Below are 105,051 nucleotides of genomic sequence, written 5' to 3'. Positions count from 1 at the left end.
GACTGGCAGCAGGACGTCTCCGAAGGGAACACCAAGCTTGGCTACTGGGAATGGGTGCAGCATGCGATCGAAGCCAATGGCGGAGAAAGCGATCACTGCGCCGATTGCGGGATTCATCGGGAAACTGAGGAAGGCAGCGAAACCCTGTGCGGCAACTGCGGCACCGCGGCTGAGCGTCACACCGCCCGGATCCAGGAGCTCGAGCCCCGGTTCCACCGAGCGATCAAGAGCTTCCTGAGCCCTCGAGAGCAAGGCCATACGATGGGCGCCTTCCGAAAGGCCATGGATTGGCAAACAGCAGCGTTGCAGATCCAGGCTTTCACCAAGGCGCTGCGGACTAGCTGCCTTTCGGCAAAGCTGCAAGCTAGCGCGCGGGCGGTATTCACCGAAATGACGAAGAATCAGGCCAACGCGTAAGCGATACCTCCATGCCGGCTCCACGTGAGCCGGCATTTCATTGCTTGCCGCCGAAGGCTGCCAGCTCCGCTGCGCGCTATACGAGGGAGGATCTTCAACCCTATAAAGGAAACATCATGCAGACATCGAAGAATTCGGCCGGATTGGCCTTCATGCTGGCAGCCGATGCTGGCGCGCCCCGCACCCTCGGGGATCGCGAACGAATCGCGCTCCTGCACGACGCTATGACCATGGCGATCAACTACCGCTTCCGCTTCGACACCGAAGACGCCGAAGCGCTGAACAAGCTTCGCATGCGCAGGTGTGTTGGTGTTTTCCGTCCTCTGGATGAGAACTACTATCGCAAGGCCTGCATCGTTGGCGGCACCTATCCACGCCTGTGGGAAGACCACCATGATCAGAAGCCGTGGATCGCGGAAAAGCGGATCGTCAAGATGCCGCAGGGGTACCATATGAGCCCGGATGGGCTCAACCGGCTCGCAGCCTACCAAAGCCGTCTGGAATCGGAGAAGGGTCGCGTTTGCCCTGGCATGGGATTCCTGCTGCCGGTGGCCTTCCTGCCGGAATCCGAAGAGATGGAAGCCACGCTCCAAAGTGCCCAAGGCATGCAGCTTTGGTGGTGCACTTCCTTCACCAAGGACACCCTCAACCTGTGCCGCTATACCCGCGGTCCACGCGAGCACGGTGAATCCCCGGTCCGTAAGCGCCGGGTGACACGTGCAGAGTGGGATGCCATCCAGAAGAGCATCCTGGAGGCATCCGCGCATGTCGAGGAAAAAGCTGCGGCTTGATCAATCACCGCATCTCAAGCAGCCTTCGGGCTGCTTTTTCATTCCAGGTGCTTCTTGGCCCAAGTCGGATCTGTCGCATACGCGAAGTCCCGGAACTCCACATAATCCTGGATAACCGGGTGGCCGTCCTCAAAAAGCTTGAGCACCCGGATCGCGGCCTTGTAGATCTTGTAATAGCGGAACCAGTAGCCCCAAGCCATCAGCAACGCCACCATAACGACGATGGGCAAGTCGTCTCCCCAGTAGACGAGCGCACCCACCGTAGGAACTGCGAGCATCAGGTATGAGAGGCGAAAAATCCAACGAAAGCTCCACCGGACATCGTCATACTCGTGAGGCTCCATTTTTGCACAGGCATTCAACGATGCGGTTTGGGCATAGGTGAGCATGGTGGTGTCTTATGAACTAAAACGCCCCTTTCAGGGGCGCAGGGCTGTCAATCCTTGTTTGTAATCCCCAGGATATTGAGGATCGAAATGAAGATGTTCAGGATGTCCAGGTACACGCCGATCGAAGCGAGCACGTAGTTGGTTTCACGGCCGTGGATGACCTCAGAAAGATCGAACAGAAGCCAACCGGTAAACAGGACGGCACCGATTGCACTCAGGACCAGCGACAGCGCAGGAATGGCCAGAAAGATGTTGGCAATCATTGCGACGAGCAATGCGACCAGTCCGGCGAACAGGATGGTCCGCAGGTGCGAGAAATCGCGGCGTGACGAGATCGTGTAGCCGGCGCAGCTCAACACCACCACCGCGGTGATACCAACGGCCAGGGCCACGTTTTGTGCCCCGTTGGCGACAGAGAGATGAACCGTCATCGCGGGGCCCATGATCGCCCCCATGATGCCCGAGAAGACCGCCAGTACCACCAGGCCCAGCGCGCTCTTGCTCGCTGCCCGCAGAACGAAGATCAGCACGATGCTCGCCACGAACAACCCGAGCATCCCGCCCAGGCTCAGCGACTTGCCGATCATGGCCACCGATGCGCCGGCCGTGATCAACAGCATCACCGCGACCGTCAGGAAGGTGTTGAAGAGGGTCTTGCGCACCGCTGCGGACATCGGCGGGCGACCAGCAATAGCGATGGCTTCGCCGTCGTCGTATCCCATGAAAAGCTCCTTTGAAAGTTGTGTCAGTAGTATATCTGCAAATCGAATAATTTGGACCAATCATACTGAGAACTATACTAAGCGTGAACAACTAAACCCGTGAGGAAACACATGGAACATCAGCGATATTTGGAAATCTGGAACGCGGTCTGCCCGATCATGGCTGAGCGCATGAACGCCCTGGTGGAAGCTCTGCAAAAGCAGCTGCCGGACGGCTTCACCATCAGCCGCCCGCAAGCGCATACCGACAGCGACGAGTACAAGGTGACGGCTGACATCCAGACCAACGGGCTCGTGGCCGTTGGCATGGACTTCCTGCTCCGTGATGCGGACATGCATGAAGGCGAGGAAGGCGTGGGCATTGCCTTATCGCTGACCGGCAATGGCGGCCTGGTGCTGGGCGGGTACTTCCCGAACAACTACCAGCCGGACGTGTGGACCGAGGACGTCGACGAGGCGATTCGCCGCGTCGAAGGTGTCTCGATCGACGCTCTCGTCGAACACATCATCCACGGCGCACTGAAGAACCCGGCCCTGCTCAAAGACCTTGCCAAGGCCGGCGCCTGACGAAAGGCACGACAATGAAGATGTCTCAACCTGCGTGGCTGGTGGCACTCCGGCATCGGCTGAAGCCCCACTGGCAACGCCTCCGCTTCGGTGAAATCACCGAGACGATCAAGAGCGTTGACGGCGGTGTGCCCTCCGAGATCGAGTATCGCGGCCGCGGCAAAGCCATCGTGGGCTACTGGGCCTACGGCCACTTCGACCCCACCCTACCCTACCAGGGGTAGCCCTCAAGCCACCCTATTCAGGGTGGCTTTCCTACGTGCCATGGCGCTATACGGGACGTGTTCATCCGAATTGAAAGAGGAAAAATGTTCCGTTAAACAAAAGTATACCGCGCATTAAGGCATAAGCTGTCCATAAAGTTCGATGAACGGGAGGTTTGCGGGTATACTACTCCACCATAACGTGGCCGAGCGCCACGCTTTCAAGCATTTACTGTCCATCCGTCCTTTGCTGCGCGTACACAAGATCCGTCTCGACCCCAACCAAGCCCAGGCGCACCACTTCGCCCGGGCCTGCGGGACCGCGCGCTTTGCTTGGAACTGGGCGCTGGCCGAGTGGCAAAAGCAGTACGCCGCCTGGCAGGCCGACGTCACCCTGCCCAAGCCCAGCGAGGGCGCATTGCGAAAGCAGCTCAACGCGATCAAGCGTGAGCAGTTCCCGTGGATGCTCGAGGTGACCAAGTGCGCACCACAGGAGGCGATCCGTGCGCTGGGCACCGCGTACGGCAACTGGTGGGCGTCGCTATCGGGCAGGCGCAAGGGACCGAAGGTGCGGGCGCCGCGCTTCAAGAAGAAGGGCCAGCGCGACGCCTTCAAGTTCGATGAAAAGTTCGCCGTCGACGGCTGCCGCGTGCGCATCCCCAACCTCGGGTGGGTGCGCATGCGCGAGCCGTTGCGCTTTGCCGGCACGCTCAAGGGCGCGACGGTGTCGCGCACCGCGCACGCCTGGTTCATCGCCATCCTGGTCGAGACCGAAGAGATGCCTATCCGCAGCAAAAGCCACGCTGCGGTTGGTGTCGACCTCGGGCTCACGGCCCTGGCCACCCTGTCCTCGGGCGAGGTGGTCACTGGGCCGAAGGCCTTGGGCACGCTGCTGGGAAGGCTCAAGCGTCTCTCTCGAGCCCATAGCCGCAAGGTCAAGGGCTCGGAGAACCGGCGGCGCTCGGCCGCCCAGCTGGCGCGCCTGCACTGGCGCATCAGCTGCGTGCGCGGAGATGCGATCCACCAGCTGACCGACCGCTTGACGCGCGACTATGGCTGGATCGCAATCGAGGATCTGCACGTGAAAGGCATGATGGCCAACCGGCGCCTGGCGCGCCACCTGGCCGACGCGTCGTTTGGCGAGGTGCGCCGGCAGCTGGTCTACAAGGCCGAGCAGCGCGGCGTGCAGCTGGTGGTGGTCGATCGCTGGTATCCCAGCAGCAAGGCCTGCTCGGGCTGCGGCACGGTCAACGACGCACTGACCCTGGCGGACCGCCGCTGGACGTGCGCCGCCTGCGGCGCGACGCACGAGCGTGACCATAATGCAGCGAAGAACCTGCTCGCCGAGAGCATTCGAACAATGGCCCCGGGTGCCGGGGTGACAGGCTGTGGAGCGGTGAGCTCTGGCCCGGGACGCAAGCCCCGGACGAAACTCGCCACGACGAAGCAGCAAGTAACGCATAACCTGGCCACCGCGGCCACTTTATGATTTACGGCACAGAAAAATGTCTGAATTGAAATGCGAAGCTGTGTTGGCCCCGACCAACCTGCAACTGACCGTGAGTATCCGCGTCCCGAAAGTCGAGGTTCCTGGTCTGGCGGCTGACACCGCCTGGGTGTTCGCCGAGGATGCGTCTGGCTCCGGTACGGCGGTCGCACTGTGTGGCCCTGATGAACCTCAGTCGCGTGCGGATGCTCTGCATCTGACGCACCTGTGGAACATTGACAACAAGCTGCGCAACTCCGGCCTGTCCTTGAGCGGAAAGATCAAGTGTATGGTGCTCATGATGGTCCATCGCCATCTCGAGATGCACGGTCCGTTGAAGTTCTTTCTCCACGAAGACGACAACGATATGGCCGGCTTCATTCGTGCGGATGGCCAGTGTCGCCTGTTCGGGTTTGGCACGGCGCCAGTCGTGGCCACCTCTGTCAATGACCTCGGAGCTAGGTATCTCGTTCTGGCCGAGCCAATCGTCCAGAATGACCCACTCGTCGCGGAATACGGCCGATACGATAGCTGCGACATGCCTGTACCGTTAGCTGCCTGGCTGATGGGAGCCTGATCGCACCTCTCGCCCCGCAACAGCGGGGCTTTTCTGAGGCTTTGGCTGTCGCCTACCTACGCGACAAGACGTACCCAGCAATTCTTACCCAGGGGGAGTCGCAATCCTCGAATGAGCGGTTCACAAAGCGCGAACACGCGATCGAATGCCGCCACCTGTGTTGTGCTGATGGTCCCGTCCGTCTTGGAAAGCAACCCGGCGCGCATTGCGATTTGATATGCCTTGGTCGCAAGGTAGCCTGTACCGTCAAACCAGCCGCTCCCCGTTACCCTCAAGCCGGCCGCCTGGCCGAGCTGCTCGAGTTCCCGCAGGCTGTAGCGCCGGACGTGGCCAACCAGGTCGTCCATGGGAGACCACAAACCCATGTGGGCCGGGACCAGAATAAATATCGGAGCGCCGGGCTTGCACCGGGCCGCGAGGTTGGCCAGGACTTGAACATCCTCGACGATATGCTCAAAGACGTTCAGGCTGAACGCGCCGTCAAGACTACTTGGCTGGATGTGCGCCAGGCCGGAGAAGACCGTCGTTTCGGAGCAAAAGTGCGAATGCAGCAGCCTATTGGGCTCAAGGGCCTGGACGCACCATTGCGGCTGAGCCCTGGCCACCGCGCGCGCGTAAGCCCCCGTTCCAGCGCCATAGTCAAGCACGGTGCCCCGCGCAAGTCCCATGGAGCGGATCAGCAGGCTTGTCATCGCGGCCTGGTACGTTGCAGCCGCATCCATGGCCTCCAGGTTAGCCGCGCCGTTAGCCATTGAATGCCGCCTTCAGGATGCCGAACATGTCACGTGCCTTGATCTTCTTTTCTGTGGCGATTCGCGGCACATAGCGAATCCGATGGCTCACGAGCGTTGCGTCCAGGCGCATGGCGCGGCGCGTCAACGCCGTTTCCAGCTCAAACCCGCGATACGGATCGTCACCTTGGGCCAGGAACAGTGCGTTCGCCAACGGTGCGCTCATCACCCGCGCACCGGTCAAGATGTCGTCTGGTGGCCGCTTGCGAAGCGCGAAGCGCAGCGCCAGCCGGGCTACGAAGTTGGCGATCAGACTACGCCAGAGCACTTGGCCGAGCATGACCTCACGAAGCCCAATACCCATCACGAGCGGCACACCGCCCCCGGCCGCGGCCTGGCATTGCCCGACAAGCTCAGCCAGGTGACCGGCCTTGTACTCGCGATCCGCATCGTGAAGTGCCAGCCAGGCTCCGCCAGACTCGAGCGCCAAGCGAACGCCCGCGGTAACAGCGAACCCTTTTCCTTGACGCGTCTCCACGATGACTTGAGCGCCCGCGGATCGCGCGAGCTCCGCAGTGGTGTCGGTGCTGTTGTTGTCGACGACGAGGATGTTGGCTGCGGGGAATGCTTCCCTCGTCTCTACGATGCACTGTCCGATGTGCTGGGCTTCGTTGAAGGCGGGAATGAGGATCCAGACACTAGATTGATTGCGGACGCTCATCACTTCAGCCTCCACAGTCGCCAGGCTCCCTGGACCTGCACCAGCTCACCGCACTCAAGCAGCGAATTCCTGGACATCTCCACGACGTGCGTGAAGCCTCCTTCGCGCAACAACTGACAGTGCTCTGATTCCTTGGCTGACTTCTTCAGTCCGTCCCAGGGCGCTTTCGTGGCGCCAAGAGCGAAAGAGGGGTCAACCGAAATCCCCTTCTGGCCGAAGAACACCGTTGCGTACGGCGACTCCGAGTAGACACGATCTGCCGCCTTCAGCGCGAACGTGGGTACGGTTGGCGTCGCGGTTACGCACAGGCCTGCGGCCCCCAACGCGAGCAGGACCACCACCGGCGGGATATGCAAGGATCGAGCAGTGGACCAGATCGTCAACTGTCGATAGATCCACGGAAGGGCGATGAAACTCAGTGCGGCCAGATAGCGGATCTGATTGGGAATGGCAAACCAGGCGAACAACATGACGACGCTAGCCGAGGCGATCAGCCGCTGCCGATTGAGCACCGAAGCGGCGAAGGTCAACAGGCCTAACAAGACGAAGCCGGCATAGGTGTAGAAGGCATACAGTAGGTCTCGGTTTTCCGTAGCCTTGACGCTCAATGTGCCCTTGAGCCAGACCATCAGCTGCAAATAGTCTCCCGTGTACCATTGCCAAAATCCCAGATGGGCCAATCCGAGGCCAGCCGCGATCCCAACGCGCTGCACAAGCGACAGCCGGGCGCGCCACAGCAAGAGCGCAAACGGGGCATAGGCCCACCCGAGCCAATAGCTGGGGACCAGAATCAGGAAGCCCATAATCCACGCCAGGACGCCCATAATGCTGCGGGGAAGCCAAGCGCAAGCGGCGAAGATCAGAATGAACATCTCCGGGCGGCCCAGCACGGATCGCGGAGTGAGCAGCAGCATCCCAAGTGCGCCACACAACAGCAGCAACGATGGATTTTGTCGATGTGCTGGCAACATGCGCTTCAGGGCAAAGAAGAGCACCAGCGATTGGAGCACCAGGCTCAGCGCGGGCAGCCACTGGCGCAAGAATTCTTTCGACAGTCCGAGGGATTGCAGCTGCCAAAGCGCCCAGTCAAATCCCAACCAGAGGTTGGCTTTTGGCAGTTCAGACCACGGGTACTGTGCTCGGTAGTCGAAAGAAAGCCCGCCAGCAGTCAGGTGTCGCAGCAGGTCGTCATCGGGAAGCAACTTACCCATGCCAATGAAGACCAGCGTGATCGCAGTTGGCGCGAAGAACCAGAACGCCAATCCCCGGCTGAAGTCCAAGGGAACGCGGCGGCAGTACCGCCATACCGCCACCATCGCGACCAGCAGGGCACCCCAGATGTTCGCCGCGCCGATTACACCAGCAACCGCAGCAAGGCGCGTTTCAGCAGAAGTGCGCGAGATGGCACAAAGGAATTTGTGGAACATAGGAAAGCGTCGGCTCGTCTGCAAGCGACAAGAAGGAAGCGGAGAAGCCTAGTATACCGTTAATGCTGCCTTTTGCAACTGACAAAGTTCGCTGCTATACGTTAAGTGTTTACTACCACTTCGAGGAAAAAATGCGTGAAGAACTGAAGACTGCGATCCGTGAGGTTCTGCTTGCAGACGGTTGGACCTATGATCCCCTGATACCGTCCGCGACCCTGGCGGTCGAAACGCGCGCCGGCGGCCGCACCGCGATTGCAAACATGGCGATCGCTGGCTCCATCTACTGGGACTACTACAGCGAAGGGCGCAATGCACTCGCTACCAGCACCACGTTCATTCCGCAGGATGACTCGGTTGATCATGTCCGCCGTATCGTCACAAGGGCACTGGTGCATGTGCGGCAGCAGATCGACAACACGTACGCTCGGAGCCTCTACCTGATGTATCCGGACAGCGTTGCGATGCCTGAGCGCAAAGAGCTTCTCGACAGCATTCGCGCCAAGCTGGCCCAAGGACAAATGATGGTGATCCCCGAAGAAGACTACATCTGGTTCGTCCGCCCTGACGGCGAGGTACGCTGGATGTATGCGGAGATCGACCGTAACCCCGATAGCCGGCATTACTGGCACTCTTCGGTAGGAACCATCGTGGCGCACGTGCTGGCCAAGGCGGAAGTCTTGCCGGCCGACGACCCCCGGATCATCAAGTACGAAGCCACCTTCCCCGGCTTGGGCGACTGGCTGAAGATCTGATCCTCTCGCGCTCCATCCTAACCACGGGTGGAGCGTTTTCATGCCCGTGGAGCCTCGGTGCGCAAATGAAAAGGCCCCCAACAGAGTTGAGAGCCTTGTGATACGTGCAGGATCAGACTGGCTTACACGAGCATCTCGAGCTTCCCCGCCTCGATCTGCGCGAGCGGCGCGCGCCGGCCAGAGCGGTGGTCGGTTACCCCGTCGGCCCGGTAGGTCCGGATCTTGTCGCCGCGGCATCCCGAGCCCAGGTGCGCACGGCGCTGGGCATCCACTCCCCTCTTCTCCTGGGAAGCCTGATGCGCAAACACGCGCTCGGCAAGGGTAGCCATCGCGGTGCGACGGTTGCCTTCCTGGGTACGCTCGGCTTCCGCCTTCACCTCGATGCCTGTTGGCGTATGGGTGAGGATGACCGCTGTTTCTCGCTTGTTTCGATTCTGGCCACCCGGGCCGGTGCCCTTGGTGATCCGTTCATGGATGTCGGCTGGATTCAAGCGGAATGTCTGCTTGGGGTCTCCCCCGGTGGCCAGGTGTCCGTCGAACACCGCGACCGTCACAGTCGACGTATGGACCCGGCCTTTGCGCTCTGTTGGTGGCACCCGCTGCCAGCGGTGCCCGCCTGCTTCATTGCGAAGCGGCTCAAGCGCGGATGCGTCTCCCTCAAGGAAGACGAGGTCAAAGATAGCCCCGGGCCTCCGTGCGGGCACGCAGGCCGTTGCGCTGGGCGTAGCTGGTGTAGATGCCGGCTTGGGTGTGAACCAGCAGCTTGGCGTCATCACCACCCTCGGCGGGATGGATTTCGATTGTCAACTTCATTTCATTGCTCCTTTTGGTCGTGAAGTATAGGGTTGAAGAGGGGCCGCAAGCTTGCGACGGTTCTTATGTGGGTACTGTAAAAACGCTAGTCATAGTATATCCACTTTACCGTTTTGGGCAATACAAAAAAGGCCGCACTAGGCGGCCTGGGAGATGTTTTTGTCTCTAGTGGTAGAAGTCCTCGTCGAAGCCGTTCACACGGATGCTGACGTAGCCCGTCTTCGCATGTGCTGTGACGCGCAGTTCGTAGCCTTCCTCGCAACAGAGCTTGTCGACTCGGTTGCGCACCTCCGTGAACAGATGTGCGGCGACGTCCGAAGTGCCGAAACGGCGCTTGGCGCGACGGTAACCTGTTCGCAAGTGGCCGAGCACCGATTCGAGCGTGTCCGCTTGAAGCAGTTGTCGGCCATACGCCATGGCGCGTTCCGGGTTGGTGTAGCTCTCGCTTTCCCGTTCCCAGGCGTCCATCACGCTTTCGACAGCGCGCCGAAGCGAATGCTCCGCGTACTCATCGCACAGCGGCCGCGTTCGTATCGTTTCCACGGGTCGGACCTTCTCGAAGTCCCTGGACATGGCGTCATCAAATAGAACGTCAGCGATATCGCTGAGGATCATCTCGTCCCAAGGCCTGCTGGCGCCTTCGGTGTATGCCAGGCTGGAATCCAGCCGGACAAACATGTAGCCGCCTATGGCCTGGAGTTCGCCTTCGAGGCTGCCGTTGTCGTTGGGTGCATGCTCGAGCATGTCATGCGCCACGCCATTCCCGTTGGTCGGGTCGAACGTGGGATGGCCTTTCATCCTCCAACCCAGTTCGCCGTTGCGTTGGTCGCGCGCGCATTCAAAAACTGCATATGCCATGGGTGTGTCCTTTCAGGTTGGTTGATTCCTCCCTCCGTATAGCTTCAAGCCCTGCGCTATACGAAGTGCAGCACTCCAGCTGCGAAATCCACAACCAACGAGGAAACACATGAAGAAAGTAAAACTGAACCTGACCGTGGAGGTCGCCGAAACCGTCGCTCCTGAAAAGGTGGCCGAGATCGTTCAAAGCCTCATATCTTGTGGTCTCGCCGACGCGGCGAGTACCCTCGAGGACCGCGAAGGAAACATCGAAGATGCGCGTCTGGCGGACTCGATGCTTATCTTTCCGCCCACGGTGGCAGAGCAACCTCGTGTTCTGGTGATCGTCGCCGGCGGCATTGCCGATCACGTGGCCGATGATGGCGTCGATGTCGAAATTTTCGACCGCGACAACTACAAGGACGATCCGAAAGGCATCGTACGGCCGCCAAAGCGCTTCGCCGACTTGGCAGCCCCCCTCAACGTTCCTGTGGCTGAGGACTGATCATGACAACAACCATCCTGGCCCGTGATCAAATCGAGACGTTCTGGCGTGGTCCGCACTCCAACTGGCACATGCGCAAGTTCGTCGTCAATGACGTCGGCTACAACTGCGTCGAGCAGTGGATGATGGCCTGCAAGGCCCGCCTCTTCGGCGACCTGAAGACGCTGGAACGCATCATGTTGGCCACCTCCCCCAAGGACCAGAAGGCTCTAGGACGCGAGGTCGCCGGCTACATCGATGCCGTTTGGCAGGCGGTCAATGAGGATCTGGTCTTTGTCGGCGCCCTGGCCAAATACACCCAGCATGCCGATCTCTTCGACCTGTTGGTGCGGACCAAGGACCTGGTGCTCATCGAGGCCAGCCCCTACGACCGGATCTGGGGCGCTGGGCTCTCGGCTGAGGATGATCGCATCCTGGACCCGAGCCTCTGGCCCGGGCTGAACAAGCAAGGCAAAATGCTCACGCGAGTTCGCACGGTGCTGCAAACCTGCGGCCAAAACGCGCAGCAATAGCACACACTCCGACGGCCCCACTTCCATGGGGCCGTTTTTCTTATCGCCGGTGAGCTGGTGCGCCAGCTGCGAACACCAGGGCGGCCATCAAGACCACGAAGACCACCAAACTCCATAGCGCATACTCGACGCCGAAGAGTGGCACCCGCGCATCCATGCACGAGGCGTAAATGCCGAAGACAGGTGGCAGCATGTCGTCCAGTCCACTCTGGCTGATGATGCGGTCAGCGAACGTGCGATCGCAAGAGGCCAGGTGTGAGGCCACTGTGTGCTGGAACCACGCGGCAGCGGCGCCGGCGCTGGTGAGGACCAGGCCCAGACCAGCCGCAGCGCGAGCCAAGCGCCCCTGGTGGGCCCCGACCAGGCACACAAGTCCCGCGACCAGGTAGGCGACCCGCTGAAGCACGCACCATGCACATGGCTGCATGCCGAAGGCATGTTGGGATACCAGGGCCACCGCGACGGCACCGAAACATAGGCTTGAGCAGGCTGCCAGGAGCCGAGAGCGAAAATGGCTGGGCATTCTCATGGCGTTGGCGTCAGACCAAAACCGGGAGGAGTTCTTTGCACCGCGCAACGATGTCGGCGCCGACTTCGCCCTGAGTCACCAGCTCAGATTGAACATTGTGCTTGCGTGCCTCCTTGAACAGCTCGGCGATTCCCGGAGCCGAGTAGTAGCCGATTTCATCCATGATCAAGAACATTTGGCGCACGTTGCGCAACAGCGCGCGGGCGATCTTCTTGCCGAATTGCGCCTTCAGCTGCTCCACTGGCCAGCCGAGAGCCGTCGAGCCGCCGCACAGATGTTCGGCGCTCAGCGCCCCAGGGCCCGCCTTAAGCTCCGCCACCACGCGCGCCAGCTCGGCGCCTCGCAGACCAGCCCGGGACAGCCGCTTGCGCATGGCTGTCTTGCTCAGATTCAACTTCGGCTGCGTGCGAGTGCTGCCGGTTTCTGGCTTGGCTGGATACACCCGCTCGATGTAGAAGGCATCGGGATGGGTTGCCGGCGTCGGTACGGCGCCCGACTCACACCAGGCCGGGTGGTCATAGTCCGGCTGATGTACGAGACGCGGACACATGGAACGATGCATACGTGTGTGCTTCATGGTGTATTACGCCATAACGATGAAAGGGACAGTCAGGACCAGCCCGACGGCGGCGCCCTCTGCGGAAGATTCGCCCGGATCTTTGCCGGAGAACATTCTTGCCGCCGAGTAAGCGTGAATCGCGCCGAGCGTCACCAGGGCCGCGGGCGCGAGAAGCCATCGAGGCAGGATCCAAACGCTCAGAATCATCAGCGCCAGGCCAGCGCAGGACAGGAGAAAGTAGTGGCTGTCGCGAATGCGCCCAGCGAACGCCAGCAGCGACCAGATGACGCCATTTGCCACGGATACGCCCATCGCAAGCAATAAAGCCCCTGTTGTAACGTTCGGCCGGCGGTCAAGCAGGATGGAGCCTACGAGCCAGCCGACCGCGACGATGAAAAGCATGGCCAAGGAGGTTTTGCCCAGGTTGACCGGCTTCAGGTTGCCATAGGCCAGATGACTGGCCACGACAACGGCCAGCATCATCGCAACGAGCCCGCCGCCAACTGCGGCCAAGGCGCCCGCAAGGGCCCCGATGAGCATCAGGAGCAGGAAGCTTTCATGCCGGTCGTATTCGGCCCACACCGCGAGGCTCACGGTGCGATGGGGAAATCCCTGTTTAAGGTGCATTTGCAGCTTTCAGCTGATGATCAAACCGAAACGACAGCCCGGCCGGAATCGGTGATGACACGCCCGCGGGGCGTACGTTGGAGATAGCCCTGCTGGATCAAGTAGGGTTCGATGGCGAATTCCATCGTGTCGGCGGACTCGCCAATCTGGGCACAGAGCGTTTCCAGCCCCACTGGGCCGCCCCCGTAGTGACGCACCATGGCGTCGAGCATCTTGCGGTCCATGGAATCCAGGCCACCTGCGTCGATGCCCATCTGAGCCAGCGCGCCCTGGGCATCGGCCAGCGTGATCGTCCCGGAGACCGATCCCTTCACCAAAGCGAAATCCCGTACACGATGCAGAATGCGAATGGCAATACGTGGCGTGCCGCGCGATCGCGTGGCAACCTCGAAGGCCGCGGGCGGGTCAATTGCGATACCCAACCGTGAAGCGGCGCGGGCAACAATCAGCGCGAGATCCTCATGACTGTAGAACTCCAGCCGGCCTGAAATTCCGAACCGGTCACGCAATGGCGCCGACAGACTGCCGGCACGGGTGGTCGCGCCGACCAGGGTGAATGGGGGCAGCGGAATCGTGATGGAACGCGCCTCGGCGCCCTGCCCGATCAGGATGTCGAGCTTGAAGTCTTCCATCGCGGGATAGAGCACCTCTTCGACCACCGGGCTCAGCCGGTGAATCTCGTCGATGAACAGCACGTCGTTGGGCTGCAACTGCGTGAGCAGCGTGGCCAGGTCGCCCGGCTTTTCCAACACTGGGCCCACCGTCGTGCGCAGGTTCGCCCCAAGCTCGTGGGCAAGGATCTGCGCGAGCGTCGTCTTACCCAGGCCCGGGGGGCCGAAGAGCAGCACGTGGTCCAGCGCAGCCTGCCGCATCTTGGCAGATTGCAGGTAGACGTCCAATTGAGCGCGGAGCTCAGGTTGTCCAACGTAGTCCGCGAGGCACTGTGGGCGCAACGCCCTGTCCTCAGCCACCTCAGGCGTGGCGACATCGCGCACAACTTCGGCGCCGACATGGGCGTGCAACTCAGATGACGGGTTGTTCGCCGGCGATGAGGCACGCCGGCGAGACTTTCCAGAGGTTGAATTCGGCATGGGGAATCAAGAAATTTCCCCTAGAGTATATCTTATTTTTTGTTTATTGCCTACAAAATAACCAGCCGGCGGGTCAGTGCATACCTGACAATATCCATGCTGGTTTTCAAGTTGAGCTTCTTCAGGATTCGGGCGCGATAGGTGGATATCGTATTGACGTTGCAGCCGATGGTTTCTGCCACCTGGCTGGGCGTCTTGCCGGCCGCCAGCAAGCACATGACCTTGTACTCCCGATCGGACAGGCGCTCATGCGGGACAGGCGCAATACCGCCGGCCATCGTCAGCGCCATCTGCTCTGCGTATTCCGGGCTCACGTAGTGGCCGCCGCTAGAGACCTTGCGCAGGGCTGTGATCACCTCCTCCGGCTGGGCTCCTTTGTTCACGAATCCATTGCCGCCGGACTTGATGACCCGCGAGGCGACCGCGGAGTCCGGTAGCAGGCTGTGCACGAGGATGGGTTTACCGCAGCCGGTCACTCGAATCTCGTGAACAAGATCCAGTCCGTCGCCGTCAGGTAGGTTGAGGTCGAACACCGCCAGAGACCAGATACCAGTGCGCCACAGCGCGCGGGCCTGGGCCAGTGAGCTAGCTTCGACGGTTACAGTCCAACCCAATTCCTCAATCAGGCTGGTCAGGCCACGCCGGATAGTCGGGTGGTCGTCGACAATAAGAACCGATTCCATCTTGAATCACTCAACTTCCAGAGATACAGGTGCGGGGATCACTACTTCGACCACACTGCCGGGCACCTCGGGCCGCGTGCGGATATTGACTTCACCTTGATATATTGCTGCTCTCTCCTGAATGCTACGCAGTCCGATCCCCGTACGAGCCACCGCAATGGCCTCGGGGATGCCCACGCCGTCGTCGCATACCTCCAGGCGATAACGCCCTGCTACGAATGCCACCCGGACGTTGAAACGGCTCGCATAAGCATGTTTTGCTATGTTGTTGAGCAGCTCTTGAAGCGCGCGGTAGAGATGCCAGCCCACTGTCTGGTCCGGTTCTGCCCACTCCCCATAAACTTCCATCTGCCCCTGCAAACCAAGCCGTTCCTGGAAGTTCGAAACCAAGCTATGGGCCGCCGAGCTGAACCCCTGAGACTTCACACCATCCGAACGTAATTCATGCGCGATGCGGCGCGCGGAAGAAACCACCTTGTCGAGCTGGCCAAAAATCATGGTGGACTCGGCGTCAAGGTGCGTGGGAATGTCGGCGTGTCCTCGGACACCTTGCCACAATCGGCGTAAGCTTAGCCGTAGCACGGTGAGCTCCTGCCCGAGAGCATCGTGGATTTCGCGCGCGATTGTATTGCGCTCAAGGTCTCGAGCTTCCTGGAGCGCTTCTATAGCGCTGAGCTTCTCCGCGGCACGTCGGGCTGACACGAGCAAGGCCGGATTTTCAAGGCTGACCAGGGCACCAGTGAGACTGGCCGCCGCAGTGGACTCTGATGCGGGCACCGCGAGGCACGCCACGTCAGTTGCCTGGTCGATCGGCACCATGACCACGTTCCAGTGGCCGCACCCGCCCAAATCCACTTGGTACTCCACGACCTCATGAATCGCCCTAACCTGATCGATGGCTTCCTTCAAAAGAGAGTGAGCCGCACGCTCAGCACCGGGGCACCCTTGGCAAGCCGGCCCGATGATGCCATTGCCCTCGAGGAAGGAGCGCGCGCAGCGAGACAGCATCTTGCCGTAGTTGGGGTTGCGGAAGTAAACGGTATATGGCGATTGAATGATCCAGCCCGGGTGCGACAACCGGTTGAGCATTTCTTGCATGAGGCCACGGGACAGCGCCTTGACCGGGGGATGTGTGCGGCGCAGCTGCGCCGGCTCAATCTCGCGCAGGAACAACAGCGCGATGCCTTCCTGCTCGAACTGCGGTAGCGCCTCGATGGAGATACTAAGACTCAGATCCAAGCCGCGCGCGCGCACACGCACAGGCATGTCAGTCACACTGGATCCGGAGCCCCGGGCGGCGTTCATCATGCGCAAGTGAAGGCTCGAGTCCAATCCTTCACGAAATATCTGGGTGATCTCTTCTTTGGAACGTAACTCGAACAGGCTGTGGGCCATCCGATTAAGCTTCAGAACACCATACCCTGCGCAAAACAGTATGGCTGCATGCGGAACATACGTCATGCCGGACCAGAAAAGCTCAAGATTCGGGGACCGCGATACAACCTTCGCCTGCTGGTCTGGAAACTTCCAGCCAAGGCGCGAAACCACACCTAACATGACATCATCCGAAAATTAACACCAGACGCACTGTAACGGCACAACTTAACGCTTGTAACAGGTCTGAAACAGGTGTGATTTTATCTGATCATTGCTTACCATGTGTATCGTGGAAGCAAAAATTGCCCGACTTCACGGGCAATTTTTGCAACAGAGTAACTATCGTACGGTCTTTTCGCGATCAGAACCGGTAGGAAGCCTTCACGAATGTCTTGTTGTTGCCCGTGGAGGCTTGGCCCCAGGCGTCATCACCCCACGAAAGTTGGTGGGTCAGCTGGACTTCCAGGTTGGGGGTGAAGTTGTAGCTTGCGCGCAACTGTGCCATTGCCAGGCCGTCCTTGGCGCCGGCATGCTTGCCTTCGTACCAGCCGTAGCCGACGTCGCCGCCCAGGCTGTAGTTGCCGATCTTGTGGGTGTAGCCCAGCTCGCCGTAGACGTCACCGCGCGAGAAGCCGGGATAGCGCGCATCAGCGCCCTCGACCACCGCTGCCAACTTGCCCGTGAGGCCGTTCCAGCTGGCGTTGACGAACATCTCGCTGAAGGACAGGTCACTGACGTGGGCCTTGCCCGAGAAGGCGTGGCGGGTCAGGCCGCCGCCCAGGACCAGGCCGTTGGCCAGGGGACGGTTGTAACCCACCGTGAAGACGTTGTGCAGCTGGTCCTTGTCAACGCCCAGGTCGCCCGAACGGGGATCGCCCAGCTTGATCGTGTCCACCCCGTAGCTGCCATACAGACCGCTCGCGTGGATCGCCGCAACCTTCAGGCCGATGGATGGTTCCCCGGCCGACATCGCCATTCCGCGGAAGTTGTAGGCCGAAGCGGCGTGGACATCCCCTTGGATACTGAGATCCGAAACCGCAGACGCTGCGCTGGCTGCGGTGGCGCTGGCCAGCAGAGCGACTGCGAAGAGGATGTGATTGACTTTCTTCATGAAAACTCCTTGTCGATTGATTCGCACGGTGACCATGCGTAATTGGTATAGCGGCAAAGTGCAAAAAAGCGCAATGCACGTGATGCATTGCGCTTTTCTTGGCCGTAAGCTCTGTTTTGAGACTGATGACTGCTGGATTACGAGTGAGCCAGATCAGCCTTCAGGCTGGTGGCCACCGTCAGCTTCAGCACGCGGCGTTGGGGTACGGTCAGCTTCTGGCCGGTCTGCGGGTTGCGTGCGACTCCGGCCTTGCGGCTGCGGGCCTCGAGCGTGCCGAAGTGGTGCAGACGAACCTGGTGGCCCTTCATCAGTTCGGCCTTGATCGTGTCGAACACATGGCGTACGACGGCGGCGCCCTGCTTGCCGGACATGTCGAAGTTGTCTGCGACAGCCTTCGACAGATCCTTCATGTTGAACGTAGTCTTGGTGGTCATAAACGGAATGGGACTCCTTTGATACAAATCGGATGGTTGAATTTAGTATAAGTATTAAAGGTCTTAATGACTAACCAATTTCTGCGATCTGGGCAACTTTTTCTGGGACACGGCCCGCAACCGCCACTTGAAGCTCGGGATATGCCGGCCGCTCAGCCGCCAGATGCAGAACCCGGACATTGATCGAGCTGCCTTCTTCCAGAGCTGTCGCCCCGGTAGCATGTGGCGCCAGCCAGGCCTCGCGCTCCCATAAGTAACCAGCCTCGCACAGCTGACGCCCGCCCAGCCAGGCGACCGTCTGCCAACCACTGATCAGCACCTTCACCCCGCGCAGATTCTGACGAATGACGCGGGCATGGAAGGTTTCTGCGACGTTTTCACGCACCGCGGCCATCACGGTGTCAAGCTTCACGCGGTCGAGGACGAAGCGCTCCGCCAGCTTGGCTGCCAGCGCGCGGTTGGAGCACTGAGCCACCTTCACGACCAGCTCGTCGAAGGCCTGCGGCGTCAGCTGGAAGTCGGCCGGCGCAGTGAGCAGGCGGTGGACCAACAGGTCCGCGTAACGACGGATGGGGCTGGTGAAATGGGTGTACCAGTTGAAGTCGAGGGAAAAGTGGCCGCCGGGCGCGCTGGAGGTCTGCGCGACGTACTTTGCCGGGCGCATGGCGGAGCGCAGCTTCATGACGGCCGCCGCCTGCGCGTCTGCCGACTTCTGCTGAGTCGCCAAAGTCGTCATCGCCTGAATGGACGGCACTTCGGGAAGATCGTGTCCCTTGGACTTGGCCCAGGCGCGCAGTTCGGACCAAGCCGCCGGGCCCGGCGCGGGCTGGTGGCGGAAAAGGCCAGCACCATATCGCTTGACCAGGTGGGCGGCAGCGGATTGGTTGGCCGTGAGCATGAGCTCCTCGACCAGCTTGTGCGCCACGGTGCGCTCAGCCCAGCGCATGCGCCACTGGCCATCGACTTGCTCGGGCAGCGGGTCGGGCTCCTCGAAATCCATCAGCCCCTTGGCCAGCCGGCGCTGCGCCAGCAGGACGTAGAGCTCGGTCAACGCGTGCACGTTGTCGCCCACAGCCTGGACATCGACCAGTTCGATATCGCCGATGCCCTTGGTGATGGGGGCACCGTGCAACATGAAATCTGCCACCTGATGGTAGCTCAGCTGGCCGTGGACCATGATCATTTCGCGCGCAAACTGGACATCCCGCACGGCTCCTTCCTCGTCCAGCGTAAGAGTCTGAACAACGGCATAGCGCGGCACACCCTGTTGCAGCGAGCAGGCACCATGGCTGAGGGCTTCGGGCAGCATCGGAAGCTTGCGCCCGGGCAGGTAGACAGACGTGCCCCGCGCGGCCGCCCAGCGATCCAGCGCGCCACCGGGGGTCACGAAGCGGGCAACGTCTGAGATGGCGACGCGCACGAGCCAGCCGTCGGCGCTGCGCTGGACATGTACGGCGTCATCGAAGTCCTGAGTGGACTCGCTGTCGATCGTGACATAGGGAACCGGGCTCATATCCGGCACGTGCTGTTCGCCCCCGATGTCGGCCATGTTCTCCAGGCGCTCGGCCAGCGTCATGGCAATGGGGTCCTCTGCCAGGAGATCTTCCGGCAGCTCAGCGTCAAAGCCGTACTTGGCCTGCGCGTAGTCCAGATGGAAGTCAGGCCGAGTACGTTGCCCCAGGTTCCGCACCAGTTCGCCAACAATAGGGGCGAAGCTCGGTGCGCCGGCGAAGGCGGGCACGCGGATCGCCAGCACATCTCCCAGCGCCGCCTCCGCAAAACCCGCCCGTGCCTCCACTGCGACCGAGCATGGTTCATCCGGAATTAGCTGGCGCGCCGCGCCTTCAGCGCTGTCGAACACCTCGCAGAGAAGGATGGAACTCGAGCGATCGATGCTCGCGATTTCGTGGACGCTGCGGCTGTCCCGCATCAAGTCCTGAGGAGATTGCACAGCTGGGACGAAGCGGACCTTGTCACCAGAGAGCAGGCCGCGGGTGAGGCCCGGACGCACGAAGTACGACTCGACGATGCCGGCTGGATCGGTATGAGCGACAAAGCCGAAGCCGTTGGGGTGGAGTTGGACGGTTCCGTCCAGGACCGTCAGACTAGGTGCCGGGCGGGGGCCGCGCGCGCGGCCGGTGCGGACCGAGCGTTCGGGACGATTGGTGACCGGGCGGGACTGAGGCGCACCGAGGCTAACGGTGGCGAGGAAGTCGTCGTTGGATTTCTGATCTGTCTTTCGTGTTTTCATCTTTTACTTTCAACGCAGAGCCGCGTGCCTAAAAAGCAGGCTCGAGGCCTGCTTGCACTTATCCGGCGCGCGACGCCCGCAGGAATGCGGGAATGTCATGCTGACTCACACCTTGACCGGTGAGAGCCTTGATGGTGGCTTGTGGGTTTTGCGCCCCGGGCAGGTCTGCCAGGCCAGTTGCGCAGGCCTCGTCCTGTTGCCCACCGTGATTGGGAAGGAACTGGGGCGTGCCCGGAGTCACGGGATTGCCACGAACGCGGAATACGGCGGGGCGGTCGTATTGGCCCGGCTCACCAGGGCCGGCACCAGCCGGCGCACGATGAGCTGGCCCTGCGTAGGGTGCGGGACTGGATTGGGCATCGCGCCGGCGCATCGGCTGAATCGGCGCGGGACGAATGCCTGGGAGGACTTCAGCGTTGGAGTCAGCGCTCTCACGACGCAGAACCGGCTGGTGCTGCACCTGCGAATGCATGTCGCCATCCAACCCAGTAGCAACCACGGTCACGCGGATGGCATCCCCGAGGCTCTCGTCGTAGACCGCGCCGAAGATGACGTGGGCATCCGGAGAGGCAAAGGCCTCCACAACGCTCATGATCTGATTGACTTCGCGCATCTTCAACCCGTTGCGTGCCGCGGAGATGTTCACCAACACGCCCTTGGCGCCGGTGAGGTTCACACCCTCGAGCAGCGGAGACGCGACAGCTTGCTCAGCGGCTTCTTGCGCCCGATCTGGCCCGGATGCCGTAGCAGAGCCCATCATGGCGCGACCCATCTCGGTCATGACCGTACGGACGTCCTCGAAGTCGACGTTGACCAGGCCCGGGAACGTGATGATTTCGGCAATACCGCCCACCGCGTGACGCAGCACGTTGTCCGCTGCCTCGAAGCATTCCGCGATATCGGCATCTTCGCCCAGCACTGTGATCAGACGATCATTGAGTACGGTAATCAGTGAATCGACGTGGCGAGAGAGCTCTTGGATGCCCGCTTCTGCTGCACGCATACGGCGCTGCCCCTCGAAGCTGAAGGGCTTGGTGACTACGCCGACGGTCAGGATGCCCATCTCGCGAGCAACTTCAGCAACGACGGGAGCGGCGCCGGTACCGGTGCCCCCGCCCATGCCAGCGGTGACGAAGACCATGTGGGCACCTTCGAGAGCCTGGCGGATCTCGGCACGCTGAGCAAGCGCGGCCTCTTGCCCCTTTTCGGGCTTGGCGCCGGCGCCCAAGCCCGTACGCCCGAGCGGGAGCTTGATGCTTGCAGAGCTACGCGTCAATGCCTGCGAATCGGTATTCGCCGCAATGAACTGTACCCCCTGCACGCCTGACGCAACCATGTGCTCGACGGCATTGCTGCCGCCGCCGCCCACGCCAATCACCTTGATCCGGGTGCCTTCGAATTCTGCGCCATCATCCACAGCCATGTTCTTTCTTCGCTTGTTCGATTACTAAAATGTGCTTTGCCCGCAGGGCTTCCGTTTAGTATATCACCGCGAAGCGCGAATGTACCCTATATCGTGCGTATGTCAACTAAATATTTCGAGTCATGGAATCCCCCAGGGACTTAACATGGGTGCGGACCCTGTGCGGTTTCTCCGGTTTTTAGCTATACCACGGTGTGGAAACAAACCATTCTGGAGGTACTATGAACTTGGTCGTTGTGCGCATGTTTCAGCATCCCCGCGACACGTCGCGCAAGCATCGCTACGCCGTGGTCCTCGGAATGGTCAACGGACGCGTTGCGGTAGCCCCGTGCACGTCTTATCCGGCCAGAACGGGTTTAGTGCCGCAGGGGAGCTCCTTGATCACCAAGGACAGCCCTGCCTTCGCGAGCACTGGATTCACCGTGGACAAGGTTGCCATCAGCATACGGGACACAGGTCTGTATTCGATCGATTCCACCTGCGTGCGTCGCTGCAAGCAAGTGGGAACGCTCAACACTGAACTCGATAGGCACTTGGCGGAAAACCTCAAGCAGCTGATGAGGGAGTATGACCTACTCCATGCCCCTACTTATGCGTGAGCCATCCTCAGGAGCCCTTGACCAGGGCTCCTTTTTCTATCACCAAGAGTTTCAACAAACCGGCTATACAAATAAAGGTCGATGCCCGCGGAGAAGTCACATCGACGCCACCCTTATGGGTCCCACCTGGAGTGGGGTAGAGAGAGATCCGCATGCAAAGGCCGCCTCAGGCGGCCTTCGTCGTTCATGGCTCAGAGGCGGGCGCCGCAGTGCGGGCAGAACTTGATCGAGATGCCGTTTGCTGGGCTTAGCACAACCACCCAGTGCCCGTGGCTGGCCCACCACTCATAGCGAAGATCTTGGTGGCAGGCGGCGGTATGCTGATGAAAGGTGGCGCAGCAGGGCTCGTAGCCAGGGGGCAAACGTCGGGTGCCTTCCAGACAGGCAGAGCCATCAAGATGGCTTTTGCGGGTCTGGGGCAGTTCTGTTGCAACGAGGGTATCAGCCATGCTCTGGCGCGCTGAGGCGACGTTGAAGGACCAACAGCGCGCTGTCTGGGTCGCGTAGCTGGGCGGTGATGGCCTGAACAGCAGCCAGATAGCCCTGGCCGTAGTCGTTGCCGGGATGGGCGGTCATCGTGCCTTCGATCGCCCGTGCAAGATCTGCCATCGAAGGGTCGGTCGCATCAGCCTTGAGCGCGTGGTGGAGCGCCTCGACCTCGGGGATACAGTGCATCGCGCGGATGTCATCGTTATGACTGTCACATGGATGCACCTCCGCGCCGTCCAGGTGGTGGCGCACCAGTGCCGTTGCAGCTTGCCGCAAATCCCGAGCGCGCTTGCGCACGAGCACCAGGTCGCCGCCGGCAAGAACCTCTTCAAATTCTTTGCCGCGGCCAGCACGCTTGAGAAAGCGGACCTTGTACCGAACTTGACCACCCCGGCCCTCGATCACAAACCGAGATTTCACGATGCCTTCACGATTTCCAGCCCGTTTGGCGAAGGCCGCTGAAAAGTGATGCAGGGGCAGGGCGAGCTTCACAATGTCACCAGGCTCATACTGCATGGTAGGTTGGGGGGTAGTCATTGTCATCCTTTCCTGGTTGTTCACAGCAGCTTCGAGCCTGGCGGCACGTAAGATTGGGGGAGCATGGGTGGCGTTGGCATAGCAGGTGGCGGCGTCATCGGTACGGCCATCGTGCCCGCCATTCTGGCCTCAAGCATCAGTTCAAGCTGGCGGGTCGTCTCTTTAGACATCGCAACCTGTGCGTCAGCCTGGATCTTGGCCCGTGATACTTCTGCCCGCGAGCCAATGGCTTTCCAGGCGATAAGCGTCGAAGCCAGCACAGTCAGCAAGAGCAGAAATCTCGGCAGCGACAGGCCCGGGCGCGGGCTCGCAGCCAAACTTGACTGGGTCAACGACTGACTTTGATACGTGGGGTCCATGCCGAGTCCTCAGTAGATGGTCGTGCTGCGCTTGCGGCCGGCATCCGTGATTTCCCAGAAAGTGCTCATAATGTCTTTGACCAGACCCTTGCGGACCAGGCTGTTCATCACACGAATCGGGGGTTTGTCCATCAGACGGCTGACGGGCCTGGCATTGGCAACGGCCATCTGCGCCAGCCAGTCCATTTCGGAACGAGTCAGGCGCACCTTTTGAGGGTCCACTGCTACGGGCTCAGATGCTTTCGGGGTCATTGCATCTGCAATGGTCGCCAGCGCCACTCCGACGGTCTCTGGATCGCGCGTCACATCCCCGGTACCTACGTCCAGGCCAGGCACGTCGAACTTCTGGACCTGGTTGAGCCAGGCCGGCGCGGTGGGAGGAGCGGGAGTATTGGGCATGCGCGTGGTCCTAATGTCGTTGTCGATAGTATATCGCACTTTGCGAATTACTAGAACGATGTGCAGTTGCTTTTGAACCACTTGGCGGCAATTTCCTCTGCGCGCTGGGCTATCTCTTCGCGGCCGTAGGGCAGTCGGGCAGCCTGACGGCCGGTGCCGCGGCGGAAGGCGCTCATGAACTTCTTGAGGAACACCGGCAAACGCTCGATCGTGCAAGCGCCGGTGGGTTCGCGCACCGCCTCGAAGGCCTTGGCCAAGCGCGCCGGCGTCACGAGAGCGCGGACAGCAGAGTCGAAAGACGGATTGGGGCTGATTGTGGTCATGGCTCGTCCTGCAAAAACTATGCTCATAGTATATCTGTTTTCTGTCTTTTTGCGACGATTCATGGGGAATCTATGACGCTATACGGTATGTGTTCAATCGCTTTTTGAGGAAACATCATGGTCCTGACAACAAGCTTTCGCCGCATTTTCAACTGGGCTGGACTGGTATCCAACCCAGAGACGGTTCCTTCGGCGAAGCTGGAGCAAAAGCTCTCGCAGATGTTCCAGCCAGGCAACATCGTGAAGCGCCACGCAGGCGGCGACTATGTGGTGCAGCATGAGTCTCGGTTTCCCGAGGTGATTGTGCGTAGCCGCGAAGACCGCAAGCTCTACGTCATCGACATGAGCACGCCGCAGATGCAGCGTCTCGTCGAAAATCGCTGGGCTCTAGTGGCCACCCCTGCCCAGCTGGCAGCCGAACTCGAATCGTGGTTCAAACCTGCGTAATCGACGCATCTCTCAAGCCGCCCTCACCCGGGCGGCTTTCCTTTGCCAGGGCCGGAGCTATACGCGATTGGAATCAACTACACGCCGAGGAAACAGTTATGGTAAACCGCAGAACCCCCAAACAACCCTTCGAGGTGTCCGAGTATCTCGCCACCGTGGTCGTGCAAAGTGTCCATGAGCAGGTGCTCGAATTTGTTCTGGATGCCGCGGACAGTCGTCGCTGGGAAGAGGACATCAAGCACGGAACGCCCAACGCGCAAAGACACTTGAGCTACTACGCCTGCCTGGAGACTATGGTAAAGGCCGAGTTTGCCAGGAACAAACATGTGCGCTTTCTGGAGTGGAATGCGTATGGATACGTGTCGGTCCAGATCGGCGCCAGCACGCCAGCGCAGTTGACGAAGGCCATCGAACGTACCGGCCGCGTCATCCAACGCTGGCTGAACAAGTACCGCATTGCGCATATGCCCATGCCTACTTAAACGAGACCACCCCTCTATAGCCCATCGCCAAGATGGGCTTTTTTACGGCTAGAGCCAAAGGACCCTGAGGCTGCCGCGCGAGCTTTGCTGGCGGGCACCAGGATGAAACCTGTGCCGCTCAGCTGCCTGGTCAGCCGATCAACCCAGTCGGATATCATGCCGCCGGCCCCGTAGACCATAGCGCGTGCGAGTGGCTTATGGCATAACGTAGTGGATAAGAACTGTTTTGTCGTGGAGGTTGACGCTGACGCCGAGCAGCTGCGCAGTTTTGCGAGCTCGGTTTTGACGCACCAGGTGCGTCAGGGACACGGGCTTGCCGTCCGGGGAGTCGCAGACTGCAACATCGTTGCGCAGAATCATCTGGCAGGCTTCGAAGAACGGAACGTTGTCGTCAGGCCCGATGACAGCCATCTGGCGGGTGGGCAGCCGGCCGCGCGCGCCGAAGGGAATATCGCCCCACTTACGTCCAATGTACGGCCGGACATTCTGCGCGTCGACGAGCGAATAGGCGATGTAGCCAAAGTTCGGGCTTTCAATTTTCGGAAAAGTGCTGTTGACCTGCGTGCTGGCTGCCACTGCGCTGCTGGCTGCCGACACCGCGTTTCGTTGGTTCTGGTTTGCCGCGAATGCCGCGGCAGCACCATTTGCATATGAAATCCCAGGGCAAGCGAACAAAGCGCTCAGCACCAGCAGGAGCTTTCTTCGTGTGAGATAAGTCATGGAATTGCGAAGAAAATGATGGCGGAGCTATCTCGGTAGTTGTATCCCACGCCGGTAACGATCAACGAAGGCTCCTTTAACTTGGCTCTGGTGGCCTGGGTGACTGTCACAGGATCAACTTGCTTCGCACCGCAGGTCACAATCCCGGCAACCAGCCCCAAATGGCAAGCTCGATGATCCAGCCGATTGCCATTCTTCGTGACAATCACAAATAGACCGCCCAATCCAAACTTCGCCATCAGCGTGGGATCAACTTTATGGCCTGGGACGCCAATCAGGTTTTTTGTTTTGGCGCTGTCAATAGCAGAGACCCGAATCTGACCGAAACGAATGTTCGCGGGGTCACCCCCTGCGGGCAAAAGCAATGACGCGCCAGAAGCTTCATTGGTTGCCAACGCCACGGCGTCCGCTTCAGCCCGTGCAGCCGCGGCTGCGGTTGCGGCCATATAAGCCGCACCATTAGCCTCGGCTGTAGGAATTACCCCGAATAAGGTGGCTGTGGCATAGGCGGCTACAAGCGCCCGCTTGAACCGAATCATGCGACCACTCCACCTGCCGTTTTCCGGACGATCTCCACGAAGGCCGACAGCTTGTCGACGTCGAAATGGTGGTCATCGACCGAAACACCTGTCGCCACCAGGATATGCGACAACATGGGCACAAAACCTGCCACGTTCTCGCAGTCCATGCCGCTGGCTACCGCCAGCACGCCGCCGGCGGCCGCACTCATGAAGCCGATCTTCTCGCGGGTCGGGGGCAGTCCAGTACGGGCCCCGCTCGTTGTCGGAACAGCACCCATCGCGCGCGCAGCCGACGCCGCGCCGGCAGGATGCGGCTCGACCGGCTGGTACTTGAAAGCGACGGACGCAAACACCAGGGGACCCGCTGATGCGTTGTGGCGGATCTGATCCGCCAGCCAGGCGCCGGTGTCTGTCAACCCAGCCGAGCTGACCCCGGCCGAATCGGCCCAGACCGCGTCCAGATTGAAGTCCAGCGCCGCCTGGTACGCGTGCTGCACGCTCTGGCCCAGCAGGTTGATGCCGAGGAGCTTTCCTGGGTAGCGGCCCTTCAGCGTGGCGGCCAGCGGCGGCAGGTCATCGTCGGCGCCGTGGTGGGAGATCAGGAACACCCCGTCCGCTCCACAGTTCATGGCCAGGGCCGCCTGCTCGAGCGTGGTTTGTGTGTCCAGGTGGTGAATCACAGGAAGAACGTGGGTCATTGCAGTCCAATCAGGCTGAGAAGCCAGCCGGAAACTTTGAATCTAATGAACGATAGTATACCCGTTTGATGCTATTCCACAATTCGCGAGTGCATTTGCTGGCCGCGAGCCATAGCTAGGGCGTAGGTGTCGCCCGCTCCAGGACCAGGCGCCACACATCTCGCTTCTGGTCATTGGTGAGCGAGGACCAGGTGTCAATCTCATCCAGCGTTCGGTGACAGCCTAAGCACACCAGATCATCTCCGAGGCGACAGATGCCCAGGCATGGCGAAACAATGGTTGCGTTGTTGGTGGGCGCCTTGGCCTTCAGGTATTCGAAGCGTCGATCAGCAGCGGCCTCGTACGCTGAAACTTCTGTCTTTGCGTCAATTCGTTCACGCCGGCGACGCCATGCGCGGCTGATCAGGATTCCAACGCCAATGAGAAAGTTGACGATCGGGATCAGCGCAAGCCCAAAGCAAATCAACGGTAACAGTCGAACATGATCGTCCGCGCGTTGGGCACGCCTGACCTCCCTGATTCCTGTTGCGAGGCAAACGACGCCCCCAAAAATTATGATTGCGGAGAAGACGAGATCCCCGCCCGACGGCTTGATGAACGTGATCATGCTGGCGTTGAATCAGATGCGATACGAGCAGGAGAGCTCTTCCGGTCCAGCCTGCTGAAATAGGCGTCTTGGGACCAGAAGCGGCGGGTGGCCGCGACATAGGCTTCTCGGTCAGCTTGAGACCTCCCCGCCAGGCGCATGGCCGTCCCCACCTCCTGGTAGTAGAGCGCGAAGATCTGGTCGATGGCGGCCACCCGAATCTCCGAGAAGTAGGCATCCGCCTCGCTGAAGGTGGTCACCCCGTCATCGAAGAAGTTCAGTTCCCGTAGCAGCAAACCCGTGCGCTCCCGCAGCGGAATCTTTCGGATGACGGCCAGGAATGGCTCCGTATCGAATGCTCGTTTCCCGTTGTAGGGATTCGTGGCGTTCCACTCGAGCTGGCGCAGCTCTGCCACCAAGTCTTCGATTTGATGTGTCATGTTCGACTTCTTGAGGTTCAATGGCCAAGGCTTGCCGTCATTTCGGAGGGATTGCTTGGCTTCGTCTTATGCCGGAAACGCCCTACGCTCTACATCGCATTGCGCGCGAACCCAGTCCCGCAGCGCCAGGTAGTCGGCGTAGTAGACAGGCCGCCCCTGGGGAATCAGCTCGGGAGGCACACCTGGACGCTTGGACATGGTCTCGAAGACGACGTCACGCCCGACCTCCTCCGCCAGCTTCCCCCAGCCGTGCTGCCCCGCCGGCGCCAGCCAGGTCACGATGCCTACACAGAACACCCCTCCCGCGCCGTATGCCAGCATGGCCACCAGCAGGTAGTGCTGACCAGATGCGGAGGCCGGCAGCATTGAGATGCACACCATGTTGATGAGGCTCAGCGCCGCGCCACATGTCGAGATCACTTTGATCCAGCGGCTGCGCGCCTCGCGGATGGCGCTGGCGGCGTCGACATTCAAAGCGGCCCGGAATCGGTCCAACGGAGTGATGAGGCTTTTGGTCATTCGTTGTAATGCAGGTAAAGGGATGGTTTATCGGAGAACCTGGCTGCGTGCGCCGGCGCGTCAGGCATGTCCGGCCACCAGTTGTTGCCCTTTGAGATGTTCGGGCCCGCTGGGATAATCTGGAGATTCGCCTCGCAATGCAGGCCACACACCAGTGGGCTGTTCAGGGGTACGGTATGGTCAACGTGCCACTCGATGCCGGTAAGCTCCGTTCGCAGACGCGCCAGGGCATAGATGTCTTCAATGTCCTTGAGGTCTGCCCAGGCTGGGAGGGCACGGAGCTTTTTGGCATAACGCTTGGCGGTCTGAGCGTTGACCTTGTCGGGGTTACGCTTCTTCCAAGATGTCAGGCGCGCTCTGTTATCTATTTTTCTATCGGGCGTTTGGTCCAGGGCTTTAAAATATGCCTTTAGCTTGTCCTTGTTGTCTTCTCTGTACCGCCGTGCCGCCGCCTTTAAGCGTTCTTTATTTGCAGCGTAGTACGCCGCGTCCGCAGCTGATATCGCAGCCTTGTTCTCGTCGCGACGTTGCTTGATGCGCGGCTGATTGTCTCGATAGTAGGCGGCACCGTCCGATTTAATCTTTTCGACATTTCTCGCCTTGTACTCTTTGTTGCGGCGATTTGCACATGGTCTGCACACCAGCTTGCCAGAGGCCCCTGAGGGCGATCGCAGGGCTCCACAACTGCAAGTCGTGTTGTTTCTGTCCAACGACCTACGGGCGTGCGCGTCTTGGTCGCCAGAGGACTCGTTCAGTAGGCGCAAGGTGTATTCATCGCCTAGAACAATTCGCGCCTTCACAAACCGATCGTGAACAACCGATTGCGAGCAGCCTAAGGCCTTTCCAGCTGCCCGTTGGCTTCCCTCTCGGGCTAATGTCCGAATAAACGTTTCAGCTGACGCGATGTCCATATGTTGATATCGAAAGGCCGGCAGACCGTTAAGGGGCCTGCCGGCGTTCTGCTTCAGTTACGCGGCCTTTTTCGCTTCGTAGAACTCAACCCATGGCGCCTTCCCTGCATTCCGCTTTGCACGGCCGAAGTCTTCGCCGACGTTCACCGGCATGCTGAAGGTGATTCCGTGTTTTGCGTGAGTGATCCAGAGCGCCTGCTGGGGCGGTTCATAGCCAAAGTTGTTGGCGTATGCGTATTCGTTGTAGCCAATCAGCGAACCATTGACGATGACGCGCTTCATTTGGACCAGCTGATGCCAGTGGCCGATCACGAGCGTGTCGTACTCCTGGCCGACCTGGGAGTTGCGGCCGCGCTTCTTGTGATCGCCGCGGATGATCGGGCCGAGAGCCCCGATCATGCCGTCTCCACCGCGAAAAGCATTCCCATGCGTGAAGCAGTAACGATGTCCTGCTACATTTACGAGAGCATCGGTGCCCTCGGGGATGTAGAAAACGACGTCCGGATCGTCGGCGAAACGACGGTCCAGCGACTGGTAGATCAGCCAGTCGAAGCTGTTGTGGTTGAACTGCTTGGCGCGGACCTTGTGGGTGTTGCGGCCGTGGTTGCCGGCCACGCAGGGAAGGAAGACGCGGCCGAACACCTGCTTCAGGCGCTTGATGGCGATGACCAGATGGTCGATGAGGTCCAGCACCACGGGCATGATCGGATGCTCGTTGGTCTCGGACAGCTCTTCGTGGATGTCGCCGGAGACCATGTCGCCGCCCAGGGCGAAGACGATGCCCGGGTACTTCGGATTGACCATGTGGTTGGTCAGCAGCTCGATGGTGGTCTCGACCAGGCGGTTGAGACGCTGATGTGCGATCTCGAGGTTGTACTTGTTGACGCCGCCGATTTCGTCGGGGTTCACGACCTCGCCCCAGTGCCAGTCGGAGCCGAACAGGATGGGCACACCAGGCAGCGTGTCGGAGGAGCCCGGGGCATTTTCCAGCCATTCGGGGATGGCCGGCTTGGCGTGCGCGATTTCGAAGATGTGGCGGCGAACCTTCTCGTCGGTCAGCGCGCCCTTGGCCAGCGATTTGTTGACCGCGCGCAGGCGAATCACCTCGTCCTCGAGCAGCTTGTGCTCGATTGCCGCCTTGTCGCCGCCGGCGATCGCCTCGGCCAGGTCCGTCTTCTTGGTTGGCGCCGGCCCGGCATGCTTGGCATCCCCGAGCAGGCGGTCGGCCACGACGTCGCCCAGGACTTCACGGGCCTTGATCACACGCTCGCCGACGGTGCTGCGCGCCAGGCCCAGCGCCATCGCGGCCTTTCGCTGACTGCCGTAGTGGGCGATTTCCTTCAGAACACGCTTTGCTTCGGATTGATTCATTGGACACGAGAGAGGCACGGCCCGGGCATACCGGTCCGCGAGGAGTAGCGCGTCGCAAAGCGACCCTGATCTCTTCCTTTACTGCTAAGCTACCTTTGTTGACTGCTTCCGGACAGCCTGAGAGGGCCATTCCGAGCGCATAGTATATCTTGCAACGTGCGTTCGTCAATATGGTTGTCGTTCAACGGCGGCTTTTTTGATCTCACCGAGCGCAGCATCACCCTCGCACTGGCATTACTGTCACTCGCCGGCCGGCGGAAAATGAAAAAACCCAGCTACCTGGGTTTCGGAGCGCGCTTTCGCGTTACTGCGGCTGACCGTTTTTGAGGCCCACGAGCGGGCGCACCGGTCATTTGCCTTGTTCAGCAGCAGTCTTGGCAACGAGGGCTTGCATGTCGGCCATCACCTGCGCATGTGGGACGCTGGGGCGCGGATCTGCCAATGAAGCCTGGACCTTGTCGTGAAACCACTTTTCATATTCGACCGGATCATGGGGGCCCATGTCAGGAGCGATGGCGGGAGAGGAAGCGGCTGACAGCATGGCAATATTTATTCAGGTTGAGGAGCTTACGTATAGCGCCAGGAGCGCGTATGCGAAGCCCGATGATCATGCGGAAACAAAAAATCCCCCAGAGGGGGATTTTCCTGATTGCAGGGGGAAGCGGCCGAATTAGATTTCGGCGACGGCGCCCGCGGCGGGGGCCTGGCCTGCGACGGGAGCTTGGTCTGCGCCGGCTGCCTGGCCGTCAGCACCCGTGCCCGTGCCAGCACCGTTGCCAGCGACAGCGCCTTCACCGTTGCCGTTGCCGTTTTCGTTGTCGTCGGAGTCGACGCCGCGGAAGGGAACGTTCAGAGTGTCGCGCAGGGTGCTCAGGCCCAGCTTGTTGACGATCATGTCGTAGTGCGCCTGGATGCTCGATTCACGCTCGGCATCGCCTTCGGGAGTGCCATTGCTTGCGGGCACGGCGCCGCCGATCAGGCCCAGGATCTTGGATGCAGCTTGCAGGTTTTGCTCATGGGTCTTGTACGACTTGCGGTCGCGATGCAGGGTGCCGTCGGAGGCTTCGTATGCAGTGACACGGGACATTTGTGAAATTCCTTTTGAAAATTGTTGCGGGAGGACTTTAGTATAGTGCAGATTCGGCTTTGTTCCTACTCAAAGCCCCTAAACCCCGCTTGGTCTTTATCCTGCTTCACGAATGTTGCGCAAGAAAAAACCCGGCCCAATGGAAGGCCGGGTTGAGGTTGCAGTGTCCGTGGGGTTCAGATCAGAGATCGAGAATCTCGATGTCACAGCGAGGAGTGCAGTTGGCTGCGTCCAGGCTCGTGTCCCACAGGTGCTTCTTGGCGTGCTCGCCGGCTTCCTTCTTATTGGCAGCCACGATCTTGACCGTCCCGCGCGTAGCGGCTGATCCGTCTTTTGCGACAGACTTGACCGTCACCAGGTAGAGGCCGAGGTGGCGCGGCCGCGAGAGAAGGACCACGTCGTTGGCATGGTCCGCATTTTCGTAGTCTTCCTGATCATCGGCCTCATCGATCATGATGTTGGTCATGGGATCGAACACGATGAAACAGAAGTCATCGAGCACCGATATCGGAAGATCCGAGTGGAATCGGTCCAGCGCGGCGCAGGCCATGATGCCGAGGGGCAGTCCCTTCTTCACCATGAGCGAGTACACGCCGGGTACGTGGCGATCGTCGGCTTCGAGGTTCTTTTTGGGGGTACGGTTGATGGCCGCCAGTGCGATTTCTATGTAGTCTGCCATGATGATTTCCTTCCAGATGAATGGTCTTTGCCCAGGACGGGCAGGTTGAGATGTCCTCATCCCCGTATAGCGCGCCGGCCAACGCGCCCATATGGCTGGTATCAGAAGATGCGGATGCCGCGCGGGGTGAAGTCGGCGTCATGCACGCGCGCGAGCGGCAGCGTCACCGCCTGGCCAGCCCGCAACAGCGCTTGAATGGCCGTGTCCAGCACGTAGACGTTGCTCAGATCGTGCTGTTCGCCTTGTGGGATGAGCACCAGATCAGAAGCAAGGCCCAGTGTCTCCTCTCGCTTGAAGTGCTCGTCCAGGTGCTCGGCATATTCCCGAACGGTTGCGTGCAATGTGGCGTGCTTGGCGGGGTATCCGGGCTCGCAGCTGCACCAGATCATCATGACGGCTTGCAAGGCCTGATTCTGGCCCAGGAACTCGGCGTCGGCGTCTGTGTAGGTGATGGTGGACCGGTATCCATCGAGCGTGATGGTGACTTCGTGCTCATAAGGGACCTCGGAGAGCTCCAGGTATGCCAACTCCTGGACCAGGCGCTTGCAGGCCTTTCGAGCGGCCACCTGATCCGGGAAGCGTGCTTGCGCTTGCCGGTAGCCCCACAGGAGATGCTGCACGTAACGCAGCTCGAACACAGCAGGATCGAAGCCCCGTTCATCTTTGCGGGTGGCCAAGACCTCCATCGTCTTGCGGCCCATCCGCTGGAAGAACTCCATCTCAGGGGCGCTCAGTGGTGATGCTTCGCGCGGCTCCAGATGGAATGCTCGCTTCTCCCGCGAATCGATGGCATTCAGCACGCTGTCGATGACGTTGCGCTCAAACCCAGACAAGGGCCAGGCTGCCATGTTCTCACCGTCGAGCGCCTGGACGTCGAAATACCACTCGGCTCCGAGGGCGGCCACCTCTTGGGCGAAGGTGCCGTCATCCGTCGGCAAGTGGTGGTAGATGTCGTGGGCCACCAAGCCGGCGGAAGCCGCCGTTTTCCAGCTGGACCCAACCGGGCGCCATTCGCCCAGCCGATCCTGGTCGGTTCGCCGGTAGCGATATGTCGAAGCATCCAGGTGGGTCATCAGCGTGCGATCCGATGCTCCGAAGTTACTTAATCTTCACGACTTCGAGTGCGGTGTAGTCCCTCCCCACCAGGAGCTCCTTGGTGAACCGGAGGATGCTGGTGGCTTTGCCTGCTTCGGTAGCCCCTTCTTTCCAACGCCCGTGAACGATTGCGTTGTAACGGCTGGCGTAGTCGAAGTAGTCCGCATAGTCGACCAGATACCAGGGGATCGGTGATGCATCAGCCAGCTCCTTGAGGAAGGGAATCTTCTCGACGATGTTGTGCTCCTTGACCGAATAGCCATGGAGCTTGTCGATCACCAGGCCGCTACGGCCGGCGAAGAGTGCCACCTGGTCAGCCATATCCTGAGTCAGGAAGACCTCCGGGCGAGTGTCCTCAGCGGGCGACTTTGGTGCAAAGCCATGGCGGAGCTGTCGGAGGATGGGGAAAGGATCTCCAACGGCGATCCCTCCGGCAGCGTCCTTGAGCAGGCGCAGCAGGAGATCGACCGAGACCGGCATGTGTGCTTTGCGGTCGAGATTGGCCAGCTCAAGAACCTCCCGTGGAATGGCGTCTTTATGCGAGTCGAAGAATTCCATCGCCTTGGCCACGGTGCAGTCATGGACCTCCACGGAGCCATATGCATGGCAAACGATGACGTGACGCCCAGCAAGGGCAGGTACTTGTGATTCGACGTTGGTCATAATGCAATCCATCTTTTCTTGGTTGAATTCGCGCGGCACAGTGCCTCGACATACGGAGTGCCGCCCCCGCTAAGTGCTGGTATCAAGCGGCCTGGATATCAGGCAGCCTGGGCGCCGGACTTCGCCCTGCGGAAGTCGTCCCACTTCGCCCACTCATCTTTGGGCAAGGTGATCTCTTCTTTGGCCCACTTGAGGAAGGCCTCGATCTTGACCTTTGGGTAGTGCCGACCGTCGGCCACCGTGGGGCTGTCGTACTGCACCATCTCCGAGTTCATCCACATGATTTGGCGATCGTTCACAAGCGCCGAGAAAATCGAGCCAGTCGCCGCCGGCCGCTTTGCCCGATACACCCCGCCCACTCGCAACTGAAGCGTGTCAGACGCTGTCGGAGGAAATTGATTGTCCACGTGCCTGGCGACGCTGGCCAATGCAGCCTGGATGGTTTCGTCGGCGTGGGGAAAGTCGCGCGTGAGCGCGGCCTCGAGCTCACTGCGATTGGCAACGCAGCGATCGCGCACCAGGCGCATGATGTGAATGCCGATCTCAGCGACGGAAGGTGCGGGGGCCATGGGTGCCTTTCTGCGGGAGTCCGCAAGCGAAAACTACTAGAGATTGAGCGTAGTATATTGCGTTCGCAGCCTTACAGCAACATACCGCCGAAGCCTTAACTCGGCCCGGCTACAGGCGCGCAGGAACAGACGTCTTGGAAACCTGCATGCACCGGGGGCAGCCATAGCAACCGCAGCTTGGCTTCTTGTCGCGAAAAGGCTAGAAAAGAATGGAGATATTGCGTTCTTGCCGTTTATCGGTATACTGCAAACTCCAAAGTTAAGGACAGATGCATGTTCAAGAAAGTCTTTGTCGCACTTTTGGCCACCGCACTGGCCATTCCCGGCGCGCAAGCAGCCTCCGGATTCAGCAAGAAAAGCTCATCTTCCAGCACCTCCAGTAGCTCGAGCAGCAGCCGATCGACATCGAGCTATAACTACAAGCCGGCCCCGAGCAAGCCATATTCCGCCCCCTCGAAGCCCGCGGAACCGTCACGCCCAAAGGAGCCCTCCAAGGCCTATAGCTCGGGCTACTCGTACCGCGAGCCGGCCTACACGCCCAAGCCAAGCACCTCGCCCACCCCGAAGCCGACGGACGCAGGCTCCAAGCCAAAGGCGGCTGACACGCCATCGTCGTCTTGGGGCCAGCGCGCTCCGGCCAACGATGCGTCGGCCAGCTCGTCCGGTTTCGGCCAAAGCGCCAGTTCGAAGCCGACAACCAGCACCAGCAAAAAGCTTGGTGCGGTTGCGGGTGCTACTGCCTTGGGCACTGCCCTGTATGCCGCCAGCGCCAACCAGGAAGCCGTGGCAGCTTACCAGGAGAGCCAGAAGCCTGCGGCCGCTACCAGCGAGACTACATCTGCGGCTCCTACGGCAGCTTCCCCGGTGACGGCATCCAAGAAGACCGAGGTTGCATCCGCTCCTGTGGCCGCGCCTTCCCCTGCTTCCGTGACCGAGGCCAAGACTGAGAAGGCGCCTGCCGTGCAATCGCAGCCTCAGGTTGTGGTTATCCAGGAACCGCGCCATCGCTCCAGCTCGAACGACGATGCCTACTGGTACCAACGCGGCCGTGACAGTGCTCAACGTGAACAAGCTGCTGGCGCTCCCGTTACGGTGGCACCCAGCGCCCCGGTTGCAACGAATAGCGTGGCGCCCAAGCCGGTCGTGGAGCGAGCCAAGCCTGAGCCCTCCAGCGATGGCGGCTCTACCCTGATGATGATCCTCGTGGTGTTCCTCATGATCGTCATCGTTCTTAGCCTCGGGACAGGGCTGCTGATGGCTGGCAATCGTAAATCCAAGGCCTCCTCGAGCGCCCCCAAGGCCCAGAAGCCCAATTACACCCTGTAGGAACCAGATTTATGTCGATTATGAAGATGGCTCAGCGCATGCTGGGCAAGCGAGTCGCCGCGGCCACGACCCCTGTCTTGCCTCGTCAGGATACGGGGCTGCCCTTTGGCACGCAGATCGGTGGTCTCCTGGAGATTCCCCGCGCGTCCTTTGCTCTCCTGGACAGCACACTGCTGACCATGCCGGAGAGTGCCCAGATGGTCATCGAGTCGGTTGGCCGTATGCGCCTGGCCGCCGATCCCCGACTGGAGCTGTACCGCCTCTACACGTCCAAAGGCTCCAGCCTGAACGACAAGGGCCAGACCTTCTTGCAGGTGCTCATGCAAGATGGCGTCCCGGTGGAATGCGTCTACTACCGCCAGCTGCTCCGACTGACACCCACCACCCAGGAAGAGCAAGAAGCCTATCAGGGCCACGGCTATGGCCTTGGTGATCAGTTCTACCAGCTGGGGGATGACCAGCTCGCCATGAGCGGCCTGACTCCTTCCAAGATCGAAGCGCTGCTCAATGGCGCTGAGTCCCTGGAATTCAAGCGGGACACGCCTGTCGACGCCGAGTACGTGCGCCCCTATGTCGCTACCGAGAATCGCCTGGACGAACCCACGGGCATGAAAGGCATGCGGCAGCGTATGCACTTCATGCCCTACGTGCGAGACGTCCCGGGCGGCACGGAGCGGCTCATGATCTCGTTCGAAGTCGTCGAATCGGTGGATGGCCGTCCCGCCCCCGCCGTCCACGTCGACTTCCAGATTGGCCTGGCGATCGAACCTCAAAAGGTCAAGGTTATCTAGGCGTATTCCGTTTTTACCGATATACTAAACACCTCTCCGCAATCGCTGCAAAGCTGAGATTGCATCTACCTCTGAAGGAATCATCCATGTCCGGTTGGAAACTGACTGCCGCCCTGCTCGTGAAGCAGATCTCGAATCTGGGCACTTCCGTGGCCCAGGCGCTCGCCTCCTTCGATCCCGAAACCGCCACCGAGGTGGATCGCGACAAACTGCAAGGCAAGTTGCGCGAAGTCTCCGTGAAGCTGGCCGAGGCCCGTCGCAGCTACGACGCCGAAAAGGCCGAATTCATCGCTCTGTCCAAGCAAATCGAGACGGATGAAAAGGCCGCGGCGGTCCTGATCGCCAAGTTCGACGCCGGCGAGATCGACGAAGCCGTGCTCAACGAGTTCGCGAACAACCTGGAAGACATGAAGGCTCGCCTGCCCGCCGAAGAGCAGGACGCGGTCGACGCCAAGGAACTGGTCGACACCCTGCAAGGCATCCTGGACACGGTGGAAAAGAAGCTCGCCGACTTCGACGCCCACGCCAAGAAGGTGATGCGCGCCATTCAGCAAGCCAAGGCCGACCAGGAACGCCAGTCCCTGCGGCTGCAAAACCAGGACGAACTCAAGACCCTGAAGGCCGGCCTGGGCTCGACCTCGACCGCGCTCGGCGCCCTGGAGCAGAAGGCCAACAAGCTGCGCGTCCAGGCCGACGCAACGGCGATTCAGGCCGACATCGGCCAGAAGCCCCTGGACCGCGTCAATGCGGTGGAAGAAGCGCGTCGCATCGCCTCCGGCACAGCCGCTCCCGCCGCTGAAAGCGCAGCTGACCGCCTGCGTCGCCTGACCGGCAAGTAATCGAGCGCCTCGGCCAGCAAAAACGCTCGGAAACCACCGGGCGTTTTTTGTTGGCCGTTTCCTTTCCTCAATCAGCGGGGAAAGGCCTTGGGCACCAAGCGGAAGTCCATCAGGAGACCACCCTCCGCCGGCGTGTTGCTCAATCGCGAGTAATCACTGTCAGAGAGGCGTACCACCTTGTCGGCATCTCGAGTGCGACTGAACACCTTGTTGCGCCACTGGTAGACCTCATTGAGCTTCTGATTGAAGCTGAACGAATGTTCGTGGTCGTTATAGTAATCGGAGAAGCGATCCATGCCGAGATAGAGCGCGTTTGAGCCTTCATACCCGGTCTTCTGGTAGGTCACCGGATCGCTGTTGAGAAAATAGATCCAATCACCGGGTACGATGCTCCCCGCCCCGACCCCGCGACGGATGTCCAGCAGCTTGCCCTGGATGGCATCGTCAGCGCTATCGTGATCCTCCTCAAAGCGCCATGTTTCGCCAGGCTCGACATTGACGAGTGGATCGCCGTCGCGCATGAGCGCCGCTTGCACAAGACTGCCCTTGACGCGGTCTTGTGTGATTCGGGTGTAGTAGTCGAGCGTGGCCGCGGAGATAACCGCCTTGGCCGCTGTGTAGCACCCCACCTCGTAACGCGAGGGCGCAATCAACATGTCCGTCAGCGCGTCGTGCAAATTCACCTCAGTTTTAGGCGTGCCGCGATCCCAGTAGGTTTCGTTCCAGGAGGCAGATGCCCCCTCGGGCCACCCAAACTCGAGGGTCTGGGCCCAGGCGGAGACGGTCTGCCGCACGCCGACCTCATCCTGAAGAGCCTCCAAACCGCAGTCCTTGCCCTCAAAGCCGGTCACCCGGCCCGGATGCAGCAGTGCGAGCAGGATCTCCTTTTGGGAGACCGTCGGCACCTGCTTTACCTGTCGGCGCGGATCAAGCAAATCAACCAGATCCGCAGACACCTCGAATTGCTTGGCACGAGAGATGCCAGTGGTGCTCGGCAGCGCCATGGCAGGCGCCAGGCGTACCGTGGTGCTGTTGCGGTTCAGGTCCGAAACGACCTCGAGCCACTGGGGCTTGATGCCCTTGCCGTTGAAGTAGCGGATCGCCTCGCCCACGATGTCACGATGGGAGACTGCCGGACAGTTGAACTCGATCCCGTAGGGCGCAGTTGATGCCGGGGTAGACGTTGGAGCCGCCTTTGCTGAGAGGACCAACAGGCTCAGCGACGCGACAGCAGCGAGTTTGAACGTGATGCGTGGGGCAGGACGGCTCTTGAACAGCATGGACCTCTTTCGGATGCAGCATTGCAGGAAAAAACGAGTGCAATGTATAGCGTTTCCAACGCTGTTTGCCGACTCATCTATCCATCAAGCCCCAGTCCACCGAAGTCCCTGCTAGTCACGTCCACACAGACCAATCGGCACCGGCCGTGAGAGGCAGGCGATTTTGGCATGTCCATCAGCCTTAGCCCACAAGCGCCCTCACCTCCTGGACGTAGCCGGGCACCGCCTCGATCACGTTGAAGCGCTCCGGGTGAAGCATGGGATACAGGCTGTGCGTGGCCACGATGACCTGCGTCTTGGCCAGATCCGCCTCCAGGATCGTCTTCCACAGCGCCAGCTCGCGCCGCGCGTCCAGGGACTGCTCTGGCTCGTCCATCAGGACCACGGGAATCGCATCGTCCGCGACGGCCGCATACCGGCGAATGAGCGCGTTGGCGCGCAACTCCCATGGACCCACGTACCGCGAATGGTCGATTGCCCGGATATTGAGGTCATCGCCCCAGTTGATTTGCTCGTAGACGGGCCGCACGTCTCCGCGCAGGACGGCTTCTGCCCTGGCAAGCAACGCAGCGCCCGCCTGGCCGGAGGATTTCGCCTTCACGGTTTGGCCATATGCCTTGGCTTCGTCGAAGTAGCCGCACATCATGGCCGCAGTGACCGAATGATCGTTGCCCGGGATGTGCCCGGGCCGAAAGTACACGCTGGGTGCCCAGTCCGTGTCGAACTCCAGCCCAGGCAGGTACGGCGGTTCGTCGCGCCACCTGCCCTCCCCCCAGAAAGCATCCGAGTCGCAGGTGAAGTTGGAGTCGAACGACCCCACCCCGCTGAACCAGGACAGGCTTGCCAGGGAGAGGGCCTGGATCAGCGCTGACTTGCCGGCGCCATTGGGGCCGACGATCACATTGGGCTTGTCGAGGGCGAACTCAACGCGCGCGCCATGGTTTTGCATGAGAACTGAGCCCAGCAGGTGGGGAACGGCGGTGGAGCCGGAGCAGGTGATGGTGCGGAACATGATCGGATGAAACTATTGGATTCGGCCGTAATGCTGCGGGTGGCCGCAGTTTAGGGGCGACGTTGCAAAATCATCGTTAGCCGGGATATCAATTATGCATCTTTCCGGTCTCGGCCCGTCACCTGACGGGCCTTTTCATGGGCGCTGAGCCCAAGCTATGGCTTGGAGATGGTGCGGCCCAGGCCGCGATACTTCAGGCGCTCCAGCGCTTCCTTTCGGGCGCGTTCCTCGTCGGCGATCAGCCGCCGTCGCAGCGGCACCAGCAACGGCGCGGCCCAGAAAAAGAATGGCGCGACCGTACAGGCGGCGATCGCAAGCAGGGATGTCAGCACACGGCTGATGACCGTCAATGCGGCGCGCGTCCGCTTCCCCAGCGTAGAAATGTGCGCGGGCAAAATCAGCCAGGTGCGCAGCATGCTGCCGGCAATGATTTTTGCTTCGATCCAGTAGCTCATGACGTTGCTCCCTCGGACAGGTTTGGGCGCCGCGAAAGGCATACGTGAGGCCCGCGACAGTGATGCCATGTTCCCTGCACGACAGGATACCAAGGCTGCGATATTGATTTAAAATAGGCTTCTAGTATATCTTTTTCGCTGCATTACGGCTATGCAAAACAATAAGAGAGGAACAAACCAGATGACTCACAATGCAGAACAGCTGGCGCAGCAGGAGAGCGTGATAAGACGGTATGGCTGGAGCATGCAGCATGTCATGGCGGACCTAGTCGAGGAACGGCCTTCGTTCTCCTACACCATTGGCTTGCACGACCAGGGCTACCCCGAACTGCTTCTGGTCGGCGTACCTGTGACGTATGCACAGCTGCTGATGAATGACACAGTTGCTGCGATGAAGGCGCAGCCCAGCGCGGATCAATTTCGCGGCAAAATCAGCCTGGATAACTGGGAGCTTCCCTTCTACATCCTCGAGCCCGATATTGAGAAAGTGGCCACCGAGTACGCCACCTTTGCCGCGGAGCGCAGTTCCGGTAAGGCGAAGTACCTGCACATCTGCTTGCCGGATGCGTATGGCATCTTCCCGTGGGAGTCCGGCTTTGACCGGCAACTCGAACATGTGGTTTTCCTGTTAGGCCCGGCGCCGCGGTTGAACTGAGACCTATACGGCTTCAGGACAACTACTGAACTTAGGACATGACCACTCAATCGATCACGTACATCAAGATGCCGGCCCGCTCGGATGGCTGCTGGAAGGTGAAAGGGTCTTCGTGGTCGACCTTGGCTGGGCCATGGTTGATTGCGCACGATCTCTTTCACCATGCGCCTGGCGACACCGGAAGCCTAGCCGAAGAGCTGGCTACGATCGGCGCCGAGATCTACATCTCTCACGAGGTTGACGGTATGGCAGCACTGCCCAGGGAAGCCTGGGTGGAGGGCACAAGCCTCCATCGCGCGCTCATCGCCTTGTCGAGCAGCACGGTAGGTATCGTCGGCATGCCTTTTGACGAAGGTATCGCAGACCCCGCGCTGTACGGCCTGCCGACATGCCAGGAATCGGCAACCTTGTCGCCGGCTCTTGAGCATCTGCTGGATTGCTGTGCGCGCGCCGCGGCTAGCGGTTTGGCCGAGATCGTGGGCCGTGACGAGGACTGGGCAAGCACCCGAGCGGCCTTCACCGTCGATCGAGTGCACGCCCTGATGCGCCTTGGGTACCACCATGCTCAGATGCGCTTCCCGGATCGCGTTGCGGTGCACGATGCCTTTCTCACTGCAAAACAGACGATTGCGGGCTACGGCCGCGCCCCTGAAGGCACAGAAATCACGGTTCATCGTTCTGGCCTGGTGGTCACCATCAACTGACTTCCACCATCACCTCCAGCCCCGCTTGTCGGGGCTTTCTCATGCGCGAACGTTGGCCTCACGGATAGGGACAACGGCCCTATCCGCTGCGATGCGCCGCAGTACCAGGCTATCCCCTGGTCAGTGCACGGTTATTCCCCGTCAGTATCGTCGCCATCTTCACCGAAGTCTTCGCGCCCCCAGAGACCTTGATCCACCTCCAACTCGATTGCGACTTCCTCGATCAAGGCATGCGGAAAGCGATCGCCGAACTCGTCGGACAACTCTTCGACAAGGTTCACTTCCGGCCAGGCGTATCCGGTTTCCGATTCGGAATCGTAGAAGGCGAAGTGCGAGAGAGGGCTGAAGTTCGATTCGACGTAGTCTCGCATTTCATCACGCGCCGCAACCTTGTCGACCGCGTTGTGCATCTTGAAGGCCTGGATTTCAGGCGCCTCGTCAATACGGGCCATCAGCTGCCGTAACCGCGAGGCCGGCATACTGAGCACGTCTTTGTGGAATAGCGACCAGTTCCGGTAGCCGAGGTTGACCGCCAGGCCATTGTGCAGGGTCGAGAGAGCGACATCCTGGCCTTGCTCGCCAAGACGCTTCTTCTCGAGCTTCGAGACGCGTTTCAGGAGTTCGATGAGCGCATCGCGGCCATCGGCCTGGTCTTGCATTTGAACAGGAGTAGACATGTGAATCACCTATGAGATCACGCCAGATTGGTACGACCCGCAGTCCCATTGGCGTCCCAAAGGGGAAAACACACTGTCAAAAGATTTTCGAGACGCATTGCTTCGCGGTGCGGGCCTGCTGGCGCTCTCGAGGGAGCCATGAGAACAATTATCCCAGTGCGCTTGCCAAAAGTAAAGTGGGTATCCGGAAAATCATGTGGAGAAGCTGACGTATTTTGGTATACTATGCGTCAACCATTCAATCATCTTGAACCCTGATCCCCGCGGCCTGCCGCGTTCCTTTCTGTCGAAGCTTGCGCCTGAGTTGAACTCCGGCAAGTTGGCGCTGCTCGAGGCATTGCATTCCGAGTGGGTGCGCACCTTGCCGCAGGCGTTCAACTGGTACTGGCAGCTGTTCCTGCGCGGCGGCCTGCTGCCCAAGCGCCCCCCGCGCTCCGGGCCAAAGAGCACGTTCCCGGCCACGCGGCTGGTCACCTCGCAGAAGGACTTGATGGCGATCGCCATCGAAGGGCAGGCACAGTCCTGGGCCTCCAACCTCAAGAACCGCATCGCCCGCGCACTCATGCGCGACGCCGTGCTGGCCGGCGACCCGGCGCTGCGGCGCGAGCTGCTATGGATCAACAGCATGCGGGCCTGGTTGCTGCCTTTCCGCCAGCAGACGGCACTGCTGGCCGCCCTGCCCGCGAAGAAGGATGCCCTGACCATGCTGAGTCCACAGGCATCGAGGCTGATGCGCAAGCTGGCTCGGGCCTACATCGCTCAGCATCGGCTGCCCGACCCGATGCAGCTGCCGCTCCAGGTCAACCAGCTCAGCGCCGTGCTGGCGCCGGCGATCAAGACCGCGGCGCCCTGGGCGGGCTCCTGGCTGCGCATCTCGACGCTCGAGCGCGGCCGCAAGATTGAGCTGCCCCTCATGGCCAATGTGCACGCCCAGCGCCGAGGGGGCGAGCGCGCCACCACCTTCAGCCTGGTTAAGCGGCCCGTCGCCAAAGGCCACGGCTGGTACCTGCGCAGCACGCAGTATGTCGCGCCGGCGCCCTGGGAGGCGTGCACCGAGGTGCTGGGCATTGACCTGGGTCTTCGCAACTTGCTCAGCACCAGCGAGGGAGACGTCTTCGGTGACGGATTCCTGAACACCCTGCGCCGGTACGACGACCAGCTGCTGCGGCTCCAGCGCGGCTTGCAGGGCGCCGGCCAAGTGCGCCTGGCGCAGTGCCGCCGCTATCGCCAATTCGTGGCCCGCCTGCGCGGCTGGCTGAAAACCACCATCCAGACGCATCTGAACCGCCTGCTCCAGATGCGCCGCCCGAAGAAGGTGGTGGTCGAGGATCTGTGGTTCGTCGGGCCCGACAGCGGACTGTCGCGCCGCATGAACCGGCTGCTGCGCCGCTTCGGCCAGCGCTACTTCCTCCAAACCCTGGAGGAGAAATCGCAGGAATGGGGCTTCGCGCTCGAGCACGTCGAGCCAGCCTACACTTCCCAGACGTGTCACCGCTGCGGCTTCGTGCACCGAAGTAACCGCCGTGGTGATGCATTTCACTGTACCGCGTGTGGCCACCGGGCCCATGCCGACGTCAATGCCGCCAAGAATATCGTCCGACGTTCGGGCGAGAAGGCATCGTCGGCGCCGGGTGGCCTCCGCACGCGATGGGCGCAGAGCCTGCTGGAATGGATGGCGCGGCAACGCGCCGCCCTCGAAGCCGATACCTCTGCCCTGTCGCGCCGACTGCGCGCCGCTGCTTGCGCGCGAGCGGGCCTGCGAACGCTCTTGCACCACAAAGACTCCGCCAACCGGCTGAGTCGTGTCGCCCGGGAGCGGCTCTGCGCCGCCCTGGCCCGCAAGACGATCGACGGTCTTCTCAACGGACTATGTATGGACCGTGCAATTCTCTTGAATGCACATTCCACACGTTATTCCGAATAGCCAGTAAAGTCGTGCCCGCCTTCGCCGCCCGGCTGTGCAGCCAATTGCAAAGGGCCCAGCTCTACCAGAGAACCGGGCCCTTCGACGGAGCAACGATACAACCGACAACCGACGATCCACAACCATGATTTCGTCCGCCAGCTGATCGAGCCAGGGTGACAACCGACAGGAGATATGCCCTGGTCCCGCAGCGGAATGCGGACTTGCCATAATGCTCTTTCGAGCGACTGTGTTGCCCCGTCAGACGCCTGCCGAACGCTAGCGCGCCGGTGAAAGGCCCTACTGCGGCGTCCAGACAGTAGGCGGATTGTGTGTGCTATTTCGCCTTGATGCCCGTTCTGATCGCCTCATACAGATCCGCGGCGGCGATATAGGATCCGGGCGTCGGCCGGTCGCAGCGATAGGTTTTCACTGACCGCCCTTCCATCTGCGCGACAACGCACTGGTAGTCGACGACGTACGCGTCGAGTACACGGTCAAAAATCTCTTGTTGCTGACCTTCTTTGGCGATCAAGTAATAGATCCCAAATGCGAGGGCCACCAGAATGATGGCCGCATATGCGCCGGTAAGGTCTTTGCCCTCACCCGATGCATGCTTTTTGGCGTTATCGCCATTACCCATGGCTCGCCCCCGGCAGGAACTTAGCAAACATCGGGCTGAGCTCCACCGTGATGCGCGTTGCGTTGGCTTCGGCAACCTGGTCCGAGAGGGCATAGATCTCGGCCTGGAGAGCTTCCGCTTGCTCACGTAGGCCTTCGATCTCCTGCCAGTCGAGAGGGCTCACAGCGCGACCAGCTTCGCCCAGGTCGGCGCCAGGCAGAACCGAGCTGATCGGCAAACGAACCAACTCCGCATTCTGGAGGACGTTGCGGATCGAGCCCAGCTGCCTGGTCAGCAGGTCTTGTCGCGCCAGAAGCTCATGCAGGCCCAGGCGAGCGTTCTCCCGGGCGATGACGCCACGCACGGTCGCAAGCTCACGGCACAGGGTGTCAGCTTGATAAAGGTATTGGTCACCCAGGCGAACATCGCTCTTCAGGTTATCCAGCTCCTTGTTGAGAGGCGCACGCAGGACAGTCGACGAGGACTTGCGCTCGAAACCGCTTTGCAGTTCACCGATGCGCGTGCGTGCACGCTCGGCGACCTTGTGCAGGCGCGCCAGCGTGATGGTGTGTTCTGTGGTCATGCAGTCTTACAGATGGAAGTTCAAAAGCGAGTATATCGGCAATTGGTCTTATGCCAACTTTCATCGAATTACCATATGACGCTCATGGTTAACGAAGGCCCAGGACAAAGAAGAAAACCCGCAAGAACCAAAGGTTCGAGCGGGCTGGAGAGGGCGAAGCTGTGGCCTAGCCGTTGAAGGATATGACGCCGTCGTGATAATGGCTCATGGCCATGCCCATGAACGACTCACCGAGGTAGCACAGCGTGACGCTGACACCAGGGTATTCCTTGTTCACCTGTACCTGGACATCAGCACCCGTGCGGCAGGTGCCGGCGATGCGCGTCAATCCCGCAACCAGTGCTTCCCGTGTGGGTATGGCCAGCATCATGATCTCCTTAGGCGATTTCGAGTTCCGGATGCACAGCGCGCGAGGCGCTGCAAACCAGGCCCCAGGCATCCATCAGATCGAGCTTCAGGCCACCCTCGGGCTGCGAGAAGTCGACGATCTTCACTGCGCCGGCCGAATCCTCGACCAACACGTTGAAGCCGTGCTTGCTGATGACCGTGTACACCTTGCCAGAAGCATGATGGATCACGGCGCTGTCGGTCTTGAATATCTGGTGGAATTTCACTTCACGATCCTGGCGCAGCTGGTGTGTATGCACGAGTTGCGAAGTGGTGGAAATGATGCGCTGAGCAATGAGGTTCATGTTCATGTTTGGTCCTTGAATGAATGGTTTTCCTACCTCCGTATAGGCGAGAAGCGCCGCTAGAGGTCGGATGTGTGCTTGCCACGGCAACAGTGGCGTAGGGTGGAGCTATCCCAGGAGGAAGCTGAAGATGCCTCGACGCATGTCGGGCGGTTGTGCGGCTGTCACCGCGGCGTGGGTCGCTGCGTTGGCAGCGGCGAGGGCCTGGCAGGCGGCCAGGTTCGCCTTGTAGCGGAGGCGTTGGCGGCGTTCAGTGCGTCGCGTGCCAGGCCCATCCGAGGTGATGTGGTAGCTCTCGTGGTAGGCGGCCCGCGCGGCAGCGTACACCGCCGGCGTGCGTGGTGACGCGGCAGTCGCAAAAGACAATTGTCATCTCGAGATCTTTCTTTATGTCCTATGTGGCCCCAGGCCACGTTGCGCATCGTGTGCGCGCAAATAAGCGCTGTCGAAACTCGACAGCGCCGAGAGGTATACGGTGCTCGCTTCAGTGGAAGCGATTACCGCGCCGTTCCTGGGCTTCGATGAAGTCGCCCAAGGTCTGCACACGGTAGTTGCCCTGCCAGAAGATCACGGTCGGAGCGTAGGTGTCCCCCGCGTTCAGGTAGTGGCAGGTGCCCTGGTTGCCTTGCAACGTTTCATAGCCGTGGAGGCCAGAATAGTCGAGGGCGTTTAGCACGGTCATCCGGAGATGCAAAGTGCCGGGGTGATTATGGCAGTCGCGCACCAGCTGCTTACCGGCAGGCGTGTCTTCGAGTTGAATTCTCGTCATCTCGAATATTTTGCGGGCCTCCTCGGGGTTCGAGAAGACTTCCGACAGTTTGGCGATGCTGGGCTTACGCATAGGGGGCCTTTCAATGTTGTTTCCTATGCCCCGTATAGCGCGGGAGCCCGCCCGCAGTTACTGTCCTCAGCCGGCTGTACGCATCATAGAGATCAGCAGGCCGAGGCTCGCGAACAGCGCAGTTCCCAGCCCTACCGCGACCATCGCTACACCGACCCACAGAAAGGCCTTCTCCGGGCCGAGCCGTGACGCCGCGAAGACGACTTGGAAGGTAGCCGAAGTGGAACCGCTATTGGACCGGTAACGCTCCAGGATAAAGATGAGCATGATTATGCCGTAAAGGGCCATTCCGATAGCGGCGCAGGCAAGGTAGCTAAGGTACATGATGATCGAGCAAAGGAAGCCGCGATGCGGCGGAACACACAAGAGCGAGCGCTCTTGGCCCGTCTCTTGTATAGCGGCTTTTTTGCCGTGCCGTACTATGGTATTTTCTTACCCGCCAGCTTTTCGTGCTCACGAGTCGCCCAGGCGGTCTTTGCCGCGCTACGCAGCTCGGAGGCCGTCAGGTAGGTGCCGGAGTTTGGCACGTTGCAGCGGTAGACTTCCACGCGGTCACGCGAGACATCCGCCGGGATGCAATCATGATCTTGCAGATACTGCTTCAATCCCTCCTGCGGCAGGTTGCGGCTTATGCCGGCCACAAGAATGCAGGCTACCGCCAACAGCACCGACAGTATCACCGGCGAGATAGCGCCGCGCTGAGCCACAGGCGAGGCGATAGGTTTGCAAAATATCATCAGCGAAGTGTATGTGTTTTTTATAATCGCCAACATTTAAGGGCGCAATCCCCCCGTGCTTCACTCAACCTTTGGAGCGTCCTGCCAAGCTCCACAGTTAGGACGCACGCGGCACCGTCAACCTGCCATACAGGTCATGCTCTGGCGGAAGATCCCGGCTCGCCGCAGTGATACACCGAGTAATAGGTGCATTACAGCTGGCGCCCCGCCAGGGAATCAAGAAGGGGCACCAGGCCCCTTCTATACGATCGCTTAGCTGGCCAACATGGGCCTCTGACTGGAGAATGCCTCTCCTGCCCCGGACAGTGACGCCAGCCATACGGACGCCAGCAGGCCACTGTCTTGGGTGGCATCGGCTACGTTTTGCAAGACACTAACTAGATCCGCTCCCTGGCCCGCCGGTTCCTGCCCCTGATTCGCGAGCTCGACCGCATCGCCATAGAGGAAATCTTGCACCCCTCCGAGATCAATAAGCGTTTCGTAGATAGCCTCTAGCTGCTCAGCCAAACTAGGCGCCACAGACTCTCCCTGGGCCAGCACTTCGGAAACCGTCACGCCCGCACTGGTCAATGGCATGAGCTTCACGAGATTGCCCACCACGGTCGCATACGCTGCGCCCGCCCCGCTGCCATTAGCCACGTGGTCGAGCGTCCCCATTGTTGCGTAGTCCATTGCCAAGTTCCCGCCATACGCCTTGTCTCCATGGCTGGCCAGGTGGTAGGCTGCGAGCCCGACACTGGTGATCTCGCCGGTGCCCTGGGCGTACAGGGCCGCCATCATCGCCTTCAGGTCGTACAGTTGAACCAAGGGCTGACCGGCGTCGTCGATGGTAATCACCTGGAGCGTTGTAACCAGGCTCGTCTGGTTCAAGAGAGCCAGGCTGTCACTGGCTCCGACCTTGAGGCGCGTCACGCCGCCAGCGCGTACGATGGAGACCTCGGCCAGCTGCGCCTGGCCGATGGAGATGACGCTCTCGCCGGAGCCGGCACCCGTGATACGGTCTGCGCCGTCACCCTTGTTGAAGAGAATCAGCTCGACATCAGCATAGGTATCATCTCCACGGCCGCCTGCGGCAAGGTCCACCCAAGCGCCCCCGGCGATCGTGTCGTTTCCGTCGCCGCCATAGAGCAGATCATTGCCCGAATCGCCCTTGAGCGTGTCATTGCCTCCGCGACCGAACAGCAGCTCCGTGGTGAAGGGAAGGCCCAAGATGGTCTCGCCGGCGTCGGTGCCTAACTTCGTGACCCCCCACGCAGTCAGGTCGTTGCCTGTCCAGACAGTGCCATCGGCGAATTCGAACCGCTCCACCTGGTACTTGTCCATGCTGTACCAGCTCTTAAAGGTCAACTTGTCCGTGCCATTGGCGTGAGTCAGCACAAGGTCGCTGCCCACCTTGGAGATGGCCCAGTCCTGGGGCGGAATGCCCTCCCCGAAGCGCACGATGTCATTCGCGCCATCGCCCTCCGTGATGGTGTCTTGGCCATCACCCAGGGCAAAGAGATAGACGTCGTTGCCACTACTGCCGCTGATCGTGTCGTTGCCCTTCCCGCCCACCAGCGTGCTGCCAGACTGCGCCACGAGGGTATCGTTCCCCTCCCCGCCGTCGAGATAGTTCGTGCCGCCGTAGTAGCCGCCATAGAGGGTGTCATTCCCCTTGCCACCGTAGAGTCGGTCATGCCCGGCCTGCGAGCCCCCGTAGAGCACATCGTTGGCATCACTACCGTAGAGGGTGTTGTCGAAGAAGTCGAGGCCCTGGATGGTACCGCCGGCTGCCGGTGCGTGCACCGTCAGCCCCTGAGCAGTCAGCTCAGCCTCGGTCCAGACCGTGCCGTCCGCGAATTCAACGCGCTCAATGCGCTGGGCCGTGTTCATGTGCGAGTAATACCAGCCCTCGATGGTGATCTTGTCGATCCCGTTAGAGTGGGTCAACACCAGGTGCTTGCCGTTGCGGGTGATCGTGAAATCGGCGGGTGAGACTCCTTCGCCAAAGCGCAGGATGTCAATATTCGTTGTATCACTGTATTCCCGGATGATGTCTTGACCGTCTCCGAGGTTGAACAAGTAGAGGTCTCCGCGGGCATTACCTGTCATGATGTCGTTTCCCGTTCCCCCTACGTAGGTGTTTTGCGCCGTGGTGATACTCGAGGGAGATCCCAGAATGTCGTCGCCAGCGCCACCACGAAGCACGTTGACATTGCTGCCTCCATCCAGATAGTCGTTACCATCACCTCCTTCGAGAACATCGTCACCTGAACCGCCGATCAACGTGTCATTGCCCGCACCGCCACTGAGGTAGTCATCGCCATCGTGGCCTTCAAGGCGGTCATCGCCGTCTTCCCCGAAGAGCCGATCATTGCCGGAACCGCCGTAGAGCCTGTCGTTTCCGCCTCGCCCGTAAATCACATCGTCGAGACTATCCAGCCCTCGGATCTCGTCGGGGCCGTCCGTACTGATCACCTCCAGGCCCATGGCAGTGACCTGCTGCTCGGTCCATACCGTGCCGTCAGCAAACTCTAAGCGCTCCATACGGAAGGCGGGCTTCTCCTTCCAGGCGAACCAGCTCTTGAAGGTGATCTTGTCGCCGGTGTTCCCAAAAGTCATGATCAGGTCGTTACCGACACGGACCACCGTGGTGGTAGCCGGATCAAGCCCGGCCCCCAGCTTCAGCCGATCAATGGACACAGAATCATCGGTTTCGTTGATCTCGTCCTGGCCATCGCCCAGGTTGAAGATGTAGAGGTCGCCGCTGCGCGTGCCGAAAATCCTGTCGTTGCCGGTACCGCCTTCGAAGTATTTCGCTTCTGAATAGTCATCGAGCGTAGAACCAAGGGTATCTTTGCCGGCACCACCTCGAAGGATGTCCTGGCCACGGCCGCCGCGCAGAGTATCGTCGCCGTCTCCACCGTCGAGCACGTCATTCCCGAATCCGCCGTTGAGCGTGTCATTACCCGCCCCACCGCTCATGTAGTCGGCGCCGCTGCCACCCTTGATGGTGTCGTTACCGGCGCCGCCGAAGGCAATGTCGCCTTCATTGGTCATCTGGATCGTGTTGTCCTGGAAATTACCCATCAGAGGCAGCCGGCCCTGCCCGTAGAACGCCACACTTCCGAAGCCACCGTCCTCAGCCGAGATACCGCCCATGGCGTCGACGAAGGAGGCGTAGACAGAAGTTGCGCCTTGGCCGAGGCCATGCAGAGCTCGAGCCATCTGCATCACGAGCCAGGTGCCCTTTTCAGCGTCCAGCGCCAGCTCGGCCTTCAGCGCGGTGGCCACAGCAGTCAGATCGAAGCCGAGTTCGCCGCCAGCGGTCAGGGTCAGCTGTGCCTTGCCAAAGTGCGGTGCCAGGTGGGACTGGAGCAGCGCCTCGGACACCATGCGCTCGCGCACGGCGTCGAAAGCAAAGCGCACCGCAGGCCCGGTGAAGTAGTTCGGATTGCCAGGCGTATCGGAACCGACAAACTTCTGCCCATAGAACGATTCCAGCACCGCGAGCTGCTGACCGTCAATGTACTGGCCGCGCGAGTTGGGCGCCACGGTGTCCGCCCCTGTCCATCGGTACAACAAAGCGGTGAAGGCAGCATCGGCGGTGTCCCAGGAGGCGTTGGTGAAGGCCTCGACCAGGCTCTGAAGCTGCGGGTCGCGCGCCATGGCCTGGTGCAGGCTGCGCGAGGTCCCCATGCCGGCGAGGTTGGGCAGCGCCTCGATGGCGGCACTCACTGGCATGATCTCAGTCTCGACAGAGGCGGCTGTGTTCCGGGTGAACAGCAGTGACGCCGCAGCGCCCGTGGAGCCATCTGCCCGCGTGAACGTGCCGCTTTGCAGGATCGCATTCTGGTTGCCAAGGGCTACCGGAGGAGTGTGCTGAGTGTGGACCGTCGAGATCGAACTGACGCCGGCCTGCTCCATGGTCAGCAATTCGTCAGCCGCAGAGACGCCATCCCCATTGCGGTCCTGCCAGACACGCAGATCACTCCAGGAGGCGTCTTGGCTGTCCACCTTGCCATCCATGTTGCTGTCCAGGGCTGCGAGTGCTTGGAAGCCGTTTGCGGCGGTGCTGCCGTCGGGCAGTTGCGTGCGATCGCCGAAGAGCTCTCGCCCGTCATCGATGATGCCGTTGCCGTTCAGGTCGCGCACCAGCAGGCCGTCCGAGGGCGCTACCCAGCCAGTGGCCTCTCGGAAGCCGTTGGCATCAAGGTCGAACTGGGTACCGCCGGACAGGCCCGTCGTGACGACACCGTCGCCGTTGAGGTCCAGAGCCAGCGGGTCGTTTTGCACGCTGCCGCCCAGACGGAACACGTCATGCAGCAGCTGCTGGATGTTGTTGGCGTCAAGCAGCGGCGCCTGCTCGGATGGCGTCAGCCCGAGCCGGCGGAAGTAGTCCATGGCAAACAGCTTGCCATTGCTGAAGAGCGTGTCCACGATGTCGCGGTCACTTAAGCCGCCAGCAGTGGCGGAAGCCGTTGCAATGAAGACATCCCAATCCGAAGGAAGAATGATACCGACATCGTCCTCGCTTATTTTGAGTTGCTCAGCCTTCTTGTCAAAGAGAGGCAGCAGTTGCTCATTCTCGGAGAGGAATAAGTCCATGACTTCGCGAGAAATGACCTCATTCAGGATCCGCCCAGAATCAAAGAGCTTCTTAGCGAAATCTTTGAGTAGGGTATCGCCGTACCGCATGAAGAGCGAACCGTACTTGATGATGTGCTCCATTCCGAGCGGATCCAAGTACAGTGGGTAGTCCCCGCCATCAGGCATGAGCGGGATCTTCGGAGCATGTTGCAGCCACTGGGCGGCACGTGCCCTCTGAGGTGGGTTTGAAGTGTCTGCGGCGATCGCATGCATCATCAACTGGATGTTGATGTTGGCGGGAGTGGCTGCTATATCCTCTCCCTTGGTAACTCGGAGCTTTTCCCACTCTTCGTTCAGCCGGTCGATCCCATATCGCTCTTGTATCAGTTCAAATGGAATTGTCAGCGTCCAGTTTTCTAAATCAAGACCATTCAGTTGAAATGCTATCCGATGGAAGTTCCTAAGCTCTCTAGCATCTACGTCCCGCACCACGATTCCGCCATTGGTGGCTGCAATCTCCTCCAATGAATCAAGGTAGCCACTTGCCATGGATTTCTTGATACTGGAAACCAGGGCCGCCGACAACTTGGCGCCGGCAGTCGACTCCATGAACGCTAGCGCGGCCTGACCTGCCAGAGTATTCTCAGAAAAAACACCTATCGCCCACCCAGCATAGTCATAGCCCCTAGAGAGCAGGCTCTCATAAAAACCAAGAACATCCCCACTATCAAGCTTCAACCGCAGGAAGTTGATATCATTTGAATTTACATGTTGCACGGTCAATCACTCCCCGTAGAAACCATAGATTTGATTCTTAACAGCCGATTCAAATGACTGCCACTCCGACAGTTTCTTTTTTTTGAATGAAACTGATACCAGAAGATTTTTGTCAGGCAGAAGTGAGAATTTGAGCGTACAGGCGGCAGTAGGGTATGCCACCGTCATGCAATCAATCAATTTATCAACCTTTCCATTCTTATCAGTTCCATAGTAGATTTCGCTAACGTGTGGCAGCCCGGCGATTGATTCTCCGTCGACTGATATTGCTTTATATTGACGAAGACCATGTACAAGTCCTGGCATTTCCTTATATGAAAACTTCATGGACACAGTCTTTTGAGCATTCACGCGGAGCTGTAGAAATTTGTTAATGATGTCATCTCTGCACGGAAGGCATTCGAAATATCCATCCAAACTAACTGCAAGCCACGTCGAATCGCCACGTCCTTTCTGCGATGCAATCCAATCGTCGTACAAGTCTAGGTTCATCACGGCCCCATCTTCGAGCCGAAAGTCATAACCGAAGGACAAAATTACCCGCCGACCCGCGCTAGCGTTCTTATCGAGCGTCAGGTAACGCAGGTATTCCCTCGGTATCGTAGCAGTGGCTCCGCCTAGCTCGGCTGTCAACGTTGGAGCCTGCACTATCGTCGTCGCCACCAGTTGCGGGGGCATTCGGACCATGCTCTTGGAAATGCCAAGGAATACCCATCCCGCTCCAACAACGGTGAGTGCGGCAAGGGCTACGAATTTGAACTTCATGTACAACATAGAAAGCAAGTCGTCGATGACGGACCTGTTGACGACAGGCTGCACGCATACAGCGGCAGGGCGTGTGCCCCTCATGACTGAGGTGTTAATTCGTATAGCGGGTTTTGTGAGTACATGTGACAATCGTGGACCGCTCGATACCCAACGCCCTGTTACTCTTTATTTGTTGAGAGTGGCGGCGCACTCACGGTAGTGGCAACCAAGAGGTTGAGCGCGGAGAAATTGCATCACCGAGTCGACCGTGATCGTGTCGATTTGGCCTGCCCAGCGTCGTTCCCCAGGGTGATCATCGAAGAAGATGCTCTCCTGGGTCATCCGTGCCCCCAGGCGCTTGAAGAAGCCAACCTCCACCGTCTGAGGCAGATAGCCAGCTGCCTGAAGCCAGGCTTGCGCCGTCGCGCGTTTGGGCTCCGCGCCTGACGCACCCAGCACGCTGGCCAGCATCTCGAGCACCCAGCCGTTGGAGTTTTGATGCTTCGTGCTGAAGGGGTACTGCACCATGCTGTAACTGGGCTCGTGGTAGTCAAGCAGGTGCTCCCCCGCGAGCGCCGCCTCGAGGGCCTTCGCCACCTTCGCGTCCAGGCGCCAGATCGCGCCGGGCTTGGTCACGTCTGAGTCCTCGAAGAACTCGAACAGGGTCTGCTCGTAGATGCCGGCCTTCGATGTGTTGCACTCGTTGAGCTTGTGCACCACGTACCAGCCATCCTGGCGCCGCACGGCGAATGCCATGTGCGAGAAGTTCACGCCATACGAGGTCAGGTCCTGCCCTACCCGGGCGATCAGCGCCACGGGCTCCGGGATTCCGGCCAGGACCTCCAGCGCGCCGGCGGCGGCCGTGGTGGTGGCGAGGATGGACTGTGGGGTTGGATCCGCAGGAGCACAGACCGTGCTCGCGGCGAATGCCGGCGCGCTGAGGGTGATAGCCAGCGTCAGGCTGGCCAGGGTACCGCGCATGGGACTCAGTCTTTCCGGGTGGTCTTGCGTGCAGCCACTGCCGTGTCAGGCACGACGGCCAGCACGGTTCCGCCCTTCTTGAAGGTCACCGCCCGGGCGCCACTGTCTGCGCGGATCGTGTCGCCCGCGGCCAGTCCAACCTGGTTGATCGCGTGCGCCGGCACAGATACCACCATGGTGACCGCCTTGTCCTTGCTCTGGATGCGTGCCTGCACGGTGTTGGCGTCGCCGGCGGCAGGCGGTGGCAGCAGGCCCAGCACGGTCCACTCGGGATGAGCTTCGACGTGCTTGCTCAGCTCGGAGAAGCTGGCGATCACGGTGGATGAGCCGGCCACCAGAAGCACAGGAGATGCCACGACCATGACAGCCGACGCCGTCACGGACATCGCGCTGGCGGCCGAGGGGTTATTCATCGCCGTCTGAGCGTGTGCGGTGGCGGCGATGAGGGTAGCGGCGAGTGCCAGGGAAAGAGAACGCATGGAGGACTCCAAAGTGATGATGCTTCGTATAGAGAGTCCCCCGCGGTGGCGACAATATAACTGAACTGTATTTGTCGGAAATACGACTGGTATCGAAAAACGATACCGAGACACCTGAGATGCTACAGTCTGTAGAACTTCTTGAGACTACAGGTATCGTCAGGCAGCCTTGTCCCCGAGACGGACGTGCTGGTCCACCGTCAAGCTTGCAGGCACCTTGTGCGCGACGAACAGCACTGTCACTTTTCCACGCAGGTAGTTGACGGTTTGCCCGATGTGCTCGGCGGACGCCTCGTCCAGCCCGCTGGTTGCCTCGTCAAAGATCAACACCGCAGGCCGCTTGAGCAGCGCGCGGGCGATACCGATGCGCTGGCGCTGGCCGCCGGACAGCCCGGACCCGCGCTCGCCCACCACTGTCTGGTAACCCTCGGGCAGGTTCTCGATGACCTGGTGCACGCCGGCCATCTTGCAGGCCTGTACTGCCTGCTCGAGCGTCGCCACGGCGCCACCCATCACGTTCTCCAGGATCGTGCCTGCGAAAAGCACTGTCTCCTGCGGCACGACACCGAAGTGTGACCGCAGCTCATTGACAGGCATCGTCCGAATGTCACGGCCGTCGAGGCGCACAAAGCCCTCGTAGCCGGTGTACAGCCCCAGCATCACCTTGGCCAAGGTGCTCTTGCCGCTCCCAGACGGGCCCGTTACCAAAACAACCTGTCCGGGCTTCAGCTGGAAAGCGAGGTCAGCATAAAGCGGTGGGCGATCCGGCGCATGGCGAAATCCCAATCCGGTGACCTCCAGCGCCCCGTTGACCTTGCCGGCGGATGTGGGCGCGCTGCCATAGCGCTCCGTGGCGGTGTTCATCACCTCCCCAAGCTGAGCCACACCCGTTCGGATCTGCTGAAGCTGCTGCCAGGTGCCCGACAGCCGAATCAGCGGCTGGGAGACACGCTGAGCGAACATCTGGAAGGCCACCAACATGCCGATAGTGAGGCTGGTCGAGGTCATGGCCAGGTAGGCGCCAGCACAGAGCACCGCGGCGTTCATGAGCTGCTCGGCTAGCTGCATGAACGTGCCGTAGCCGCTCCCGAATTCCGCCATATCCAGGGAGGCGTCCAGCTCCTTGCGATTGAGTTCGGCAAACCTGGCCACGGACTCCCCTTCCAGTTGGAGGCTCTTGACAGTTTCATGGGCCGCCACGCGTTCGGTCAGATAGCTCTGCACCTTTGCGCCGGCCTCGAACTGCTTATTTGCCTTGGCGCGCAGCACTGGACCGCAGGCCAGGCTCAGGATCACCATCACTGCGACAAACCCGAGAACGATGCCCGAAAGCACACCGCTGTACGAGAGCATCAGCCCCAGGAAGATCAGCATGAACGGTAGCTCCAAGGCAATCAGCAGGAACGCACCCGACGCGAACTCGCGTACCCGTTCCACCGTCTTCACCCTGGTGATCAACAGTCCGGTAGCGCGCGACTCGAAATAGCGCAGTGGCAGCCGGAAAAGATGGCGCATCACCCGGGTGGATAGCTCGGCGTCGACGACGTTGGCCAAGCGCAGCAGGAGCTTCTGCCGGACCCAGGACATCAGCGCGTTGAAGATCGCAAACAGGCCGATCCCAATGCCCAGAGCGATCAGCGTGCTCTGCGCCTGGTTGGTGATCACCTTGTCGACGATAGCTTGCGTGGCCAGCGGATAGCCCAGGGCGATGAGCTGGATCACCAGGGATGCGATGAGGACATCCCGGATCACCGTCTTACGGGAGAAAAAGGCCCGCAGGAACCACACCCAGCCGAATCCCTCCGTCGTATCGCGGAATCGGGGATCCTCCCGCGTAAGGCCCACGCATGGCTGCCCAGGACGGCAGGCGAGGAACGCCTCGACGGGGTGCATCTGAGGCGCCGGCGCGCCGGGCTCGAGTACCAGCAGCTGCCCTTCCTTGCGGCCAAGGACGATCGCGGGTCTTGGCCCCAGGGATACGGAAATCGCGTCGGAAGGGGTAAATGCCGAGTCACCCAGGAGTTTCGCCTCGCGCGCGGCCGCGGTGAGCCCTTGGTCCGCCAGCTGCTCGAGCAGATCGGCGGCCGGGATGGAATCTGTGGTGCCCCCAGGGGAGGTCGGTTCGCGCAGGGGCAGCCGGCAGATCTGCGCCAGCGCGGCGCAGATCCATTGGGCGTGGGCAAGGGAGATGTCGACCACCGGAGCCGCTGGCGCGGCGCCGTCGCGGGAAAGAAGAGATTTCAGGAACTTCATAGGCAGTTCACCGCTCGCGCGCGGCTTCCAGGGTGACTTTTCGCATGGGCGAGGTCAGGTATTCGAAGATGGTGCGGCGGCCGATCTGGATGTCGCCAGCGGCCTGCATTCCAGCGCGCAGCGTCAGCGGTGCGCCCTCAAAGGTCAGCGCCTGCGCGTCCAGATCCACGCGCACCCGGTAGAACAGCGGCTCACCCTGGGCGTTTCGCATGGACTCCGGCGTCTCGGAATCGACGCCGATCCATGACACTGTGCCCTCGAGCCAGCCGTATTTCTGGAACGGGTAGGCGGACAGCTTCACCTTGGCAGACATTCCCGGCGCAACGAAGGCGGAATCCTCGTTACGCAGCCAGCCTTCGAAGCGCAAGCGCTGCCCTTCCGGCACGACCGACAGCAGCGACGCACCGGCGGGCGTCACCTGCCCAAGGGTTTGCACCTTGATACCGGTCACCTGACCTGCCACGGGGGCCTTGATCATCTGCAAGCCCGCACGATGCACGAGCTTGGCCAACACGGCTTCGGCCTGGCGCAGGCGCAGCTCGGTCTCTGTCTTCTCTACGGCGAGTTGGCGCCGATAGTCGGCATGGACCCGGGCCAAGGAAGCTTCCACCGCTCGGACCTGGGCCTGGGCGGACAGCTCCGCTCTTACCTGCACCTCGAGCTCACGGCCCGTCTCTATCGCCGGGATCAGTTTCTCGTTGAGCGCAGACTCAGAAACGAAGCCCTCGGCCTTGAGCTTTTCGAGCATGTCTGCCTGGCGCTGAGCCACTGGCAGGAGGCTGGCGTACTTGGCGCGCCGGGAAGTTGCCGTCTGAAGTTCGGCAACCGCCTGGTCGCGCTGGCGCTGCACTTCAGCGACCTGAGCAGCATGGAGCGCCGTCCGCTGGGTGTACTCGGCCAGGACCTGCGGATCGCTGACCTGCGGAGGTCGGCCCGCCAGCTCGGCGTCAGCGCGCGCAAGCCGGTTGCGCAGCGACACAACCTCAGCCCGCGCCGCTGCGCTGTCCTCAGCAGTGTCTACGGTATCGAGTTCGACCACAGGATCGCCTGCGACTACGCGATCGCCGTCCTGGACCAAGATACGGACAACCCGGCTGTCTGCTGGGGCCTGGAGCACCTGGACAAAGCCCTCAGGGATGAGTTTGCCCTCGGACACCATCACGATGTCCAGCTTGGCAAGGCAGATCCAGACAATAAATGCGACGAACAGAGAGGAAAGCGCCCACAGGAGGCTCCGGTGGGCACGCAGGAACGAATCAGACACGCGGGACTTTCTTGGCGCGGAGCGCAAGCGCAACGAACAATGCGCTGGCTACTGGCTGTTGTTGCTGGTGGTCAGTCGAAGCACCTGCTGTTGGAGCAGATAGGAAACGTCGAACTCGGAATAGAACCGGCTCCGGGCGTCACAGCTTGCCGGCCCCCTCCGGCAGCTCGCGCCGCGGAACGCCGATCTCGTAGCCCACGCTCTTCCAGTAGTCCAACGCTTCCTGGCGCAGTCGCTCATGGAGCCACGGCAGCGGCCGCCAGACCCTGATTTTGGATACCCGCGGCAGCTCTTCAAAGCTGCCATAGACCTTTGTGCAGCGATCCAGCTCCCTACGAGCCTCCGCCGGCGTCATCGACGCGACGCTGGTGCTCAGGAGTTGGATGTGCCCGCTGACCGGCTCCGCCTTCAGCATGCGTGTTCCGTCGGCGAACCTGTCGAGCAACGCTCGGCGCATTGCGCGCTGCGCGCCCCGGTAGATGTCCGCCGGTATCATTGCAAACTTGTGGTCGTACGGCATCAAAATGTCCTTTCTGATTGGCCGGCTAAGGCTCGGTGAATCTCAAAGCTTTTGCGCGAGCGGTCAGCCATGGCACGGCGCGCCGGCTCTGCGGCACGCGCCCGCACCTCGGACAGCTTCAGCGCCAAGTCCAGGCGCTGGGCGGAAGCCTGTGCCATGGCACGCCGAAACGGGGCGGAAGCCTGCTCCCGCACCTTGGCAAGCTGCATAGCGACGTCGAAACGATGCATCGAGGCCTCACGCATCGCCCTGGCCAGCTCAGGAGGGGTTTGGTACATCAGAGTCTCCATAGCCTGTTTGCGACGTATCCGCAGCCTGTTTGATGTGTTGCACAATCCCCGCGGGAGTCAAGCCGGATGGCAGCTCGAACGCCGGGCTCGCCAGAGCGGCAGTCATGCGCTCCTGATCGAACGCGACTGCTTGGCTGGCGCCCTCCTTCCCGACGATGCCGTGCTGCTTTTCTGCCCACCGGGCACCTTCAAAGAAGCCTGCCAGGAAGGCCGGATCGCTCTTGAGTTCTTCGCCGGCACTGTGGATCAGCTCGTCAGCAACCGGAGCGCGCCTGCGCTGGGCCAGCATTCGATCCAGCTCGCGAATGGTTGCATCACGGCTCTCGATGCCGTCGATGGGATGGGACGGGTCGATTTCAAGGCGGGCCGTCAGCTCATCGATCCTACGCGCCAGGTTGGCCATGATGACGTCGCTGATTCTAGCTACCTCGGCGTACAGCGCGATCACTTGCGAAGTCTGGTCACCTTCACGCGACAGGGTGTCAAGTGCCGCTTTTGCCTGAAGCATGGCGGCCTGGAGCTCTGACGGCGACAGGCCTGTCAGGTCTCGATGTGCCTCGGAATGGAAATGGGTTTTGACCATGACGTATCACCGAGCAAACATCACGCGCTTGGACCCGTCTTCCATCGTCAGAACGCGCACCTTGTCACCGACGTTGGGCTTCTTATCCAGGTCCGTGTCCACGAGGATCGTCTTGTCGCCCGACGTCACCTCCAGCGTGCAGTGGTAGCGGGTGGTCGTGGCCAGATTGCCTCCCGCCACCGCGCCACCCGTGGCGCCCAGCGCCGCACCGATGCGCGCGCCGGTCTTGCCGAACATGCTCCCCACCACCCCACCGAGAACACCGCCAACGGCGCCGCCACCCACCCCGCCGGCGATCTGGCCCGCCGTAGAGCTGGACTTGCTCTCGGAACAGTCTGCTGCTGCGATGACACCGGCGTCACGACTCAGCACCGTCTGGGACTGGGCAACCGCCGATTGCAGGCCCGCGAAAACGAGAGCCAGGGCCACCAAGGAACGGGGAGAAGTGAGCATGCTGCGGAACTTTCTGCGATTCGCGATGAGGTCAATTGCGGCGCAAAGTATACTTTTTTAATGTCTTTTTGACAACACACCCAAAAGGTCGGAAGCGGGCTTGATTACCAGGAGTCACCCAGCACGAAATAGGCTTGCGCCGGCGAGCTATATCCGTCTTCGTGCGTAGCCGAAATTCCAATGGGGCCCGCTAAGTAAATCAAGGTAGGTGTACCCGAGATGACACCGGTAGCAGCGTCGAGTTCGAGACCTCCGGGCAACATGCCGTCGACAACCCGGAAAAGGATTGGTGCGTACGGTGCACCGCCGCTGACGGTGAGATACTCCCGCAGATCCACGTAATATGGCTCACCTAACTCCGCATTGGGCAGCGAAGCACCTGTCAGCGACATCGAGATCGACATGATCTTGATATCGAAATCCGCTTGAGCGGTGTGCCCTTTGTAGGCAACCGACACGGGGATCTTGGTTGCAGGCGTCCCTTGAGGCTCCACCACCCCCACGAGTTGACCATCCGACATCAGCGCCAGCCCTTTTGGGAGTGCCCCGCGGGCCGTGAACTGAAGCGACTGTGCTTGGAAAGCCGGATCGCCCGTGACCTGCACGTGATCCACCAGGTCATAGAAGTAAGGAACACCCACTTGGCCTTCCGGCAACACGGCAGACGTCAAAGCGACTCGAATATTGTCTTGCTGGTTTCCACCACCCGATGAACGCTTTCCTTGAAGCGGAACTACGGTGTAGAAATTGGCAGCAGACGCCACGGTATTGAGGCCCATCAATGCGACCAGGGCCACTACCGAAGAGGTCCGATGAAATTTGGAGAAAGCACGCATGATGATAAGCCGAAGAGACAATTCCACGTATAGCTGAATTCGCCAGCGTATCTACTTCAGCGCGGCCATAGCCTACGCCGATCAATGTCAGGTGCTTGTGTCAGGCGCTGCGCCAATCACGGCGCGTCCGGCTGCCGTAATCCCGTGGTCATCGATCCAGCCGGCACGATGCAGCGACGCGATTGTGCCTGTGAGACCGCCATGGTCGCTTCTGTTGCGGCAATGGTGGTCCGCGCGGCGCCCGGCCACCAGATGCTCCAGGACACGGCGTTGGCTCGGTGTCGGTTTCGCCCTCGGCCCGCGCTTTTTGGTCAGGCCGATCGCCTTCGCGGCGCGCTCTACAGCTTCACGAGACAGCATCGCTTTTCCCCTTTGGTTACGGGCCTCTGCCCGCTTCTGCACATCGATCAGTTCACGGCGGAGCGCTGACTGAAGCCGGCGAACAGCGCCTGGGCTGTCATGCTTGTGGCCCTGGACCTCCAGCTCGCGCTCGTGGGCCACCGCCATCGCGTAATCGACCAGGTCAGATACTTGCGCGTCAATCGAAGGCACTGGCGCCTCCTGAGCCGCCATAGCGGCGGCGAAGCCCTTTCGGAACCAGTAACGCAGCAACGCAGTGGGCTCGTTTGTGGATGCGAATGCACTCGCCTCGGCCCGATCAACGTCTGCGCTCGGGCGCTGGGCTGGCGCAGTGGCCATGGCGGCGATCCGCTTCTTCAGCTCGGGGATACGCTCATCACGCAGAGCACAGAAGCTCGCATACGTCGCTACGTCCATGGCCTTGCCCTGGTACTTGAAGTGAACAACGTCGCGCTGCCCGGCCAGGCGGATCAATTCATTCAGCAGGTCGTCCAGACTGGCGCTCTCGAATCGATGTTCTGTCGTGCTCAATTTCGGCCTCCCACTTTGTTCATTTCGAGCCCTTCTGGTCCGCACCGATGCTCTGGAAGTGGCGCTGCATGGCACGAACGAGGTTTTGCACATGATTGAGCTCTCGCATACCGAGTCCCTGCGTCAGCCGACTGGCAATGTCGCGGGAGTGCCGCTCACAGATGAATCGCTCAACCGGGACGGGCCCGTGCTTGGTGAAGAAGGCAGCCCAGGCATTCACCGAGGACTGCACGGTGATGCGGGAGCGCCCCGGCTGATGTTCCTCAACGAACACCGTGACAGGATGCAGGCCTTCCGCCATGAAGCGATGCAGCCGGATTGCGGTCGGAGGCGGCTCCACGACCCGATCTTCAGCGGCGCCCAGCTCGGACTGCTGGCCAAAGAGGATGGTGTCCCGCTCGGAACCGTCGTGCATCGGCGCATGCCCCTCGGGTGTCGACGCTGCGACCTCGCATGTGCAGGCTGAACTGCCGCCCGCGGGTTGAGCAGCCGTCTTCTCGGCCAGCTGCGCTTGCAGCTGCGCAACCTCCTCGCGCAGCGCGTCCTTCTCGGCTTCCTGCTGTTGGTACTGCTGATACGCATGCCACGAAGATCCCTTTTTCACGCTCTCGCGGATCGCCGAGATGTCTTCCGGCGACAGGACTGTCAGCTCCTTGGCCGGTTTGAGCAGAATTTTGCCGGCGTTCCAATCGAACCCGGCTTCGAGGGCCACGATTCCGACGGCGGGGGATCCACCCATCGAGCCAGGCTGGTTCACGAGCACTTCAAAAGTGAGGCGCTCGCGGCGGCCGGTGGCGTTCGCGATAATGGTGTTGAGGCGTTCAGCGACCTGAAGGGCTCGAAGAGGGGTCGTCATGCGGTAGGTTTTCTGCCAAACGGCGCAGAAGCCGAGCTTAAGCCAGGCCAGAAACATCGGTCATGCAAGTAGCTCGCCACCCGCACGACGTGCTTTAATTATATGCAGCTTTTTGCTTTATGTGAACATCCAGGTCTACTGAAGCGCTGCGGAGTTTTTGCGTTTCTGAGGCAGAAACTCCGCCGAACCTGCAAGCGTCTTCAGGGGAGTTGCTCGGCGACGCCGTTGTTGTGGGCCGCCCATTCGTGGATAGCCAGCAGGAAGTTGTAGTAGGCGCCATCACGCTTCTCGTCGGACGAGAATACCATCGAGCCCGAGCGCGACTCCACCGCGTGCTTGGCGCCCAGCAGCCACAGACGCTCGGTCTGGATGTCCATGCGGCTGCGGGAGATCACCTCGTAGCCGTTGCGGGCGGTGAACTTGAAATAGGGGCCGTCATCGTCGCCCAGGTACGTGACGCTTGGGTGCTGACCGACGATATCGAAGGTCAGCCGGCGCGTGGTCTTGATGAGGCGAAATTGCAGCAGTGGCGTTTGGGACATGAGGTAGAGCTGATGTGGTGGATTAGGACAATTATATGTCAGATTATGTTTTATGACTACACTCCGCCACGACTGAGCTAATCAGAAGCACATCGCCATCAGTCGCGATCTCTCCATCGCACGCAGCGCCGCGATCTCGAGGACAGTGGGCTGTCGGCCCTGGGCGCCGATGTGCTCGAGCATCAACCGATCTGGGGACTGTGGATCTTGTTTCTGGGCAACCGCCCTCGCCTCGGCAATGAGCGTTGCTTCGGCCGGCGCCAGCATTTCCACCAGGTGCTCCGCTTCCTGCGCCCTGGCGCCAAATCTGCGATGTGCCCGCCAAAGGCCAAGCTGCACTGCGACCGAGAACATAGCCACGGCCGCAGCGCCTTCCGGGCTTTCAGCGCGGCATGGCCAGTAAAGGAGCAGCAGCAATCCAACCGCCGCCAGCAGTCGAAGGAGTTGGTTGCGCGGTGCGATGCTCACCCGGTGACGCAGCCGCGCGCGTTCGATCTCCAGCGCGGCGCGCCATCCGGCTATCTCCCGCTCGGTCATGCGAAGCTGCGCCACTGCGGCCGGGGTGAATCCACCGATCGGCCCGAGAAAGGACTCCAGGGCCAGATTTCGTTCTGACAGCGTCTTGAGGGATCGAAGCGCCTGATGTGCAGAAGAGTCGAACCAGGTCATGCGGGCACCTGGTTGGCGCTTCGTACGGCCAAGACGGCCTGCTCGAGCTTCGAGTGGAACTCGGCCCATACAGCGGGATGCGCAACGCCGAACTCATCATCAGTGTGCACCAGGTTGCCCCTGGCCCACGCCGGCCAATCGTGCGCGTCGTCATCCAGCGCCAACCAGGCGCCGGGCTGGCGCCGGCGCACGTCCGCCCACACCTGAAGACCACGCGACATGCCCTGGAACACGTCCTTGGGCATCGCCGAGTGGTAGGTGGCCCCGATCACCCGAGGCAGCAGTGGTCCGAGGTGGCGACGCGCGCGCGAATAGCGCTGGACCTGCACCCAGGTCGTGCTCAGCACGATGAGCACTTCAGGGTAAGGCTCAAGAGCGTGGTGAAGAGCCTCGACGTGCTCGAACAGCAAATGCCCTGGGTAGCCTGACAGAACGGGTCCCCGCCGGCGCGTACGCACGACATTCTCCGGGTGCAGCACCCCGTCATAGTCGAGGTAGAGGATCGGCTTTCCACGGCCGGCGGGGAGCTTCGCCATAACTGCGCGTGTCTCTCAGTTTGCGAACGCGGCGCGGACGTAGGCCATTGCCGTGGCATCGAGGACGAACTTTCCTCCCGAGCCGGAAATCACGATCGAACCGCCTGCGGGAGCGATCAGGATGTCATCCACGACACGGCCCTTGACCCCATCGAAGTTCGGCGGGGCGACGAAATAGCGGAAGCTGGGCGCATTGCGGTTATGACCCATTTCCCGATGAACGAGGCCGTTCGCATACAGCGTATGAAGCACTGCGGCATGCACCAGCGGCCGGCCCGTGACCTGTTCCAGATGGTCTCCCACTTCGTGTGCAAACGAGCCTGGGTTCTGCCGCAGATAGCTCAAAGCCAGATCATTAATAGACCCTTGCCTGGGCGCGCGGGCACGCACCTTGTGGCGCAGGTCTTCGATTTTCGACGGGAAGCGAATTGCCTCGAGGGTACGCCGGGCCCCGACATCCATCTCGGTCCATTTCACGGCGCGATGGTGCTTGCTGATCGTAGGCTGCTGGAGGAAGTTGAGCATTGCCGTGATGGGGTCGAATGCCGCCGGGCCCCAGCTGAATCCGCTCCAGATCCGATACACGACGATGTCCCGCGTGCCCACCGTCAGCTCGGACAGCACCCGGTAGACGTCCGGTTTGACGGGCTTGCCGGTTCGCCACGCGCCGGCGGGCGCCTCCAGCTCGGCACGACTCGGTGCGGAGACGATTTCCGCCGGCAGCCAACCCAGGCTTTGGAACGAGCGCCAACCGCGGCGCAGGTTTTCGAGGTCGCGCTTGGAGTGATCCCAGGGGTTCCACACGCGAGTGCTCCAGCGCTCACCGTCGAAATGACGGAATTCCGGGCCAAGGCGCCTCCTGACCAAGTAGAGGCCGGGATCGGCAGGGGAGCCTTGTTGCAGTACGGATTGAATTTGTGTCATGTGGATTCCTTATTCGCCCAGCATTTGCCGCAGGACGTTTGTGGCCTTCACGGTCAAATTGAGTGTCTTGCCGCCGGCCGTGAGCTTCAGCCGCGACCCACGCAGGCTGATGGTCGGGCGAATCGGCGTCGATCGCTTGCGGGGGATGGCCTTCAGATGGATGGCCTGTACCCAGGTGAACTGATCACCGACCTCGCCCCGCCACTGGCGCAACGGCTCGACCATGCGTTGAGCCAAGATTTCGAGTGCACCGTCTTCCGATACACCTTCCACGTCCTGCGCCACTTGTGCGGGAATCGTGCAATAGACCTTTTTCGGCTCCTCTTCGCCGGCCCTGACGTGCGGGCGCAGAATCACCCCAGTGGGGAGCCCGGTGGCTGTGGACAACAGCACCTGTGTCACATCACCGCGGATGGTGACCGTTTCGAATGGAATGGTACGTTTGCGCTGTGCTCGCACACCACTGCCCCAAAAAACGATCCGGCTCTGCGCGCGCGCCGCGCTTGGATCGCTGTTGAGCTGCTCCGCATCAAAGGTGCGGGGCCCCCATTTTTCGCCATGCCAGTGCGCATAGCCCAACGGCTTCTTGTCCTTGTCGTACACCCGGTAGTTGCCCGCGCGGGGAGGGGTGCCTTTAGAGATGGTGCCTGTGAATGTTTTCATTACGGGTACGAGCCGGCGCGGGGTCCGACGCTAAATGATCAGGATAAAGTCTCGACCCACTAGATCGAGCGAGTAAAAGCAGAGCCAAAGTATACCGCTTTTAGTGCTTTATGCCTACCTTCTAGGCGTTCACCGACAGATTGAGCAGCGCGCGCAAGGCGCCCGCCGACTCTGGCGACAGTACGATCGTGGACTGGCCATCGGTGATCTCCACGCCATCTGCTGTGGCCCGGAACCGTGGGTCGACGGCCACTGCTGCCAGCTTTTTGACGGTGTAGGCCTTGTCGACACACACGATGAGGTTCATCGACTCACAGTGCTGGAGTGCCGCCCTCACCCCTACGGTCGTCACCAGGTGCTGAGGGAACAGGTGCGTGAGCCGGTCGAGCAGCACCAGCGGGCGCAGCGGCGGGTTGGCACGTAGGGTCAGCAGCAATTGATGGATCAATGCCTCGAGGGTGATCGCAGGCAGCTCAGGACGGACCTGGTAGATGCACTCATTCGCGCGCATGGCCTCGGCCGGCACGTAAGACAACTCTCCTCCCCGGTTCACCTCTTTCAGCTTCACCTGCCCACGCATGATTGCCGCCCGCATGGAGCCCGCCAGGCGAGCAGCGTCGATGAACTGGCCGGGATAGCGCAGGTCCATTTCGACGTACAGGCCGCCAAATGGCTGTCCGCCCAGCTCACGCAGCACAGGAACAACGAGTTCCAGGTCGGCCTCGAGCTGATAGTCGTCCTGGATGGGGATGGGTGCGACAACCTTGATTGGGGCCGGAGGAGCTTCCTGGACGGCGCTCGATACGGGTTCCGGCTGCACCGCAGGCACCGCAGGCTCGGGCATCAGTACGCCCCTGGTAGCCTCCTCGATAAGTGCAGCAGTATCATCGGTCTCGACCTGAGGATCGGCCACCTCGGCAGCAGGAAGGCAGAAGAAATTCTCAGGCGCGTGCCCGGTGTATCCGGCCTTGCAAACCACGCTGCCTTGCTCGACCAGGTCGATCAACGAGCTATCAACCGCATCGCGGGTGAGCATCTCCCCCTTCATGCCGGAGATGCCGTGCGCGATGACGTCGAAGCTTTGCGGGCCCTTCTCCGTCAGAAATCCTACGATCTCACGGGCAACCGCTCCGCCCGCGGGGCTGCCCGACGGGGCGTGCTGGATGTTTCCCTGCTGGGCCTCCCAGTGGGAGCAGTGCAGCAGAGGGGTAAGGCGCGGGCGACCACGGCCACGGCTATCAGCAGGTCGTGCCTCGAGCGGAGAGTCCGCCAGCCGGCCCCATTTGGTACCGTTCCAATGGCTGAATCGGATAGGCTGGTCTGGTTTATCAAGCGAATCCGGATGCCGGACTGCATGCACACCGAGAATGCTGGGCGCTCGGTCGGTGAAAGACGGCTTGAGGGAAGGATCGACAGGCAAAAGCATAGGCTCGACTCCGGTGTACCTGGAAGACAAGATGAGAAATCTAGCTTCATAGTATACCTGTTATGCTGTCTTTTGCCTACTTGTTAGCCGTCAAACTCCAATCAAACATGAGCCACAGCAGCGCGCGAGCGCCGCATGATGGCCACGACCGCCTTGCAAGTGTCCTCATCCATCATGCCAATGTGACAGTTGCTGGCGCTGATGCCCAGCTCCTTGGCCAGCCAGGTGTAGGCCTCCAGGCGGGTCATCTCACCCGATCGCCAAAGGGGGTCGAACTCGGCGTGCGCGGCCTGCTTGAGCCGGCGCAGCGTTGCATTGGCCAGGCGGCCCAGGGGTAGCGAACCATCGCTGATGACCCGTTTGCCTCCTTCATTCGTCCAGGCGCCTTTCTTGTGGCAACCGACGTAGGCATCGCAGGACTCGCAATGCCAAAACGACAGCGGGAACAGGTCTTCGCGGCGAGGGTAGATGGTACGGCCGGTGACAAGCGCTGCCTGGCGATCACAATAGGGGCACATGACGCGATGCATAACGGCTCAGCTCTGGGGTGTTTCGGTTTCGGCTTCGGCCTTGCGGCGGTTGAGCCAGTGTTTGATGGACTTTTCGTGCCAGGGCTCGCGAGCCCACTTGCTGAAGGCGAGTTCACCGCCGTTCCAGCCGGGCGGGAGTTGAGAGACGTCTGTCACTTCGACCAAGGGGCCAAGCCTACGCGAGACGCCATCAATGATCGTATGGCGGTCAACCGCTTCCGAGGCTTCTGCCTCGTCGTGGGCCATGACCACAATGTCGAAAGTCACCCGCCGTTTGAAGATTTTGGGGGTCATGGTGCCTTAGCCTTTCGATTGCAAGGCCCTGACGGCCGCCGGATCCACGCCGGCGTCTTCCAGCAACTTCAGACCGCGCTTGCTGAAGATCGAGACGCCATCTTCGTGGTAGTCGATCTCCTGTGCCACCAGCTGCACGAGCTCCCCAGGCGTCACCTCGACCATGATCAGCGAGTCCTCGACAATGAAATCATTGTCGATACCTTCGACCTTGAAGTGAGGCATGTTCCCGGCCGTGAGCACCTTGTTCAGGTACTCGCCAGGATCCAAATTCGGGTTATAGCGCTGAGAGTTGAAGCCATGAGCCAGCAGCAGACTGCGCAGTGCGGGGCGGATTTCGACGACGGAGGTTTTCGACATACTAAGTCCTGATGTATGCAGATAGTATACCTTGAGTTGCGAATAACTACCATGCATTAGTTGTCGAAATGAAAAAAGAGCTACACGGCGTGTAGCTCTTCGAGGTAGTTTCTGGCGTTAGTCAGCCAGCTTCAAGGCGCTCAAAGCGTGGAGCACGACCGTAGTGGTCTCTCCCTCCATGTCTTCGACGATAAACTCGCCAGTCGCCGCGTTGTATGTGCCCTGCGCGATGCCTTCTTCGGTCAGAATCGCGCTAAAGCACAGTCCTTCGGATTCCCAGGCAAAGCGAACGAGCTGGTTGTCGCGCGCTCCCGTGGTTTCAGAAATGTCCCACGAGGTCAGCAACGGACCACCGTCGACCTTGACTGCATCAGCCGCATCCAGGAGAGCCAGGAACTTGGCAAGAAGTCCCGAAGGCCGCGTGGTTGCAGCCACCGGTATGTGACGGGTGCCCTCGATGTCCCAGGCTCCCTCGTCGTCATAGCCGCTCGAACGCTGGGCATCGACCAGTTCGGTGATGAGCGTCGTAAGGCCCAGGCCTTGAGCCGCAGCGATCTCCTTGTGGGGATAGCCGTTGTGCAGGTCCACGAGAGCGGTTGTTGCCAGGGCCAGTTGGTCGTTTGCGTTGATCATGTCTTTCCTTCTGAGTGGTGTCCACCTGGTCGCGGTGGCGGCCAGAATTGTGAGGTGTTCCTCAAGAAGGTATAGCGCCCGGTCTACGCGCTATCGCGACGACGCGGTCGAGCGAAACGCGCAGGCGTGAAAATGGCATCCATCTCTGCGGCAGTGAGCCGGTACCCCTCGCCCACTCCCCGGCTCGGTACCGACGTCGAGGACTCCGCGAGGCTAGCCGGCGCACAGCTCTCGCAGCAGCCGCGCGCCGCCAGATAGCCTGCACCGAAGCCATACTCCGGATAGCCTGTGTGGCAGGTGGGACAATACTTGAGGGCTTCTGCCGGATTGCCGTCGCCATACAACGCCGCGTCAGCAATGGCACGGGCTTCCTCGATTTCTTCCCAGTCGGCGCCAACCGCGCGGTTGGGGATGGCGGCGATTTTGTTCAATGCCGCACGCAGGACTTCAGCTTCCGCGCTCATTGCGACGCCTCCGGGCCTTGCGTCTGGCCAGCCTGCAATCCCTCTTCAAGCAGCCGTTCGCGAAGGTCCTTGGCTTCCTGCCTCTGTGTTTCGATCACTGCTTTGAGCTGATCCGCGTTACCCCAATGCGCCAACATGCGCGCAATGGCTATGCCAGGCAAGACGTAGAAGACCACCTTGTCGTGAACTTCTGCCGGCACCACATCCGTGAGTCGCTTGGTATACCACTCAGCGTCGATCATCCCCTTGGCTTGATCATCTTTTGACGCATATCGCGACTGTGCGCTATCTCGAGCCAGGCCCAGCATTTCGCGACATTCCGCAGTTTCAGGCACATAGCAGCCGATACGAATCGTGCCGTCCAGAAGGCCTGCACGGACAGTCCAGTCCGGGTTTCCGGTAATTGCCAGCACGGCCGCGAGCAATACACCCGCAATTGCCGGAGCTACAGACTGATGCGCGACAGCAATGCCCAGACCCAACACGAACACCATCATCCCCATCATAAAGGAATGACCTTCGTACCAATAGGTAGTGGTCGGCGACCCCAGCCAAGACATCCAAGCACGGTCCTGCTCAGCAATCGGCTCGAAACCGAACGTGAGATTTTGGAGCGCCTTCACCGCCAGGTACGCGCCAGCAAGCATGATGAGGGTGCCCAAGATGACCGTCGCCGCATAGAGGGTATCTTTAACTTTCATGGTAGGTACGAGCTGTTAAAACTGGCGGTAGTATATGCGGTTTTATGCGTTTTGCAAATGCGCTCGTAATACTAGCGCTATACCCTTCGAGGACAACCTCGAGCAACGCTAAGCGATTGCTCTCCATCTTTTAGAGCGCCCATCATCACACCGGAAGGAAACACCATGAAGAAGATCATCATCAGCGCAGTCATCACCCCGAACGATGATTCGGTGACAGTCGAAAACCTCAAAGAGGCACTTCGCCACCTCGGTTCGGCACACTTCTCCTTTGAGGGAGAAGTCGAGTGCCGCAGTGCTGACGGGCTCAAAAAACACGCCTGGCTGTACGTGCCCGCCGATGATGAAGAACCGTATGTCCTGGTGGACGATCACGGACTCACGCTGGGCACCGAGCTGTCGCAAGCGGATGTGGACGAGCTTCGCGGCAAGGGAGTTTGCACGGAATTCGTCGCGGAATACCCACGTGCGGACACCTATGGCGCTCCCGTCTACGCGGGCCATAAAGACCTCATCCTCGGCGTCATCGGCAATCACGGATTCACCGTGGCGCCTGAAGGTCTCGAGTACGTGAACACCGAGGATTCTGGTGACGACACGCCAGAGAAGATCTGGCTGAAGATCGCGTTCTGAGGCTCTAAGCCAAACTCCACGCCTCTCCTTACGGAGGGGCGTTTTCTTGAAAGCTCAGGCGTGTGCCAGGGATACAAATACCGGCTCGAGGATGGTTCGCCTATCACTTTCAGGGTCACCGCAGTCCCAGCAGCCACGCACATCATCCCAGGCTGAGGGGCACGGGTCACACAGATCATCCTCGCTGTAGACGTGCCCGTCGGGTTCGGCCGGCGTCGCAAAGACGATGCCGCCGATGATGACCATGTAGCCAAGCTCCCCCTGATCCAGGCCAGTCCAGTTCGGTTTGTCCTTGAGCAGCTCGTGGGCGGCTGCCATCCAGCCCTTGTAAGTTTGCAGGTTTTCCATGACGTATTCCGTTGTTCTGCTCAATGGAGTTTCAACGATCCGGCTGACAGGGATTGCTCGATTTCCACCTGCCGCAGAATAGCGTGCTTCTGGGCGAGGCGGAGCACCGCCGGCGCCCCCACCTCCCGATCACACATGAAGGTCGAAGAAGTCTCGTCCCACTGGATGCCCAGGTAAGCCAGGCCAAGGCACTTCAACCCTTGTTCAACCTCTTCCTCGGTCGTCGCAGTTTTCAGCCCGTCGAAAAAGTCTTTCGACAGACGCTTGAATTGATCGTAGGTGCAAGTGAGTGTTGTGGATGCAGTCATGATGATCTCCAAAAATTAGGCGGCCTGCGCCATCTGTTCCGATTCCTGCGCCGGCACAGCCAGCTTTTGGGCCCAACGATTTCCCTCTTCTCCGATGAAGCCGTGTTCCGCGCGCCAAGCTGTGCGCCGCAGAGCGTGGTCGTGCTCGCTCAGTTGGGCTGGCGCCAGGCTGAGAGTGCCGTAACTGGTCCAGAAGCGGTAGCCTGCCGTCCAGTCGCTTCTTCCCCGCGGCGCGCGGTGACGCTCCAGGATGGCGTCCCATTCGAAATCCAGGGCCATGTAGAAGCTCTCCATGTCCACCTGCATCCGCGGCTCAGTGTCCAGAGCCAGCACATGGCGGCCGTCTTTCGTCTCTCGCACCGGCGATTCCGCCAGGGCCTGGGCGACGTCGCGAGTTCCCGAGAACAGGCCCAACTCGGCGCCATCCCAGGTGGCACCCGCCTGGTAGGGCACGGCAGGCGGCAACGGCTTACGCGGGGCCTCAGGCACCTTGTCGGCGTCTTCGATGCTATAGAGGGCGCGGCCGTCCATGATCGCCAGCCACTCCAGCAGGGCCGTGTGCGGAGCATGGAAGCCATTGAGGGACCAGAGCGCGTCGATGGCCACCACAGCCTCGGGGCTCAGCAGGCGGTACCGCACGGAGTGCCGCCCGCGACGTGCCGCTTGCTCTTCCTGATAGTCCAGGGAGGCGCAGTAGCGGAACAGATCGAGCAGGAAGGCTGGGGAATAGCAGTCCGGTTGCAGCTTGACAGCGCCATCGGAGTCGATGGACCGCTGCACCCAGTATCGTCTGCTGTAGTCGAAGCGGGTGCGCGCGATCAGGTTGCGCAGCTTGCTCAGTCCGCGCATGTAGGCGTACTCGGGATCGGCCTCGATCATCGTTTCGAGCGATATGTCGTTAGATACTGCCTGGCACACGAAACAGCCAAAACGAGCTCCGCAACCGCCCCGCGCCTTCTTGGCGCCCTCGGTGATGGCGTCGGACACCACTGCGCAACTGGTACCGCCCGCATCAGCGTACAGGCGAAAGGTATCCTCAAAATCCGAGTAGGACGAAACGATGCCGGCACGGATCAGGCCGATCTGCTCCCACACGTCGTCCGTTGACCAGAAAGCGATGGGGCTCATCACCCATTCGCCGGCCTCGTTACGATAGGGACGTTCAGACAGCTCACCGCGCGCGGTCATGGCGCGGCCGCGCTGTTCACTCTCGTCGAATCGGGTGCCAATCACGGTGACGGTGTTCTCGCGGCCCAGGTCCTTGAACACCGCAGCTCGTGCGGAGGCGATCGGAGCGACCTTGAAGTCCACGGCGCAATCGTGTGAGCTGCCCGGGAACGAAGGCAGCTTGCTGCCACCCAGGATTCGTACCGCCCATGAGCTCGCCAGGGACGGCTGTGTCAGCACGACCTCATGCTTCACACCAGCCGCCGTCAGCGCAGCCCGGATTTTGGCATGCTCACGGCGCAACAGCAGCGCGACTTCGGGATTCTCCACGCCGGTGTCCGACGAAACCACGACAACGTGCGGCGCCAGGCCGGCGCCGTGAGCGCGGATTGCCGCCTGGAGCACCAGGTGCATCAGGACGCTTGAGTCTTTTCCGCCACTGAACGAAACCGCTACCGGCCGACCTTGCTCGAACAGTCCATAGATTGCAGCAATGGCCGAGGCTTCCTTCTCCTCCACAGAGGCATCTTGCTGGTGCGGAATGCGCAAGTCCAGGATGGCTTGATGCGCCAGGGGTTGGCCCTGGCCAATGGTTGCGGTGGTAGTCATAGCGGTGCGAGATCTGGTGCCTGGCGATGAATCCGCCGGCTTGCCCACAGTATATCGCTTTTTGCGAATAACTACTATATTTCAGGACTGGTTTTTTGCGAATATGTGCGTTAGATGGTAATGACCAGGTCGTCCCTGAACTGCTGGTTCATGCTGATCTGCCGCCCGCGCGCGTTGCATACCACTCTGGTGCCGCCCATCAAGTAGTCGTGACTGCCGTGGACATGCCCATGGACCCAGAGCTTGGCCATGCTGTAGCCGACCAGCGTATCCAGGCTGGAAGCCATCGCCGGATTCAGAGCCGAGCCGCGGTAAGCTGGATCGAGGCTCTGCGTTAGAGGTGCGTGGTGCGTGACTATCACCACCCGCTCGGAGTAGGCATCAGCCAGGCCTTCCTGGATGGCCGCAAGGGCTGCGCCGTGCTCGCGGATGGTGTCCTCAGGGGTCAATGCGCGCGCTGCGCCCCGGTCGCGGTATCCGATGTGCTTGTAGTCGGAGATGAATTCACGTGCAGCGTGCTTCGCAATGGCTTGAAAACCAACGCCGTCGGCACAGAAATCAGTCCAGAGTGTGGCGCCCACGAAGCGAACGCCATCGACGAAGACGCTCTCGTTGTGCAGGAAATGAACGCCACCGGCGCGGGCCTGCTCGCGCATTGCCTCAATGCCATCCTGGAGGCAGCAGCCATAAAACTCATGATTTCCGGGGACGAAAATGACGGGCCTGCCTGTCCGCTGGCGGGCTGCAACGCACCATTCGATGCTCTGTCGAGCATCGTCGTAGAGATCTCCGGCAACGACCATCGCGTCCGCCTCCGTCACCGGCGGCTGCCATGGTGCCAAATCCAGGTGCAAATCTGAAAGAACGTGTAATTTCAAGGCTTCTGTAGACGTAATGTGAGCTTTCAAGTATATCTTTTTAAAAGGTATGCACCTTCCTCGCGGCCATTTCGCTCTGTTGCATCTTAGTCACTGCGGTTTAAATTAAGCGTTTGTATGGTATAAATGAATCATAAACTTTCTATTTGTAACCAACCTGAGCTGTGCTATGAATCGTTTGAACAGAATTGGAGTGCGTTCGCGAGCCGTTACCTACGCAGGGCTGGTGGCTGTCGCACTGAGCCTCACCGGCTGTGCGGGCACTGCCGTCATGCACCTCGCGGCCGTGTCAGCTGATACGGCCTTTTCTACGAAGCTCTACCCGGATCAGGGCCAAGTCAAGATTCCGACGGAGCTGGAATCGGTGACGCCGATGACCTATACGCGAGAGTTCTGGCGGGCCGACGGCGCGGGCAAATGCGTGTACGCGGGCGTTATCGTGCCCTGGGACCGTACGTGGCCGCTGGAAATCACGAACGAGGGGAACACCACCGTTCTGCCTCCCGAGCCCGGCGTTCGCGCGGGGTACGTGACGCTCGTCAATGAAAAGCGCTGCTCAACCGCCCCAGCCCAGAAGGTCCTCCTCATTGGCGAGCAGCGGACCGCTCGTGCACTGCTGGGAGCTGGGTTTGACGGCAAACCCCTGGTCGACAAGGGTATGACGACCTCGACCGCAGACGTGATCGAGATGAAAGCCGAAAGCCGGCCGCAGTGGTTCCCCCAGGTGATTCAGCGTTTGACGCGCCTGGCCCCCGCCAATCGCAACGCAAAGGCGTTTCTCGAAAAGAGCCAGGACGACCTGATCAAGCTGCTTCCGGATCAGGCTGACGCCATCCGCTCCGCGGTTCGATAAGTCCAGCAACTCGCAGCAGCTCAAGGCCACAGCAAGCTGTGGCTTTTTCATTTGCGGCAAAGCTATGTCTCACCTAGCGGAGGTTGCAACCAGGCGCTGGGCACATTCGCGAGTCCCTACCAACTACCTGGTCAGCTCCAGAACCGAGATAAGGGCCTGAATCTGTGCCGGCCTGACGCCGCGCGCCGGATCACAGCGAACGAGTTCAGGACAGTTCGGCGGGAATAGAGACTCGTCGTCGTCGAGGGCCGCCCAGAGGCCATGAAACTGGTGCTGCTCAATCCAGGTTCGGATCTCCCTCCAGCGCACCGCAGGCCCGCCCCCGAGCACCGGCGTGGCGCCAAGGAACCGGCTCGGCGATGTGTGGCGGAACCACGAAGCCATCTCCGCGACGGAATGCTGTTCGCGCCAGGTGGTGGAGAAGACGACGCCCACGAGCGGTTGATCTGCAAGAAATTGCTCGATGCGGTCGATGTAGATGAGCGTGCCGGCCAATCCAGGGTGCAGCACGCCGTCGAAATCAAGTGCGAGAAGTCGTTGTGGGGTCATGGATCCGTATAGCCGCTGCGCTATACGAAGCATCATTAACCCAGAGGAAACACCATGACATCGACCAAAACTGAACTCATCGCGCATCTGACGGCGAACAACCGCAGCCGGCACGGCTATTTCGAGATACTGAAACAGGCCCTCGTGGGTAACACGCTCTGGATGCTGCTGAAGCAGCGGGACGGAAGCACCACCCTGGCCTGGGAGTCTCTGACCGAGACCAATGGCCTCTGGACCGCCGACTCATACTCTTCGGCGCTTCCGTCCATGTACCCGTCGGCGGAGACAGCATTTGAAGCCGCCTGTGGCGCGTTTCCCGCGATCATGGCCTGGAAGAGCTACGTTGAGCGCGTACAGAGCACCCGTGAGAAGCTGCGCAAGTTTCGCCGCAACCTGTCGCCCAACGACACCCTGAAGGTCAATGGCTACGCGTTCACCCTGGTGCGCCGCCTGATCGACAGCAATGGGTGGATCGTCATGCGCGATGGAACGGAGATGCGCCTTACAGGTGCAACCTTCGAAACCGCGGTGAAACAAGCCTGCCCGGCTTGAGGAGCAGACCATGACGAAGACTCTCACTACCACCAAGACCGTTCGCCGCAAGGCAGACCGCGAGTTCATCGCGAAGGCCCTGCTCGAGCTGGCGCAACGCCTCAACCTGAGCCACGATCGCGTCGACGACCCGCACCAGCTCACGATCCTCGTGAATTTGAAAGCGGAAAGTGGTCTGCAAGTGACTGTGGATCTGGACGGTACGGCCGTTCAGCCCGATATGCACCTGCTCAGCTGGAACATGCACTACTCATCGGATCGCCGGCTGAACAATGACACCTTTGGTGGCTCCGTCAACCGGCATCATCAGCAGAAGGCCACCTACCTGGCATACGGCTTTGACGAGCTGCTCCAACAGCTCGAAAAAGGGTTCTTGATGGCCAACGACGGGTCTGCGTACCTGTCGTGACTCCAGCCGCTGACCTTCTGGTCGGCGGCTTACTCGTTTCGGTCGAGTTTCCCTATACCTGGAAACCACTTTTCAATCACAGCACATGACCCACGTTTCACACGTCCGGCTGGCGCTGATTGCCACTGCGATCGCAATTGCCCCGAGCTTCGCCAATGCGAAGTTATTCGTCGTCACACCGAGCCCGGGCAAGCCCGCAAACGCTCAACCGGCACCCGAGAGACCGATGCAAGTCTACGGCATGACGGGTGGCGTCACGGACATTGCAGCCGGGGAACAACACGCCTGCGCGATCCAATACGGCATGACCAAATGCTGGGGCTCTGGCGTCTATGGGCAGTTGGGCAACGACGAATCGACCACCGCGATCCCGGTAAGCGCACGCGGCATGGATGAATCTACAGCGGTTGCCGCCGGCGACAACCACTCCTGCGCAATCAAGGCTGGGATCGTGTACTGCTGGGGCCAGGGTACCTCGGGCCAACTGGGCAACGGGCAAACGCCGGCCATGCAGTTGGATGCATCCGCTGTAATTGATGACCAGACCAGCACTGCCAGCTCTGGCTGGTCCTCGATCGGAGCTGGTGGCGCACATACGTGTGGTCTCCGCGCGGGCGCGCTCTACTGCTGGGGGAACAATGCAGCGGGCCAGGTTGGGCTTGGCCGAGGCTATGGCGATACTACCGTGGTGCCACGGGCTTCCGCTGTCGCTGGGCTGTCATCCGGGGTGACGACCTTTTCGGCGGGCCTCGACTTCAACTGCGCGGTTAGGCTTGATACCACCTCGTGCTGGGGTTCGAATTCCGCGGGCCAGCTTGGCGACTCCACATCCGTAGGAAGCCGTCGATTGGCGCCAGTACCTGTTGGCGACCTGCCTGGCGGGCAGACAATGATCACGGCCGGCAACGATCATGCATGTGCTGTCCAGGGATCCGTTGGCAAATGCTGGGGTGCTGGTAGTCAAGGGCAACTCGGTGACGGAAAGACTGGATATTCGGTGAGCCCGGTCATCGTGCACCGCTAACCACGCTCTGCAAGGCAAATGGGCCGCGAATGCGGCCCATGTTGTTTGGAGCCCTGCGCCAGCAGCAGAATTTCTTGCTGCTGGCGTTGGTCATTTCTTTCGATAGTGCTCAACAAAGCGCCACCGGGACAGCTTCTCGTCCACAGCCACGCAATCGGCCATGTAGAGCGCGCGCCAGCGGTGGGTCTCGTCGAAGGTCGAATCGGAGCGATCACCAACGGCCAGGCACAGCCCCGTGCCCCGCAATTCCACGCGGCCATCAGCGTGAAAAGTGAACCTCTGCATCGGGCCGGCGACAAGGAACGGGCTTCGCTCGTCGCAGCGTCGAGGCATCACGGCTGTGTTGGGCAGCACCTTGCCATTCAGGCCTGCGACGGTCGCGCAGACTCCATAGGCGGGGAACCGTACCTGGCCGGCAGGATCGAGGGTGACAGCCTCATCGTGATAGAGGCCTGGTTTGCAGTTGTGCGCGGTCATGGGCATGTCGAACCGCAGGTGATTGCCCGAGCCCATGATGTCGATGCAGTAGCCGTCCTGGGGCCGATCCAGGTCATTCACCAGCCTCAGGTGCCCGACAGCTGGCTGCCCTTGGTCAGCCTGAGCCGCCGGCCCGGAGCACGCCAGGATGCTTAGCGCCAGCGCCGCACCGAACCTTGGGTAGATCAAAGCAGCCATCACTGCCGCACCACCGAAAGATGGCGCTTGGGCGGAGCCCAGTCAACGCGCGCGGTCATGGCGGGCGACATCCGCATCACCTCGAAGCCCATGCTTTCGTACCAGGACCGGTTGAAGATCTCGCGCGGGCCGGGGGGCTCGAAGAAGTCGTTGTCTTCCGACCAGAAGCGTCGGCTCACTGGATGGACCATATCCAGATCACACTCACCATCCGGATAGGCGCAAACCAGCAGCGCCCAGGCGGCGTCAGGCGGCTCGGGCCACACGTAACCCTCGGCCACGGCGGGGGTGCGCAAGCCTTCGCTATCACGCCCCGTGGCGCCGTATGCGAAGGCCCGCAACATCCAGTAAGCCGGGGCCATATGCCGCGCGCACGAACCCACGTCACCACCGCGACGGGCCTCGCTCTTCTGCCATTGCTGGATACAGGCCTTCAGCGCCTGCTTGCGAAGCGCCCGGGGCAGCCTGGCCATGTAACTGGACATGCCTTGCTGGTACCAGTGCTCGAAGGCGAGGTTCGGATATCCGTCGATATCTTCACTGCGACGCAGGTAGTGGCCTGGCTGTCCAGATTGGCTCGCAAGGCTACCAGCGTCTGCGGCTGCCGTAGCGGTCACGACTTGATGATCCATCGCGCTCTCACCGGTTGCCGCCGCCGGCCTGCGCGAGCACCGTCGCGGTCCATTTGTCTTGATGCTCCAGCCACTGCCTGGCATCACCACGGTTGCGGAACACCTTGACCCGAGGATGCGCAATCCAGGAGCCCAACGGGCGGAAATCGGGGCCTTGAATTTCGACGTCGGGCGCGACGACAGCCACGGGCTTGCCGGCTCCCAGGGCGATCCCGACCTCGATCAACGCGCCCTTCAGGGGGAAGTCGCTGGCTTCGGCGTAGAGCATCAGCCCGGCGGCCTGACGGATCTCACGTTCGATGCGTGCCCAGAGCTCGGCGAAGTCTCCAGTGGCGCCCACGTCGGCCTCGTCGATCCAGGTGCTGATGATCGGCCAGCCTTCTTCACGAAGCTGGCGCCACATCGCCGGGCGCTCCGGAATGCTGGCCCGCGAGGCGCCATAGATACCGCCGCGGCCCAGCAGCGAGGCGATCGAGAGTTCACGGCCGTCGCGAGTCCTGATAACAGCCGGTGGGTTTTGCAGAGGGGGGGTTTGAATTGCAGTAGTCATAGCGTGGATTGTTCGTGATCAAGCGTAATCGGCGCAGTTGTCGCGCCACCAAGCCGCCACCTCGGCGCGACGGTAGTAGGTCCCTGTTTCAAATCGCCTTACGGGTGATGGTCCCGCACGGCGGCACATCAAATTGCTGAGGGAGCGAGCGCTGACTCCGAAGTCCTTCGCCAGCTCATGGAGGGTTATCAGGGGAGGGCCGCCACGAAGAGGGGACGGCTTTTTCCAGGTTGATTCGAGTTTCATACTGCTTGCGGGCGGGCTGAAGTAAGGGTGTCCGGTCAGCTCACTCGCTTTCCTTTCTGCTGCTTCTATGTCGGTAGAGATGGGTGTGAGTCGTATCTCAGTCGCCGCCGCCACCGCCGCCATCACCGCCACCACCACTGTCGCCGCCGCTGCTGCTGCTGTCCCCACCGCAGAAACTGCTCGCCGAAGGGAACCAGCTGCCGCGCGAGTTGCAACTGTCATTGTCGCCAGCCATCATGGCGTGGCCAACGGCGCCGTTGTCGCTGGAATTGTCGTTGCCGCGACGCGAACCACTCGAATGGAGGTTGGAGGAAGTGCTGGAGCGCGAGCCACTGGAGCTGCGCGCGGGAGCCCAAGAGGAGCGGTGCGCGGTGGACGCCGGTTGACGGGCCTGGGCCTCGTGCTCGTGCGATTCGATGCCCATGCGCTGTCGAGCGCGCTCCGCACGCATGCGGCTGTTACGGCGCCCGTAAATGGCCGCCACGCCGTACGTGATGGCTGCTACCGTGAGCATCAAGGCGGCGGCGACGATGTACTGCCCGACAATGTGCGCCGGGTCGCCAAAAATGGCATTCGTCAGAATTTCAAGCATTGAAAACCTTTCTACTGTTGTTGGCGTTTCACGTATTTCGGAGTATACCCACAAAAGAGAAATGTGCCCACATCGCGCAAAAAAAGCCACCGCCGAAGGGAGGTGGCTTTGAGTTGGCGCTAACGCTAGCTCTGGAGCAGCTTTTTGATCAGTGCCTCGGAGTCCGCAATCACAGCGCGCTGGGAAGGCTCCAGGGCCTTCACCAGCTTGTGATTGCCTTGCGCGATGGCGTCGTTGGCGCGCAGGCTCGACGTGCCGGTTTCGATGTGGCAAATGCGTACTTGCAGCGCCAATACCAGCAAATCGGTCTCTGCTCGATCAATGTTCAGGGTTTTCATGGTGTTTCCTCTACGTTGGTTGGTCAGGAGTGGCGAGCCACCCACGTATAGCTGCACATCTCGGCGCCGCCGGCGCACCACGGTCACACCGGAATCGCGGGATGCGGGACCACGCGCCACTGCTGGCCACTTGGGGCCGGTAGCCGGGTCGCGACATGCTTTGCGTCTGATTCACGGTAGCGCACCGCATGGAGCGGGGAGTCCGTCGCATAGGGCTTGCCGGCTGCATCGAGCAGCCCTGAGAAGTATCGCGGCGGGGGCGGCAACAGCGCCGGCACGATCGGGCACAGTTCGATGGCCCAGGCCGCGGGGGCACCGGTGCCCCCGTGCGTGATCGCGAAGATCAGCATCTGCTCGATCAGGTCGACGTTGAAGACGGTGTGCTTGCGCAGGTGGGCGATGACCGGAGCAATGTCAAAGGCCGCCCATTCCGACAGCGTTCGAGCAGCTTCTCGCCGGCTACGAGGACCGCGAGCCATCTCGGAAGCTCTCCAGGGCGGCAGCCTCTGCCTTCTCCTGTGCGGCCGCGGAATACGCAGCGTTCTTGGTCAGCACCCAGTACATGAATGGGGATAACACCAGGGCTACGACCAGCGCAAGCGCTTCGAGCAGCGCGCGCAGAACACTGCACGCAGCGAGCACGACCATGCCTACCGCAGCCAGCAGCCGCGCTGGAATGCCCAGGAGCAGGACGCGGAGCAGCAACAGCAGCCCAGGGCCCACCGCGCCATTGATGGCCAGGTGCCCATGAAGCTTAGCCGCCGCCACCTCCGCTCGGACATGAAGGGGATTCCAGCGTGACATCACGAATCCTTTCGAACGGCCGCCTTAGAGGCGCTCCGCCAAGATGTTGTAGCTCCATTGGCCATGCGAGCGGCTGAGGACAGCGCCAGCCTTTGCGAGATCGAACTCGTTGTCCGTGCGGATGCCGGACTCCATGTCGATCCAGAATGGCTCGTCAGCGGCAGCCGCCTGGATGCGAGGCAGCGCATTCACGATGGTGTCGGGCCCCAACCCGCCGGCATAGCCGCAGTACACCGAGCCAGCATGCGCGATGAAGGGCTCTCGCCACTGGTCCGGCAGTATGCCCTTCCCCTTTGACGAATCGAACAGCAGGCTGCATTGGTCCAGGTCCTCGAGCTTCGAGTCAAGGTAGGCTTCGATGAGTGCGGCGGAATCCTGGTGGTGCTGCATGATGATGCTCGCACCGTCGCCCAGCAGCGCGTCGTAGACGGCCCGGACCTCTTCATCGGTGAAAATGCGCTGGCGGGCATTGATGTTGACCTGGAGCCGGCCGTACTGGCGCAGGTCGCGGATGCGCTTTTTGTCGCCAGCCAGGATCTCGCGGAATACCTGCTCGCCGCACAGATGAGCCGCAACCAACGGCAGCTGCACTTCCAAGAACTCGGCGCGCCAGCGCGCGGAAGGGTTGCGAGGCGTTCCTTCCTTTTCAGGGAAATATAGAATGCCCCATTCCGGGGGTACGAACGCATCATAGCGCTCAGCCAGGTCGATCAGATCGTCGACGGCCACGTTGTCGTCGGCGCCAGTCAGGGAAACACAGGTGATCATGGGGGTACTGTTTGTAGCGGGAAGTAGTCCTGGACTATGCGGCCGCAACGGTCTGATCGTGCGCCGGCCGGTCATCACAGGTATAGGAAAATCCCTGCGCTTTCGCGTACGCATAGCGAGCGATTTGCATCATTGCCTCAGCTGTCTGCGTGGCCCACAGTCCGTTGAGGACAGGGTCCTTGAGCGCGTCGATATCCGCCCCGAGCTTCGCATGGGTCGGGCTGGCATCGGCCCACAGCTTGTGACGAGCGTCCGCCTTCGTGATCCCTTGACGAAAGACTGACGCACGCACGTCCTGGCTCGCGCTCACGAGCAAGAGTGCGGCGTGGACTGCAACCGTGGAATAGGACTGGGATGCGCCACGTGGCGCACAGGTAGCTTCAAGAAGCCCATAGAAGCACCAGAGGATCTTCTGATGCTCATCCTCGGCATGGTCATACTGCTTCTCCTGCCAGCGCAAAGCACTCGCAAGGTTGTCGTTGTTGCGCTTCTCGTTGCGAATGCGTTGAATCAGGAAGCCCACCAGGATCACGAGGAGCCCGATTGCGAGGGGTAAAAACGGTGATGACATTCGAGTCCTTTCAGGCCGCGTGCGCCATGCTAGCCAGGTTGGCAGGTGCGAGATCGGTCTGAGCAATCACCGCGGCTTTCAGGGTCCGGAGCGCAGTTGCGCTACGGCCTAGCACCTGATTCGCCGTAAGGCCCGCCACATCCGGCACAGCCAAATGGTCCAAGGCGCCTACTGTCGCATCGAGGGCGTCGGCCAGCGATTCAGCGTTGGCGATAGCCAGAGGCAGCTCTTCCAGGTCATGGTCCGGCAGCTCGGCAGAGGGAGCTGGCGCGGTCGGGTCCTGCCAGGGCTCGTGATCCGCCCCCTCTTCGGGATCCGCGGCCAGCACGTGCGCGGCGTCAAGCACCACGATGCACTGCGCCCAGTCGATGGCCCGCGGCAGATTGAGACCCACCCAGTGCTGAAGGCGATGGGCGCCATCGACCTCGACGTTGTCGAGCCATTCATCGACGAGCTTAGCAGGCGGAATCTTGCCAACGATGGTTGCGACAGCGGCAGCGAACCGCTCCTTGTAGGTCGTCGTGAAGCCCTTGGCGGCCAAAAACTGCATCATTTCACATCCTTTGCGTCGAGATAGTGCTCGATGGCATGCTTGGCGATCGCCGCCAACAGGGCAACTTGCGAACGTTCCTGGGGATCCTCCTCCAGCGCCAGCAGGTCTTGGTCTGGAACCTGTTCGATGCGTGCGACGAGAGCCTGCATTGCAACAACCAGAGGGTGGAGGCCCTCCTGCTCGCCGGCGCCAACATCAGCCTTGAGCGACGTGGCCACCCCGGCCAGCAACTGCATCAGTGAGACGCCGGTGGGAGTGTGCCGCTGATCCAAGGCTACAAGCCCGTCCTGGCTCAACAGCTTGAATTCGGCGTAGATGTCCTTCGCGGCCCTTCGCAGACTGCGCAACCAGTGTTCCGAGGTCTGCATCCGCGTTTGCACCGGATCTGGCGTCAATACCGAACGTGCATTCGCCGAGAACAGAGCGATGATTTCCGGGCTCATAGGCGAAAGCTCGCTCTTCGGTCCCAGGGCATGAACAGCCTGGCGCAGCTGATCCAGCTCCACCAGGAGCGCCATGACTGCTTGAGGACGCACGGACGCGAGATAGGATCCCGGGGAGTAGTGATTCAGCTCATAACCCTGGCCAGTCAGAGCGAAAGGCAACGTCCGGCGGATCTCAGCCTCCAGGACGGCAGCGTCGGGGCCATCGGCGCCTTCAAGGGTGGTGGGGGGGGATGTGGAGGTCATGGCTAAAACAGGCTTAATTTGACCGCAGTATATCCGTTTTTCGCCTTTTGCCAACTTTTCATCTACACTTCCGAAACACCACGACCGTTTATGAGCCAGACCTTCATCAATTCAGACCGAATAATCCAACGCGCCTGCGAACGGCTGGCCGCTCAGCGTGAAGCCCGTAAGGCGGCTCAGGCTGAGTTTGCCGCATCGACCACCTTCATGCAGATGGTGGCCAGGCTGCAACAGCCCGGACCGCGGGCCGCCGACCAGGAAGAATGCGCCTACTTCCCGGATCGGGTCCGTAAGCGCTTGGACTGGGACTTTGTCAGCGACGAAGACATCCAGCAGTTCTTCCATCTCGTTGGCGACGTCTCGGCATCCACGGTTGTGCCAGGCAGCGTGCAACGCGATCCCCACGTGCCCGTTCGAAAATTTCAAGTTCGAGCACTTCGGCCTGATCGTTCACGTACTGATTGGCCAGGGCTCTATCATCACTGTGATGAACAAAGAGGCAGCCGCGGCCTGACCGCCCAAATCCCTTTCACTTCCACGAGTGCTTATGCAACAACAGACTGAAAACGCCCTCCCGCTCCACTCTGAGCAGCTCCAGCAGGCCGAGGTTCTCCAGCAGCAAACCGCCGCAGCACAGCAGAAAGCCAGCCAGACGTCTGGCTCCGACAATGTGGAAGGCGCCCTGGAGGTGGCGGATATCGCAGTGGACGTCGCGACCGAGCCTGGCCTGATGAGTGACCTTGCGGACGGCATCTCGAGCCTGGCATCAGGCGCCGCAGACATGGCTGGCGCGGCGGTAAGCGGTGCGCTCGAAGCGGCGGTAAGCGGTGCGCTCGAAGCGGCTGGCGACGTGCTGGGCGGCTTGCTTAGCTGATGAAAAGATGCCCGCAGATGCGGGCATTGAGTCACTTACGCGAAAAGCTGAGACTTGAGCTCGAGTACGCGAGACTTCAGGTCATCTTCATCCGTAGCGAGGACATAATCCTGAAGGGCATCTTGCGTCGGGAATGACTCGCGAAACGATTTCATCACCAGACCCAGTTCCTTGTTAGCCAGGCCGGTCCATTCGCCCACCATGCCGCCGTTGAACTTTGCCTTGACGGCACGTGCCTTGGCCAAGTCCGCCAGAGCCTTCTCGTGCTCCGCTTGGAAGCCAGGGAAGCACGCGTAGAGGCGTGGCAACCAGGCAGCCTTGTCTTTAGGAAAGACATGCTGACCGGCGACACTGCGACCTTCACACCAGTCCAAAAACTGCATGTAGGTCTTGCGCTTGCTGTCGCGCACGCGCGACTTTGCGTTTCGGTTGTCGAGCAGGAAGATGTCTCGGTTGAAAAACGGCGAGGACGCCGTGTATTCAAAGAGGTCTTCTGGCGTGTCGAACCCAGCAGCAAACCGGACAGGATCGTAACCCATAGCAGACAGCGCAGCACCGTAATCCTCGGTAAGGAGGATTTCCCGGAACATGTAATCGCCGTCTCGCACGTAAAAGTAGAGCCCGTTGTGCTTGTGGGCCAGACCCATCTTGTGCGCTACCCGGCCAACCAGGTTGCCGAGGTCGTTGAACGCGAAGTAGCCCTTCGCATACTCGAACTCAGCTGACGTCACCTTGATGAAGTCGACCTGGAATAGGTTGCCGGCATGGTCTTGAACAGCAAGATTCACCCGCAGCCCGAACGACGTCACAGGCCCGTTGGGCACGACCTCGACGGCGCCGAGCGCCTGAGCTGCCTTGCGCGAATCGAAAGCCGAATCGCCCACCAGCATGTCCAGGTCCCCGAAATCCGCTTTGCTACGATACGACTGTACCGCAGCAAATTTTGTTTGCGGATACATCTCGCGAAGCTTGGCCAGCAGGTCATTCTCCAAGCGAGTGTAGTTCTCAACGGTCAGACGCACCGAAGGCACGCTCAATGCATTTCCACCCATATTTCCTCCAAGAAGTGATTAAAACACTCTTGGTATAGAAACATTGGCCGGAATTACTCAACCAGAAACTCCTCTCGTGACTGGCCTTGCAGTTCGGCCGCAACCAGCCAGCGCGGAGCCCGGCCCAGGCCCGTCCAGGTCTCGCCAGACTCAGGATGGCGGTACTTGGTCTTGAATTGCCTCTTTTTTGCCGGAGCGGCAGCCGGCTGCGCGGCCTTCTTCACTTTTCGGCCCTTGGCTTTTGGTGCTTTTTCGCCAAAGGCGGCCGCGATATCAGAGGGAGAGATCCCAAGCTCACGCATCTGTTTGACGATGCCCTCGATAGCAGGCTTTCTCTGGCGTTGAAGTAACGCTTCCTGCTGCTTCTGGAGCTTGTCGATCTGTCGCTGAATCTTTGCATGTTCGACTGTGTACGCCATGCGAACCATCGTGTTTCCTTGTTGTCTGTAGTGAAATGATTGGTCCGGGCCTTATAACCGATTTCCGGCTCCGGCACAGCGCAACGGTACTGTTGCCTGCTATACGAGAACAGGACAACCAACCTGGAGTTACAAATGGGTGAATACGCAGACTGGAGCATTCAAGGATTTATGTCAGGCCGGCGCGGCATGCCGATGCCGAAGCAGCGCGAGTACCCGAAAGTGGCGCGCGCCGACATCGCTCACAAGCGGTTCAAGCTGGTCACGGTTGTAGGGGGCAGGACGAACAGAACGCCCGGCATGAAGCTCATTGTCACCGAGCAGGACGAGACTACGTACCACGTCTGGGCCAGCAAAGGAGTCACAGGCATCGCCCAGGCGGTGTGTAAGACACTGCACGAAGATCTGAGCCTGAGCGACGCGCTGAGGATGCTCGGCCGCAAACCCTACTATGGTGATGAGGCAGAAATTTGATCAGCTAAGCGAATTGATTCACTCAAACCGGCCACTGGGCCGGTTTTCTCGTTCCGGCAACAATTCGTTGCATGAAAAAGCCGCCAGAGGCGGCTCATGTGCGGACTAGCAGACTGCGTCAAACCAGGTGGTGGCCGATGCTCGTTAAATCGAGCAATCGGCGCCCAATGCCCTTTTGCTAATTGCTCAGTGTGAATTCTTCCGAGCCGGCTCCTCGAGGCTGGCCTGCGCAGGAACCTGCTCGCGTCGGCTCAGCAGGTCACCCCACGCGTGCCGGGCCGACTCCAGCCGCTCGAAGTCCGGCTTGTGGATCGGCACCCAGCGCGATGCATCACAGGCTGGCTCATAATTGCGCGGCCCGCCGCAGGCCGGCGACAGGCGCCCCTGGCGCTTGCCATCATGCGCGAAGAAGACCAGGTCCAGCAGCAGCTCATCCTTGCTCGCCGGGTCAGGATAGGCGTCACGAATCTGGGCGATCTGCGGCCGGTCTGGATCGCAATCGAACTGCGCGACCCACCTGCCTGCCTGGAAGGCGTCTGCTGACGCTACGAAGGCGCTGCGGCCAGACCCCTCGGCGACGGCCAGAACGTGGGTGAACCCACGCTCGTCACGGAGATGCAACACGGTGCTTGTGGGGTTCTTCGAGAGAGTAACCGTCATGGCAGGCTTCCTTAGAGTCTTGATCGTAGCGATGGCTACATGGCCGGGTGGATGCCGATCACATGGCGGGCTTCGAATCGCACCACTTGACCATGCTTCGCCTTCACCACTACAGGGGTATTGTCAAGCTTGCCGACGTACCCGCCGGGCACCTTCTCAGTCACTGTGACCCACATGCGTTCAGAATTGATGTTCCAAAGCGCTGGCTTGCGGCTTGCCGTCGGCGCAGGCTGCTCGAACATCAGCTTCGCGCTCATGCCGATCATCAGATCCTCGCGCTCCTCGCGCGTCGGGATCCAGAACGTGTTCGGGTGAGCGGCATTCATGGCCTCGCCGTCGCCCAGAGTAAAGTGCTTGTTCATGGTGTAATCGTCAAGAATCAGAATTTTGCGGTTGAGGACTCATTTTTCTGTTGGATCGCACTTCTGCAACCAGTCCTGCATAAGGTCAATCACGACCTCACGCTTACGACCACAAGCGCCAAATCGAACCGTGCATTGCATCCAGAACGCAGGATGCCCGTTCACCGGCTCCCAAGCCTCAATGACCGAGCCGGTTCGCCCTTGAAGCTTCTTTCTGACATGAGCCAAGATCGGAAGCTCAGCACCGTCCTTTAGCTTTACGAAGGCGCCCTTTTCTATCATGGCAAAAGACCTTATTCGACACCTTGGATGTGATGACTTGCTAACCAGGCGGGCAGTTGCAGCTCATTGCCGCTGCATGGAAAAGAAGCTACCGGCCTGGAAACGTCAATCCACGCGCGCCCTCGCCGCGCTTCAGCCCCTGCCGCCACTCATGAAGTTCCTTACTGGACTGTTGCTCCGCATTCAGATCCTCCGACGCTGGCGCTTGCGGTTTTCGACACTGCTCACGGAAAACTGCCGCCAATCGCTCGGCAGTGTTCACCGAGCCGAACGCAAAGTCGCTTTCGCGATGGCCGGGCCGGTTGTCGGCACTCAGCGGCAGATGTGCCTGGTACTCCTGGTCGCACACCTTGGCCGCTGCTTCCAGGATCTGGTCGCGGAAGGCAAGAAGTTGCTGCTGCGTGAAGCCGTAGATAGGACCGAGCCCAGCAGGCGCAGCGAGTGCGGATGCGATAGGGAGTTGAACCTCGGGAAACTTGAGATCAGGAGTGGTCATGCCGGTCTTTCAAAGTAGAACTAGTATACCCTTATAACGCCTTTTCCGCAACTTTAAGGCATTGCGCTCAGCGGACCGCGGCTGATCAATTGAAGGCGTACTCAAGCTTGCCGGCGCGATAGCGCCCCTTGTCCACCGAGGAAAGCGAAAAGCCGTATCGGTTCACGAAAGCGCGCGCGTAGGTATGCACCAGCTCCTCCGCGACCGTGCAATGAGGCCTCTCGCACTCCAGATGCTCGAGCATGTGGTCGATCAGCCGGATGCCTGCACCAGTCTGCTGAAACTCGGGCAGCAGCCGCACGCAGCGCAGCTTGGTCTCATCCGGTCCGCGCTTGCCCAGAGCAATGCCGACCACAGCCCCTCGCTCCTTGGCCAGCACCAGGACATCCTGGCCGGTGACCACGCCAGGTACGACGCGGTTCACGTACCAGTGCTGAAAGTCCGGATAGTAGGCATCGAGGCCCGCGAGAAGAGGTAGCGCCAGCAGCGCGTCGACGCAAGAATTGGTGCGCTCAAAGTGCATGTGATGTATTCCGGATTCAAGCCGCCAGTCGGAGGGCCTGGCGGTCTGCAACGGTAGCCATCGAGCGCGGCAGCCACAGGTTGTAGCCCGCAGCCTGCGTGAAGCGCGTGCTCCCGCCCAGGACGTACTCTGCCATGGTATCCGTGGCCAACCATCGGCGCCCCAGGCGCTCCGCTTCTGCGGGGGTCGTGAAGGAACCTGCGAACGGATCCGCCACGACGTCCCCGGGCTCGGACAAAAACTCGATGAGAAAAGCCGCCAGGCGGGCAGGCATCGGCGCGCCATGCACAGGCAGGCCCAGGCCCTGCGCCGCCTTCTTGTATGCCGACTGTGCACGGCAGCGGTGCCCGAAGCGCAGGATGTTGCGGGGAATACGGCCGGGCGTCTCATTGCCGAAGCTGCCTGGTCGCACGCGGTAGGCTCCGTCGCTGAAAACGGCCTCTCGCTGCTCGCCGCCGGCGCGGATCAACTCGAGGTGCCGCTCCGTGTGCTCCTGAAGCACACGGCGATTGTTCGACTTGACCCGATGCGGATCGTTCGTAAGCCAGTACACGGGCTCGTAGGCGACATTGAGCTGCGTGCGCGCCTTGCTCGCGTACTGAAACGGGCCCGGCGGCTTCTGGGGGTTTTCCCAAATCAGCCTGTCCATCAGGTGCAAGCCCAGGCGATCGTACAGCGCAAGCAGCAATCGCTCGCAGTACATGGAGCGCGCCGGACTCTGCGGCAAAAAAATGTCATTGCTGACGTTGAGGCAGATCGAGCCGCCCGGCACCAGGTTCTTCACCACCGGTTCAATGGTTCGGCAGATCCAGTCCACATACTCGGGCTCGGTCACATTGCCGTACCGGCGTGCGGTGGATAAGGGGTACGGAGGCGACGTGACCACCAGGGTTATCGGGGCATCGATGCTGGCAAACACGCTGTCGCAGCTGCCGAGGATGGCCACTCCCAGGTCTGTCGAGAAGCCAACCACAGACACGCCCGGGGCGATGCTGCTGAGGTCCTTGCCGGCGGCCTGGGTGAGCTTCCAGACGCCACGCTCGCCTTCTTCGCGTTCCAGGATGCCCGCGGCCTTGAGACTTTGCTGGTACCAGCGCACCTTGCGCGCGAATGGGCAGTGCATCGCTTCCGCCTTGCCAATCGGCGCGCGGCGACTCGCTTCGTCAGGGTCCACGCCGGCAATCGCGGCCACCTTCTTGTAGAGGTCGGCATTCGAGAGGATGCCGCTCGTTTCAGCCGTGTAGGCATGCAGCACCCCGGAGAACAGATCGAGCTGCGCGGACATCATGCACCCTCCTTTGCCCGGAGCGCGGCTGCGCATTGGCGATAGAGAGCATATCCATCCGTCATCACAGGGGAAACCAGGCCCACCACTCGCCCCGACCGCACCACCGCGATCGCGCCGGCCACACTGCCGTTGGTGACCTGTGTGGACATGCCGAAGAAGCGCGCCTGCTTGTAGGTACGCAGGAAGTAGCCGAAATAGCGCAGATCAACCAGTGTCGCCAGTTGCTGCGTTTCGTTCACCATGACCACCCGATCGCGAGCCAGGGGGTTTGGCGCTGTGGCGTCGTGCTCAAATGCTTGCGGCAGCATCTCGAAGCTATGCAGCGACTGGTGCATGCCGGCCGCATCTGCGTACTGGCCGCGAAGCCGATCGACAGAAATGCTGTTGATCTTCGGCGCGCGCGACATCTCACCATACACCAGGAGCACTCGGTCGAGCATGAACTTCGGAATCTCGAAATCCATCATGTCCTTGTTGGTCCAACCCATCACACCCGTAGAGTCAAAGACCTTGAAGGTGGGTGAGCCGGCTCCCAGCCGCAGTGCGGTGGGCCGCTTAACTGCGCCGGCGTCGTAGGTAGTGAATATCATGGCAGCCATCCTTGCGATTACGCGGCCAGGCGCGCGGCCAGCTGCATCTTGATAGCGTTGAAGCGCGCGATCGAATCGTCCACACGCTCGGGCTGCGCGTTGTGAACCGCGTTCCCGTGGTAACCGAATGCATGCTGCAACTCGTCCAGCAGCTGCTCGGTGGACATGCTGGGCAGGGCAGCGCGAAGAGTGTCAGTAGTCGGAATGGGAGCGAAGGTCATGGCGTGTGACGCGTGGTGCAAAATTTAACCATAGTATACCTTTGTTTTTCGCATTTCGCAACTTACACCCAAACACTCTTACGGTCCAAAAGGTCAGGGGGCACTTCCAGGCAAGGGAGAATCTCGCAACCGCGCGGCCCGCTTGGCACGCACACGGGCCACCAACTCCGGCGCCGACACCCTGCTGAGCTCTGCTTGCGCTGCATCACTCAGCTGGATGCCGGCCGCAGTGCATAGGCCTGCCAGCGTCAGCGCGACGCCACCCACCTCCAGCTGCGGCTCGCCTACAGGGCGCCCGAACACGTAATCGACCAGCTCATGGGCGTTCGCGCGATTTCCCCCCAGCGCCTGGTAGAGCTCGATGCCTTCCTCGAGAAAACGATCGCTTCTCTCCTGCACGTCCTGAAGGACCTCCGGGCCAAAGCAGTGGACTAGCCATGCGGTGACCTGGGCTTGGAACTCGGGGTGTATTGTGTCGGTGATGGGTACTGCCATGTCCGCTATTGTGGTCAAGAAAGATGCTTTTTGCCTACTTTACTGGACAGAAGCGTGACGACTGAGCTGGCGCAGCCTGTGAAGGTTGATGCCATGAGCTTGAATCCGGTGGGGCGCCCAATCGACGTGCTCGGGCGGGGCCACCGCCGAGAACCCGAGGCCTTCGAAGTATCTGAACAGGTAGGCGCTATAGTCGGTCAACGGGATGTACTCGACAAGCATGCGCGCCGAGGCATGGCGGTTCAGGATCTCGCCGGCGACCAGGCCCAGCGCCTGTTCAGATATGCCCTTTCCGCGGTGCTGCGCCACCAATCCATGCCAGCGCAAGCCCCACCACCCCTGGTCAGCACTCTCCAGATCGAAGTATCCCGTCATCCCTACCGGGGTGCCATCAGCATGGATCACGAACACCCCCTCCTCCCCGTTCTCCAGGGCTTCCGCCGTCGCTTCCTGGGCAATGCGTGACGACGCCGTCGGCCAGATCAGCCGGAATTCGGGGTGCTCGACGAAGGGGTTGGCTTCGGCGCCGCGCAGCTCAACGTGCATAGGGGCTTTCCTACGGCGACTTGCCTACTTGGCCTGCATGCTGGCGAAATGCTCGGCCAACGCTGCTTGAGCCTCCTCGCGGTATCCCGGCACCAAGTCGATGTAGTTGGCGTGGGGGATGCCCAACGCGAAAGGCGAATGCGATGCGACAATGATTTGGCAGCGTGCGACGATCGAAGAATGGGTCAGCATGCTCCAGAGGTTGCGCTGCCAGATCAGCGACAGATTGGACTCCGGCTCATCTAGCAGCACGGACATTTGCCCTTTTGGGCACTGTGGCTTCAGCCGGGATTCAACCATGCGGACAGCCTTCGCCCAGGTGTCATTCAGACCCTTGCGGTTGATCTTCCAGATGACTGACTCTGGAGCCTGCTCAATACCTTCCATGAGCTTCAAAGCGTCATTGATCCGGCTGGCCGTGGTCTGCCCATGACTGAGGTTCTTTCGACCCATCACCTCCGCGATGCCCGCGCTCATGAAGTCATCGTCGAAATGGCCGCCAACGAGCCCGATCCGCTGCCTCGGGTCGCTGAAAATCACTGGTTGGCCATCATGCACGACACTCAGTCCGATCTGATCGACGTGCTTGCCAGAGCCGAAACCGAAGTCGACCATATCTCGCACTGCGCTCTCCGTGACGGTGGAGACTCCACCCTGGGTGGCGCACATGGTCATGCCGAGGATCTTCAGGATGGTCGATTTGCCGCAGGCGTTCGGGCCATACAGGATGTTGAGCCCCGGCTTGAATTCGACGGTCTTGCGCGTCTTGAAGAAGGGGACATCGGCCGCGTAGCCAAAGAGCTTGGAGGCTTGGAGGCCATTCAGGTCAATCTGTTGAAACATGGGTTCAATTCTATGAAGTCAGCGGCTGGTCAGCCAGCTGAGAAACCGTACTATCCAGCTCCGCCGCACCGGGCGCATCTTCCATTGCGCCCAGCTGCCATCCCGGGTCCTCCCGGACAGGCGCATATCGTCATGCAGGCGGTAATGGACAGGAGTGATGAGGTTGCAGGACTTGCAACAACCGATTGCGTCTACCACTGCAACACTGGGAATTGGGCGCGTTATGGTGCCGCGCAGCTGATCAGGTGCTATAGGCTGGTCGCAACTGAGGCATTTCGCCACCAGGCTGTCGAATTGGCCCTTGTTGTCGAAGGTGATCGGGAGCTGCGAAGCGATCGAGGGCGCCTCGAACAGGGCTCGCTCGGCGTCCGTCGCGGGCCTGCGGGCGACTTCCGTCATCGGGCAAAGACTGGGGTCGCCCCCATGCGCTCCGAAACTCCGTAGGCCCACTTGGCCGCGTAATCCGTGTGGCCCATGGCGGACCGTTCAGCCTTCTCGATTTCATCCAGGCTGAGGACCGGCAATCCATGCTGTTGCGCATAGTCGCGCGCCGCGCGCCATACAGCCAGGCGCTCCTCTTTGATCCATACGTCCAGCTCGCGGGACTTGCGCTGAGCGACTTCGACGTGGAGTGCATCATAAATGCCTTGGGCGGGTTGATGACTCGGGCGGAAGGGATCAGACATGTGATGCTCCTGAGCTAAATTAACTATAGTATACTGCATATATTGTAGTTCAACAATGCAAAACCACCATGATCGTAGCGACCCTCAAGACCGCGGCTAAAGCTTACAGCGCCGCTTCTGGCGCTGTCCACGTCGTTCGACATCCCGTTCAGGCGACCCAGGATGCCATCCGCAAAGTCCTGGTCTCGGCTGTGATCAAAGTCATTCTGCCGCTGGCCGGCGCGCAGCTGGTCGACGAGCTCAGCAAGCGGATCTCCATGGAAAAGTCATTCCAGGTGCAGTTCGACGTGCCTGATCGGGTGCGGACGATGGCCTTCGACGATGATGCCCTGCGCTTCCTGAACAACCTGGTAAATGATGCGCTGGCCGCACCTCTGGGAGCGCTGGGCCTGTCGCTCGGTGAAATGGTCGTGCGCCAAGCGCCAGACACCGACAAGCTGGAGATCCAGGGCATTTTTCGTTTGCTGGCGACCTCCGAAACGGGTCAGCTTGGACAGCAACTCATGCTTCAGAATTCAGCCGATTCGCCCTCGCCAGGCGCGCTGCCAATGGCTTAAAGACCCGCGATGTCGATCGCAGTGTCGACAGTCTTGTCGCGTTAACACGAATCTACGTGACACCCCAAAGAAAGAAGCACCTCCCGATGGGGTAGGTGCTTTTTTCGTTCACTTATGTCGCAGCGCGCGAATCGCGCTTGCCTTCCTGGCGTTCGGCCTTGTGCGTTGCGCGCTTGACCTCCTTGTTGCCGTTCGGACTGTAGCGGCCGCCCCCTACGTTGCCGGGACGCGCGGTCCAGTATTCGTATCCTGCGCCCTTAGCGCCTCGACGTGTTCTGCTCATCAGCTCGATCCTTTCGTATTGCCATGGGCGGCGCGCTAGACCTCGCCCGTTTTCGAGATGGAGAAGCTCTCATCTCTAGTGAATCGCGGGTCGCGCGTGATGAGCCCGCGGTCTTGAAGCCACCGCAACCCCTGGCTGTCGATCAGTCCCAGATGCATGGCGGTCCTGGCGTATTCGCCGTGTGTGATCTGCACCACCCTGTATTTGACCGCGCGGGAGCAATCCGGGTGACATTGCGCATCGTCGGCGCCGGCGAATCCCAGACCGCCGATCATGGCCTTGATGGACAAAGCGAGAACGTTCTTTTTCATCGATTATCGCTCCAGGTTCTCACAGGGTCCCAATTCTGCTTCCTGCTCTTCTTCAGATTGCTCAGGGTTTGCCCAATCACAGATACCGCACTGGTCGCCACCAAGGCTACCCAGGTAGACTCCGCACTCGGGGTTTTGGCAATAGAGGTAGGCGCCGCTCATGCGCTGGCCTTCCCCGGTGCATCACTCAGCCGGTCCTCGGGCGCCAGGGCTCCTTGGCGGTCGATCAGCGGCAGGCCCAGGGCCTCGCGCTGGCCATCCATGTATGCCGTCCGGATTGCCTCGACAACCCATGTGTGCGGGACGAACCCCGGCCCGTTGAAATAGGCGGGGCGGAATGCGGCCGCAGCGGTGTATGCGATCGCATGTGCGACGTCCCATTCGAGCAGCGCACCCTGTGCAATCGTGGGCGCTTCCTTGGCCAGCGCAGCCTCCTCGGTTGGGTAGCAGTCACTGAGATGCCGAGACTGCGGGGTGTCCGTCCCTTCGTAGACCATCCGCACAAAAACGCGGTGCATGTTCTTGTTTCGCCCAAGCCCCTCCCAGGCGTAGAAGCCCGTCACAATGCAGGCGTGCGCGTCAGCATCCCGGCCGTGCCTGATGAAGACGCGGCTGCCAATCCTCGGCAAGACATCGCCGTCGACAGCATCCATGGGGCGCGCCATGGTGAGCGCAGTAGCCAGCAGGGCGCGCACCGAGTCCTCGGTGTAGAGCTTCGTCCCTTCGGGGAGCCAGGACAGCGCCTCCACCTGTCCTTGATGGTCCTGGCCGATGTCGCAGGCCGCTTCGGCGTCAGGGCTGGCCAACGCCGTGGTCAACAGCGTCAAGTTGGGTTGGACCTGGTTCATGACCGCAGCTTCGATACGCCGTGCGAAGCGGCGCGCCACTTCGTCGGGACTGATCAGCGCGCCGTCCAGAGGATTGAACAGCCGGGCAATGTGGTCGTTGGACAGCAATTGCCACGAGACGGCCGCGTCGTCTGGCACACCGGGGTCAGCGTCGGCCGGGACCAGGGCTTGGAGCCGTTCTCGGGCCCTGGCGAAGTCGGACTCTGCCTTGGCCAGTGCCGCCCGAGCTTCTGCCACCTCCTTGTCATGCTTCCACGACTTGGCTGCCTCCAGCGGGTCGGCGGCGTCAACGATGCACGCCGGCAGCCGGTACTCGCTGGTTTGCGAACAGCCGCGCGCCGTCCATGCGGTGTAGATCACGAAGCTGCCATCTTCACGGGATTCGTCGATGCTTTCGATCCTGTCGTTGCTCGTGGTTCCGAGACCAGCGGCCGCGAGAACCTCATTGAGCCGCTGACGGACTTCGTCGAGGTCCGGGCTTCGGTAGACGAGCAAGTTCGATGCTGCCTCTTCCAGGAGGGCGCGCAGTGTCTTGTTTGTGGTCGTCATAAGGAATTCCCGTTTGTTTAAATTGAAGGAGCGGTTGACGGCCGCGATGCTGCATGAACCACAGCAAGGAGCGGCCATTTCGTCCGCCACAGTCAGGTGCTACTTGGCGCGCGCCTCCAGCTCTGCGATGCGCGCGGCCATGCGGTCGTTCTGCGCCATCCGTGTGGCGCGCTCTTCGCGCAGACGCTCGATTTCCTGGTGCAGAAGGCGCAACTGGGCACGTAAGACTTCAAGCGTTCCCGGGGACGGCAGCACCGGCTCCAACACGTAGTCCACCTGCTCCATATAGCTGCCTTTGATGCCCCCCATGAAAGGGGCATGATCGACTGTCTTTTTGACCGCCCTGCGGAGGATCTGACCCCAGCATACGTCCTGGACTTCGTGGGGCCAGCCGTCCGCAGCTTCCTCGCGGTATCTGCCGATCTCAGCCAGAGCCTCCGCTTGCGCGGATTCTGCCGTGTCATGCGTAGTGATCCCGTCTTCGCTGTTGTAGCTGAAGAACAACGCTCCCTCGGTCTCGGCAGGCCCAGACCCAGTTGCCGCGGCCGCGGCATTCGCCGCAGGACGCTCGAAACGTTGGGCCATGGGCGGAAGCGAATGCACAGCTTTGGCCAGGTAGGTGTCATCGGAATCAGGCCCGAACCACTGCGCACACCAATCCTTGAACTCGTTCGAGCCTGGCGTCCACTCCAGCGGACCTGCGCCTGGCAAAGCAGGCTGCTTTGCTTGCAAGCCCATGGCGGTGTCGATGGCGGCATCCAGCGCGGGGCCATACTTCTCGCTTACGGAGTGACCTCCGCAATGGATGGTGTCGTTACCGATCTTCACGACGTAGTGCTTACCGGTGCGGATGTAGTCGTAACGGCCTGCCTTCTCGATGACCTCCGCAAGCGCCCGGGGTGCTTCTGCCAGCATGGCGCGCGCTTGCTCCAGCGGCTCAATTGCACCCGCAGCATTGCCAGCACGGATTCGATGCAGTGCGCTGTTGATCGCCAGGGCGGCGCATGCCTCCGCTGCGCTCATAGGGACAGCAGGCGCTTCCTGGGCGGGTGCGGCGGCGCGCAGGTAGGCCAGGGGCGCGCCTGGCTCCGTTGCTGCGTCAAGCGCGATCTTGGCCGCATCAATGCCACGGCCCGGATTGCTAGCAAAGCCCATCATCATGACGGCCAGGGAGTGGCGAGTGCTTCCCCACGCGGGCGCCTTGTATTGCGCGATGAGCTGCTTGTTGAGCGCGACCATCTCCAGAATTTCTGCTTTGACCACATCGTCCGCCAGGGCCGGCCCCGCAACAGTCGCTGAGGCTTCCTGGGCGGGCGCTGCGATATGCAGCTTGGCCACCTCGTTCGCAAAGATCGCGCACATAGCGCCGAACGACCCGTTGCCGTGCGTCTCGGCCCAGAGGCGCAGTGACGTAGCGATGACGACCCTGGGATCTCCGCCGTAAAGCAGCTCCAAGTTGCGATCGAACATGGCGCGCTCGCTGGGATCTTCGGGCAGCACGTCCCAGTCAATCTCGCAGCCCCCGGGCTCAGCTACAGCCGCAGGCGGCAGACGGCCCATATCGAAGTAGGCGTGCATCTGCTCGGCGGTGTAAACGCCAACCGATTTTCCGCCTGCACACAACAATCCGACGGAAGACGGCAACTGCGGGTACTCGCCCTGGGGCTCGGGCGCAACAGCGCTCGCCTGGGATGCCGCTGCCAGCATGCGCTGGCGCACAGTCTTGGCGAGGCGCAGGAATGAATCACTCGACACCCCGAACGAAAGCGCCTCCTGGCACGCGGATTCCGCCAGGTCTTCCAGCTCGCTGTCATCCAGCGGGCTCACGGCGGCAGGGTTCGCAGACGCATCCCGGGCAGGCGCATCGTCGGTCAGCGCCCGCAGCGTGTTGGCGATGTCGCTGTTCTTGTGCTTGCGCATCTCGGCCCGCAGCTCCTCGGGAGACAGCGCGCGAAGTTCCTGAATCACAGCATCCAGCAGTTCGGCCGACGACCTGGGCTTGACCTGGGTGTCAGGCAGCGGCCGAGGCGCTACAGCGGCAGGCAATTTCAGGGCAGCGCGCAATGCGACTGCCGACGCAATGTTTCCTGACGCGCGCTCGAGGTCGGACAAAGCCCTGGACGCGGCTTGGTGCAGTTCGCTTGCAGGCGAGTCCAGTGCGGGCGCTGCCTGGGTGGACGGAAGCCGTTCAAGCCCAAGCGCCAGCACGTCCAGGCCGTCATTCGCCGTCAGGCTCTGGGTGATGGCGATATGGGCAACCCCCCAGCGCGGATCGTCCTTGCTGCCAAAGCAGAAGTCGGCCAGGGCGTTGACAACCTTGTGGATGTTGCGCCACTGCACAGCCTCGGCCGGCCCCGCTGCCGCGGCCGACTGCTCGCGGCCCAGGTCGTAGTAGTAATGCAGCTGGTCGAAGCTGTAAGCATCTTCATCCAGTACACGAGGCGTCCGCGAAGCCGCCCACGCCGCCCGAGGCAGCGGCGGGTACTCGCCCTGGGGCAGGGGCGCTACAGCAGCAGGCGTGGCGGTGCGCGCCGCTTGATGCACAGCCTCGATGTCTTGCCACAAGGCCGTGAACACCCTGTTCGCCACGTCTCCGGGCATCTCCCAGGTCAGTTCGATGCCCTGCTCCGTGGCGCCACTGCTATCCGGCTCGATGTCCTGGCCCCGCGAATCTACAGGCACTTGGCCTGCGGCCTTGGCAACCTGGAAAGCCTGGTCAGCATGGTCGACGGTCAGCGCCAGCAGGCGCGACTGCGGCGATGTGGGGCTCTTCACCACAGCCAGATAGTGGCCACGATCATGTCCTTGGCGGTGTTGGTTGACGGCATGGGCGGCCCGAATGAGCCGCTGAGCTCGAGTTGCAAGCTGCTCGCTCATGCCTGGCTTTCGAGTGCAGTACGCACATACAGGCTGGCAGCAGCCTTGTCGAAGTTGGCGCCGAACTTCTGGCTCAGCGCGCCCATGATGCGGCCCATGGCCTTGCCGTTGCGGTCGGCCGGTGCGATCTTGGCGATCAGCTGGTCGACTTCAGCATTGACATCGGCCGTGTCCGCCTGAGCCGGCAGGTACTTGTTCGCGTAGTCCTTCTCCATCATCAGGCCGTGGCGCCGGGCCACACGGGCCATGTCCGTGTCGTGCTTGTGCTCTGTCCCCAGGGCATTGACGGCGTCATCCAGGTTCGTGATGAACTTCTTCACCACGCCCACCACTTCATCGTCCGTGGTCACACGGTTTCCCTTGTCCTTGCCGATCTTCTCGGCTTCAGCCAGCAGCGTCGTGAGGAACGTGGCCTTGTGCGTGTCGCGAGCCTTACGGGCCGCCAGCGAGTCAGCACGGATGATTTCCAGAATGCTCATGATGTCTTCCTTTCAAGACTCAAAATGCCCGGGGAAACGGGTTTTCGCTTCGTAATGCTTCGATCGCGCCACGCCGCTTTCCTTCCATGAAGGACAGATATGCCGCACGAACTGCGGCGTTTGTGTACTCACCATCTTCCCGCTCGAACGAGGAGTAGATAATGCCGCGGTCAAAGGCCCATTCCTCAAATTCGACTTCATTCGGGTTGCGCGCGGGCGGCACGAACAGCCGTTGCGCCGCCGGTAGCCCTGTCACATCCGCAAGGAGATCGTGCCGATGCTTCCGAGCCTTGCGGAAGACGCGCCCGGTATGCCCCCACACATGGTCAGCACCCCAAAGCGAGGTGCCCACAGGCGCAATACAGAGGCAATCGGTACTGAATCCAGGAGAGGCGGCGCGAGCTGCTACGACCAGGCCGTCACGACGCACGTAGACGCGCCCCGCCACAATGGGGAGTTGCTCAGCGACGATGAATCGGGGTTTGGACATGGCGGTACTACAGTAGCCACCAGTATACCTTTTTTCCTGCGTTTTGAGCACTTTCAACCAGGATTTTTACCCAGACTCCGACGATCAAGCCGACAGGTGGCTCAACTTGTCGCTGAATTTTGCATCAGGCACGTCGGCTTCCCCGATGATCTGCGCGTTGTTGACCACCGTCCCGGGCGCAACGTGCCCCCGGACCAAATGCTGGCGGGTGCCATCCGGGAGGTGCCGATCGGCGATTACATGTCGCTGGATCTTCGCCCACCAGTACGGCGGCTCGATCCGCTCCCAGGCCATTGGCTCTTGAGGCTCTATTTGATGTTCACTCATGGGCGCCCTGCTCCAATTGAATCGCCGCGCTCATGGCCTGCATCAATGCGGCCTCCAGGGCTTCCTTCTTGCTGCCGTACATCACGGCCGGCGGACCCTTGGGCGGCTCAGCGAAATAGGCCGAGAAGAAGTTGCCGCGCCGGTCGATGATCTGGACCAGCCATTTATTGATGGAAAAGCTTGCCACTTCATCCGCAAGGAAGGTCAGTATCTGGGCTTGATAGATGGCGGGCGCCTTTTGTGTATTGCTCATGGTGATCGGGTATTGCTGATGGCGATAGCATTCGCCTGGTGGGAATTGGATGCTGACCAGAGGGAAGCGCTGTAGGGTGCGGCGGCCATGCGCTACGCCCCGCCTGCCTGGGTTGATGTCGGGGAGGCCGCGGCGAGCTGCGTATCCAGAAGCGCGTGAAAGGATTCGACCAAGGCAAGATCCTCGTCCATGCTTTCCGTCAACGAGCGCCGCAGGAACCCGTCGGCAAATATCGGCGTCACCATAGACAGTGGATAGGGCAGCAGCGTGTATCGGTTTGTCCACATGCCGCTTGCACCTGCGCCGGCGTGCGCAAGTAAGACTTGCTGCTGGCCGTAGTCCAGTGACAGTGCTTTGCCGGTGAGCTGCTTGTAGTCCTGAATCTTTTTGGCCAGCACCAGACTTACTGATTCCGGTCGCGCCGCAAGCATTTTTGCGAGCATCGCCGGCGTGAGCGACATGATGGGCTGCGTCGATTTGCTGCGTACGGTGAATTCTTTCACGGAGTGCATCTCAGTTGAACATGGGTGGCATGTGTGGCTCAACGCGACTTCAGGCCAGTTGGCTCGGCTCTGGTGCTGCCGCTGCGAGGGTCACCGCGGTGAAGTCCAGGTACGGCACATAATGCCGGTACCTCGATATGGAGCTCGCGTTCCAGAGATCCGCCTGCTGGATATCGTCCGTCCAAAGGCTTCTACGGCCGTTTGCCAGGCTGAGCTCGTCCAGCACCTGGTCCATGGTGGGGCGCGCCACCCGTATCCATTCGCTTTCGCCCATCAGGAAGCCCAGAATCCTCGCAGAATATCGGCCTGTCGCCCTGTGGGTGGCGACGAACAGCTGGCTCAATTCGTCCAACTTTATATTGCGCTGATCGATGTAGCATTCAGCCAGGTGCGCGCCCGACGCTTCGATAATGGACATCCAGATCCTTTCAGTTCGACCTTGTGCCAGTAGTGATGGGCTCAGCGGGGTGGACCGCAGGTGCGTCGTCCCACATTTCCGATAGCGCCTTAACCATATCGTCGACTTGCCGCCTGGTGAGGTCCTGCCCGATAGCCTGGGCAAACGCCCGAGCGAACTGCTTGGAGTCATGCCGCGCACTGCTGATGCCATGGCGCGCCAGTTCCTCGTTCCTGGCAAAGGCGTGGCCGGGCTCTTGATCCACTTCCATATGCAGGACAAGGCGACGTGTCGCTGACAGGTGCAGAGTCACAGGCTCCGTTCGCCGAATGTCCCCCGACGCCGCCGACGGTAGTTCACGGCGGTACGCATCAAGATTGAGCAGCGTCTGAAGGTCCATCACAGGCTCCGTTTGATTCGACAGGTTGGATAGCCTCTAGGAGCCGCTGATAGCGCTCCCCCGTAGGCCAGAGGTGATCCGTGGTGAAGGCGCCATATCGGCGCTCGAACAGCTGTCTCATATGGTCGCGCCAGACCTCCTTGAGGTTGAGCGGTCCATATAGAAGCAGAGAAACCGGGAACAAGGCCAGGATCAGTGTGCGCGCCCAATACCGGGTCACGTACTCGAAATGGAAACCCTGCTTCGGATGAAAAAAGACGTCGACGCGGCCGGCGCCAAAGCGGTGCCGTGGGCGAACTCCGACCTGGCGCAGGACCTTGCGCGCGGGGCGAACCCGGACATAACCTCGGTCCAGCGGTGATTCATAGCGGTACGAACTGTCGCTCATCAGATTACTCCGATGACCCCGATGCGCGCAGCGGCGGAGGCCGCTCCAGGCTGTCGAGCGCCGCGCCCACGATGAAGCTGGGCATGATCGACGGTGGCTCCTTTTGTGTATTGCTCACGGTGATGGTGTATTGCTGATGGCGATAGCATTCGCCTGGTGGAAACTGGCTACTGATCAGAGCTTTGTCTGCCCGCTATACCGCGGGAGATTCCAGCGCCTTCACAGTATGCGGGTCGATGCGAGTGTTTGCTTCTATGCGCTCACACCCGATACGGCGACCCTGCATCGTCAGGACCACCCCACACCTTCAGGCGAGCCTCGAAATAGGGCTTGATGCGTTCTGCTTGCCGGCGTCCCTGTTCAGCGGACGCCTTGTTCTTTTCGTTCTGCCGCTCCCAGCCATCCCAGTAGCGTGCTGCATGGGCGTAGGCTGGCTCCAGGCCTTGTGTTTGAGCAAAGTGCAAGGTGTCCAGGGCGGCATGTACCGCGCAGCCGGCGCCAGGGATGAAGCTGTCGGACAAAGCATTGCCCGAATCAGAATTCGGGCGGCGCTCCCGGGCGGTGGCCAGGTTGGGGTAGCGATCCATTACCATGCAAGCCCCGATAATAGGGTGCCCAGGGTATACGCCGTGTTCGCCTAGGTGTTCTTTTTCCCAGTGGAGGCTATCCGGGGTTGCCATTAGATGTTCCTTTCAGTTGATAGACGCAACCAGCGTCGATTCTGGCACTTCCATGCGCTTTTCTGCGCTTGCCCCTTCGGTGCGCTCAACCTCTCACATTGCCTCGCTCGTAGCCACCGCCTCTCGGAATGGTGAGAGCATTTGGGATCCATTTGCACGAAGGAGGCAGACCAACCTGATGAAGAGAATCAGGCGACGTCATAGGGCACCAGAGGTGTGCTGTAGGCCAGCATGAGGGGATGACGCGGCAGGCCGTCGTCGGTAAAGCCGAACGCCATGGGCCGGTAGCCCGCACGGCGCACCATGGAGCCGACCTCCTCGGCGCGCGCCAGCTTGCGACCCAGCGCGCCCCAGGCGCAGACCACGCGCCCATCGCCGGCGGCGCAGGCCTCCAGGATATACCGGTCGTTGTCGGGGCCGACTTGGTAACCCGCCGCCTTCAGCCCGGCGGGGTCGGTACTGATGTATGCGAACAGGTTGGTGAACAGCATGCCACCGAAGCCGTGACGCTCGGAGAAGCCGCGGCCCTTGCGCGCGGTCGGATCGCTGATGGTGGCGCCGCCCTCTCCCGCCTGGCCAGCCACGCTGGGGTTGAAGAGGATCCAGGGTAGGATCGGCTTGCTGGGGTCCCACACGTCCAGCAGCTGGTAGCGGAATCGACCGCACGGACTGAATGCGGCCCGCAGGCCGACATCGCGGTTGGCAATGAGCGAAGTGGTCATGGTAAAACTATTATGCCTTCTTTCTCGCTTTATGCCTACTT

142 protein-coding genes and 2 pseudogenes (1 of these 144 only partly in view) are annotated in these 105,051 nt (G+C 60.8%); 27 read left to right on the top strand and 117 right to left on the bottom strand.

The window, feature by feature from the left end; genetic code table 11:
- Positions 1-417, top strand: partial view of a hypothetical protein gene (locus HWY37_RS19025; RefSeq protein WP_176089600.1) — the end only. The gene continues 765 nt to the left of window position 1, outside the view; the window shows 417 of its 1,182 coding nt (coding positions 766-1,182); its start codon lies off the left edge, out of view; its stop codon occupies positions 415-417.
- 116 nt (positions 418-533) lie between these two features.
- A complete protein-coding gene (locus HWY37_RS19020) occupies positions 534-1,208 on the top strand; it encodes a hypothetical protein (protein ID WP_176089599.1) in 675 nt (224 codons plus the stop codon).
- Positions 1,209-1,246: 38 nt separating this feature from the next.
- Here the strand turns inward: HWY37_RS19020 and HWY37_RS19015 are convergent, their stop codons facing one another.
- Both HWY37_RS19015 and HWY37_RS19010 read right to left on the bottom strand, forming a co-directional pair.
- Positions 1,247-1,597 carry a hypothetical protein gene (locus HWY37_RS19015; protein WP_176089598.1) on the bottom strand — a complete coding sequence of 117 codons (351 nt, stop codon included), beginning with the start codon at positions 1,595-1,597 and terminating at the stop codon, positions 1,247-1,249.
- Positions 1,598-1,644: 47 nt separating this feature from the next.
- Positions 1,645-2,319, bottom strand: a complete 675-nt coding sequence (locus HWY37_RS19010; protein WP_176089597.1) for a Bax inhibitor-1 family protein — start codon at positions 2,317-2,319, stop codon at positions 1,645-1,647.
- A 111-nt stretch (positions 2,320-2,430) separates the two neighbouring features.
- On the opposite strand from HWY37_RS19010, the gene HWY37_RS19005 reads away from it, so the two are divergent.
- The 4 genes from HWY37_RS19005 to HWY37_RS18990 all read left to right on the top strand — a co-directional run bounded on the left by HWY37_RS19005 (position 2,431) and on the right by HWY37_RS18990 (position 5,152).
- A complete protein-coding gene (locus HWY37_RS19005; protein WP_176089596.1) occupies positions 2,431-2,886 on the top strand; it encodes a hypothetical protein in 456 nt (151 codons plus the stop codon).
- Positions 2,887-2,900: 14 nt separating this feature from the next.
- Positions 2,901-3,110: a hypothetical protein gene (locus HWY37_RS19000; protein ID WP_176089595.1), complete on the top strand. Its 210-nt coding sequence runs from the start codon at positions 2,901-2,903 to the stop codon at positions 3,108-3,110.
- A 181-nt stretch (positions 3,111-3,291) separates the two neighbouring features.
- Positions 3,292-4,578: an RNA-guided endonuclease InsQ/TnpB family protein gene (locus tag HWY37_RS18995; RefSeq protein ID WP_246302345.1), complete on the top strand. Its 1,287-nt coding sequence runs from the start codon at positions 3,292-3,294 to the stop codon at positions 4,576-4,578.
- Positions 4,579-4,594: 16 nt separating this feature from the next.
- Positions 4,595-5,152, top strand: coding sequence for a hypothetical protein (locus tag HWY37_RS18990; protein WP_176089594.1), 558 nt, complete (start codon positions 4,595-4,597; stop codon positions 5,150-5,152).
- Positions 5,153-5,208: 56 nt separating this feature from the next.
- On the opposite strand, the gene HWY37_RS18985 is transcribed toward HWY37_RS18990, so the two are convergent.
- Genes HWY37_RS18985 through HWY37_RS18975 form a run of 3 tightly spaced genes read right to left on the bottom strand, consistent with a single transcriptional unit; the run spans position 5,209 to position 8,031 of the window.
- The gene (locus HWY37_RS18985) at positions 5,209-5,904 is read right to left on the bottom strand and encodes a methyltransferase domain-containing protein (RefSeq protein WP_176089593.1); all 696 of its coding nucleotides are present in this window, start codon (positions 5,902-5,904) and stop codon (positions 5,209-5,211) included.
- Positions 5,897-6,604 (bottom strand): glycosyltransferase family 2 protein, encoded by a 708-nt coding sequence (locus HWY37_RS18980; protein ID WP_176089592.1) that lies wholly within the window; start codon positions 6,602-6,604, stop codon positions 5,897-5,899. Before HWY37_RS18980 ends, HWY37_RS18985 begins: the two co-directional genes overlap by 8 nt.
- On the bottom strand, positions 6,604-8,031 hold the full coding sequence (locus tag HWY37_RS18975; RefSeq protein ID WP_176089591.1) for a hypothetical protein: 1,428 nt from the start codon (positions 8,029-8,031) through the stop codon (positions 6,604-6,606). The genes HWY37_RS18980 and HWY37_RS18975 overlap by 1 nt, the downstream gene beginning before the upstream one ends.
- A gap of 131 nt (positions 8,032-8,162) precedes the next feature.
- Here HWY37_RS18975 and HWY37_RS18970 point away from each other — a divergent pair, with 131 nt between their 5' ends.
- Positions 8,163-8,783, top strand: coding sequence for a hypothetical protein (locus HWY37_RS18970; RefSeq protein WP_176089590.1), 621 nt, complete (start codon positions 8,163-8,165; stop codon positions 8,781-8,783).
- Positions 8,784-8,905: 122 nt separating this feature from the next.
- On the opposite strand, the gene HWY37_RS34680 is transcribed toward HWY37_RS18970, so the two are convergent.
- The 4 genes and pseudogenes from HWY37_RS34680 to HWY37_RS18955 form a co-directional block, all read right to left on the bottom strand.
- Positions 8,906-9,274 (bottom strand): peptide chain release factor family protein, encoded by a 369-nt coding sequence (locus tag HWY37_RS34680; RefSeq protein WP_246302350.1) that lies wholly within the window; start codon positions 9,272-9,274, stop codon positions 8,906-8,908.
- 66 nt (positions 9,275-9,340) lie between these two features.
- Positions 9,341-9,487, bottom strand: a pseudogene (locus tag HWY37_RS34895) (PCRF domain-containing protein); the annotation flags it as partial.
- Positions 9,456-9,602, bottom strand: a pseudogene (locus HWY37_RS18960) (hypothetical protein); the annotation flags it as partial. The pseudogenes HWY37_RS18960 and HWY37_RS34895, both read right to left, overlap by 32 nt.
- A 159-nt stretch (positions 9,603-9,761) precedes the next feature.
- Positions 9,762-10,454: a hypothetical protein gene (locus HWY37_RS18955; RefSeq protein ID WP_176089587.1), complete on the bottom strand. Its 693-nt coding sequence runs from the start codon at positions 10,452-10,454 to the stop codon at positions 9,762-9,764.
- Between the two features lie 109 nt (positions 10,455-10,563).
- Between HWY37_RS18955 and HWY37_RS18950 the strand changes: the two genes are divergently transcribed.
- Positions 10,564-10,938: a hypothetical protein gene (locus tag HWY37_RS18950; protein ID WP_176089586.1), complete on the top strand. Its 375-nt coding sequence runs from the start codon at positions 10,564-10,566 to the stop codon at positions 10,936-10,938.
- Positions 10,939-10,940: 2 nt separating this feature from the next.
- Positions 10,941-11,450: a riboflavin biosynthesis intermediates N-glycosidase gene (gene ybiA, locus HWY37_RS18945; RefSeq protein WP_176089585.1), complete on the top strand. Its 510-nt coding sequence runs from the start codon at positions 10,941-10,943 to the stop codon at positions 11,448-11,450.
- Between the two features lie 40 nt (positions 11,451-11,490).
- On the opposite strand, the gene HWY37_RS18940 is transcribed toward ybiA, so the two are convergent.
- From HWY37_RS18940 to ftsZ, 10 genes are all read right to left on the bottom strand, one after another.
- Positions 11,491-11,973: a disulfide bond formation protein B gene (locus HWY37_RS18940; protein WP_425485027.1), complete on the bottom strand. Its 483-nt coding sequence runs from the start codon at positions 11,971-11,973 to the stop codon at positions 11,491-11,493.
- Between the two features lie 16 nt (positions 11,974-11,989).
- Positions 11,990-12,556: a hypothetical protein gene (locus HWY37_RS18935; protein WP_176089583.1), complete on the bottom strand. Its 567-nt coding sequence runs from the start codon at positions 12,554-12,556 to the stop codon at positions 11,990-11,992.
- 6 nt (positions 12,557-12,562) lie between these two features.
- The gene (locus HWY37_RS18930; protein ID WP_176089582.1) at positions 12,563-13,165 is read right to left on the bottom strand and encodes a hypothetical protein; all 603 of its coding nucleotides are present in this window, start codon (positions 13,163-13,165) and stop codon (positions 12,563-12,565) included.
- Positions 13,166-13,185: 20 nt separating this feature from the next.
- Complete coding sequence (ruvB, locus tag HWY37_RS18925) at positions 13,186-14,256, bottom strand: Holliday junction branch migration DNA helicase RuvB (protein WP_176089581.1); 1,071 nt, start codon at positions 14,254-14,256, stop codon at positions 13,186-13,188.
- A 50-nt stretch (positions 14,257-14,306) separates the two neighbouring features.
- Positions 14,307-14,939: a response regulator gene (locus HWY37_RS18920; protein ID WP_176089580.1), complete on the bottom strand. Its 633-nt coding sequence runs from the start codon at positions 14,937-14,939 to the stop codon at positions 14,307-14,309.
- 6 nt (positions 14,940-14,945) lie between these two features.
- On the bottom strand, positions 14,946-16,496 hold the full coding sequence (locus HWY37_RS18915; RefSeq protein ID WP_176089579.1) for a sensor histidine kinase: 1,551 nt from the start codon (positions 16,494-16,496) through the stop codon (positions 14,946-14,948).
- 181 nt (positions 16,497-16,677) lie between these two features.
- Positions 16,678-17,427, bottom strand: a complete 750-nt coding sequence (locus HWY37_RS18910; RefSeq protein ID WP_176089578.1) for a TorF family putative porin — start codon at positions 17,425-17,427, stop codon at positions 16,678-16,680.
- Between the two features lie 137 nt (positions 17,428-17,564).
- Positions 17,565-17,861: an HU family DNA-binding protein gene (locus HWY37_RS18905; RefSeq protein WP_176089577.1), complete on the bottom strand. Its 297-nt coding sequence runs from the start codon at positions 17,859-17,861 to the stop codon at positions 17,565-17,567.
- Between the two features lie 70 nt (positions 17,862-17,931).
- Complete coding sequence (locus HWY37_RS18900; protein WP_176089576.1) at positions 17,932-20,112, bottom strand: RNB domain-containing ribonuclease; 2,181 nt, start codon at positions 20,110-20,112, stop codon at positions 17,932-17,934.
- Positions 20,113-20,170: 58 nt separating this feature from the next.
- A complete protein-coding gene (ftsZ, locus tag HWY37_RS18895; protein WP_176089575.1) occupies positions 20,171-21,535 on the bottom strand; it encodes a cell division protein FtsZ in 1,365 nt (454 codons plus the stop codon).
- Between the two features lie 221 nt (positions 21,536-21,756).
- Here ftsZ and HWY37_RS18890 point away from each other — a divergent pair, with 221 nt between their 5' ends.
- Positions 21,757-22,134, top strand: coding sequence for a hypothetical protein (locus HWY37_RS18890; protein ID WP_176089574.1), 378 nt, complete (start codon positions 21,757-21,759; stop codon positions 22,132-22,134).
- Between the two features lie 441 nt (positions 22,135-22,575).
- On the opposite strand, the gene HWY37_RS18885 is transcribed toward HWY37_RS18890, so the two are convergent.
- From HWY37_RS18885 to HWY37_RS18870, 4 genes are read right to left on the bottom strand one after another with little or no spacing between them, the layout of a single operon-like run.
- Positions 22,576-23,160 (bottom strand): hypothetical protein, encoded by a 585-nt coding sequence (locus tag HWY37_RS18885; protein WP_176089573.1) that lies wholly within the window; start codon positions 23,158-23,160, stop codon positions 22,576-22,578.
- A gap of 20 nt (positions 23,161-23,180) precedes the next feature.
- Positions 23,181-23,519, bottom strand: coding sequence for a hypothetical protein (locus HWY37_RS18880; RefSeq protein ID WP_176089572.1), 339 nt, complete (start codon positions 23,517-23,519; stop codon positions 23,181-23,183).
- A 9-nt stretch (positions 23,520-23,528) separates the two neighbouring features.
- Positions 23,529-23,918, bottom strand: coding sequence for a hypothetical protein (locus tag HWY37_RS18875; protein WP_176089571.1), 390 nt, complete (start codon positions 23,916-23,918; stop codon positions 23,529-23,531).
- A gap of 50 nt (positions 23,919-23,968) precedes the next feature.
- A complete protein-coding gene (locus HWY37_RS18870; RefSeq protein ID WP_176089570.1) occupies positions 23,969-24,241 on the bottom strand; it encodes a hypothetical protein in 273 nt (90 codons plus the stop codon).
- Positions 24,242-24,358: 117 nt separating this feature from the next.
- Here HWY37_RS18870 and HWY37_RS18865 point away from each other — a divergent pair, with 117 nt between their 5' ends.
- Together HWY37_RS18865 and HWY37_RS18860 are read left to right on the top strand one after the other, a co-directional pair.
- Positions 24,359-24,688, top strand: coding sequence for a hypothetical protein (locus HWY37_RS18865; protein WP_176089569.1), 330 nt, complete (start codon positions 24,359-24,361; stop codon positions 24,686-24,688).
- A gap of 98 nt (positions 24,689-24,786) precedes the next feature.
- Positions 24,787-25,170: a hypothetical protein gene (locus tag HWY37_RS18860; protein ID WP_176089568.1), complete on the top strand. Its 384-nt coding sequence runs from the start codon at positions 24,787-24,789 to the stop codon at positions 25,168-25,170.
- 195 nt (positions 25,171-25,365) lie between these two features.
- On the opposite strand, the gene HWY37_RS18855 is transcribed toward HWY37_RS18860, so the two are convergent.
- From HWY37_RS18855 to HWY37_RS18790, 14 genes are all read right to left on the bottom strand, one after another.
- Positions 25,366-25,890 carry a hypothetical protein gene (locus HWY37_RS18855; RefSeq protein ID WP_176089567.1) on the bottom strand — a complete coding sequence of 175 codons (525 nt, stop codon included), beginning with the start codon at positions 25,888-25,890 and terminating at the stop codon, positions 25,366-25,368.
- Positions 25,887-26,429 (bottom strand): hypothetical protein, encoded by a 543-nt coding sequence (locus tag HWY37_RS18850; protein WP_176089566.1) that lies wholly within the window; start codon positions 26,427-26,429, stop codon positions 25,887-25,889. Before HWY37_RS18850 ends, HWY37_RS18855 begins: the two co-directional genes overlap by 4 nt.
- Positions 26,426-27,109: a hypothetical protein gene (locus HWY37_RS18845; RefSeq protein ID WP_176089565.1), complete on the bottom strand. Its 684-nt coding sequence runs from the start codon at positions 27,107-27,109 to the stop codon at positions 26,426-26,428. The genes HWY37_RS18850 and HWY37_RS18845 overlap by 4 nt, the downstream gene beginning before the upstream one ends.
- Positions 27,110-27,224: 115 nt before the next feature.
- Positions 27,225-27,716, bottom strand: a complete 492-nt coding sequence (locus HWY37_RS18840; protein WP_176089564.1) for a DUF1289 domain-containing protein — start codon at positions 27,714-27,716, stop codon at positions 27,225-27,227.
- Complete coding sequence (locus HWY37_RS18835; RefSeq protein WP_176089563.1) at positions 27,713-28,135, bottom strand: hypothetical protein; 423 nt, start codon at positions 28,133-28,135, stop codon at positions 27,713-27,715. Before HWY37_RS18835 ends, HWY37_RS18840 begins: the two co-directional genes overlap by 4 nt.
- Before the next feature lie 66 nt (positions 28,136-28,201).
- Complete coding sequence (locus HWY37_RS18830; RefSeq protein WP_176089562.1) at positions 28,202-28,654, bottom strand: hypothetical protein; 453 nt, start codon at positions 28,652-28,654, stop codon at positions 28,202-28,204.
- Positions 28,651-29,565 (bottom strand): hypothetical protein, encoded by a 915-nt coding sequence (locus HWY37_RS18825; protein ID WP_176089561.1) that lies wholly within the window; start codon positions 29,563-29,565, stop codon positions 28,651-28,653. Before HWY37_RS18825 ends, HWY37_RS18830 begins: the two co-directional genes overlap by 4 nt.
- Before the next feature lie 57 nt (positions 29,566-29,622).
- Complete coding sequence (locus HWY37_RS18820) at positions 29,623-30,936, bottom strand: helix-turn-helix domain-containing protein (RefSeq protein WP_176089560.1); 1,314 nt, start codon at positions 30,934-30,936, stop codon at positions 29,623-29,625.
- A 349-nt stretch (positions 30,937-31,285) separates the two neighbouring features.
- On the bottom strand, positions 31,286-31,477 hold the full coding sequence (locus tag HWY37_RS18815; protein ID WP_217706403.1) for an antitoxin PaaA2 family protein: 192 nt from the start codon (positions 31,475-31,477) through the stop codon (positions 31,286-31,288).
- A gap of 129 nt (positions 31,478-31,606) precedes the next feature.
- Positions 31,607-32,023, bottom strand: a complete 417-nt coding sequence (locus tag HWY37_RS18810; protein WP_176089559.1) for a hypothetical protein — start codon at positions 32,021-32,023, stop codon at positions 31,607-31,609.
- 181 nt (positions 32,024-32,204) lie between these two features.
- Positions 32,205-32,702 (bottom strand): hypothetical protein, encoded by a 498-nt coding sequence (locus HWY37_RS18805; RefSeq protein ID WP_176089558.1) that lies wholly within the window; start codon positions 32,700-32,702, stop codon positions 32,205-32,207.
- 101 nt (positions 32,703-32,803) lie between these two features.
- Positions 32,804-33,775, bottom strand: a complete 972-nt coding sequence (locus HWY37_RS18800; protein WP_176089557.1) for a hypothetical protein — start codon at positions 33,773-33,775, stop codon at positions 32,804-32,806.
- A 25-nt stretch (positions 33,776-33,800) separates the two neighbouring features.
- On the bottom strand, positions 33,801-34,460 hold the full coding sequence (locus HWY37_RS18795) for a hypothetical protein (protein WP_176089556.1): 660 nt from the start codon (positions 34,458-34,460) through the stop codon (positions 33,801-33,803).
- Between the two features lie 98 nt (positions 34,461-34,558).
- Positions 34,559-35,029 (bottom strand): hypothetical protein, encoded by a 471-nt coding sequence (locus tag HWY37_RS18790; RefSeq protein ID WP_217706396.1) that lies wholly within the window; start codon positions 35,027-35,029, stop codon positions 34,559-34,561.
- Between the two features lie 273 nt (positions 35,030-35,302).
- Between HWY37_RS18790 and HWY37_RS18785 the strand changes: the two genes are divergently transcribed.
- The 3 genes from HWY37_RS18785 (at position 35,303) to HWY37_RS18775 (ending at position 37,985) form a co-directional block, all read left to right on the top strand.
- Positions 35,303-36,355 carry a hypothetical protein gene (locus HWY37_RS18785; protein WP_176089555.1) on the top strand — a complete coding sequence of 351 codons (1,053 nt, stop codon included), beginning with the start codon at positions 35,303-35,305 and terminating at the stop codon, positions 36,353-36,355.
- A 179-nt stretch (positions 36,356-36,534) separates the two neighbouring features.
- Positions 36,535-37,146 carry a DUF2491 domain-containing protein gene (locus HWY37_RS18780; protein WP_176089554.1) on the top strand — a complete coding sequence of 204 codons (612 nt, stop codon included), beginning with the start codon at positions 36,535-36,537 and terminating at the stop codon, positions 37,144-37,146.
- A gap of 86 nt (positions 37,147-37,232) precedes the next feature.
- The gene (locus tag HWY37_RS18775; protein WP_176089553.1) at positions 37,233-37,985 is read left to right on the top strand and encodes a hypothetical protein; all 753 of its coding nucleotides are present in this window, start codon (positions 37,233-37,235) and stop codon (positions 37,983-37,985) included.
- 71 nt (positions 37,986-38,056) lie between these two features.
- Here the strand turns inward: HWY37_RS18775 and HWY37_RS18770 are convergent, their stop codons facing one another.
- From HWY37_RS18770 to HWY37_RS18760, 3 genes are all read right to left on the bottom strand, one after another.
- Positions 38,057-39,265 carry a hypothetical protein gene (locus HWY37_RS18770; RefSeq protein ID WP_176089552.1) on the bottom strand — a complete coding sequence of 403 codons (1,209 nt, stop codon included), beginning with the start codon at positions 39,263-39,265 and terminating at the stop codon, positions 38,057-38,059.
- Positions 39,266-39,446: 181 nt separating this feature from the next.
- Entirely contained in the window at positions 39,447-40,277 is an 831-nt protein-coding gene (locus HWY37_RS18765) for an AAA family ATPase (protein WP_176089551.1), read from the bottom strand.
- Positions 40,278-40,432: 155 nt separating this feature from the next.
- On the bottom strand, positions 40,433-40,732 hold the full coding sequence (locus tag HWY37_RS18760; RefSeq protein ID WP_176089550.1) for a hypothetical protein: 300 nt from the start codon (positions 40,730-40,732) through the stop codon (positions 40,433-40,435).
- 181 nt (positions 40,733-40,913) lie between these two features.
- Between HWY37_RS18760 and HWY37_RS18755 the strand changes: the two genes are divergently transcribed.
- The gene (locus HWY37_RS18755) at positions 40,914-41,387 is read left to right on the top strand and encodes a DUF4262 domain-containing protein (protein ID WP_176089549.1); all 474 of its coding nucleotides are present in this window, start codon (positions 40,914-40,916) and stop codon (positions 41,385-41,387) included.
- A gap of 38 nt (positions 41,388-41,425) precedes the next feature.
- Positions 41,426-42,091: a hypothetical protein gene (locus HWY37_RS18750; RefSeq protein ID WP_176089548.1), complete on the top strand. Its 666-nt coding sequence runs from the start codon at positions 41,426-41,428 to the stop codon at positions 42,089-42,091.
- A 131-nt stretch (positions 42,092-42,222) separates the two neighbouring features.
- Here HWY37_RS18750 and HWY37_RS18745 read toward each other — a convergent pair whose 3' ends face one another.
- Positions 42,223-42,768, bottom strand: coding sequence for a hypothetical protein (locus HWY37_RS18745; protein ID WP_176089547.1), 546 nt, complete (start codon positions 42,766-42,768; stop codon positions 42,223-42,225).
- 196 nt (positions 42,769-42,964) lie between these two features.
- Here HWY37_RS18745 and HWY37_RS18740 point away from each other — a divergent pair, with 196 nt between their 5' ends.
- Positions 42,965-44,692, top strand: a complete 1,728-nt coding sequence (locus tag HWY37_RS18740) for an RNA-guided endonuclease InsQ/TnpB family protein (protein WP_176089546.1) — start codon at positions 42,965-42,967, stop codon at positions 44,690-44,692.
- A gap of 316 nt (positions 44,693-45,008) precedes the next feature.
- Here HWY37_RS18740 and HWY37_RS18735 read toward each other — a convergent pair whose 3' ends face one another.
- From HWY37_RS18735 to HWY37_RS18580, 32 genes are all read right to left on the bottom strand, one after another.
- A complete protein-coding gene (locus HWY37_RS18735; protein ID WP_176089545.1) occupies positions 45,009-45,314 on the bottom strand; it encodes a hypothetical protein in 306 nt (101 codons plus the stop codon).
- Entirely contained in the window at positions 45,307-45,876 is a 570-nt protein-coding gene (locus tag HWY37_RS18730; RefSeq protein ID WP_176089544.1) for a hypothetical protein, read from the bottom strand. The genes HWY37_RS18735 and HWY37_RS18730 overlap by 8 nt, the downstream gene beginning before the upstream one ends.
- Before the next feature lie 166 nt (positions 45,877-46,042).
- Positions 46,043-46,246 (bottom strand): hypothetical protein, encoded by a 204-nt coding sequence (locus tag HWY37_RS18725; RefSeq protein WP_176089543.1) that lies wholly within the window; start codon positions 46,244-46,246, stop codon positions 46,043-46,045.
- Positions 46,247-46,253: 7 nt separating this feature from the next.
- On the bottom strand, positions 46,254-46,574 hold the full coding sequence (locus HWY37_RS18720; protein WP_176089542.1) for a hypothetical protein: 321 nt from the start codon (positions 46,572-46,574) through the stop codon (positions 46,254-46,256).
- A 478-nt stretch (positions 46,575-47,052) separates the two neighbouring features.
- Positions 47,053-47,409 (bottom strand): hypothetical protein, encoded by a 357-nt coding sequence (locus tag HWY37_RS18715; protein ID WP_176089541.1) that lies wholly within the window; start codon positions 47,407-47,409, stop codon positions 47,053-47,055.
- Between the two features lie 66 nt (positions 47,410-47,475).
- Positions 47,476-47,676: a hypothetical protein gene (locus tag HWY37_RS18710; protein ID WP_176089540.1), complete on the bottom strand. Its 201-nt coding sequence runs from the start codon at positions 47,674-47,676 to the stop codon at positions 47,476-47,478.
- A 152-nt stretch (positions 47,677-47,828) separates the two neighbouring features.
- A complete protein-coding gene (locus tag HWY37_RS18705; protein WP_176089539.1) occupies positions 47,829-48,182 on the bottom strand; it encodes a hypothetical protein in 354 nt (117 codons plus the stop codon).
- Between the two features lie 216 nt (positions 48,183-48,398).
- Complete coding sequence (locus tag HWY37_RS34785; protein WP_281372239.1) at positions 48,399-53,492, bottom strand: calcium-binding protein; 5,094 nt, start codon at positions 53,490-53,492, stop codon at positions 48,399-48,401.
- 6 nt (positions 53,493-53,498) lie between these two features.
- Positions 53,499-54,257, bottom strand: coding sequence for a hypothetical protein (locus HWY37_RS18695; RefSeq protein WP_176089537.1), 759 nt, complete (start codon positions 54,255-54,257; stop codon positions 53,499-53,501).
- Between the two features lie 168 nt (positions 54,258-54,425).
- The gene (locus tag HWY37_RS18690) at positions 54,426-55,220 is read right to left on the bottom strand and encodes a DUF2145 domain-containing protein (protein WP_176089536.1); all 795 of its coding nucleotides are present in this window, start codon (positions 55,218-55,220) and stop codon (positions 54,426-54,428) included.
- 5 nt (positions 55,221-55,225) lie between these two features.
- Entirely contained in the window at positions 55,226-55,633 is a 408-nt protein-coding gene (locus tag HWY37_RS18685; RefSeq protein WP_176089535.1) for a hypothetical protein, read from the bottom strand.
- Positions 55,634-55,858: 225 nt separating this feature from the next.
- Positions 55,859-57,952 (bottom strand): peptidase domain-containing ABC transporter, encoded by a 2,094-nt coding sequence (locus HWY37_RS18680; RefSeq protein ID WP_176089534.1) that lies wholly within the window; start codon positions 57,950-57,952, stop codon positions 55,859-55,861.
- 7 nt (positions 57,953-57,959) lie between these two features.
- A complete protein-coding gene (locus tag HWY37_RS18675; RefSeq protein ID WP_176089533.1) occupies positions 57,960-59,216 on the bottom strand; it encodes an HlyD family type I secretion periplasmic adaptor subunit in 1,257 nt (418 codons plus the stop codon).
- Positions 59,217-59,355: 139 nt separating this feature from the next.
- Positions 59,356-59,736: a hypothetical protein gene (locus tag HWY37_RS18670; protein WP_176089532.1), complete on the bottom strand. Its 381-nt coding sequence runs from the start codon at positions 59,734-59,736 to the stop codon at positions 59,356-59,358.
- Positions 59,736-60,014 carry a hypothetical protein gene (locus tag HWY37_RS18665; RefSeq protein ID WP_176089531.1) on the bottom strand — a complete coding sequence of 93 codons (279 nt, stop codon included), beginning with the start codon at positions 60,012-60,014 and terminating at the stop codon, positions 59,736-59,738. The genes HWY37_RS18670 and HWY37_RS18665 overlap by 1 nt, the downstream gene beginning before the upstream one ends.
- Positions 59,995-60,609, bottom strand: coding sequence for a hypothetical protein (locus tag HWY37_RS18660; protein WP_176089530.1), 615 nt, complete (start codon positions 60,607-60,609; stop codon positions 59,995-59,997). Before HWY37_RS18660 ends, HWY37_RS18665 begins: the two co-directional genes overlap by 20 nt.
- Before the next feature lie 6 nt (positions 60,610-60,615).
- Positions 60,616-61,062, bottom strand: a complete 447-nt coding sequence (locus tag HWY37_RS18655; RefSeq protein WP_176089529.1) for a hypothetical protein — start codon at positions 61,060-61,062, stop codon at positions 60,616-60,618.
- A 104-nt stretch (positions 61,063-61,166) separates the two neighbouring features.
- Complete coding sequence (locus HWY37_RS18650; RefSeq protein ID WP_176089528.1) at positions 61,167-61,898, bottom strand: Ig domain-containing protein; 732 nt, start codon at positions 61,896-61,898, stop codon at positions 61,167-61,169.
- 87 nt (positions 61,899-61,985) lie between these two features.
- On the bottom strand, positions 61,986-62,789 hold the full coding sequence (locus tag HWY37_RS18645; RefSeq protein WP_176089527.1) for a hypothetical protein: 804 nt from the start codon (positions 62,787-62,789) through the stop codon (positions 61,986-61,988).
- A gap of 19 nt (positions 62,790-62,808) precedes the next feature.
- Positions 62,809-63,702: a phiTE_072 family protein gene (locus HWY37_RS18640; RefSeq protein WP_176089526.1), complete on the bottom strand. Its 894-nt coding sequence runs from the start codon at positions 63,700-63,702 to the stop codon at positions 62,809-62,811.
- 143 nt (positions 63,703-63,845) lie between these two features.
- Positions 63,846-64,187, bottom strand: coding sequence for a hypothetical protein (locus tag HWY37_RS18635; protein ID WP_176089525.1), 342 nt, complete (start codon positions 64,185-64,187; stop codon positions 63,846-63,848).
- 81 nt (positions 64,188-64,268) lie between these two features.
- Positions 64,269-64,856, bottom strand: coding sequence for a hypothetical protein (locus HWY37_RS18630; RefSeq protein ID WP_176089524.1), 588 nt, complete (start codon positions 64,854-64,856; stop codon positions 64,269-64,271).
- The gene (locus tag HWY37_RS18625; protein ID WP_176089523.1) at positions 64,853-65,392 is read right to left on the bottom strand and encodes an HAD domain-containing protein; all 540 of its coding nucleotides are present in this window, start codon (positions 65,390-65,392) and stop codon (positions 64,853-64,855) included. The genes HWY37_RS18630 and HWY37_RS18625 overlap by 4 nt, the downstream gene beginning before the upstream one ends.
- Positions 65,393-65,407: 15 nt before the next feature.
- On the bottom strand, positions 65,408-66,316 hold the full coding sequence (locus HWY37_RS18620) for a hypothetical protein (RefSeq protein WP_176089522.1): 909 nt from the start codon (positions 66,314-66,316) through the stop codon (positions 65,408-65,410).
- Between the two features lie 9 nt (positions 66,317-66,325).
- Positions 66,326-66,979 (bottom strand): hypothetical protein, encoded by a 654-nt coding sequence (locus HWY37_RS18615; protein ID WP_176089521.1) that lies wholly within the window; start codon positions 66,977-66,979, stop codon positions 66,326-66,328.
- 121 nt (positions 66,980-67,100) lie between these two features.
- On the bottom strand, positions 67,101-68,405 hold the full coding sequence (locus HWY37_RS18610) for a hypothetical protein (protein WP_176089520.1): 1,305 nt from the start codon (positions 68,403-68,405) through the stop codon (positions 67,101-67,103).
- Positions 68,406-68,506: 101 nt separating this feature from the next.
- Positions 68,507-68,935 (bottom strand): zinc-finger-containing protein, encoded by a 429-nt coding sequence (locus HWY37_RS18605; protein WP_176089519.1) that lies wholly within the window; start codon positions 68,933-68,935, stop codon positions 68,507-68,509.
- Between the two features lie 6 nt (positions 68,936-68,941).
- Complete coding sequence (locus HWY37_RS18600) at positions 68,942-69,229, bottom strand: hypothetical protein (RefSeq protein WP_176089518.1); 288 nt, start codon at positions 69,227-69,229, stop codon at positions 68,942-68,944.
- A 6-nt stretch (positions 69,230-69,235) separates the two neighbouring features.
- The gene (locus HWY37_RS18595) at positions 69,236-69,589 is read right to left on the bottom strand and encodes a hypothetical protein (protein ID WP_176089517.1); all 354 of its coding nucleotides are present in this window, start codon (positions 69,587-69,589) and stop codon (positions 69,236-69,238) included.
- A gap of 117 nt (positions 69,590-69,706) precedes the next feature.
- Positions 69,707-70,222: a hypothetical protein gene (locus tag HWY37_RS18590; protein ID WP_176089516.1), complete on the bottom strand. Its 516-nt coding sequence runs from the start codon at positions 70,220-70,222 to the stop codon at positions 69,707-69,709.
- Positions 70,223-70,305: 83 nt separating this feature from the next.
- Positions 70,306-70,686, bottom strand: coding sequence for a hypothetical protein (locus tag HWY37_RS18585; protein WP_176089515.1), 381 nt, complete (start codon positions 70,684-70,686; stop codon positions 70,306-70,308).
- Positions 70,683-71,387 carry a hypothetical protein gene (locus HWY37_RS18580; protein WP_176089514.1) on the bottom strand — a complete coding sequence of 235 codons (705 nt, stop codon included), beginning with the start codon at positions 71,385-71,387 and terminating at the stop codon, positions 70,683-70,685. The genes HWY37_RS18585 and HWY37_RS18580 overlap by 4 nt, the downstream gene beginning before the upstream one ends.
- A gap of 165 nt (positions 71,388-71,552) precedes the next feature.
- On the opposite strand from HWY37_RS18580, the gene HWY37_RS18575 reads away from it, so the two are divergent.
- On the top strand, positions 71,553-72,020 hold the full coding sequence (locus HWY37_RS18575) for a hypothetical protein (RefSeq protein ID WP_176089513.1): 468 nt from the start codon (positions 71,553-71,555) through the stop codon (positions 72,018-72,020).
- Between the two features lie 54 nt (positions 72,021-72,074).
- On the opposite strand, the gene HWY37_RS18570 is transcribed toward HWY37_RS18575, so the two are convergent.
- The 4 genes from HWY37_RS18570 to HWY37_RS18555 all read right to left on the bottom strand — a co-directional run bounded on the left by HWY37_RS18570 (position 72,075) and on the right by HWY37_RS18555 (position 75,360).
- Positions 72,075-72,368, bottom strand: a complete 294-nt coding sequence (locus HWY37_RS18570; protein WP_176089512.1) for a hypothetical protein — start codon at positions 72,366-72,368, stop codon at positions 72,075-72,077.
- Positions 72,369-72,388: 20 nt separating this feature from the next.
- The gene (locus tag HWY37_RS18565; RefSeq protein ID WP_176089511.1) at positions 72,389-72,676 is read right to left on the bottom strand and encodes a hypothetical protein; all 288 of its coding nucleotides are present in this window, start codon (positions 72,674-72,676) and stop codon (positions 72,389-72,391) included.
- A 15-nt stretch (positions 72,677-72,691) separates the two neighbouring features.
- Positions 72,692-74,452: a phosphoadenosine phosphosulfate reductase domain-containing protein gene (locus HWY37_RS18560; RefSeq protein WP_176089510.1), complete on the bottom strand. Its 1,761-nt coding sequence runs from the start codon at positions 74,450-74,452 to the stop codon at positions 72,692-72,694.
- 110 nt (positions 74,453-74,562) lie between these two features.
- The gene (locus HWY37_RS18555) at positions 74,563-75,360 is read right to left on the bottom strand and encodes a metallophosphoesterase (protein WP_176089509.1); all 798 of its coding nucleotides are present in this window, start codon (positions 75,358-75,360) and stop codon (positions 74,563-74,565) included.
- A gap of 139 nt (positions 75,361-75,499) precedes the next feature.
- Between HWY37_RS18555 and HWY37_RS18550 the strand changes: the two genes are divergently transcribed.
- A complete protein-coding gene (locus HWY37_RS18550) occupies positions 75,500-76,183 on the top strand; it encodes a hypothetical protein (protein ID WP_176089508.1) in 684 nt (227 codons plus the stop codon).
- A 123-nt stretch (positions 76,184-76,306) separates the two neighbouring features.
- Here the strand turns inward: HWY37_RS18550 and HWY37_RS18545 are convergent, their stop codons facing one another.
- Positions 76,307-76,732 (bottom strand): HAD domain-containing protein, encoded by a 426-nt coding sequence (locus HWY37_RS18545; RefSeq protein ID WP_176089507.1) that lies wholly within the window; start codon positions 76,730-76,732, stop codon positions 76,307-76,309.
- 54 nt (positions 76,733-76,786) lie between these two features.
- Here HWY37_RS18545 and HWY37_RS18540 point away from each other — a divergent pair, with 54 nt between their 5' ends.
- From HWY37_RS18540 to HWY37_RS18530, 3 genes are all read left to right on the top strand, one after another.
- Positions 76,787-77,284, top strand: coding sequence for a hypothetical protein (locus HWY37_RS18540; RefSeq protein ID WP_176089506.1), 498 nt, complete (start codon positions 76,787-76,789; stop codon positions 77,282-77,284).
- A 10-nt stretch (positions 77,285-77,294) separates the two neighbouring features.
- The gene (locus HWY37_RS18535; RefSeq protein ID WP_176089505.1) at positions 77,295-77,693 is read left to right on the top strand and encodes a hypothetical protein; all 399 of its coding nucleotides are present in this window, start codon (positions 77,295-77,297) and stop codon (positions 77,691-77,693) included.
- Positions 77,694-77,778: 85 nt separating this feature from the next.
- Positions 77,779-78,717, top strand: a complete 939-nt coding sequence (locus HWY37_RS18530) for an RCC1 domain-containing protein (RefSeq protein ID WP_176089504.1) — start codon at positions 77,779-77,781, stop codon at positions 78,715-78,717.
- A 90-nt stretch (positions 78,718-78,807) separates the two neighbouring features.
- Here HWY37_RS18530 and HWY37_RS18525 read toward each other — a convergent pair whose 3' ends face one another.
- The 11 genes from HWY37_RS18525 to HWY37_RS18475 form a co-directional block, all read right to left on the bottom strand.
- A complete protein-coding gene (locus HWY37_RS18525) occupies positions 78,808-79,392 on the bottom strand; it encodes an RICIN domain-containing protein (protein WP_176089503.1) in 585 nt (194 codons plus the stop codon).
- Positions 79,392-80,024, bottom strand: a complete 633-nt coding sequence (locus HWY37_RS18520; protein ID WP_217706395.1) for a hypothetical protein — start codon at positions 80,022-80,024, stop codon at positions 79,392-79,394. Before HWY37_RS18520 ends, HWY37_RS18525 begins: the two co-directional genes overlap by 1 nt.
- 7 nt (positions 80,025-80,031) lie before the next feature.
- Positions 80,032-80,574: a hypothetical protein gene (locus HWY37_RS18515; protein WP_176089502.1), complete on the bottom strand. Its 543-nt coding sequence runs from the start codon at positions 80,572-80,574 to the stop codon at positions 80,032-80,034.
- A gap of 343 nt (positions 80,575-80,917) precedes the next feature.
- Entirely contained in the window at positions 80,918-81,412 is a 495-nt protein-coding gene (locus HWY37_RS18510; RefSeq protein WP_176089501.1) for a hypothetical protein, read from the bottom strand.
- 125 nt (positions 81,413-81,537) lie between these two features.
- Positions 81,538-81,750: a hypothetical protein gene (locus HWY37_RS18505; protein WP_176089500.1), complete on the bottom strand. Its 213-nt coding sequence runs from the start codon at positions 81,748-81,750 to the stop codon at positions 81,538-81,540.
- 83 nt (positions 81,751-81,833) lie between these two features.
- Complete coding sequence (locus tag HWY37_RS18500) at positions 81,834-82,229, bottom strand: hypothetical protein (protein WP_176089499.1); 396 nt, start codon at positions 82,227-82,229, stop codon at positions 81,834-81,836.
- Complete coding sequence (locus HWY37_RS18495) at positions 82,210-82,554, bottom strand: hypothetical protein (RefSeq protein WP_176089498.1); 345 nt, start codon at positions 82,552-82,554, stop codon at positions 82,210-82,212. The genes HWY37_RS18500 and HWY37_RS18495 overlap by 20 nt, the downstream gene beginning before the upstream one ends.
- A gap of 24 nt (positions 82,555-82,578) precedes the next feature.
- A complete protein-coding gene (locus HWY37_RS18490; RefSeq protein ID WP_176089497.1) occupies positions 82,579-83,322 on the bottom strand; it encodes a beta/alpha barrel domain-containing protein in 744 nt (247 codons plus the stop codon).
- Between the two features lie 34 nt (positions 83,323-83,356).
- The gene (locus tag HWY37_RS18485; RefSeq protein ID WP_176089496.1) at positions 83,357-83,893 is read right to left on the bottom strand and encodes a hypothetical protein; all 537 of its coding nucleotides are present in this window, start codon (positions 83,891-83,893) and stop codon (positions 83,357-83,359) included.
- Between the two features lie 10 nt (positions 83,894-83,903).
- Entirely contained in the window at positions 83,904-84,446 is a 543-nt protein-coding gene (locus HWY37_RS18480) for a hypothetical protein (protein WP_176089495.1), read from the bottom strand.
- Positions 84,443-85,135: a hypothetical protein gene (locus HWY37_RS18475; protein WP_176089494.1), complete on the bottom strand. Its 693-nt coding sequence runs from the start codon at positions 85,133-85,135 to the stop codon at positions 84,443-84,445. The genes HWY37_RS18480 and HWY37_RS18475 overlap by 4 nt, the downstream gene beginning before the upstream one ends.
- Before the next feature lie 90 nt (positions 85,136-85,225).
- Between HWY37_RS18475 and HWY37_RS18470 the strand changes: the two genes are divergently transcribed.
- Both HWY37_RS18470 and HWY37_RS18465 read left to right on the top strand, forming a co-directional pair.
- Positions 85,226-85,699, top strand: a complete 474-nt coding sequence (locus tag HWY37_RS18470) for a hypothetical protein (protein WP_176089493.1) — start codon at positions 85,226-85,228, stop codon at positions 85,697-85,699.
- Complete coding sequence (locus HWY37_RS18465) at positions 85,683-86,009, top strand: hypothetical protein (RefSeq protein WP_176089492.1); 327 nt, start codon at positions 85,683-85,685, stop codon at positions 86,007-86,009. The genes HWY37_RS18470 and HWY37_RS18465 overlap by 17 nt, the downstream gene beginning before the upstream one ends.
- 35 nt (positions 86,010-86,044) lie before the next feature.
- Here the strand turns inward: HWY37_RS18465 and HWY37_RS18460 are convergent, their stop codons facing one another.
- Together HWY37_RS18460 and HWY37_RS18455 are read right to left on the bottom strand one after the other, a co-directional pair.
- Positions 86,045-87,046 (bottom strand): hypothetical protein, encoded by a 1,002-nt coding sequence (locus HWY37_RS18460; RefSeq protein WP_176089491.1) that lies wholly within the window; start codon positions 87,044-87,046, stop codon positions 86,045-86,047.
- 68 nt (positions 87,047-87,114) lie between these two features.
- Positions 87,115-87,480: an H-NS histone family protein gene (locus HWY37_RS18455; protein ID WP_246302344.1), complete on the bottom strand. Its 366-nt coding sequence runs from the start codon at positions 87,478-87,480 to the stop codon at positions 87,115-87,117.
- Positions 87,481-87,615: 135 nt separating this feature from the next.
- Here HWY37_RS18455 and HWY37_RS18450 point away from each other — a divergent pair, with 135 nt between their 5' ends.
- Complete coding sequence (locus HWY37_RS18450; RefSeq protein ID WP_176089489.1) at positions 87,616-87,954, top strand: hypothetical protein; 339 nt, start codon at positions 87,616-87,618, stop codon at positions 87,952-87,954.
- 186 nt (positions 87,955-88,140) lie between these two features.
- Here HWY37_RS18450 and HWY37_RS18445 read toward each other — a convergent pair whose 3' ends face one another.
- The 12 genes from HWY37_RS18445 to HWY37_RS18390 all read right to left on the bottom strand — a co-directional run bounded on the left by HWY37_RS18445 (position 88,141) and on the right by HWY37_RS18390 (position 94,946).
- Positions 88,141-88,614, bottom strand: coding sequence for a hypothetical protein (locus HWY37_RS18445; RefSeq protein ID WP_176089488.1), 474 nt, complete (start codon positions 88,612-88,614; stop codon positions 88,141-88,143).
- Positions 88,615-88,649: 35 nt separating this feature from the next.
- Complete coding sequence (locus tag HWY37_RS18440; protein ID WP_176089487.1) at positions 88,650-88,976, bottom strand: DUF2314 domain-containing protein; 327 nt, start codon at positions 88,974-88,976, stop codon at positions 88,650-88,652.
- Positions 88,977-89,015: 39 nt separating this feature from the next.
- The gene (locus tag HWY37_RS18435) at positions 89,016-89,258 is read right to left on the bottom strand and encodes a hypothetical protein (RefSeq protein ID WP_176089486.1); all 243 of its coding nucleotides are present in this window, start codon (positions 89,256-89,258) and stop codon (positions 89,016-89,018) included.
- An 88-nt stretch (positions 89,259-89,346) separates the two neighbouring features.
- Complete coding sequence (locus HWY37_RS18430) at positions 89,347-89,754, bottom strand: hypothetical protein (RefSeq protein WP_176089485.1); 408 nt, start codon at positions 89,752-89,754, stop codon at positions 89,347-89,349.
- Between the two features lie 85 nt (positions 89,755-89,839).
- Positions 89,840-90,277, bottom strand: a complete 438-nt coding sequence (locus HWY37_RS18425; RefSeq protein ID WP_176089484.1) for a GNAT family N-acetyltransferase — start codon at positions 90,275-90,277, stop codon at positions 89,840-89,842.
- Positions 90,278-90,293: 16 nt separating this feature from the next.
- The gene (locus tag HWY37_RS18420; RefSeq protein ID WP_176089483.1) at positions 90,294-91,565 is read right to left on the bottom strand and encodes a site-specific DNA-methyltransferase; all 1,272 of its coding nucleotides are present in this window, start codon (positions 91,563-91,565) and stop codon (positions 90,294-90,296) included.
- The gene (locus HWY37_RS18415; protein ID WP_176089482.1) at positions 91,562-92,155 is read right to left on the bottom strand and encodes a hypothetical protein; all 594 of its coding nucleotides are present in this window, start codon (positions 92,153-92,155) and stop codon (positions 91,562-91,564) included. Before HWY37_RS18415 ends, HWY37_RS18420 begins: the two co-directional genes overlap by 4 nt.
- A gap of 17 nt (positions 92,156-92,172) precedes the next feature.
- Positions 92,173-92,376 carry a hypothetical protein gene (locus HWY37_RS18410; protein ID WP_176089481.1) on the bottom strand — a complete coding sequence of 68 codons (204 nt, stop codon included), beginning with the start codon at positions 92,374-92,376 and terminating at the stop codon, positions 92,173-92,175.
- 93 nt (positions 92,377-92,469) lie between these two features.
- Positions 92,470-92,871 carry a hypothetical protein gene (locus HWY37_RS18405; RefSeq protein WP_176089480.1) on the bottom strand — a complete coding sequence of 134 codons (402 nt, stop codon included), beginning with the start codon at positions 92,869-92,871 and terminating at the stop codon, positions 92,470-92,472.
- Between the two features lie 39 nt (positions 92,872-92,910).
- Positions 92,911-93,417 carry a GNAT family N-acetyltransferase gene (locus HWY37_RS18400; protein ID WP_176089479.1) on the bottom strand — a complete coding sequence of 169 codons (507 nt, stop codon included), beginning with the start codon at positions 93,415-93,417 and terminating at the stop codon, positions 92,911-92,913.
- A gap of 24 nt (positions 93,418-93,441) precedes the next feature.
- Complete coding sequence (locus HWY37_RS18395) at positions 93,442-94,260, bottom strand: AAA family ATPase (RefSeq protein ID WP_176089478.1); 819 nt, start codon at positions 94,258-94,260, stop codon at positions 93,442-93,444.
- 395 nt (positions 94,261-94,655) lie between these two features.
- The gene (locus HWY37_RS18390) at positions 94,656-94,946 is read right to left on the bottom strand and encodes a hypothetical protein (RefSeq protein ID WP_176089477.1); all 291 of its coding nucleotides are present in this window, start codon (positions 94,944-94,946) and stop codon (positions 94,656-94,658) included.
- A gap of 68 nt (positions 94,947-95,014) precedes the next feature.
- Here HWY37_RS18390 and HWY37_RS18385 point away from each other — a divergent pair, with 68 nt between their 5' ends.
- Entirely contained in the window at positions 95,015-95,503 is a 489-nt protein-coding gene (locus HWY37_RS18385; RefSeq protein WP_176089476.1) for a hypothetical protein, read from the top strand.
- Positions 95,504-95,615: 112 nt separating this feature from the next.
- Here the strand turns inward: HWY37_RS18385 and HWY37_RS18380 are convergent, their stop codons facing one another.
- The 14 genes from HWY37_RS18380 to HWY37_RS18315 all read right to left on the bottom strand — a co-directional run bounded on the left by HWY37_RS18380 (position 95,616) and on the right by HWY37_RS18315 (position 105,010).
- Positions 95,616-95,786, bottom strand: coding sequence for a hypothetical protein (locus HWY37_RS18380; RefSeq protein ID WP_176089475.1), 171 nt, complete (start codon positions 95,784-95,786; stop codon positions 95,616-95,618).
- Positions 95,787-95,821: 35 nt separating this feature from the next.
- Positions 95,822-96,097, bottom strand: coding sequence for a hypothetical protein (locus tag HWY37_RS18375; protein WP_176089474.1), 276 nt, complete (start codon positions 96,095-96,097; stop codon positions 95,822-95,824).
- Positions 96,098-96,255: 158 nt separating this feature from the next.
- A complete protein-coding gene (locus tag HWY37_RS18370; RefSeq protein WP_176089473.1) occupies positions 96,256-97,494 on the bottom strand; it encodes a hypothetical protein in 1,239 nt (412 codons plus the stop codon).
- A 99-nt stretch (positions 97,495-97,593) separates the two neighbouring features.
- Entirely contained in the window at positions 97,594-100,371 is a 2,778-nt protein-coding gene (locus tag HWY37_RS18365; RefSeq protein ID WP_176089472.1) for a hypothetical protein, read from the bottom strand.
- Positions 100,368-100,850, bottom strand: coding sequence for a GatB/YqeY domain-containing protein (locus HWY37_RS18360; protein WP_176089471.1), 483 nt, complete (start codon positions 100,848-100,850; stop codon positions 100,368-100,370). The genes HWY37_RS18365 and HWY37_RS18360 overlap by 4 nt, the downstream gene beginning before the upstream one ends.
- A 19-nt stretch (positions 100,851-100,869) precedes the next feature.
- Complete coding sequence (locus tag HWY37_RS18355) at positions 100,870-101,340, bottom strand: hypothetical protein (RefSeq protein WP_176089470.1); 471 nt, start codon at positions 101,338-101,340, stop codon at positions 100,870-100,872.
- 84 nt (positions 101,341-101,424) lie between these two features.
- Positions 101,425-101,667, bottom strand: coding sequence for a hypothetical protein (locus HWY37_RS18350; RefSeq protein ID WP_176089469.1), 243 nt, complete (start codon positions 101,665-101,667; stop codon positions 101,425-101,427).
- Positions 101,660-101,920, bottom strand: a complete 261-nt coding sequence (locus HWY37_RS18345; protein WP_176089468.1) for a hypothetical protein — start codon at positions 101,918-101,920, stop codon at positions 101,660-101,662. The genes HWY37_RS18350 and HWY37_RS18345 overlap by 8 nt, the downstream gene beginning before the upstream one ends.
- 92 nt (positions 101,921-102,012) lie before the next feature.
- On the bottom strand, positions 102,013-102,423 hold the full coding sequence (locus tag HWY37_RS18340; RefSeq protein WP_176089467.1) for a hypothetical protein: 411 nt from the start codon (positions 102,421-102,423) through the stop codon (positions 102,013-102,015).
- Between the two features lie 49 nt (positions 102,424-102,472).
- Entirely contained in the window at positions 102,473-102,841 is a 369-nt protein-coding gene (locus tag HWY37_RS18335; protein ID WP_176089466.1) for a hypothetical protein, read from the bottom strand.
- Positions 102,842-102,851: 10 nt separating this feature from the next.
- Positions 102,852-103,220: a hypothetical protein gene (locus HWY37_RS18330; RefSeq protein WP_176089465.1), complete on the bottom strand. Its 369-nt coding sequence runs from the start codon at positions 103,218-103,220 to the stop codon at positions 102,852-102,854.
- The gene (locus HWY37_RS18325; RefSeq protein ID WP_176089464.1) at positions 103,192-103,608 is read right to left on the bottom strand and encodes a hypothetical protein; all 417 of its coding nucleotides are present in this window, start codon (positions 103,606-103,608) and stop codon (positions 103,192-103,194) included. The genes HWY37_RS18330 and HWY37_RS18325 overlap by 29 nt, the downstream gene beginning before the upstream one ends.
- A gap of 260 nt (positions 103,609-103,868) precedes the next feature.
- A complete protein-coding gene (locus HWY37_RS18320) occupies positions 103,869-104,195 on the bottom strand; it encodes a hypothetical protein (RefSeq protein WP_176089463.1) in 327 nt (108 codons plus the stop codon).
- A 281-nt stretch (positions 104,196-104,476) separates the two neighbouring features.
- Positions 104,477-105,010 (bottom strand): DUF1643 domain-containing protein, encoded by a 534-nt coding sequence (locus tag HWY37_RS18315; RefSeq protein ID WP_176089462.1) that lies wholly within the window; start codon positions 105,008-105,010, stop codon positions 104,477-104,479.
- Positions 105,011-105,051: the final 41 nt, after the last annotated feature.

The organism is Achromobacter anxifer, from assembly GCF_903652925.1.
Taxonomy (GTDB): domain Bacteria; phylum Pseudomonadota; class Gammaproteobacteria; order Burkholderiales; family Burkholderiaceae_B; genus Achromobacter; species Achromobacter anxifer.
Note: the sequence above shows the minus strand (reverse complement) of the source record. Positions and strands in the feature narration are given on the sequence as shown.

Bases quoted from the DNA above. Each gene is read 5' to 3' on its own strand.
- HWY37_RS18610 (WP_176089520.1), bottom strand. From the start codon at position 68,405: ATGCTTTTGCCTGTCGATCCTTCCCTCAAGCCGTCTTTCACCGACCGA.
- HWY37_RS18605 (WP_176089519.1), bottom strand. From the start codon at position 68,935: ATGCATCGCGTCATGTGCCCCTATTGTGATCGCCAGGCAGCGCTTGTC.
- HWY37_RS18650 (WP_176089528.1), bottom strand. From the start codon at position 61,898: ATGCGTGCTTTCTCCAAATTTCATCGGACCTCTTCGGTAGTGGCCCTG.
- HWY37_RS18590 (WP_176089516.1), bottom strand. From the start codon at position 70,222: ATGATCAACGCAAACGACCAACTGGCCCTGGCAACAACCGCTCTCGTG.
- HWY37_RS18365 (WP_176089472.1), bottom strand. From the start codon at position 100,371: ATGAGCGAGCAGCTTGCAACTCGAGCTCAGCGGCTCATTCGGGCCGCC.
- HWY37_RS18475 (WP_176089494.1), bottom strand. From the start codon at position 85,135: ATGACCTCCACATCCCCCCCCACCACCCTTGAAGGCGCCGATGGCCCC.
- HWY37_RS18405 (WP_176089480.1), bottom strand. From the start codon at position 92,871: ATGGCAGTACCCATCACCGACACAATACACCCCGAGTTCCAAGCCCAG.
- HWY37_RS18755 (WP_176089549.1), top strand. From the start codon at position 40,914: ATGACTCACAATGCAGAACAGCTGGCGCAGCAGGAGAGCGTGATAAGA.
- HWY37_RS18370 (WP_176089473.1), bottom strand. From the start codon at position 97,494: ATGACGACCACAAACAAGACACTGCGCGCCCTCCTGGAAGAGGCAGCA.
- HWY37_RS18655 (WP_176089529.1), bottom strand. From the start codon at position 61,062: ATGCTCACTTCTCCCCGTTCCTTGGTGGCCCTGGCTCTCGTTTTCGCG.
- HWY37_RS18455 (WP_246302344.1), bottom strand. From the start codon at position 87,480: ATGGCGTACACAGTCGAACATGCAAAGATTCAGCGACAGATCGACAAG.
- HWY37_RS18720 (WP_176089542.1), bottom strand. From the start codon at position 46,574: ATGAACATGAACCTCATTGCTCAGCGCATCATTTCCACCACTTCGCAA.
- HWY37_RS18770 (WP_176089552.1), bottom strand. From the start codon at position 39,265: ATGCTGTTCAAGAGCCGTCCTGCCCCACGCATCACGTTCAAACTCGCT.
- HWY37_RS18470 (WP_176089493.1), top strand. From the start codon at position 85,226: ATGAGCCAGACCTTCATCAATTCAGACCGAATAATCCAACGCGCCTGC.
- HWY37_RS18805 (WP_176089558.1), bottom strand. From the start codon at position 32,702: ATGGCAGACTACATAGAAATCGCACTGGCGGCCATCAACCGTACCCCC.
- HWY37_RS18670 (WP_176089532.1), bottom strand. From the start codon at position 59,736: ATGCCGTACGACCACAAGTTTGCAATGATACCGGCGGACATCTACCGG.
- HWY37_RS18385 (WP_176089476.1), top strand. From the start codon at position 95,015: ATGATCGTAGCGACCCTCAAGACCGCGGCTAAAGCTTACAGCGCCGCT.
- HWY37_RS18580 (WP_176089514.1), bottom strand. From the start codon at position 71,387: ATGAAAGTTAAAGATACCCTCTATGCGGCGACGGTCATCTTGGGCACC.
- HWY37_RS18710 (WP_176089540.1), bottom strand. From the start codon at position 47,676: ATGCTCATCTTTATCCTGGAGCGTTACCGGTCCAATAGCGGTTCCACT.
- HWY37_RS18955 (WP_176089587.1), bottom strand. From the start codon at position 10,454: ATGGCATATGCAGTTTTTGAATGCGCGCGCGACCAACGCAACGGCGAA.
- HWY37_RS18815 (WP_217706403.1), bottom strand. From the start codon at position 31,477: ATGCTGTCAGCCGCTTCCTCTCCCGCCATCGCTCCTGACATGGGCCCC.
- HWY37_RS18410 (WP_176089481.1), bottom strand. From the start codon at position 92,376: ATGACCTTCGCTCCCATTCCGACTACTGACACTCTTCGCGCTGCCCTG.
- HWY37_RS18905 (WP_176089577.1), bottom strand. From the start codon at position 17,861: ATGACCACCAAGACTACGTTCAACATGAAGGATCTGTCGAAGGCTGTC.
- HWY37_RS18435 (WP_176089486.1), bottom strand. From the start codon at position 89,258: ATGATAGAAAAGGGCGCCTTCGTAAAGCTAAAGGACGGTGCTGAGCTT.
- HWY37_RS19015 (WP_176089598.1), bottom strand. From the start codon at position 1,597: ATGCTCACCTATGCCCAAACCGCATCGTTGAATGCCTGTGCAAAAATG.
- HWY37_RS18875 (WP_176089571.1), bottom strand. From the start codon at position 23,918: ATGCCCAATACTCCCGCTCCTCCCACCGCGCCGGCCTGGCTCAACCAG.
- HWY37_RS18785 (WP_176089555.1), top strand. From the start codon at position 35,303: ATGTTCAAGAAAGTCTTTGTCGCACTTTTGGCCACCGCACTGGCCATT.
- HWY37_RS18880 (WP_176089572.1), bottom strand. From the start codon at position 23,519: ATGGACCCCACGTATCAAAGTCAGTCGTTGACCCAGTCAAGTTTGGCT.
- HWY37_RS18840 (WP_176089564.1), bottom strand. From the start codon at position 27,716: ATGATCACGTTCATCAAGCCGTCGGGCGGGGATCTCGTCTTCTCCGCA.
- HWY37_RS18725 (WP_176089543.1), bottom strand. From the start codon at position 46,246: ATGATGCTGGCCATACCCACACGGGAAGCACTGGTTGCGGGATTGACG.
- HWY37_RS18585 (WP_176089515.1), bottom strand. From the start codon at position 70,686: ATGAGCGCGGAAGCTGAAGTCCTGCGTGCGGCATTGAACAAAATCGCC.
- HWY37_RS18835 (WP_176089563.1), bottom strand. From the start codon at position 28,135: ATGACACATCAAATCGAAGACTTGGTGGCAGAGCTGCGCCAGCTCGAG.
- HWY37_RS18695 (WP_176089537.1), bottom strand. From the start codon at position 54,257: ATGAAGTTCAAATTCGTAGCCCTTGCCGCACTCACCGTTGTTGGAGCG.
- HWY37_RS18870 (WP_176089570.1), bottom strand. From the start codon at position 24,241: ATGACCACAATCAGCCCCAATCCGTCTTTCGACTCTGCTGTCCGCGCT.
- HWY37_RS18420 (WP_176089483.1), bottom strand. From the start codon at position 91,565: ATGATGTCCGCGCAGCTCGATCTGTTCTCCGGGGTGCTGCATGCCTAC.
- HWY37_RS19010 (WP_176089597.1), bottom strand. From the start codon at position 2,319: ATGGGATACGACGACGGCGAAGCCATCGCTATTGCTGGTCGCCCGCCG.
- HWY37_RS18845 (WP_176089565.1), bottom strand. From the start codon at position 27,109: ATGACCCACGTTCTTCCTGTGATTCACCACCTGGACACACAAACCACG.
- HWY37_RS18450 (WP_176089489.1), top strand. From the start codon at position 87,616: ATGGGTGAATACGCAGACTGGAGCATTCAAGGATTTATGTCAGGCCGG.
- HWY37_RS18425 (WP_176089484.1), bottom strand. From the start codon at position 90,277: ATGCACTTTGAGCGCACCAATTCTTGCGTCGACGCGCTGCTGGCGCTA.
- HWY37_RS18690 (WP_176089536.1), bottom strand. From the start codon at position 55,220: ATGCGCGGTACCCTGGCCAGCCTGACGCTGGCTATCACCCTCAGCGCG.
- HWY37_RS18595 (WP_176089517.1), bottom strand. From the start codon at position 69,589: ATGTCGAAAACCTCCGTCGTCGAAATCCGCCCCGCACTGCGCAGTCTG.
- HWY37_RS18550 (WP_176089508.1), top strand. From the start codon at position 75,500: ATGAATCGTTTGAACAGAATTGGAGTGCGTTCGCGAGCCGTTACCTAC.
- HWY37_RS18480 (WP_176089495.1), bottom strand. From the start codon at position 84,446: ATGATGCAGTTTTTGGCCGCCAAGGGCTTCACGACGACCTACAAGGAG.
- HWY37_RS18820 (WP_176089560.1), bottom strand. From the start codon at position 30,936: ATGAATCAATCCGAAGCAAAGCGTGTTCTGAAGGAAATCGCCCACTAC.
- HWY37_RS18620 (WP_176089522.1), bottom strand. From the start codon at position 66,316: ATGACACAAATTCAATCCGTACTGCAACAAGGCTCCCCTGCCGATCCC.
- HWY37_RS18510 (WP_176089501.1), bottom strand. From the start codon at position 81,412: ATGCTTGAAATTCTGACGAATGCCATTTTTGGCGACCCGGCGCACATT.
- HWY37_RS18360 (WP_176089471.1), bottom strand. From the start codon at position 100,850: ATGAGCATTCTGGAAATCATCCGTGCTGACTCGCTGGCGGCCCGTAAG.
- HWY37_RS18390 (WP_176089477.1), bottom strand. From the start codon at position 94,946: ATGTCTGATCCCTTCCGCCCGAGTCATCAACCCGCCCAAGGCATTTAT.
- HWY37_RS18630 (WP_176089524.1), bottom strand. From the start codon at position 64,856: ATGACCTGGTTCGACTCTTCTGCACATCAGGCGCTTCGATCCCTCAAG.
- ftsZ (WP_176089575.1), bottom strand. From the start codon at position 21,535: ATGGCTGTGGATGATGGCGCAGAATTCGAAGGCACCCGGATCAAGGTG.
- HWY37_RS18865 (WP_176089569.1), top strand. From the start codon at position 24,359: ATGGTCCTGACAACAAGCTTTCGCCGCATTTTCAACTGGGCTGGACTG.
- HWY37_RS18485 (WP_176089496.1), bottom strand. From the start codon at position 83,893: ATGTCATCACCGTTTTTACCCCTCGCAATCGGGCTCCTCGTGATCCTG.
- HWY37_RS18415 (WP_176089482.1), bottom strand. From the start codon at position 92,155: ATGATATTCACTACCTACGACGCCGGCGCAGTTAAGCGGCCCACCGCA.
- HWY37_RS18500 (WP_176089499.1), bottom strand. From the start codon at position 82,229: ATGGCTCGCGGTCCTCGTAGCCGGCGAGAAGCTGCTCGAACGCTGTCG.
- HWY37_RS18535 (WP_176089505.1), top strand. From the start codon at position 77,295: ATGACGAAGACTCTCACTACCACCAAGACCGTTCGCCGCAAGGCAGAC.
- HWY37_RS18560 (WP_176089510.1), bottom strand. From the start codon at position 74,452: ATGACTACCACCGCAACCATTGGCCAGGGCCAACCCCTGGCGCATCAA.
- HWY37_RS18600 (WP_176089518.1), bottom strand. From the start codon at position 69,229: ATGACCCCCAAAATCTTCAAACGGCGGGTGACTTTCGACATTGTGGTC.
- HWY37_RS18735 (WP_176089545.1), bottom strand. From the start codon at position 45,314: ATGGGTAATGGCGATAACGCCAAAAAGCATGCATCGGGTGAGGGCAAA.
- HWY37_RS18380 (WP_176089475.1), bottom strand. From the start codon at position 95,786: ATGAGCAGAACACGTCGAGGCGCTAAGGGCGCAGGATACGAATACTGG.
- HWY37_RS18970 (WP_176089590.1), top strand. From the start codon at position 8,163: ATGCGTGAAGAACTGAAGACTGCGATCCGTGAGGTTCTGCTTGCAGAC.
- HWY37_RS18680 (WP_176089534.1), bottom strand. From the start codon at position 57,952: ATGAAGTTCCTGAAATCTCTTCTTTCCCGCGACGGCGCCGCGCCAGCG.
- HWY37_RS18325 (WP_176089464.1), bottom strand. From the start codon at position 103,608: ATGAGCGACAGTTCGTACCGCTATGAATCACCGCTGGACCGAGGTTAT.
- HWY37_RS18750 (WP_176089548.1), top strand. From the start codon at position 41,426: ATGACCACTCAATCGATCACGTACATCAAGATGCCGGCCCGCTCGGAT.
- HWY37_RS18910 (WP_176089578.1), bottom strand. From the start codon at position 17,427: ATGAAGAAAGTCAATCACATCCTCTTCGCAGTCGCTCTGCTGGCCAGC.
- HWY37_RS18330 (WP_176089465.1), bottom strand. From the start codon at position 103,220: ATGGACCTTCAGACGCTGCTCAATCTTGATGCGTACCGCCGTGAACTA.
- HWY37_RS18920 (WP_176089580.1), bottom strand. From the start codon at position 14,939: ATGGAATCGGTTCTTATTGTCGACGACCACCCGACTATCCGGCGTGGC.
- HWY37_RS18800 (WP_176089557.1), bottom strand. From the start codon at position 33,775: ATGACCCACCTGGATGCTTCGACATATCGCTACCGGCGAACCGACCAG.
- HWY37_RS18395 (WP_176089478.1), bottom strand. From the start codon at position 94,260: ATGTTTCAACAGATTGACCTGAATGGCCTCCAAGCCTCCAAGCTCTTT.
- HWY37_RS18545 (WP_176089507.1), bottom strand. From the start codon at position 76,732: ATGACCCCACAACGACTTCTCGCACTTGATTTCGACGGCGTGCTGCAC.
- HWY37_RS18575 (WP_176089513.1), top strand. From the start codon at position 71,553: ATGAAGAAGATCATCATCAGCGCAGTCATCACCCCGAACGATGATTCG.
- HWY37_RS18765 (WP_176089551.1), bottom strand. From the start codon at position 40,277: ATGTTCCGCACCATCACCTGCTCCGGCTCCACCGCCGTTCCCCACCTG.
- HWY37_RS18375 (WP_176089474.1), bottom strand. From the start codon at position 96,097: ATGAAAAAGAACGTTCTCGCTTTGTCCATCAAGGCCATGATCGGCGGT.
- HWY37_RS18855 (WP_176089567.1), bottom strand. From the start codon at position 25,890: ATGACTTATCTCACACGAAGAAAGCTCCTGCTGGTGCTGAGCGCTTTG.
- HWY37_RS18850 (WP_176089566.1), bottom strand. From the start codon at position 26,429: ATGATTCGGTTCAAGCGGGCGCTTGTAGCCGCCTATGCCACAGCCACC.
- HWY37_RS18430 (WP_176089485.1), bottom strand. From the start codon at position 89,754: ATGACCACTCCTGATCTCAAGTTTCCCGAGGTTCAACTCCCTATCGCA.
- HWY37_RS18780 (WP_176089554.1), top strand. From the start codon at position 36,535: ATGCCGGAGAGTGCCCAGATGGTCATCGAGTCGGTTGGCCGTATGCGC.
- HWY37_RS18355 (WP_176089470.1), bottom strand. From the start codon at position 101,340: ATGTCCAAACCCCGATTCATCGTCGCTGAGCAACTCCCCATTGTGGCG.
- HWY37_RS18520 (WP_217706395.1), bottom strand. From the start codon at position 80,024: ATGGATCATCAAGTCGTGACCGCTACGGCAGCCGCAGACGCTGGTAGC.
- HWY37_RS18860 (WP_176089568.1), top strand. From the start codon at position 24,787: ATGGTAAACCGCAGAACCCCCAAACAACCCTTCGAGGTGTCCGAGTAT.
- HWY37_RS18635 (WP_176089525.1), bottom strand. From the start codon at position 64,187: ATGTCCCAAACGCCACTGCTGCAATTTCGCCTCATCAAGACCACGCGC.
- HWY37_RS18445 (WP_176089488.1), bottom strand. From the start codon at position 88,614: ATGACGGTTACTCTCTCGAAGAACCCCACAAGCACCGTGTTGCATCTC.
- HWY37_RS18975 (WP_176089591.1), bottom strand. From the start codon at position 8,031: ATGTTCCACAAATTCCTTTGTGCCATCTCGCGCACTTCTGCTGAAACG.
- HWY37_RS18745 (WP_176089547.1), bottom strand. From the start codon at position 42,768: ATGTCTACTCCTGTTCAAATGCAAGACCAGGCCGATGGCCGCGATGCG.
- HWY37_RS18810 (WP_176089559.1), bottom strand. From the start codon at position 32,023: ATGTCCCGTGTCACTGCATACGAAGCCTCCGACGGCACCCTGCATCGC.
- HWY37_RS18730 (WP_176089544.1), bottom strand. From the start codon at position 45,876: ATGACCACAGAACACACCATCACGCTGGCGCGCCTGCACAAGGTCGCC.
- HWY37_RS18320 (WP_176089463.1), bottom strand. From the start codon at position 104,195: ATGGATCGCTACCCCAACCTGGCCACCGCCCGGGAGCGCCGCCCGAAT.
- HWY37_RS18795 (WP_176089556.1), bottom strand. From the start codon at position 34,460: ATGACCAACGTCGAATCACAAGTACCTGCCCTTGCTGGGCGTCACGTC.
- HWY37_RS18315 (WP_176089462.1), bottom strand. From the start codon at position 105,010: ATGACCACTTCGCTCATTGCCAACCGCGATGTCGGCCTGCGGGCCGCA.
- HWY37_RS18980 (WP_176089592.1), bottom strand. From the start codon at position 6,604: ATGAGCGTCCGCAATCAATCTAGTGTCTGGATCCTCATTCCCGCCTTC.
- HWY37_RS18685 (WP_176089535.1), bottom strand. From the start codon at position 55,633: ATGAATAACCCCTCGGCCGCCAGCGCGATGTCCGTGACGGCGTCGGCT.
- HWY37_RS18540 (WP_176089506.1), top strand. From the start codon at position 76,787: ATGACATCGACCAAAACTGAACTCATCGCGCATCTGACGGCGAACAAC.
- HWY37_RS18830 (WP_176089562.1), bottom strand. From the start codon at position 28,654: ATGACCAAAAGCCTCATCACTCCGTTGGACCGATTCCGGGCCGCTTTG.
- ybiA (WP_176089585.1), top strand. From the start codon at position 10,941: ATGACAACAACCATCCTGGCCCGTGATCAAATCGAGACGTTCTGGCGT.
- HWY37_RS18660 (WP_176089530.1), bottom strand. From the start codon at position 60,609: ATGGTCAAAACCCATTTCCATTCCGAGGCACATCGAGACCTGACAGGC.
- HWY37_RS18935 (WP_176089583.1), bottom strand. From the start codon at position 12,556: ATGAAGCACACACGTATGCATCGTTCCATGTGTCCGCGTCTCGTACAT.
- HWY37_RS18930 (WP_176089582.1), bottom strand. From the start codon at position 13,165: ATGCACCTTAAACAGGGATTTCCCCATCGCACCGTGAGCCTCGCGGTG.
- HWY37_RS18760 (WP_176089550.1), bottom strand. From the start codon at position 40,732: ATGAGCTACTGGATCGAAGCAAAAATCATTGCCGGCAGCATGCTGCGC.
- HWY37_RS18350 (WP_176089469.1), bottom strand. From the start codon at position 101,667: ATGAGTGAACATCAAATAGAGCCTCAAGAGCCAATGGCCTGGGAGCGG.
- HWY37_RS18440 (WP_176089487.1), bottom strand. From the start codon at position 88,976: ATGAACAAGCACTTTACTCTGGGCGACGGCGAGGCCATGAATGCCGCT.
- HWY37_RS18900 (WP_176089576.1), bottom strand. From the start codon at position 20,112: ATGAAAACACGAAAGACAGATCAGAAATCCAACGACGACTTCCTCGCC.
- HWY37_RS18530 (WP_176089504.1), top strand. From the start codon at position 77,779: ATGACCCACGTTTCACACGTCCGGCTGGCGCTGATTGCCACTGCGATC.
- HWY37_RS18615 (WP_176089521.1), bottom strand. From the start codon at position 66,979: ATGAAAACATTCACAGGCACCATCTCTAAAGGCACCCCTCCCCGCGCG.
- HWY37_RS18335 (WP_176089466.1), bottom strand. From the start codon at position 102,841: ATGTCCATTATCGAAGCGTCGGGCGCGCACCTGGCTGAATGCTACATC.
- HWY37_RS18940 (WP_425485027.1), bottom strand. From the start codon at position 11,973: ATGCCCAGCCATTTTCGCTCTCGGCTCCTGGCAGCCTGCTCAAGCCTA.
- HWY37_RS18825 (WP_176089561.1), bottom strand. From the start codon at position 29,565: ATGGACATCGCGTCAGCTGAAACGTTTATTCGGACATTAGCCCGAGAG.
- HWY37_RS18570 (WP_176089512.1), bottom strand. From the start codon at position 72,368: ATGGAAAACCTGCAAACTTACAAGGGCTGGATGGCAGCCGCCCACGAG.
- ruvB (WP_176089581.1), bottom strand. From the start codon at position 14,256: ATGCCGAATTCAACCTCTGGAAAGTCTCGCCGGCGTGCCTCATCGCCG.
- HWY37_RS18640 (WP_176089526.1), bottom strand. From the start codon at position 63,702: ATGTTTCTGGCCTGGCTTAAGCTCGGCTTCTGCGCCGTTTGGCAGAAA.
- HWY37_RS18715 (WP_176089541.1), bottom strand. From the start codon at position 47,409: ATGCGTAAGCCCAGCATCGCCAAACTGTCGGAAGTCTTCTCGAACCCC.
- HWY37_RS19005 (WP_176089596.1), top strand. From the start codon at position 2,431: ATGGAACATCAGCGATATTTGGAAATCTGGAACGCGGTCTGCCCGATC.
- HWY37_RS18525 (WP_176089503.1), bottom strand. From the start codon at position 79,392: ATGGCTGCTTTGATCTACCCAAGGTTCGGTGCGGCGCTGGCGCTAAGC.
- HWY37_RS18985 (WP_176089593.1), bottom strand. From the start codon at position 5,904: ATGGCTAACGGCGCGGCTAACCTGGAGGCCATGGATGCGGCTGCAACG.
- HWY37_RS18515 (WP_176089502.1), bottom strand. From the start codon at position 80,574: ATGACTACTGCAATTCAAACCCCCCCTCTGCAAAACCCACCGGCTGTT.
- HWY37_RS18775 (WP_176089553.1), top strand. From the start codon at position 37,233: ATGTCCGGTTGGAAACTGACTGCCGCCCTGCTCGTGAAGCAGATCTCG.
- HWY37_RS18465 (WP_176089492.1), top strand. From the start codon at position 85,683: ATGCAACAACAGACTGAAAACGCCCTCCCGCTCCACTCTGAGCAGCTC.
- HWY37_RS18345 (WP_176089468.1), bottom strand. From the start codon at position 101,920: ATGAGCAATACACAAAAGGCGCCCGCCATCTATCAAGCCCAGATACTG.
- HWY37_RS19000 (WP_176089595.1), top strand. From the start codon at position 2,901: ATGAAGATGTCTCAACCTGCGTGGCTGGTGGCACTCCGGCATCGGCTG.
- HWY37_RS18890 (WP_176089574.1), top strand. From the start codon at position 21,757: ATGAACTTGGTCGTTGTGCGCATGTTTCAGCATCCCCGCGACACGTCG.
- HWY37_RS18885 (WP_176089573.1), bottom strand. From the start codon at position 23,160: ATGACTACCCCCCAACCTACCATGCAGTATGAGCCTGGTGACATTGTG.
- HWY37_RS18400 (WP_176089479.1), bottom strand. From the start codon at position 93,417: ATGCACGTTGAGCTGCGCGGCGCCGAAGCCAACCCCTTCGTCGAGCAC.
- HWY37_RS18790 (WP_217706396.1), bottom strand. From the start codon at position 35,029: ATGGCCCCCGCACCTTCCGTCGCTGAGATCGGCATTCACATCATGCGC.
- HWY37_RS18490 (WP_176089497.1), bottom strand. From the start codon at position 83,322: ATGATCACCTGTGTTTCCCTGACTGGCGCCGACGACAACGTGGCCGTC.
- HWY37_RS18665 (WP_176089531.1), bottom strand. From the start codon at position 60,014: ATGTACCAAACCCCTCCTGAGCTGGCCAGGGCGATGCGTGAGGCCTCG.
- HWY37_RS18565 (WP_176089511.1), bottom strand. From the start codon at position 72,676: ATGACTGCATCCACAACACTCACTTGCACCTACGATCAATTCAAGCGT.
- HWY37_RS18915 (WP_176089579.1), bottom strand. From the start codon at position 16,496: ATGTTAGGTGTGGTTTCGCGCCTTGGCTGGAAGTTTCCAGACCAGCAG.
- HWY37_RS18505 (WP_176089500.1), bottom strand. From the start codon at position 81,750: ATGAAAACCCTGAACATTGATCGAGCAGAGACCGATTTGCTGGTATTG.
- HWY37_RS18705 (WP_176089539.1), bottom strand. From the start codon at position 48,182: ATGTTGGCGATTATAAAAAACACATACACTTCGCTGATGATATTTTGC.
- HWY37_RS18950 (WP_176089586.1), top strand. From the start codon at position 10,564: ATGAAGAAAGTAAAACTGAACCTGACCGTGGAGGTCGCCGAAACCGTC.
- HWY37_RS18495 (WP_176089498.1), bottom strand. From the start codon at position 82,554: ATGTCACGCTGGAATCCCCTTCATGTCCGAGCGGAGGTGGCGGCGGCT.
- HWY37_RS18625 (WP_176089523.1), bottom strand. From the start codon at position 65,392: ATGGCGAAGCTCCCCGCCGGCCGTGGAAAGCCGATCCTCTACCTCGAC.
- HWY37_RS18990 (WP_176089594.1), top strand. From the start codon at position 4,595: ATGTCTGAATTGAAATGCGAAGCTGTGTTGGCCCCGACCAACCTGCAA.
- HWY37_RS19020 (WP_176089599.1), top strand. From the start codon at position 534: ATGCAGACATCGAAGAATTCGGCCGGATTGGCCTTCATGCTGGCAGCC.